The sequence below is a fragment of the Methylobacillus sp. genome, assembly GCF_036844465.1.
Classification (GTDB): domain Bacteria; phylum Pseudomonadota; class Gammaproteobacteria; order Burkholderiales; family Methylophilaceae; genus Methylobacillus.
In genome coordinates, this window is the sequence record NZ_DAIUFW010000003.1 from 1 (window position 1) to 114,711 (window position 114,711).

General features: G+C 56.2%; 110 protein-coding genes, 2 tRNA genes and 1 pseudogene (1 of these 113 only partly in view). 48 read left to right on the forward strand and 65 right to left on the reverse strand.

What is annotated here, in order from left to right; translation table 11 throughout:
• From V7Z75_RS04350 to V7Z75_RS04390, 9 genes are all read right to left on the reverse strand, one after another.
• Positions 1-340 (reverse strand): Arm DNA-binding domain-containing protein (locus tag V7Z75_RS04350; protein WP_334107399.1); only part of this gene is annotated, 340 nt, incomplete at its 3' end.
• Positions 341-566: 226 nt separating this feature from the next.
• Positions 567-642: transfer RNA gene (locus V7Z75_RS04355), tRNA-Gly, on the reverse strand.
• A gap of 59 nt (positions 643-701) precedes the next feature.
• Positions 702-1,268, reverse strand: coding sequence for a CDP-diacylglycerol--glycerol-3-phosphate 3-phosphatidyltransferase (gene pgsA, locus V7Z75_RS04360; RefSeq protein ID WP_334107400.1), 567 nt, complete (start codon positions 1,266-1,268; stop codon positions 702-704).
• Entirely contained in the window at positions 1,268-3,067 is a 1,800-nt protein-coding gene (gene uvrC, locus V7Z75_RS04365) for an excinuclease ABC subunit UvrC (protein ID WP_334107401.1), read from the reverse strand. Before uvrC ends, pgsA begins: the two co-directional genes overlap by 1 nt.
• Before the next feature lie 49 nt (positions 3,068-3,116).
• Positions 3,117-3,302: a tautomerase family protein gene (locus tag V7Z75_RS04370; protein WP_334107402.1), complete on the reverse strand. Its 186-nt coding sequence runs from the start codon at positions 3,300-3,302 to the stop codon at positions 3,117-3,119.
• A 42-nt stretch (positions 3,303-3,344) separates the two neighbouring features.
• Positions 3,345-4,310, reverse strand: a complete 966-nt coding sequence (locus V7Z75_RS04375; RefSeq protein WP_334107403.1) for a cation diffusion facilitator family transporter — start codon at positions 4,308-4,310, stop codon at positions 3,345-3,347.
• A gap of 238 nt (positions 4,311-4,548) precedes the next feature.
• Positions 4,549-4,863: a type II toxin-antitoxin system RelE/ParE family toxin gene (locus tag V7Z75_RS04380; protein WP_334107404.1), complete on the reverse strand. Its 315-nt coding sequence runs from the start codon at positions 4,861-4,863 to the stop codon at positions 4,549-4,551.
• The gene (locus tag V7Z75_RS04385) at positions 4,863-5,102 is read right to left on the reverse strand and encodes an addiction module protein (protein WP_334107405.1); all 240 of its coding nucleotides are present in this window, start codon (positions 5,100-5,102) and stop codon (positions 4,863-4,865) included. The genes V7Z75_RS04380 and V7Z75_RS04385 overlap by 1 nt, the downstream gene beginning before the upstream one ends.
• A gap of 268 nt (positions 5,103-5,370) precedes the next feature.
• Complete coding sequence (locus V7Z75_RS04390) at positions 5,371-6,033, reverse strand: hypothetical protein (protein ID WP_334107406.1); 663 nt, start codon at positions 6,031-6,033, stop codon at positions 5,371-5,373.
• A 218-nt stretch (positions 6,034-6,251) separates the two neighbouring features.
• Here V7Z75_RS04390 and V7Z75_RS04395 point away from each other — a divergent pair, with 218 nt between their 5' ends.
• The gene (locus V7Z75_RS04395; protein ID WP_334107407.1) at positions 6,252-7,097 is read left to right on the forward strand and encodes a 23S rRNA (adenine(2030)-N(6))-methyltransferase RlmJ; all 846 of its coding nucleotides are present in this window, start codon (positions 6,252-6,254) and stop codon (positions 7,095-7,097) included.
• A gap of 55 nt (positions 7,098-7,152) precedes the next feature.
• Complete coding sequence (locus V7Z75_RS04400; protein WP_334107408.1) at positions 7,153-7,695, forward strand: TIGR00645 family protein; 543 nt, start codon at positions 7,153-7,155, stop codon at positions 7,693-7,695.
• 113 nt (positions 7,696-7,808) lie between these two features.
• Here V7Z75_RS04400 and V7Z75_RS04405 read toward each other — a convergent pair whose 3' ends face one another.
• From V7Z75_RS04405 to V7Z75_RS04430, 6 genes are read right to left on the reverse strand one after another with little or no spacing between them, the layout of a single operon-like run.
• Positions 7,809-8,588: a sulfite exporter TauE/SafE family protein gene (locus tag V7Z75_RS04405; RefSeq protein ID WP_334107409.1), complete on the reverse strand. Its 780-nt coding sequence runs from the start codon at positions 8,586-8,588 to the stop codon at positions 7,809-7,811.
• A 4-nt stretch (positions 8,589-8,592) separates the two neighbouring features.
• The gene (locus V7Z75_RS04410; RefSeq protein ID WP_334107410.1) at positions 8,593-9,009 is read right to left on the reverse strand and encodes a DUF6691 family protein; all 417 of its coding nucleotides are present in this window, start codon (positions 9,007-9,009) and stop codon (positions 8,593-8,595) included.
• A 9-nt stretch (positions 9,010-9,018) separates the two neighbouring features.
• A complete protein-coding gene (locus V7Z75_RS04415) occupies positions 9,019-9,447 on the reverse strand; it encodes a YeeE/YedE family protein (protein WP_334107411.1) in 429 nt (142 codons plus the stop codon).
• The gene (locus V7Z75_RS04420) at positions 9,444-9,638 is read right to left on the reverse strand and encodes a YgaP family membrane protein (RefSeq protein ID WP_334107412.1); all 195 of its coding nucleotides are present in this window, start codon (positions 9,636-9,638) and stop codon (positions 9,444-9,446) included. The genes V7Z75_RS04415 and V7Z75_RS04420 overlap by 4 nt, the downstream gene beginning before the upstream one ends.
• 34 nt (positions 9,639-9,672) lie before the next feature.
• Positions 9,673-11,346 (reverse strand): TIGR01244 family sulfur transferase, encoded by a 1,674-nt coding sequence (locus V7Z75_RS04425; RefSeq protein ID WP_334107413.1) that lies wholly within the window; start codon positions 11,344-11,346, stop codon positions 9,673-9,675.
• Between the two features lie 45 nt (positions 11,347-11,391).
• Complete coding sequence (locus tag V7Z75_RS04430; protein ID WP_334107414.1) at positions 11,392-12,078, reverse strand: MBL fold metallo-hydrolase; 687 nt, start codon at positions 12,076-12,078, stop codon at positions 11,392-11,394.
• 190 nt (positions 12,079-12,268) lie between these two features.
• Between V7Z75_RS04430 and V7Z75_RS04435 the strand changes: the two genes are divergently transcribed.
• Positions 12,269-13,612, forward strand: a complete 1,344-nt coding sequence (locus V7Z75_RS04435) for a sigma-54 interaction domain-containing protein (RefSeq protein ID WP_334107415.1) — start codon at positions 12,269-12,271, stop codon at positions 13,610-13,612.
• Positions 13,613-13,656: 44 nt separating this feature from the next.
• Here the strand turns inward: V7Z75_RS04435 and V7Z75_RS04440 are convergent, their stop codons facing one another.
• Positions 13,657-14,166 (reverse strand): DUF3016 domain-containing protein, encoded by a 510-nt coding sequence (locus V7Z75_RS04440; RefSeq protein ID WP_334107416.1) that lies wholly within the window; start codon positions 14,164-14,166, stop codon positions 13,657-13,659.
• 205 nt (positions 14,167-14,371) lie between these two features.
• On the opposite strand from V7Z75_RS04440, the gene V7Z75_RS04445 reads away from it, so the two are divergent.
• On the forward strand, positions 14,372-15,106 hold the full coding sequence (locus V7Z75_RS04445; protein ID WP_334107417.1) for a transporter: 735 nt from the start codon (positions 14,372-14,374) through the stop codon (positions 15,104-15,106).
• A gap of 119 nt (positions 15,107-15,225) precedes the next feature.
• On the opposite strand, the gene acnB is transcribed toward V7Z75_RS04445, so the two are convergent.
• The gene (gene acnB / locus V7Z75_RS04450; protein ID WP_334107418.1) at positions 15,226-17,793 is read right to left on the reverse strand and encodes a bifunctional aconitate hydratase 2/2-methylisocitrate dehydratase; all 2,568 of its coding nucleotides are present in this window, start codon (positions 17,791-17,793) and stop codon (positions 15,226-15,228) included.
• A gap of 299 nt (positions 17,794-18,092) precedes the next feature.
• Here acnB and purB point away from each other — a divergent pair, with 299 nt between their 5' ends.
• From purB to V7Z75_RS04465, 3 genes are read left to right on the forward strand one after another with little or no spacing between them, the layout of a single operon-like run.
• Positions 18,093-19,463, forward strand: coding sequence for an adenylosuccinate lyase (gene purB / locus V7Z75_RS04455; RefSeq protein ID WP_334107777.1), 1,371 nt, complete (start codon positions 18,093-18,095; stop codon positions 19,461-19,463).
• Positions 19,464-19,515: 52 nt separating this feature from the next.
• A complete protein-coding gene (locus tag V7Z75_RS04460) occupies positions 19,516-21,243 on the forward strand; it encodes an autotransporter assembly complex protein TamA (protein WP_334107419.1) in 1,728 nt (575 codons plus the stop codon).
• Positions 21,243-24,416, forward strand: a complete 3,174-nt coding sequence (locus V7Z75_RS04465) for a translocation/assembly module TamB domain-containing protein (RefSeq protein WP_334107420.1) — start codon at positions 21,243-21,245, stop codon at positions 24,414-24,416. The genes V7Z75_RS04460 and V7Z75_RS04465 overlap by 1 nt, the downstream gene beginning before the upstream one ends.
• A 172-nt stretch (positions 24,417-24,588) precedes the next feature.
• Here V7Z75_RS04465 and V7Z75_RS04470 read toward each other — a convergent pair whose 3' ends face one another.
• Positions 24,589-25,362 carry a PEP-CTERM sorting domain-containing protein gene (locus V7Z75_RS04470; protein WP_334107421.1) on the reverse strand — a complete coding sequence of 258 codons (774 nt, stop codon included), beginning with the start codon at positions 25,360-25,362 and terminating at the stop codon, positions 24,589-24,591.
• A 226-nt stretch (positions 25,363-25,588) separates the two neighbouring features.
• Here V7Z75_RS04470 and wrbA point away from each other — a divergent pair, with 226 nt between their 5' ends.
• From wrbA to V7Z75_RS04495, 5 genes are all read left to right on the forward strand, one after another.
• Positions 25,589-26,188, forward strand: coding sequence for an NAD(P)H:quinone oxidoreductase (gene wrbA, locus V7Z75_RS04475; protein ID WP_334107422.1), 600 nt, complete (start codon positions 25,589-25,591; stop codon positions 26,186-26,188).
• Between the two features lie 75 nt (positions 26,189-26,263).
• Positions 26,264-27,007 (forward strand): 5'/3'-nucleotidase SurE, encoded by a 744-nt coding sequence (surE, locus tag V7Z75_RS04480; protein WP_334107423.1) that lies wholly within the window; start codon positions 26,264-26,266, stop codon positions 27,005-27,007.
• Between the two features lie 3 nt (positions 27,008-27,010).
• Positions 27,011-27,682 carry a protein-L-isoaspartate(D-aspartate) O-methyltransferase gene (locus V7Z75_RS04485; RefSeq protein WP_334107424.1) on the forward strand — a complete coding sequence of 224 codons (672 nt, stop codon included), beginning with the start codon at positions 27,011-27,013 and terminating at the stop codon, positions 27,680-27,682.
• On the forward strand, positions 27,682-28,707 hold the full coding sequence (locus V7Z75_RS04490) for a peptidoglycan DD-metalloendopeptidase family protein (protein ID WP_334107425.1): 1,026 nt from the start codon (positions 27,682-27,684) through the stop codon (positions 28,705-28,707). The genes V7Z75_RS04485 and V7Z75_RS04490 overlap by 1 nt, the downstream gene beginning before the upstream one ends.
• Positions 28,708-28,737: 30 nt before the next feature.
• Positions 28,738-29,085, forward strand: a complete 348-nt coding sequence (locus tag V7Z75_RS04495; protein WP_334107426.1) for a hypothetical protein — start codon at positions 28,738-28,740, stop codon at positions 29,083-29,085.
• Positions 29,086-29,232: 147 nt separating this feature from the next.
• Here V7Z75_RS04495 and V7Z75_RS04500 read toward each other — a convergent pair whose 3' ends face one another.
• The 8 genes from V7Z75_RS04500 to V7Z75_RS04535 form a co-directional block, all read right to left on the reverse strand.
• Positions 29,233-29,454, reverse strand: a complete 222-nt coding sequence (locus tag V7Z75_RS04500; protein ID WP_334107427.1) for a PEP-CTERM sorting domain-containing protein — start codon at positions 29,452-29,454, stop codon at positions 29,233-29,235.
• Between the two features lie 98 nt (positions 29,455-29,552).
• The gene (locus V7Z75_RS04505) at positions 29,553-29,993 is read right to left on the reverse strand and encodes a hypothetical protein (RefSeq protein ID WP_334107428.1); all 441 of its coding nucleotides are present in this window, start codon (positions 29,991-29,993) and stop codon (positions 29,553-29,555) included.
• 388 nt (positions 29,994-30,381) lie between these two features.
• Positions 30,382-30,759: a thioredoxin family protein gene (locus tag V7Z75_RS04510; protein WP_334107429.1), complete on the reverse strand. Its 378-nt coding sequence runs from the start codon at positions 30,757-30,759 to the stop codon at positions 30,382-30,384.
• Positions 30,760-30,810: 51 nt separating this feature from the next.
• Positions 30,811-31,395, reverse strand: coding sequence for a nitroreductase family protein (locus V7Z75_RS04515; RefSeq protein WP_442919885.1), 585 nt, complete (start codon positions 31,393-31,395; stop codon positions 30,811-30,813).
• 19 nt (positions 31,396-31,414) lie between these two features.
• Entirely contained in the window at positions 31,415-32,491 is a 1,077-nt protein-coding gene (locus tag V7Z75_RS04520; protein WP_334107431.1) for an alkene reductase, read from the reverse strand.
• A 78-nt stretch (positions 32,492-32,569) separates the two neighbouring features.
• Complete coding sequence (locus V7Z75_RS04525) at positions 32,570-33,151, reverse strand: YceI family protein (RefSeq protein ID WP_334107432.1); 582 nt, start codon at positions 33,149-33,151, stop codon at positions 32,570-32,572.
• A 39-nt stretch (positions 33,152-33,190) separates the two neighbouring features.
• The gene (locus V7Z75_RS04530) at positions 33,191-33,757 is read right to left on the reverse strand and encodes a flavodoxin family protein (RefSeq protein ID WP_334107433.1); all 567 of its coding nucleotides are present in this window, start codon (positions 33,755-33,757) and stop codon (positions 33,191-33,193) included.
• A gap of 21 nt (positions 33,758-33,778) precedes the next feature.
• Positions 33,779-34,492 carry a pirin family protein gene (locus V7Z75_RS04535; protein WP_334107434.1) on the reverse strand — a complete coding sequence of 238 codons (714 nt, stop codon included), beginning with the start codon at positions 34,490-34,492 and terminating at the stop codon, positions 33,779-33,781.
• Between the two features lie 123 nt (positions 34,493-34,615).
• Between V7Z75_RS04535 and cysZ the strand changes: the two genes are divergently transcribed.
• The 8 genes from cysZ (at position 34,616) to V7Z75_RS04575 (ending at position 41,480) form a co-directional block, all read left to right on the forward strand.
• Positions 34,616-35,374, forward strand: a complete 759-nt coding sequence (gene cysZ, locus V7Z75_RS04540; protein WP_334107435.1) for a sulfate transporter CysZ — start codon at positions 34,616-34,618, stop codon at positions 35,372-35,374.
• Complete coding sequence (locus V7Z75_RS04545) at positions 35,371-36,276, forward strand: LysR substrate-binding domain-containing protein (RefSeq protein WP_334107436.1); 906 nt, start codon at positions 35,371-35,373, stop codon at positions 36,274-36,276. The genes cysZ and V7Z75_RS04545 overlap by 4 nt, the downstream gene beginning before the upstream one ends.
• Positions 36,277-36,415: 139 nt before the next feature.
• The gene (locus tag V7Z75_RS04550; protein WP_334107437.1) at positions 36,416-36,871 is read left to right on the forward strand and encodes a phosphate-starvation-inducible PsiE family protein; all 456 of its coding nucleotides are present in this window, start codon (positions 36,416-36,418) and stop codon (positions 36,869-36,871) included.
• Between the two features lie 21 nt (positions 36,872-36,892).
• The gene (locus tag V7Z75_RS04555) at positions 36,893-37,801 is read left to right on the forward strand and encodes an AAA family ATPase (RefSeq protein WP_334107438.1); all 909 of its coding nucleotides are present in this window, start codon (positions 36,893-36,895) and stop codon (positions 37,799-37,801) included.
• Positions 37,782-38,744, forward strand: coding sequence for a DUF58 domain-containing protein (locus V7Z75_RS04560; RefSeq protein ID WP_334107439.1), 963 nt, complete (start codon positions 37,782-37,784; stop codon positions 38,742-38,744). The genes V7Z75_RS04555 and V7Z75_RS04560 overlap by 20 nt, the downstream gene beginning before the upstream one ends.
• Positions 38,741-40,690: a transglutaminase TgpA family protein gene (locus V7Z75_RS04565; protein ID WP_334107440.1), complete on the forward strand. Its 1,950-nt coding sequence runs from the start codon at positions 38,741-38,743 to the stop codon at positions 40,688-40,690. The genes V7Z75_RS04560 and V7Z75_RS04565 overlap by 4 nt, the downstream gene beginning before the upstream one ends.
• Positions 40,690-41,181: a tRNA adenosine(34) deaminase TadA gene (tadA, locus tag V7Z75_RS04570; protein ID WP_334107441.1), complete on the forward strand. Its 492-nt coding sequence runs from the start codon at positions 40,690-40,692 to the stop codon at positions 41,179-41,181. The genes V7Z75_RS04565 and tadA overlap by 1 nt, the downstream gene beginning before the upstream one ends.
• A 77-nt stretch (positions 41,182-41,258) precedes the next feature.
• Entirely contained in the window at positions 41,259-41,480 is a 222-nt protein-coding gene (locus V7Z75_RS04575) for a hypothetical protein (RefSeq protein ID WP_334107442.1), read from the forward strand.
• Between the two features lie 6 nt (positions 41,481-41,486).
• Here V7Z75_RS04575 and V7Z75_RS04580 read toward each other — a convergent pair whose 3' ends face one another.
• Positions 41,487-42,560: a rhomboid family intramembrane serine protease gene (locus tag V7Z75_RS04580; RefSeq protein WP_334107443.1), complete on the reverse strand. Its 1,074-nt coding sequence runs from the start codon at positions 42,558-42,560 to the stop codon at positions 41,487-41,489.
• Between the two features lie 78 nt (positions 42,561-42,638).
• Positions 42,639-43,325, reverse strand: a complete 687-nt coding sequence (locus V7Z75_RS04585) for a Bax inhibitor-1/YccA family protein (RefSeq protein WP_334107444.1) — start codon at positions 43,323-43,325, stop codon at positions 42,639-42,641.
• A gap of 219 nt (positions 43,326-43,544) precedes the next feature.
• On the opposite strand from V7Z75_RS04585, the gene V7Z75_RS04590 reads away from it, so the two are divergent.
• Both V7Z75_RS04590 and V7Z75_RS04595 read left to right on the forward strand, forming a co-directional pair.
• A complete protein-coding gene (locus tag V7Z75_RS04590) occupies positions 43,545-44,081 on the forward strand; it encodes an FxDxF family PEP-CTERM protein (RefSeq protein ID WP_334107445.1) in 537 nt (178 codons plus the stop codon).
• 231 nt (positions 44,082-44,312) lie between these two features.
• Positions 44,313-44,894 carry an FxDxF family PEP-CTERM protein gene (locus tag V7Z75_RS04595; RefSeq protein ID WP_334107446.1) on the forward strand — a complete coding sequence of 194 codons (582 nt, stop codon included), beginning with the start codon at positions 44,313-44,315 and terminating at the stop codon, positions 44,892-44,894.
• 75 nt (positions 44,895-44,969) lie between these two features.
• On the opposite strand, the gene nagZ is transcribed toward V7Z75_RS04595, so the two are convergent.
• The 11 genes from nagZ to V7Z75_RS04650 form a co-directional block, all read right to left on the reverse strand.
• On the reverse strand, positions 44,970-46,019 hold the full coding sequence (gene nagZ / locus V7Z75_RS04600; protein ID WP_334107447.1) for a beta-N-acetylhexosaminidase: 1,050 nt from the start codon (positions 46,017-46,019) through the stop codon (positions 44,970-44,972).
• Between the two features lie 81 nt (positions 46,020-46,100).
• Complete coding sequence (locus V7Z75_RS04605; protein WP_334107448.1) at positions 46,101-46,895, reverse strand: ABC transporter permease; 795 nt, start codon at positions 46,893-46,895, stop codon at positions 46,101-46,103.
• Positions 46,892-47,803 (reverse strand): nickel ABC transporter permease, encoded by a 912-nt coding sequence (gene nikB / locus V7Z75_RS04610; protein ID WP_334107449.1) that lies wholly within the window; start codon positions 47,801-47,803, stop codon positions 46,892-46,894. The genes V7Z75_RS04605 and nikB overlap by 4 nt, the downstream gene beginning before the upstream one ends.
• Positions 47,796-48,278, reverse strand: a complete 483-nt coding sequence (locus tag V7Z75_RS04615; RefSeq protein WP_334107450.1) for a L,D-transpeptidase — start codon at positions 48,276-48,278, stop codon at positions 47,796-47,798. The genes nikB and V7Z75_RS04615 overlap by 8 nt, the downstream gene beginning before the upstream one ends.
• Before the next feature lie 16 nt (positions 48,279-48,294).
• The gene (locus tag V7Z75_RS04620) at positions 48,295-49,746 is read right to left on the reverse strand and encodes an ABC transporter substrate-binding protein (protein ID WP_442919886.1); all 1,452 of its coding nucleotides are present in this window, start codon (positions 49,744-49,746) and stop codon (positions 48,295-48,297) included.
• 44 nt (positions 49,747-49,790) lie between these two features.
• The gene (gene rlmD / locus V7Z75_RS04625; protein WP_334107452.1) at positions 49,791-51,128 is read right to left on the reverse strand and encodes a 23S rRNA (uracil(1939)-C(5))-methyltransferase RlmD; all 1,338 of its coding nucleotides are present in this window, start codon (positions 51,126-51,128) and stop codon (positions 49,791-49,793) included.
• Between the two features lie 36 nt (positions 51,129-51,164).
• Positions 51,165-51,941: a 3'-5' exonuclease gene (locus tag V7Z75_RS04630; RefSeq protein WP_334107453.1), complete on the reverse strand. Its 777-nt coding sequence runs from the start codon at positions 51,939-51,941 to the stop codon at positions 51,165-51,167.
• Positions 51,942-52,358: a YdbL family protein gene (locus tag V7Z75_RS04635; protein ID WP_334107454.1), complete on the reverse strand. Its 417-nt coding sequence runs from the start codon at positions 52,356-52,358 to the stop codon at positions 51,942-51,944.
• Positions 52,359-52,535: a hypothetical protein gene (locus V7Z75_RS04640; RefSeq protein ID WP_334107455.1), complete on the reverse strand. Its 177-nt coding sequence runs from the start codon at positions 52,533-52,535 to the stop codon at positions 52,359-52,361. It abuts the gene before it with no gap.
• 154 nt (positions 52,536-52,689) lie between these two features.
• A complete protein-coding gene (locus V7Z75_RS04645) occupies positions 52,690-54,498 on the reverse strand; it encodes a hypothetical protein (protein WP_334107456.1) in 1,809 nt (602 codons plus the stop codon).
• Positions 54,495-55,481, reverse strand: a complete 987-nt coding sequence (locus V7Z75_RS04650; RefSeq protein WP_334107457.1) for an integron integrase — start codon at positions 55,479-55,481, stop codon at positions 54,495-54,497. The genes V7Z75_RS04645 and V7Z75_RS04650 overlap by 4 nt, the downstream gene beginning before the upstream one ends.
• Before the next feature lie 162 nt (positions 55,482-55,643).
• Between V7Z75_RS04650 and V7Z75_RS04655 the strand changes: the two genes are divergently transcribed.
• The 4 genes from V7Z75_RS04655 to V7Z75_RS04670 all read left to right on the forward strand — a co-directional run bounded on the left by V7Z75_RS04655 (position 55,644) and on the right by V7Z75_RS04670 (position 59,516).
• Positions 55,644-56,438, forward strand: a complete 795-nt coding sequence (locus tag V7Z75_RS04655) for a hypothetical protein (protein WP_334107458.1) — start codon at positions 55,644-55,646, stop codon at positions 56,436-56,438.
• Between the two features lie 230 nt (positions 56,439-56,668).
• Complete coding sequence (locus V7Z75_RS04660; protein ID WP_334107459.1) at positions 56,669-57,250, forward strand: endonuclease domain-containing protein; 582 nt, start codon at positions 56,669-56,671, stop codon at positions 57,248-57,250.
• Positions 57,251-57,389: 139 nt separating this feature from the next.
• A complete protein-coding gene (locus V7Z75_RS04665) occupies positions 57,390-58,925 on the forward strand; it encodes an ATP-binding protein (RefSeq protein WP_291553202.1) in 1,536 nt (511 codons plus the stop codon).
• Positions 58,926-59,018: 93 nt separating this feature from the next.
• Positions 59,019-59,516 carry a TspO/MBR family protein gene (locus V7Z75_RS04670; RefSeq protein WP_334107460.1) on the forward strand — a complete coding sequence of 166 codons (498 nt, stop codon included), beginning with the start codon at positions 59,019-59,021 and terminating at the stop codon, positions 59,514-59,516.
• Between the two features lie 300 nt (positions 59,517-59,816).
• Here V7Z75_RS04670 and miaA read toward each other — a convergent pair whose 3' ends face one another.
• From miaA to tsaE, 6 genes are all read right to left on the reverse strand, one after another.
• A complete protein-coding gene (gene miaA / locus V7Z75_RS04675) occupies positions 59,817-60,773 on the reverse strand; it encodes a tRNA (adenosine(37)-N6)-dimethylallyltransferase MiaA (protein WP_334107461.1) in 957 nt (318 codons plus the stop codon).
• A 31-nt stretch (positions 60,774-60,804) separates the two neighbouring features.
• On the reverse strand, positions 60,805-62,640 hold the full coding sequence (mutL, locus tag V7Z75_RS04680) for a DNA mismatch repair endonuclease MutL (RefSeq protein ID WP_334107462.1): 1,836 nt from the start codon (positions 62,638-62,640) through the stop codon (positions 60,805-60,807).
• A 74-nt stretch (positions 62,641-62,714) separates the two neighbouring features.
• Positions 62,715-63,080: a putative quinol monooxygenase gene (locus tag V7Z75_RS04685; RefSeq protein WP_334107463.1), complete on the reverse strand. Its 366-nt coding sequence runs from the start codon at positions 63,078-63,080 to the stop codon at positions 62,715-62,717.
• Between the two features lie 63 nt (positions 63,081-63,143).
• The gene (locus V7Z75_RS04690; protein ID WP_334107464.1) at positions 63,144-64,517 is read right to left on the reverse strand and encodes an MBL fold metallo-hydrolase; all 1,374 of its coding nucleotides are present in this window, start codon (positions 64,515-64,517) and stop codon (positions 63,144-63,146) included.
• Between the two features lie 2 nt (positions 64,518-64,519).
• A complete protein-coding gene (locus V7Z75_RS04695; RefSeq protein ID WP_334107465.1) occupies positions 64,520-65,842 on the reverse strand; it encodes an N-acetylmuramoyl-L-alanine amidase in 1,323 nt (440 codons plus the stop codon).
• Positions 65,812-66,282: a tRNA (adenosine(37)-N6)-threonylcarbamoyltransferase complex ATPase subunit type 1 TsaE gene (gene tsaE / locus V7Z75_RS04700; protein WP_334107466.1), complete on the reverse strand. Its 471-nt coding sequence runs from the start codon at positions 66,280-66,282 to the stop codon at positions 65,812-65,814. Before tsaE ends, V7Z75_RS04695 begins: the two co-directional genes overlap by 31 nt.
• On the opposite strand from tsaE, the gene queG reads away from it, so the two are divergent.
• The 5 genes from queG (at position 66,283) to V7Z75_RS04725 (ending at position 71,278) form a co-directional block, all read left to right on the forward strand.
• Positions 66,283-67,350 (forward strand): tRNA epoxyqueuosine(34) reductase QueG, encoded by a 1,068-nt coding sequence (gene queG, locus V7Z75_RS04705; protein WP_334107467.1) that lies wholly within the window; start codon positions 66,283-66,285, stop codon positions 67,348-67,350.
• Between the two features lie 79 nt (positions 67,351-67,429).
• On the forward strand, positions 67,430-69,040 hold the full coding sequence (locus tag V7Z75_RS04710) for an ArnT family glycosyltransferase (RefSeq protein WP_334107468.1): 1,611 nt from the start codon (positions 67,430-67,432) through the stop codon (positions 69,038-69,040).
• Positions 69,041-69,076: 36 nt separating this feature from the next.
• Positions 69,077-70,048 (forward strand): glycosyltransferase family 2 protein, encoded by a 972-nt coding sequence (locus V7Z75_RS04715; protein ID WP_334107469.1) that lies wholly within the window; start codon positions 69,077-69,079, stop codon positions 70,046-70,048.
• A complete protein-coding gene (locus V7Z75_RS04720; RefSeq protein WP_334107470.1) occupies positions 70,045-70,440 on the forward strand; it encodes a GtrA family protein in 396 nt (131 codons plus the stop codon). Before V7Z75_RS04715 ends, V7Z75_RS04720 begins: the two co-directional genes overlap by 4 nt.
• Position 70,441: 1 nt before the next feature.
• Positions 70,442-71,278: a ChbG/HpnK family deacetylase gene (locus V7Z75_RS04725; RefSeq protein WP_334107471.1), complete on the forward strand. Its 837-nt coding sequence runs from the start codon at positions 70,442-70,444 to the stop codon at positions 71,276-71,278.
• Positions 71,279-71,305: 27 nt separating this feature from the next.
• Here the strand turns inward: V7Z75_RS04725 and V7Z75_RS04730 are convergent, their stop codons facing one another.
• On the reverse strand, positions 71,306-71,830 hold the full coding sequence (locus tag V7Z75_RS04730; protein ID WP_334107472.1) for a hypothetical protein: 525 nt from the start codon (positions 71,828-71,830) through the stop codon (positions 71,306-71,308).
• Positions 71,831-72,047: 217 nt separating this feature from the next.
• Here V7Z75_RS04730 and V7Z75_RS04735 point away from each other — a divergent pair, with 217 nt between their 5' ends.
• Positions 72,048-73,655, forward strand: a complete 1,608-nt coding sequence (locus V7Z75_RS04735) for a glycoside hydrolase family 17 protein (protein ID WP_334107473.1) — start codon at positions 72,048-72,050, stop codon at positions 73,653-73,655.
• Between the two features lie 42 nt (positions 73,656-73,697).
• Complete coding sequence (locus tag V7Z75_RS04740; RefSeq protein ID WP_334107474.1) at positions 73,698-76,292, forward strand: glycosyltransferase; 2,595 nt, start codon at positions 73,698-73,700, stop codon at positions 76,290-76,292.
• A 68-nt stretch (positions 76,293-76,360) separates the two neighbouring features.
• Here V7Z75_RS04740 and V7Z75_RS04745 read toward each other — a convergent pair whose 3' ends face one another.
• The 4 genes from V7Z75_RS04745 to glgC form a co-directional block, all read right to left on the reverse strand.
• A complete protein-coding gene (locus V7Z75_RS04745) occupies positions 76,361-77,278 on the reverse strand; it encodes an ROK family protein (protein WP_334107475.1) in 918 nt (305 codons plus the stop codon).
• 35 nt (positions 77,279-77,313) lie between these two features.
• Positions 77,314-79,332, reverse strand: a complete 2,019-nt coding sequence (locus V7Z75_RS04750; protein ID WP_334107476.1) for an alpha-amylase/4-alpha-glucanotransferase domain-containing protein — start codon at positions 79,330-79,332, stop codon at positions 77,314-77,316.
• Between the two features lie 24 nt (positions 79,333-79,356).
• Positions 79,357-81,108 (reverse strand): glycoside hydrolase family 57 protein, encoded by a 1,752-nt coding sequence (locus tag V7Z75_RS04755; RefSeq protein WP_334107477.1) that lies wholly within the window; start codon positions 81,106-81,108, stop codon positions 79,357-79,359.
• A gap of 79 nt (positions 81,109-81,187) precedes the next feature.
• Positions 81,188-82,471 carry a glucose-1-phosphate adenylyltransferase gene (gene glgC / locus V7Z75_RS04760; RefSeq protein WP_334107478.1) on the reverse strand — a complete coding sequence of 428 codons (1,284 nt, stop codon included), beginning with the start codon at positions 82,469-82,471 and terminating at the stop codon, positions 81,188-81,190.
• A gap of 197 nt (positions 82,472-82,668) precedes the next feature.
• Between glgC and glgB the strand changes: the two genes are divergently transcribed.
• From glgB to V7Z75_RS04780, 4 genes are all read left to right on the forward strand, one after another.
• On the forward strand, positions 82,669-84,861 hold the full coding sequence (gene glgB / locus V7Z75_RS04765) for a 1,4-alpha-glucan branching protein GlgB (protein WP_334107479.1): 2,193 nt from the start codon (positions 82,669-82,671) through the stop codon (positions 84,859-84,861).
• Between the two features lie 106 nt (positions 84,862-84,967).
• Entirely contained in the window at positions 84,968-85,339 is a 372-nt protein-coding gene (locus V7Z75_RS04770; RefSeq protein WP_334107480.1) for a hypothetical protein, read from the forward strand.
• A 137-nt stretch (positions 85,340-85,476) separates the two neighbouring features.
• Positions 85,477-86,226, forward strand: a complete 750-nt coding sequence (locus V7Z75_RS04775) for a lipopolysaccharide kinase InaA family protein (protein WP_334107481.1) — start codon at positions 85,477-85,479, stop codon at positions 86,224-86,226.
• A gap of 133 nt (positions 86,227-86,359) precedes the next feature.
• A complete protein-coding gene (locus V7Z75_RS04780; RefSeq protein ID WP_334107482.1) occupies positions 86,360-86,932 on the forward strand; it encodes a manganese efflux pump MntP in 573 nt (190 codons plus the stop codon).
• Positions 86,933-86,937: 5 nt separating this feature from the next.
• Here the strand turns inward: V7Z75_RS04780 and V7Z75_RS04785 are convergent, their stop codons facing one another.
• On the reverse strand, positions 86,938-87,576 hold the full coding sequence (locus V7Z75_RS04785; RefSeq protein ID WP_334107483.1) for a TetR family transcriptional regulator: 639 nt from the start codon (positions 87,574-87,576) through the stop codon (positions 86,938-86,940).
• Positions 87,577-87,743: 167 nt separating this feature from the next.
• Between V7Z75_RS04785 and V7Z75_RS04790 the strand changes: the two genes are divergently transcribed.
• The 5 genes from V7Z75_RS04790 (at position 87,744) to ribA (ending at position 95,126) form a co-directional block, all read left to right on the forward strand.
• Positions 87,744-88,901, forward strand: coding sequence for a MexX/AxyX family multidrug efflux RND transporter periplasmic adaptor subunit (locus tag V7Z75_RS04790; RefSeq protein ID WP_334107484.1), 1,158 nt, complete (start codon positions 87,744-87,746; stop codon positions 88,899-88,901).
• Between the two features lie 30 nt (positions 88,902-88,931).
• Positions 88,932-92,045, forward strand: coding sequence for a multidrug efflux RND transporter permease subunit (locus V7Z75_RS04795; RefSeq protein WP_334107485.1), 3,114 nt, complete (start codon positions 88,932-88,934; stop codon positions 92,043-92,045).
• Positions 92,042-93,433: an efflux transporter outer membrane subunit gene (locus V7Z75_RS04800; protein WP_334107486.1), complete on the forward strand. Its 1,392-nt coding sequence runs from the start codon at positions 92,042-92,044 to the stop codon at positions 93,431-93,433. Before V7Z75_RS04795 ends, V7Z75_RS04800 begins: the two co-directional genes overlap by 4 nt.
• 45 nt (positions 93,434-93,478) lie before the next feature.
• Positions 93,479-94,381: an aromatic amino acid DMT transporter YddG gene (gene yddG / locus V7Z75_RS04805; protein WP_334107487.1), complete on the forward strand. Its 903-nt coding sequence runs from the start codon at positions 93,479-93,481 to the stop codon at positions 94,379-94,381.
• Between the two features lie 115 nt (positions 94,382-94,496).
• Positions 94,497-95,126, forward strand: coding sequence for a GTP cyclohydrolase II (gene ribA, locus V7Z75_RS04810; RefSeq protein WP_334107488.1), 630 nt, complete (start codon positions 94,497-94,499; stop codon positions 95,124-95,126).
• A 49-nt stretch (positions 95,127-95,175) separates the two neighbouring features.
• Here the strand turns inward: ribA and V7Z75_RS04815 are convergent, their stop codons facing one another.
• The 10 genes from V7Z75_RS04815 to V7Z75_RS04860 all read right to left on the reverse strand — a co-directional run bounded on the left by V7Z75_RS04815 (position 95,176) and on the right by V7Z75_RS04860 (position 107,137).
• Positions 95,176-95,415, reverse strand: coding sequence for a hypothetical protein (locus tag V7Z75_RS04815; RefSeq protein ID WP_334107489.1), 240 nt, complete (start codon positions 95,413-95,415; stop codon positions 95,176-95,178).
• A gap of 91 nt (positions 95,416-95,506) precedes the next feature.
• Positions 95,507-99,013, reverse strand: coding sequence for a DUF748 domain-containing protein (locus tag V7Z75_RS04820; protein WP_334107490.1), 3,507 nt, complete (start codon positions 99,011-99,013; stop codon positions 95,507-95,509).
• A gap of 171 nt (positions 99,014-99,184) precedes the next feature.
• Positions 99,185-99,775, reverse strand: coding sequence for a YceI family protein (locus tag V7Z75_RS04825; protein ID WP_334107491.1), 591 nt, complete (start codon positions 99,773-99,775; stop codon positions 99,185-99,187).
• Positions 99,776-99,808: 33 nt separating this feature from the next.
• Positions 99,809-100,750, reverse strand: a complete 942-nt coding sequence (locus tag V7Z75_RS04830) for a succinylglutamate desuccinylase/aspartoacylase domain-containing protein (RefSeq protein WP_334107492.1) — start codon at positions 100,748-100,750, stop codon at positions 99,809-99,811.
• A gap of 171 nt (positions 100,751-100,921) precedes the next feature.
• Positions 100,922-101,533 carry a DUF3299 domain-containing protein gene (locus V7Z75_RS04835; protein WP_334107493.1) on the reverse strand — a complete coding sequence of 204 codons (612 nt, stop codon included), beginning with the start codon at positions 101,531-101,533 and terminating at the stop codon, positions 100,922-100,924.
• Positions 101,534-101,567: 34 nt separating this feature from the next.
• Positions 101,568-102,839 carry an ABC transporter permease gene (locus V7Z75_RS04840; protein WP_334107494.1) on the reverse strand — a complete coding sequence of 424 codons (1,272 nt, stop codon included), beginning with the start codon at positions 102,837-102,839 and terminating at the stop codon, positions 101,568-101,570.
• Positions 102,836-103,447 (reverse strand): ATP-binding cassette domain-containing protein, encoded by a 612-nt coding sequence (locus V7Z75_RS04845; protein ID WP_334107495.1) that lies wholly within the window; start codon positions 103,445-103,447, stop codon positions 102,836-102,838. Before V7Z75_RS04845 ends, V7Z75_RS04840 begins: the two co-directional genes overlap by 4 nt.
• 89 nt (positions 103,448-103,536) lie before the next feature.
• A complete protein-coding gene (locus tag V7Z75_RS04850; protein ID WP_334107496.1) occupies positions 103,537-104,073 on the reverse strand; it encodes a DUF2796 domain-containing protein in 537 nt (178 codons plus the stop codon).
• 38 nt (positions 104,074-104,111) lie between these two features.
• A complete protein-coding gene (locus V7Z75_RS04855; protein WP_334107497.1) occupies positions 104,112-104,867 on the reverse strand; it encodes a ZIP family metal transporter in 756 nt (251 codons plus the stop codon).
• A gap of 83 nt (positions 104,868-104,950) precedes the next feature.
• Positions 104,951-107,137 carry a TonB-dependent receptor gene (locus tag V7Z75_RS04860; RefSeq protein ID WP_334107498.1) on the reverse strand — a complete coding sequence of 729 codons (2,187 nt, stop codon included), beginning with the start codon at positions 107,135-107,137 and terminating at the stop codon, positions 104,951-104,953.
• A gap of 156 nt (positions 107,138-107,293) precedes the next feature.
• Here V7Z75_RS04860 and V7Z75_RS04865 point away from each other — a divergent pair, with 156 nt between their 5' ends.
• The 5 genes and pseudogenes from V7Z75_RS04865 to V7Z75_RS04885 form a co-directional block, all read left to right on the forward strand.
• Entirely contained in the window at positions 107,294-108,055 is a 762-nt protein-coding gene (locus V7Z75_RS04865; RefSeq protein ID WP_334107499.1) for a PEP-CTERM sorting domain-containing protein, read from the forward strand.
• A gap of 60 nt (positions 108,056-108,115) precedes the next feature.
• A complete protein-coding gene (locus tag V7Z75_RS04870) occupies positions 108,116-108,964 on the forward strand; it encodes a PEP-CTERM sorting domain-containing protein (protein ID WP_334107500.1) in 849 nt (282 codons plus the stop codon).
• A 118-nt stretch (positions 108,965-109,082) separates the two neighbouring features.
• Positions 109,083-109,172, forward strand: a tRNA-Ser gene (locus tag V7Z75_RS04875).
• A 108-nt stretch (positions 109,173-109,280) separates the two neighbouring features.
• The gene (locus V7Z75_RS04880; RefSeq protein ID WP_334107501.1) at positions 109,281-109,703 is read left to right on the forward strand and encodes a DUF6538 domain-containing protein; all 423 of its coding nucleotides are present in this window, start codon (positions 109,281-109,283) and stop codon (positions 109,701-109,703) included.
• A 42-nt stretch (positions 109,704-109,745) separates the two neighbouring features.
• Positions 109,746-109,926, forward strand: a pseudogene (locus V7Z75_RS04885) (transposase); the annotation flags it as partial.
• A 7-nt stretch (positions 109,927-109,933) separates the two neighbouring features.
• Here V7Z75_RS04885 and V7Z75_RS14185 read toward each other — a convergent pair.
• Together V7Z75_RS14185 and V7Z75_RS04890 are read right to left on the reverse strand one after the other, a co-directional pair.
• Complete coding sequence (locus V7Z75_RS14185) at positions 109,934-110,098, reverse strand: MerR family DNA-binding transcriptional regulator (protein ID WP_442919873.1); 165 nt, start codon at positions 110,096-110,098, stop codon at positions 109,934-109,936.
• Complete coding sequence (locus V7Z75_RS04890; protein ID WP_334107502.1) at positions 110,034-112,241, reverse strand: heavy metal translocating P-type ATPase; 2,208 nt, start codon at positions 112,239-112,241, stop codon at positions 110,034-110,036. The genes V7Z75_RS14185 and V7Z75_RS04890 overlap by 65 nt, the downstream gene beginning before the upstream one ends.
• A 140-nt stretch (positions 112,242-112,381) precedes the next feature.
• On the opposite strand from V7Z75_RS04890, the gene V7Z75_RS04895 reads away from it, so the two are divergent.
• Positions 112,382-112,573: a heavy-metal-associated domain-containing protein gene (locus V7Z75_RS04895; RefSeq protein WP_334107503.1), complete on the forward strand. Its 192-nt coding sequence runs from the start codon at positions 112,382-112,384 to the stop codon at positions 112,571-112,573.
• Between the two features lie 14 nt (positions 112,574-112,587).
• Here the strand turns inward: V7Z75_RS04895 and V7Z75_RS04900 are convergent, their stop codons facing one another.
• Positions 112,588-113,958, reverse strand: coding sequence for a multicopper oxidase family protein (locus V7Z75_RS04900; protein WP_334107504.1), 1,371 nt, complete (start codon positions 113,956-113,958; stop codon positions 112,588-112,590).
• A protein-coding gene (locus V7Z75_RS04905) for a TolC family protein (protein WP_334107505.1) crosses the window boundary here: on the reverse strand, positions 113,958-114,711 show its 3' portion. The gene runs 629 nt beyond the window's last position; only the last 754 of its 1,383 coding nucleotides appear in the window; its start codon lies beyond the right edge, outside the window — the gene reads right to left on this strand; it ends in the stop codon at positions 113,958-113,960. The genes V7Z75_RS04900 and V7Z75_RS04905 overlap by 1 nt, the downstream gene beginning before the upstream one ends.

Consider the following 114,711-nt stretch of genomic DNA (forward strand, 5'->3'; position numbering starts at 1 on the left):
CCTTGCGGCGATGCTCGACCCAGGCATCGAAGACGTTCTTGAAGGTGTATTCGCCAGCGAGCTTGGCCGCGTGCCGCCGTTGATCGCGTTCGATCTGGGGATCGATCCCCCTGGCGAGCAGGGCTTGGGCCTTGTCCCGCTCGGCGCGGGCCTCGCGCAGGCTGAGGGCGGGATAGCCGCCGAGGGACAAGCGCTTCTGCTTGCCCAGCCAGTAGTATCGGAAGATCCACGACTTGCCGCCTGCGGCAGAGACCATCAGGCCCAGGCAGTCGTTATCGGAGAGGGTGTAGCGCTTGCCGGTGGTTCTTGCCTGCCGGACTGTCAGATCAGAGAGTGCCATTTCGAGGCTCCTAAGTTATGACTTAGGCCCTATGCTCGTCATGGTTCCCGCTCAGCCCCAGCAACTATCCGGTAGCCGTCCCACCCGTATTCTTGTGCCTCAATTGGTCACTCAAAAACGGTAGCTGTGGGTGGATTTCCGTGGCGCTCGCTGGAATGAAAAAAGGGGCCAAAGCCCCTCTTTTCAACGACTTACAGACGTCAGTAGAAGTCTGTAGATCACTATCTGGAGCGGGAAACGAGTCTCGAACTCGCGACCTCAACCTTGGCAAGGTTGCGCTCTACCAACTGAGCTATTCCCGCATCGAAAGAAGGCGCTATTCTAAGGATTTTCAGGTTTGTGTCAAGCATATTTCTGGCACTCATCCGGCTTTCATGCGCGGCCATGCGGCCTTCAAATAATAAACCATTGACACTAATGTCAAAAATGCCGCGATATAAATCAATACATCGCCGAAGAGACGGATATTGACCGGGCCTATAGGGTCGTCATACAGCAGAAATAAAATCGCCGCCATCTGCACAGCAGTCTTGACCTTGCCGATATAAGCCACCGCAACGCTACCGCGTTCCCCCAATCCGGCCATCCACTCCCGCAAGGCGCTGATGGCAATTTCGCGACCGATAATGATCAGCGCCACCACTGCGCCTACACGGTCCAGCTCAATCAGCAGGATCAATGCCGCAGCCACCATGAGCTTGTCCGCCACCGGGTCCAGGAAGGCGCCGAAGGCGGAAGTCTGGTTCAGCGCACGCGCCAGGTAGCCGTCGAACCAGTCGGTAATGGCGGCAAAGGCAAAGATAAAGGTTGCCAGCACGTTCTTGTCATGCAGGGGCAGCGTGCTTTCCGGAAAATAGAAAATACCGATAAAAATCGGGATACATAAGATACGCATCACGGTCAGGCTATTGGGAACATTCCAGAACATCAGTGCAACTCCTCGTAAATTTTCTGTGCCAGCGCCTGGCTGATGCCGTCCACCTGCGCAATTTCATCCACGCTGGCGTTCTTGACACCATCCAGGCCGCCAAACCGCGTCAACAGGCTCTTGCGGCGCTTGGCACCTATGCCGCTGATGTCTTCCAGGCTTGAATGCATTCGAGCCTTGCCGCGCTTGGCGCGGTGGCCGGTAATGGCGAAACGGTGCGCCTCGTCACGTATCTGCTGCAAAAGGTGCAGCCCCGGATGATCCTTTTTCAAGCCTATCGACTCTTCACGCTCGGGGAAGAACATTTGTTCCAATCCCGGCTTGCGCTCCTCGCCTTTGGCAATGCCGACGAGCTGGATATCCGCCAGCCCGACTTCGTTCATCACCTCGACTGCCACACCTAATTGTCCCTTGCCGCCATCAATGAACACCAGGTCGGGACGCTTGCCCTCGCCTGCCGCGACCTTGCGGTAACGCCGGGTCAAGGCGTCGCGCATGGCGGCATAGTCGTCGCCGGGCGTAATGCCGGTGATATTGTAGCGGCGATATTCGGAATTCTGCATGTTGCCTTTGTCGAATACCACGCAGGAAGCCACGGTCGCCTCGCCCATGGTATGGCTAATGTCAAAGCATTCGATCCGCTCGGTGCCTTCCGGCAGGTCCAGCGCCTCACGCAGGGCTTGCAGCCTGGCTTGCTGGTTGGTTTGCTGAGCAATGCGCTGGCTTAATGCCAGCTCCGCATTGGTTTGCGCCATCTTGAGCCAGACACGCTTGTCGCCGATGGGGTTGGTATTGATCTTGATCTTGCGCCCCGCTTGTTCGGAGAATACCTCCTCCAGCGCTTCAGTTTCCAGCGGCACGCCCACGATCAGCAAAGGAGGAATCGCGCCCGCCATGTAATGCTGCTCCAGAAATGCCTGCATGGTGGTTTCCAAGTCGGCGCCGTCCGCATTTCGCGGAAAAAAGCTTTTATCGCCAAGATGATGTCCGCCGCGGATCATGACCAGATTCACGCACCATTGCCCCTGCAGCTCGGCGCAGGCAATCACGTCGGCATCGCTAACGTTGAAATCGCTGACGAACTGCCTGGCCTGCACCTGGCGCAGGCTCTGGATGCGGTCGCGGTACACGGCGGCCAGCTCATATTCCATCTGCTCGGCGGCCTCGTTCATCTTCTCGCCAAGCTCATCCATCACCTGCTGCTCCTTACCTTGCAGAAACAAGCTCGCATGCATCACGTCACGACGATAATCCTCTTCCGTGATAAAGCCGACGCAAGGCGCTGTGCAGCGCTCGATCTGGTGCAACAGGCAAGGTCGTGAGCGGTTGGCGAACACGGTGTTCTCGCAGGTACGCAGGCGGAAGACTTTCTGCAATAGCTGGATGCTCTCGCGCACCGCCACGGCATTGGGAAAAGGGCCGAAATAGCTGTTGCCCTTGCGCTGCGCGCCGCGATGGAAAGCCAGTCGGGGAAAAGCGTCGCCAGTCAAGGCGATATAGGGATAGGACTTGTCGTCGCGAAACAAGACGTTGTAGCGCGGCATGAAGCCCTTGATGAGGTTGTTCTCCAGCAGCAGCGCTTCCGCTTCGGAACGCGTCACCGTGGTCTCGATGCGCGCGATGTTGGACACCATCAGGCGCGTGCGCGCCGAAGGCAGGTTCTTCTGGAAATAGGAAGACACCCGCTTTTTAAGGTCGCGTGCCTTGCCCACATAGATCACCTCGTCCTGGGTATTGATCATGCGGTACACGCCAGGCAGGTTGGGCAGGTTTTTCAGTATTGGTTTGGGGTCAAACATGGGGATTCCTGGCTGCCGGAGCATCATGCCCTCAGCAGCCATCAGTCAATCAATCGCTGTCCAGCAACTCACCAGCGATTGCCCAATTCTCGCCTTCCACTTCCTGGAAAGTGATGTAGGTATAGGATTTGGGCTTGTGGGCAATCCGCTGCAAGGTATCCGTGATTTCCTCGGCAATCTTGGCCTTTTGCTCGCGGCTCAACGCTCCGGCTATTTTGATATCGACGTAAGGCATTTCATATCCTCCTGGTGTGTTAACAAGGCCCAATCCCTGCAATCAATGCGCATGGCCATGTCCGTGGCAATGATCATGATCATGTTCATCCGGGTGGTGGGCATGCTTCGTCAGCCAGCAATCGCCATGGCCTGCGGCACTGTCGATATGAATTTCCGGCTGCAATGTCACATGCTCAATATTGAACTGCTCATCCAGCATGTGCCCAAGATTGCCCAGCACCTCCTGCCAATCCTGCATATCAGCCAGCACGATATGCGCAGACAACGCAGTTTTCTCCGAAGAAAGCGACCATATGTGTAGATGATGCACGCCATGCACCTTCTCAATCCGGCCCATGGCCTGCTCCACGTTCTGGATATCAATATGGTGCGGCACGGCCTCCATCAGCACATGCAAAACCTCTGCCAGCAGGCGCAGGGTGGACATCAAGATCAGCACGGAAATAAACAGGGAAAGCAGCGGATCCACCGGCATCCAGCCGGTGAAATAAATCACTGCTCCGGCCACGATCGCGGCCACCGACCCCAGCAGGTCGCCCATGACATGCAGCAAGGCAGCGCGGCTGTTCAAGCTGCTATGCCCTTTATGCAGCATCCGCGCCACAATGATATTGACCACCAGGCCGACAAAGGCAATCAACATCACCTCGCCGCCCTGCACGGGCTGCGGCTGCATCAGCCTTTGCACTGCCTCATAGACGATATAGGCAATCACCGCCAACATCAGCAAGGCGTTCACCAGCGCCACGATAACCTCGGCACGCCCCAGGCCGAAATTATGCTTGAGCGTTGCAGGTTTGCGGGCAATCCAGCTACCTATCCACGCCAGAGCAAGCGCCAGGGCATCCGACACCATATGGCCTGCGTCGCTAAGCAGCGCCAGTGAACCAGTCCACCAGCCGCCAATCGCTTCAACCGCGGCAAAGCCTGCAATCAGCAGTAATGGAAGCAGCAACGACGGCTGGTTGCCGCCGTGCGTATGGTGATGGTGGTGATGGGCGCTCATAAAGGTGTAATGCTAGCAGGCATGAGCAGGTCGTGCCATCCTGAGATGATGACCGCAACAGATAAGCTAGCTTTCGGCACAATCGCCTGTATCTATGTTTTTAGACCATCCGAATCAAGCATGGGTGAATAAAACGAAGGCAAGATCGCAGCAATGAAATGATGAATGGATTAGATGGTGAAAATTTAGAGTTCGGCATGCCGCTGAAAGACAGATATAAGCGGCTGGCTAAACCAGATCAGGTGCGCAGGCGAGATTTCCAATAACCTGGCCGTCGTGATTGGTGAGCTACGGCAATAATTAGTGCGACTTCATCTCGCACGATAAAAACCACATCATAAGGAAAACGCCTCATCAACAGACGCTGAATTTTTGTTCTTCTTGATGTATATGGATGCGGCACTGAAGGAATTGGGAACTGGCGCAAAAGAGCAATCACCCCTATAAGCTCCTTGGCAAAATCTTCTCCAAGTCCAAGTTTTTCTGAGTTATACCAATCAGCAGCAGCTTCGGCCTCTTCAGCCGCCGCTGGGTGGAATCTAACAATTCTCACTATAGCTGTCTGATGCGATGCAAAATGCGCTCAACCACATCATCTGCATCAAACAGACTTACTGTACCAGAATCAATTTCTGCAATACGCTGCTCTATTTCCATTGCCCACGCTTGCTCCACGCCAATATCAGGCGGCCCATCCAAACTTGCCAAGATGTCATGCGCCAGTTCAGCGCGCTCCTTTTCAGCAAGGCCAAGTGCCTCGCTTCGCAACTGTTCAAGTGCCATGCTTGCCATGAGTGCGCTCCTTAGATCGTTGCTCAATAGTACCTCAAACTTCTCATCTTTGTAGTGAAGAAACCAGGCTAGTATAAGTGCGCCGCACCGCCCATCCGCACTCCATGAACACTTCAATAAAAGGTGAGTATGCCCTACGCTGGCTAACTAGGGCTTGTGTCAGGCCAAGTAGGGCAGCGGCTCTGGAACACATTACAGCTCAGATCAATCGAGTCTGACCCTTTGATATGCTACGCTGGCTGTATGCTACGCTGGCTGGATTGAATAGTTATGCAGCAATATAAATTTGCTGAGCATATGGCAACTCACCTTGCTGAACGAGATTGAAAAAACCTCTTTCTATATCTACGGCTCTGTATGTGCCATTGTAGTAAGTTTGGCTGATGGTAATACACTCTTTGCACCATGCGTAATAGGCTAGGCTATTGCTTTTTGTGACCCCAATTTGAGTGGTTGTTTTTAGGGAGTTTAATGCCTTGCCATGATTTGTGTTATTCAGGCGAGAAAGTAATAAATCAAGAACACAGTGATTCTGCGGGTCTAAAAATGCGATGATTTTTGAGATAAAAGATATGCCAGAAAATTGCGGCATTTTAAGGAGGCTAATGCTTTTTAGGGTTGGAATTGCTCCGCCTGAAACCAAAGCCTGAAATTGTTGAAGCTGGTTGGTTGTTATCTTATTTCTAAATTTATTAACCCGGTATGTTTGATAGCCAGCATTGGCATTGCCCCAATAGATGATATTAGCAAGACCATGCTCAATGTCTTGAGTGTTACTTGAGGTAAGTAAACTCCGAATATGTGTTTCTACTACACCGATAGTGTCTGCATTTATTGCTGTATTTGTTGTAAAGTCAAAGTAAACTGACGGAAAGGTATAGCCTAATATGGAGGTCTGCAAATCAGAAACCTGATTGGATGTAAGTGCCATGCTTAACTCCTTTGACGCGTAGCTATATTTAGACAGTCGCATCGTATTTGATGAGCTAGAGCTAAGTCAATGCACTTTCCAATGGTTTCAATATCAGCGAGCAAGACGCAAACAGGGAAAATCAAGGCAACAATCTCTCTCCATCACCACAGTAAATTTCACACCGGAACTGCAACGCTCTGTTTTATAATGCCGCCAACCTTTTTATCCCGTGTCCCATGCTCAGTTACCGTCACGCATTCCATGCCGGCAATCATGCCGATGTCCTCAAGCATTTCGTATTGCAGCAGGTTTTGTCTTACACCAACCAGAAAGACAAGCCTTACTGGTATATCGACACGCATGCCGGAGCGGGGATGTATGCGCTGGACCGTGGCTATGCCGTGCAGAATGCGGAATTCGAGCAGGGTATCGTGCGGTTATGGCAGGCTAATGATTTGCCCGCCCCGTTGCAGGAATTTGTTGATTTAATCAGGCAATGCAATTCCGCGCAGGCGCTCAAGCATTATCCCGGCTCCCCCAGCGTGGCGCAGGCGTTGCTGCGGGCCAGCGACCGCATGCGCTTATTTGAGCTGCACCCCAGCGACGCCAAGCTGCTCAGGCAGCATTTCAAGCCGGCTGGCCGCCAGGTGCTGATCGAGCAGGAGGATGGGTTCGCGGGCTTGAAAGCCATGCTACCCCCGCCACCGCGCCGCGCCGTGGTGCTGATCGACCCGCCCTATGAGGAAAAGCACGATTACCAACGCGTGATTGAGGCGTTGAAGGACAGCCTGCAACGCTTTGCCACCGGCACTTATTTACTGTGGTATCCATTGCTGCAACGCGCCGAAGTGGATTTATTAACGGACAGGCTGCACAAACTGGGCGCTGTAAGCTGGCTGCATGCCACACTCAGCATCCATGCGCCTGCCGAGGATGGTTTCGGCATGCACGGCAGCGGCATGTTCGTGATCAATCCGCCCTGGACTTTGCCAGAAACGCTCAAACAAACGCTGCCTTACCTGAAAGACAAGCTCGCGCTGGACGCAGGCGCGCAGTATACGCTGGAACACCATATTCCCTGACCTGCCGATATCTAGCCTTATCCAATCATTTATTTTGCTAAAAAGGAAACCTTGAATGGCTTCTCCCCAATCTCCCACCACCAGACCAAAGATGCATCCGCTCAGCGCCATCCTCTTTGGCAGCCGCTGGCTGCAACTTCCCCTTTATCTGGGCCTGATCGTGGCGCAAATGGTGTACGTGTATTACTTTATGGTGGAGTTGGTTCATCTGATCCATCGCCTGCCACAACTGAACGAAGCCGACATCATGCTGATGGTATTGGGTTTGATCGACGTGGTGATGATCTCGAATTTGCTGATCATGGTGATTGTCGGCGGTTACGAAACCTTTGTTTCCCGCCTTAACCTCAAGGGACATCCGGATGAACCGGATTGGCTGTCGCATGTGAATGCGAACCTGCTCAAGGTGAAGCTGGCGATGTCCATCATCGGCATTTCCTCGATCCACCTGCTCAAAACCTTCATCAATGTCGAGAACCTCGACGACAAGACCTTGATCTGGCAGACCGTGATCCATATGGCGTTTATCGCTTCCGCGGTATCCATTGCCTGGATTGACCGCATCATGGCGCATCCCGACAATAGCAACGCCCATTAATTAAGCAACCACTCATCTCAACCAGGCTGCCTGTGTCTGGTTGAGGTTTATTCCTCTTTCAATGCAATCCGATGCGTCGTTACGCTTAATCTCGGATTGCATTGAAAATAGAACTATCCCACCGCCCTTACCATCATCATCACAGCCACTACCAGCGCCACTGCGGCAAAAATCCTCTTCATAGTGGAAACGGCGAGATAAGCAGTCAGCCGCCGTCCGGTCAGCATTCCGAGCATCGCCCCGGCGATAAAGGGTATCGCCTGCACGATATCCAGGCTACCCCACCACAGAGCGCTGCCCAGGCTGGCGAGAGACACCAGCGCAATCACGCCCAGCGAGGTCGGGATCACGGCTTGCAGGCTCAGATTGGACAATCGCCCCAGCGCAGGCACGATTACAAACCCTCCGCCAACACCTACCAACCCGGACAAAAACCCCGCCACCGAGCCTGCGCCTATCAGTGACATAGAGCAGCGGCTGGTCCAGCGCAACCGTCCTGTATCAGGGTCCAGCAAGCAGCGCACATTGTCCCCTGTCTGCTGCTTTTTCTGCCGCAAGCTTTCCACAGCAACCACAATCAGCAATACGGAAAACACTGCCATCAACAGGCGGTTGTCCATCTGATGCGCCGCCCATAACCCCACCGGCGCCAATAACATGCCCAGCAAGGCCATGACGGCAGCAGCGCGGTAGCGCAGCATGCCCTGCCAATACCCGGCCATCGCGCCGATTGCAGCCGCCACGAATACGGCAGTCAGCGCGAGCGGCGCTGCCGCGGTGACATTTATGTCCGTGAGGAATACCAGCAAGGGCACGGCGAGAATGCCGCCGCCAGCGCCGGTCAGGCCCATGAGCAGGCCGACCAATATCCCCAGAATCACCAGCATCAACATAGACTTACTCCATCCAGCGAGCCAGTATTCGGTACACCAGCATGCCCGCCACCATTGCCAGCGAAAATATCAGCGGACTGATCAAACCGGTCAACAGGCTCGCCAGCGCAGGGCCTGGGCAATATCCAACCAGTCCCCAGCCTATGCCGAACAGCACGGCGCCCGTGACCAATTTGGCATCCAGCTTCCGGTTGGCGGGTATCTGCACTTCCTGCTGCAAGCAGGTGCTGCTACGATCTCGCATGAACCAGTAGGCCAAGGCCATCACGGGAATGGCGCCGATCATGACAAAGGCCAGCGACGGGTCCCATTGCCCCGTGATATCGAGAAATGCCAGTACTTTCTGCGGATTGGTCATGCCGGAAATAATGAGCCCAAGGCCAAACAGCAAGCCGGAAAGCAGCGCCGTGATTAATGGCATGATGCCCCCTCAGATCCAGTGACGAAAAATATAAACGGTTGCCATCCCGACAACCATAAAAAGCATGGTTGCCACGATGGAGCGTGGTGAAAGCCTGGCAATGCCGCAAACGCCATGGCCACTGGTGCAGCCGGAACCCATACGGGTGCCCAACCCCACCAGTAAGCCAGCTGACACCAGCAGGCCGATTTCGGTCGTCACCTGCATTTCCGGCAAAGGCGCCCATAGTGAATACAGCAATGGAGACACAATCAGACCGATCAGGAAACAAACCCGCCAGGCGCTGTCCTTGACAGAAGTTTTCAATATGCCGCCGAGTATGCCGCTGATCCCGGCAATACGCCCGTTCATACTCAGCAGCAATGCAGCAGCCAACCCAATCAATACGCCTCCCGCCAGCGAACTCAGCGGAGTAGCTTGTTGCCAGTCCACCATCATTGCGCCTTGCTCCTGCAAGTACGCACTCCCAGTAGGGCATAGGCAGGACATTTGCTCGCCAATCCAGTCAGCAATGGCAATACCCCGATCCAGGCCCAAACCGGTCCCTGAAAAAACGCTGCCCAGCCGATCAAGGCCAGCCCGATCAATATGCGCAATACGCGATCCAACTTGCCTACATTCACTTTCATGTCTTCATCCTTTTGATGCAGTTCAGGGTTCGACTCAATCGTCCTTTTGAGTTGAGTGATCGGGAGATGCCAGCCATTCGCGGCCCTTCAACATGATTTTCCAGTAGACGGGCGGCAGCAGTCTTTCCTTCAGCCACCAGGCCATGCGGGACGGACGCTGGCCATTGATGAACCAGCTCGGGAAACTTGGCAGCAGCTTGCCGCCATAACCAAACTCGGCCAGGACGATCTTGCCTCGCTCCACAGTCAATGGACAGGCGCCATAGCCGTCATAAATCGCCTGCATTTCCTGCCCCGCCAGTGCCGCAACGACGTTTTCGGCCACGACAGGCGCCTGTTTGCGCGCCGCAGCAGCGGTCTTGGCATTGGGTGCATTGACTACGTCGCCCAGCGCAAACACATTGGCATGCTGTTTGTGGCGCAAGGTATATTGATCGACCTCCACCCAGCCTGCTGCATCCACCAGCGGACTGGCGCGAATAAAGTCAGGGGCCTGTTGCGGCGGCACGACATGCAACATATCGAACTCCATTTCCAGCGTACTATGCGTGCCGTCAGCGGCAGCCACATCGAACCAGGCGCGCTTGGCTTCGCCATCCACCTTGGTCAGCTTGTGCCCGAAATTGAGATGGATACCGTAGCGCTCAACATATTCCATCAAGGCTGGCACATATTCTTTGACGCCGAACAGCACGGGGCCAGTGTTGCAGAAATCGATGCGGATATCGCGCAGATGTCCCGCGCGCCGCCAATGGTCGGCAGCCATGTACATGGCCTTTTGCGGCGCTCCAGCGCATTTGATCGGCATCGGCGGCTGGGTGAATATGGCCCTGCCGCGTTGCAGCTGACTGACCAGCTGCCAGGTATAGGGTGCCAGGTCATAGCGGTAGTTCGAAGTCACCCCGTTTTCGCCCAGAGTGTCCACGAGGCCCTCAATACCGTGCCAGTTCAGCTTGAGGCCGGGACATACCACCAGCACATCGTAGGAAATCGGTCGGCAGCCTTCCAGCAGGATGCGGTTCTGGCTAGGTTCGAATGCGGCCACTGCCGCCTTGATCCATTTGACGCCAGGCGGGATGACGGAAGCCATGGTGCGCACCGTGACTTCCGGCTTGAACACCCCTGCGCCGACCATGGTCCAACCCGGTTGGTAATAATGGATTTCTGCCGGGTCGATCACAACGATATCCAGCTTGGAGTCGCGCGCCAGCAGGCTGGATGCCGTGGCAATCCCCGCCGAACCCGCGCCCACGATGACCACCTGGTAATGGCTAACGTTGCCAGGCGCCATGCTGCCGCCTGCCAGCCTGTAGGTCAGGCCGCTCAGGTCGTAACCCGCCGATTTAGCAGCTGAGAGCACTGTCGTCAAGCCCAGTTGTGGCGCCTGACTCAGGCCCCACAGCGTCACGGCGCGCATGCCGGAACGACAATAGGCCAAGGCTGGCTTGGCAGCCGCAGCATAAGCCTGCGCGAACGCCTGGACATCTTCATCGGAAACCTTGCCGCTCTCGACAGGCAGATAGACCATCTCGATGCCTGCCTGCCTTGCCAGCGCCTGCAGCTCGTTGAATGTCGGCTGGTCCGTGCCCTCGCCATCGGGACGGTGGCACAGTATCGTCTTATATCCCGCAGCGGCCAGCTCCGGTATGTCCTGCGGGAAAATCTGTCCGCTCACGCCAAGGCCGGCTTCTATCTGCTCTATCTTCATATCATCCCTATCCTTTGAATCCCATACCGGCCAATCACCGCATGGTCACGACACACGCCCGCATGCCTGATTGGCTGGCAGGGCAACATCAATCTGCTTGGGATAGGCAAGCTTGAGTTCCGCCATCAATGCAATGAAATCCTCGCGGCTGCGCCCGCCTCCCAGGCGTTGATTGTGCAGGCGCTCGTGCCCCACTGTCGAGTAAAAATTCCCATGATAGTCATGCCCAGGGTATACCTTGGTGTCGTCCGGCAACGTGAAAACCTTCTGATGGATGCTGTCGTACAGTTGGCCCGCATCCCCCATCTGGAAGTCCGTCCGGCCGCAGCCGTCGATCAGCAAGGCATCGCCGGTAAAGACCTTGTCACCGCAGACATAGCTGACGCAGCCATTGGTATGGCCGGGCGTATGGCGCACCTCGAAATCCAGCGTGCCGACGATAATATGCACACCGTCCGTCACCAGCAGGTCCCCGCACATGGCGCCCGCATCGCGGTGCACCACGCTCTTGCTGCCCAGCTTCTGCCGCAGCAGGTCGGCTCCGGTGACGTGGTCGGCATGCACATGGGTTTCCATGGTGTATACCAGAGTGTAGCCACTTGCCTGTAACTCGGCGATATAGGCATCCACTTCCGAGGCCACCGGGTCGATCAGCACGGCCTGCTTGGTCTTGTCGCAACCGACGAGGTAGGTATATGTCGAGCTCAACGGCTCGAAAAATTGCTTGAACATGGCGATCCCTCACAACAGGTTGATAGGTGATACTCAGCAAGAATGGTGCCCGCAAGCCAAGCAGCGGATTAATCCATAAAAATCAACCACTCGCTGTTTTTCCGCTCAAATTGGAGTGTTTCAATTTTTATTATGAAACATTGCTGCAATGTTTCATAATACCAATGTAACCTTAAATGAAACATATACCATGCAAACCTCCCTGGCCGAACAAATCGCGCAACTCATGCCGGATGCCGCCGTCGTTGCCGTGGACCAGCATTGCAAAGTCCGCTACTGGAGCCCGGGCGCGGAAAAGCTGCTGGGCCTGCCGGCTGCCGCCGTTATGGAAGAAGCCGGATTGACAAGCGACCCCTGCAACAGCTGCCAGTCGGCATATGAAGTTGCCCCGCATGACAAGGTGGATGGCCGGATCATTACCCTGCAAACCGCAGGCGGACAACGGCGCGTCGTCAAGAAATACACCATGCCGCTATTCGACGCGGAAGGCCAGTTCGACGGCGGTATCGCCGTCCTGATCGCCTACCCCACCATCCCCCAGGAAGACGTTACGCAGCCTGTGTCTGGCAAGCCTTATCACGGCATGATTAGCCACGATAAAGCCATGCAGGATGTTTTCCTGATGATTAACCGCGTCGCGCGCACAGACCTGCCGGTGCTCGTGCGCGGCGAATCAGGCACGGGCAAGGAACTGGTCGCGCGCGCCATTCATGAAGAAAGCCGGCGCCAGGGACAGTCGTTCGTCGCTATCAACTGCGCGACGCTCAACCCCAATATCCTCGAAAGCGAGCTGTTCGGCCATGTGAAAGGCGCATTCACCGGCGCGATACGCCAGCATGTCGGCGTATTCGAGCAAGCGCGGGGCGGCACCCTGTTTCTTGATGAAATCGCGGAAATCCCGCTGGATCTGCAAGCCAAGCTGCTGCGCGTGCTGGAAACCGGGGAATTCACTCCGCTGGGCGGCGAACAGCGCCTGATCGCCGACGTGCGCATCATCACCGCCACCCACCGCGCCTTGCGCGAGGAGGCGAAATCGGGGCGTTTCAGGCACGACCTGCTTTACCGTCTGCGCGTAATCCCGATCTTCCTGCCGCCCTTGCGCGAACGGCGCCGCGACATCCCTTTGCTGGCGAAACACCTGCTGCGCGAACAGGCCAACGGTAGCCCGGTGCCGGAACTCACGTCCGCCGCCATGGAACAACTATTGCAATACGACTGGCCCGGGAATGTGCGGGAATTGCGCAACGTGCTGAGCTATGCCTGGGTCATGTCCAACGGCGCCAGCATTGATGTCCAGCATTTACCCGCGGAGTTGCACGGCTCTTTATCCAGCAGCAGAAGCACAACGCCCGCCCACTCCTCGCGCAAACGGCTGGAACAGGAAGAAATCCAGGCCGCCGTGGAGCGCCATCACGGCAACCTGTCGCAAGTGGCCCAGGCCTTGGGAATCAGCCGTACCACCTTATGGCGCAAGCTGAAGCAACAAAACCCAAATCAAACCACCGAACATTCGGAAAACTTGGACGCCTCCTGATATGGCTCAAGCCAACCGTAGAAGGCCGAGAAAACCCGGCAACTTCATTTCTGCTCCACGGAATCGCGTCCGGCAAACAACTTGGCCAGCCAGTCGTCCATCAGGGCTTTCTCATAACGCAGGACATCCGAGCTGTCCGGCACGCTGCGCATCTGGTAGAGGAGATCGGTCAGCCGCTCACTGCCTTCCCGCACCACGTTCCCAGCGGCATCGCACCATTGGTAACTCAACTCGATCCGTGGGGGATAAATATGCCGCACCATGCGGATGGATTGCCCTGGCGTATTCCACGGTTCGAAACCGCCTGCCATGTCGATATCCTTGATCTCGATGCGCAACTGCTCGCCCGGCGCAAGATAAGTTGCGGCTTTTTTCACCACATGCTTGCGGAACTGGTCGAGATACCCCTGGTTTGGCGGCCCATGGTCAGTGCTGGACATATCCGTGAACTTCTCCGGCGAGATATATTCAAGCGCTACCGGCGACTTGCTCGGCTCTGCCGCAGATGCAGCCAGGCATGCCAGCAACAACAGCAGGAAACCCGTGTATTTCATTTTCAGCCTCCTTCTCGCTCTGTTTTAGATAAGAAAAGATGACAATAAAATGTCAATTTGATGACATAAACCTTTCAATCATCTTAATATTCATGGCTTCAAAAGGTGCTTGCACGAATCTACCCTCGTTAAGCTTTCTCAACCAATAACAATCAATTGCCTGCCACGCGCAGCAAAACCGGCCACCCTCAGGGAAAAATAACTCATGCATCGATTGGTTCGAAGCAGCCTTTACATCCTCGTCATTGCAGCAACAGCCCCGGCTATTGCCGCGCCTTTTACTGTCGCCTCCCCCGAAGCCTCCAGCCAGAAAAAACTCAAGATAGAGGCAGAATTCAAAGACACAGCAAACAAGGATACCCTGATCCTGCCCAAGCTGGAGTTGACTCTACCCGTCCAGCAAGGCCTGCATGTGGCAATCAAGGGGCATCTGCGGACAGTTGATAAAACCAATGCTCCCTCCGAAACCGGGCCGGGTGATATTGAGCTGAAAGCAAAATGGAATTTCCACCCAGCCGGTGAAGGACAAATCGCCATGACCATAGAGCCCATGCTATCACTTCCCACAGGCGACCATGATCGGGGACTGGGTAATGGCCATACCGGCATAGCGTTGCCATTGATCCTGGGCTACAAGACCGGGCCATGGGAGCTGGGCAGCGAAATCGGCTATGAGTACATCTTCGGCGGCCATAAACATAAGGAATATGCAGGCGTACTGGCCATGCGTCGAATCACGCCCAGCCTACGGCTGGGCAGCGAATTTGTCGTCGAGGCAAAAGACAGGGATTTTCACCATCTCAGCACCCGCGCCAACATCGGCTTCAAACTCAAAGTCGGCGCGAACGGCGAACTTGACGGGTTGATCGGGCATGAACTCCACGCCATAGATCATCACGAAGAAAAAAAATTCAAGATTTCCTATGCGATCAAATGGTAAGAGCAATGGCCCATCATCAGTCGAATTAAAGCATTCCACCTCAATAAACTACTGGTTCCCTTCAAAACAAAAAAGCCGCTTTACGCGGCTTTTTCCATATTTTCAACAACCTGACTATATCAACCCGCCACTTCAGCGATCGGGATGATCTTCCGGGTGTATTCCGGCATCTGGTCGAAATTGAGGTATTTGTAGATGTTGTCGGCGTTCTTGCTCAGTTTGTCGCCTACGGTATCCAGGTATTCCTGCTGGGTCGGGATGCGTCCCAGACGGGCGCATACGGCGGCCAATTCAGCAGATCCCAGATAAACCCGCGCATCCTTACCCATGCGGTTGTCGAAGTTGCGGGTCGAGGTCGAGAACACGGTGGCACGGTCAGCCACGCGCGCCTGGTTGCCCATGCATAGCGAGCAGCCCGGCACTTCGGTACGCGCACCGGCTACGCCGAATACTGAGTAAACACCTTCGTCGCGCAGCTGGCTTTCATCCATGCGCGTAGGCGGCGCGATCCACAGGCGCGTCGGGATGCCGCCAGCACCTTCCAGCACCTTGGCAGCGGCACGGTAGTGGCCGATATTGGTCATGCAACTGCCAATGAAGACTTCGTCGATCTTGTCGCCCACCACGGCGGACAGTGGCTTGATGTCGTCTGGATCGTTCGGGCAGGCCACCAGCGGCTCCTTGACCTCGTTGAGGTTGATCTCAAGCACATAGGCGTATTCCGCATCCTTGTCGGCTTCCAGCAGTTGCGGGTCAGCGAGCCAGGCTTCCATCGCCTCGATACGGCGCTGCAGGGTGCGCGCATCTTCATAGCCGTTATCTATCATATTTTGCATCAGCACGATATTCGACCTGAGAAACTCGATCACCGGCTCCTTGTTCAGGTGCACGGTGCAGCCGTTGGCGGAACGCTCGGCGGAAGCATCGGCAAACTCGAACGCCTGCTCCACCTTGAGGTCGGGCAAACCCTCGATTTCGAGGATACGGCCGTTGAAGACGTTTTTCTTGCCCTGCTTGCCTACCGTCAGTTCGCCCTTCTGGATCGCGGCATAGGGAATCGCGTTCACCAGGTCGCGCAGGGTGATGCCAGGCTGCATTTCACCCTTGAAGCGCACCAGCACGGATTCCGGCATGTCCAGCGGCATCGCGCCCATCGCGGCGGCGAACGCCACTAGGCCGGAACCGGCCGGGAAGGAAATGCCGATCGGGAAGCGGGTGTGCGAATCGCCGCCAGTGCCGACGGTATCGGGCAGGATCAGGCGGTTGAGCCAGGAATGGATCACGCCGTCGCCGGGACGCAGGCTGACGCCGCCACGGCTGGAAATGAATTCCGGCAGACTGTGCTGCAGCTTGATATCGACTGGCTTGGGATAGGCGGCGGTGTGGCAGAAGCTCTGCATCACCAGGTCTGCCGAGAAGCCGAGGCAGGCCAGTTCCTTGAGTTCGTCGCGCGTCATCGCGCCGGTCGTATCTTGTGAGCCGACAGTGGTGATCTTGGGTTCGCAATAGGTGCCCGGGCGCACGCCCTTGCCTTCAGGCAGGCCGCAGGCGCGTCCTACCATCTTCTGCGCCAGGGTGTAGCCCTTGCCGGTGTCTTCCGGCGCAACCGGCTGGATGAACAAGTCTGAAGGCGGCAAGCCCAGCAGCTGGCGCGCATTGTTGGTGAGACCACGGCCGACGATCAAGGGAATGCGTCCGCCCGCGCGCACTTCGTCCGGCATGGTCAAAGGCGCGAGATCGAAGCTGGCGATTTCCTCGCCTGCGGCATTCAGCACCTTGCCGTCATAAGGGCGTACCACGATCACGTCGCCCGTGTTCATCGCGCTCACGTCGCACTGGATAGGCAAGGCGCCGGAGTCTTCGGCGGTATTAAAGAAGATAGGCGCGATCTTGCCGCCCAGCACCACGCCGGCGGTGCGCTTGTTCGGAATATAGGGAATATCGTTGCCCATGTGCCATTGCACGGAGTTGATCGCGGACTTGCGCGAAGAGCCGGTGCCGACCACGTCGCCGACATAAGCCAGCGGCAGGCCTTGCGCCTTGAGTTTTTCCAGGGTCTGCAAGCCGTCCGCCATCTTGTTAATCAACATGGCCTTGGCGTGCAAGGGAATGTCGGGGCGCGACCAGGCTTCCTGCGCGGGCGAAAGGTCGTCGGTATTGGTTTCGCCGTCCACCTTGAACACCACCAGGCGCATCTCTTCCGGCAGCTTGGGGCGGCTAGTGAACCATTCCCCGGCAGCCCAGGATTCGATCAGCGTCTTCGCATGGGTATTGCCTGCCTTCATTTTCTCTGCCACGTCATGGAAGGCGTCGAACATGAGGATGGTGTGCGACAGTGCCTTGACGACGTCAACGGCCAGCGGGCCGTCCAGCAAGGCGACCAGTGCCTGCACGTTGTAGCCGCCCAGCATGGTGCCCAGCAGCTTCACGGCATGTTGCGGGCTAACCAGCGGCGATATTGCCTCACCCTTGGCAATATCGGCCAGGAAGGCTGCCTTAACATAAGCTGCCTGGTCCACACCGGCAGGAATGCGGTTTTCCAGCAGGTTCAGCAGTTCCTGCTCCTCACCGGCAGGCGGATTTTTCAACAACCCGACCAATGCGGCTGTCTGCTCGGCATCAAGCGGCAAGGGAGGCAGGTCTGCTGCGGCGCGTTCTTCTACATGTTTACGGTAAGCGGTTAGCATGGTTTTCCATCAATTCTTGATTAATGCATGAATTATACAGGTTTGCCGCATGCTTATAAAACGCCATCCATGGAACATCTGCAGCGAACTTACCGTCTTTTGCCAGCTTTTACATGCAAATAAATCTCGTTTTCACCAAACTTGAACATCGTCGGCTTTTCATGCGAGTTGTAGTGCAGATTCATGATTTTGCCAATCGCAGATGTCAGGTAAAATCACGCTTTTCCAACGCGGATAGGCTGTCTGCACGCCACCAGCCAAGACGGTCCGCATTTACCGACATGCAAAAAGGTTTACTGATGGAGCTTACCTCGCTTAACGCGCTTTCCCCTCTTGATGGACGCTATCAATCCAAGCTCGACCCGTTACGCCCTTATTTCAGCGAATATGCGCTGATCCGCTTCCGCGCGCTGATTGAGGTTGAATGGCTCAAGGCGCTGGCTGCAGAGTCTGAACTCAAGGAAATCGCGCCGTTCAGCCAGGAAACCATCGCAGAGCTGGATAAGGTGATCGCCAATTTCGGTGAAGCCCAGGCTGCCCAGGTCAAGGCTATCGAATCCCGCACCAATCACGACGTCAAGGCGCTGGAATACTGGCTCAAGGAGCGTTTCGACGATAATCAGGAAATCCGCGCCGTCAGTGAATTCATCCACTTCGCCTGCACTTCCGAGGATATCAACAACCTCTCACACGCCCTGATGCTCAAGCACGCGCGCGACGAGGTATTGGTGCCGACCATCGACAAGATCATCGCCCGCCTGACCGAACTGGCGCACGAACTTGCCGATACGCCCATGCTGTCCCGCACTCACGGCCAGACCGCTTCTCCCACCACCTTGGGTAAGGAGCTGGCCAATGTGGTGTATCGCCTGCGTCGTCAGCGCGAACAGATCGCCAATAACGACATCCTTGGCAAGATCAATGGCGCAGTAGGCAACTTCAACGCCCACCTCTCCGCCTACCCTGATTTTGATTGGGAAAGCTTCGCACGCAACTTCGTGCAAGGCCTGGGCCTGACTTACAATCCCTATACCATTCAGATAGAGCCGCATGACTATATGGCCGAGTTGTACGATGCCATCGCGCGCATCAACACCATCCTGATCGACATCGACCGCGACATCTGGGGCTATATCTCCCAGGGCTATTTCAAGCAGAAAGTGAAGGAAGGCGAAGTCGGCTCCTCCACCATGCCACACAAGGTCAACCCAATCGATTTCGAGAACTCCGAAGGCAACCTGGGCCTGGCCAATGCCGTGTTGCGCCACCTCGCGGAAAAGCTGCCCATTTCGCGCTGGCAGCGCGATCTGACCGACTCCACCGTGCTGCGTAATATGGGGGTGGGGTTCGGCTATGCTCTGCTAGGCTACGATTCCTGCCTCAAGGGCCTGGGCAAGCTGGAAGTCAACCGCCAGCGACTGGCGGAAGACCTGGACAGCAACTGGGAAGTGCTGGCGGAACCTATCCAGACCGTGATGCGCCGTTATGGCGTGCCCAATCCTTACGAGCAGCTCAAGGCGCTCACGCGCGGCAAGGGCGGCATCAACAAGGAGTCCCTGCATGCCTTCGTTCAGGAGCTCAAGATTCCGGCAGAAGCCAAGCAAGCCTTGCTGGAGCTGACGCCTGCCACCTATACAGGCAAAGCCAGCGCACTTGCAAAATCGATCTAGGGAAACTCCATCTCTCTTAACCCGGGCCATGAGCGTATGTTCGCTTGCGCTCATGACCTGGTGCCTCCTGGCTGTTTCCTTCTGCCATGCGGCAGAAACCCGCTACAGCGTCGATATTGATGCACCTTCCTCTGTTGACGATCTCCTGAAAACACATATGGAAATCATGCGCTGGCTCAACAGTCCGCGCATGACGTCCATTGAATGGCACCGCCTGTTGCAGGTCGCCCCGCGCAATATTGAAGACCTGCTGGCGACAGAGGGCTATTTCTCGCCTTCCATTGAGCAAAGCACGGAAACCAATACGGAAGGCGAGACCATCAGGCACCGGGCAAAATTCACGGTGCAGCCCGGGGAACCAGTAACGATCCAGGAAGTGGATATCCGCTTCAACGGCCCCATCACACGACAAGCTGGCGAGGAATCACCCGCTCCCGCCAAGCTCATCGAGAACTGGACACTCAAGCAGGGTATGCGATTCAGCCAGGACAACTGGGCCAGCGCCAAGCGCAACCTATTGAGCGGGCTGATACTGCAACGCTATCCAAATGCCAGGATCACCAATAGCAAGGCAGAAATCGATGCATCCAGCAACAACGCCAAGCTGCTGGTGGAAATCGATAGCGGTTCCCCTTTTCGTTTCGGCACGCTCGAAATCCATGGCCTACAACGTTATCCGCGCAGCCTGGTCGAAAACATGAACCCGATCAAAGTCGGAGAAACCTATAGCCAGGCGCGGTTGCTGTTTTTCCAGTCCGAGCTGCAGGCCAGCGGTTATTTCAGCAACGTGGAGGTCATTTCCCGCACCGAGGATGCCGACCCTGAGTCCGCGCCTATTGTCGTCAACGTCACGGAAATGCAATCAAGGCAAATCGGCATCGGCGTCGGCGCCAGCACCAATACCGGCGCCCGCACGACATTCACTTATCAGGATCTCAACCTGTTCGACCGCGGCTGGCGCTTCACCAACACCCTGAAACTGGAACAAAAAGCGCAATCCCTCAATTCGCTGATCCGCCTGCCAACCGACAAGAACGGCTACCGCGACAGCTTCAATGCCGATCTCAATCGCCTGGATATCGAGGGCCAGACCACCTCCACCCTGGGTACCGGGGTAAAGCGCTCATGGGGGCCGCGCAGCTTCGAACAGACCATAGGCGCAGGCTATCTGCTGGAACACGTATCCGTCGATGGCGCGGAATCGCAGAACAATTATGCAGCTACCCTTTCCTACGGCATCACCTTGCGCCGCATCGACAATGAACTCAATCCCACGCGCGGCTACCTGCTCAATGCGCAATTCACCAGCGCCCCGCTCGATGTCATGGCCAACGGTAAATTTCTGCAAAGCTACGCCAAGACCCAGGCTTACTACCCGCTGACCCGCAGCACGCAACTCATCGCCCGGCTCGAAGGCGGCATCGTCAGCGGCGCCGATAACGCGCCCGCCACCTACCTGTTCCGTGCAGGCGGCGACCAGTCCGTGCGCGGTTATGCCTACCAGAGCCTGGGCGTCCCTGATGGCAACGCCATCGTGGGCGGACGCTATCTGCTCACCGGCAGCATCGAAGTCATCCAATGGCTGACCAGTCAATGGGGCGCCGCTGCTTTCGTGGATTTCGGCAATGCGGCCAACAATACCCACGACCTCAAACCCGTGTATGGCTATGGCCTGGGCGCGCGCTTCAAGAGCCCGGCAGGCCCGATAGGCGTGGATATCGCCCGTGGCCAGGAAACCGGCGAATACAGGCTGCACTTCAACCTGGGAGTCACCTTCTGATGATCAGGAAATTATTGCTCATCCTGCTGATGTGGTTCCTGCCCTGCATCGCACCTGCCTATGCATTGATCCAGCTCAATTCCAGCTTGCAGGACATGCACTATGATGCAGGCAGCATGGAAATCGACCTGTTGCAGTTTGACAGCAGCCTCCGGCTGCTGCCGACACGCGAAGGCCGGCTGCGTGTGGACAAGCTCCATGCCGAGCGCCTGGTCATTACCATGAAACCAGGCCAGCCAGAGGCTGCATCCAGTGACCCAGCTACCAGTTTGCCCGAACTGCCGGATACCATCCGCATCCCGTTTCCCATTGAAGTAGCGCAGGCATCCATTGACGAAATCGAGATCGTTTCCGGCAACAGCCGCCAAGTGCTGCGCCACGTCACTCTCAACCTGGCTGCGGACAGCAATACCATACGCCTGGAACTGGCGCGCGCAGAAACGCCCTGGGGCGGCATCACGGCCAATATCGCCTTGCAAAACCGCAAGCCGTTCCCGTTGACCGGCAATATCCACGTCAAGCAGCCGCAAGGCGACACGCCTTATGACTTAGATACCGTGCTTTCCGGCGACCTGAGGAATTTGCATTTCGAAATGCATAATCTGTTTGCAATGCAAGACCAACGGCCCGCCATGGTGGCTGTGGATAGCGCCCTGCCTGCAGCGGGGAAACTGGATATCAGCGGACAAATCGCCCTGGAAGGCGACTTGCCGCTCAAGCTCGATATCCGCCTGCGCGACCTGAACCCGAAGGCATTAGGCCAGGCAACCGATGCCCGCCTAAGTGCCGACCTCAACCTCAACGGCAAGCTATTACCTGCCGCCGACTTTCATCTGACCTTCAACAGCCTGGACAGCCAATGGCGCGGCCAGCCGCTGCAAGCCAAGGCCAGCCTGCGCCTGCTCGGCAATATCCTGGACAGCATCCAGTTCGATGCATCGCTGGGCGGCAACCATATCAGCGCCAAGGGCAATCTGGGCACGCCCGACAGCAAGCTTACCTGGCAAGCCACACTCCCCGCGTTGACTGCGCTGGGTTCGGCCTTTGCGGGCAAGGCCCAGGCAAACGGCACAATCAGCGGTCAATTCGACGATCTGAACGCGCAATTCCAGCTACTCGCGGAAAACCTGCGCCTGCCCGGCAATGTGACTGCGCGCAAGGTCAGCGGTCAGGGCGACCTGCACGCCCTGGGCAATCTCCAGGCAACACTCGATGCCGAAGGCCTGCGCATCAACCAGGGCAGCTTCATGGATGGCAACATCGCCCTGCATGGCAACCGCGCGCAACACACTCTCCAATTGCAGGCGAGCGGAACTGGCTTAAAACTACAATCCACCCTCACAGGCGGCATGGATACCACAGGCGCCTGGCTAGGAGCATTGCAGCAACTGGAATACCGTTCTGGTACCCCGATCAGACTACAAGCGCCAGCGCCTATCCGTTACGACGAGAACGGATTAGCCATCGATAATCTCGTGCTGCAATTCAACCAGGGCCGCATCAGCCTGGACGCCCTGCGGCAGAGGCCAGGCGGACTGCAAACCTCCGGCCAGATCCAGCAGCTTGCCTTGCAGGATATTCCGCCCCTGCTGTTTTCATTGCCCGCAAACCTCAAAGGCAACCCGGTATTTTCCGGCCAATGGAATATACATGCCCAGGAAACGCTTAACGGCAGCATCTCGCTGCAACGCGAATCGGGCGACCTCGCGGTCGTGCGTGAAGGAGAGCCGGATCAGCCGCTGGGCCTGGGAGAGGTCAAGCTGTTGCTGAGCATGGAAGCAAACCGCGTGCGTCTGGATAGCCATATCCAGGGCAACAAACTCGGCAATATCACCGCGCAGGCCAGCACCGTCGTCACCAGCGAAGCAGGCAGTTTCGACCTGCAAAACAATGCGCCATTGCAAGCCAGCCTGGCTGCGGATATTACTAGCCTCGCCTGGCTGCCCGCGCCCAATATCCACGCCGATGGCACGCTCAATATCAGCATCAACGCCAACGGCAGCATCGGCAACCCCAACCTCGACGGATATATCCGCGGCCGCAACCTGGCCATCAGCCTGCCAGCGGAAGGCGTCAACCTTACCCAGGGCCAGCTCGATGCCTCGTTCTTGGGAGACAAGCTGAACCTGGACACATTACGCTTTACCGGCGGCCAGGGCAGCATCAATGCCAGCGGCGATATCCGCCTGGTAGCTGGCAAACCGGAAATGGCCATCGACTGGACGCTGGACAACTTCACCGCCGCCGAGCGGACCGACCGCCTGCTGGTGCTGAACGGTACAGCCAAAACTGTCATGCAGGACAACCACCTTACGCTGGACGGCGACCTGCGCATCGTGCGCGGCCTGATCGAGCTTGCCGGCGAAGGCGCGCCGAAACTGGGCGATGACGTGGTAGTAATCGGTCGCGAGCGCGAAGAAGAAAGCAACCCGCTGCAAATCACGCTGGGCACTCTGAAGATCAACCTGGGCGACGAAGTCACCGGTATTGTCGATCCGGGCAAGCAATTCCTGCTGCGCGGCTTCGGGCTGGATGGCTACCTCACCGGCATCCTCACTTTATCTGGCAGCGTACCCGACAAGCTGCGCGGAGAAGGCTCCATCATGGTCGGCGGCACTTACATGGCCTATGGCCAGGTGCTCAATATCACCAAGGGCATCGTCAACTTCAGCGGACCACTGGACAACCCCGGCCTCAACATCATCGCCATGCGCCAGAACCAAACCGTGCAAGCTGGCGTGGAAATCACCGGCAATGTCCAGATGCCTACAGTCAAACTGATATCCAATCCCAACGTGCCCGATAGCGAAAAACTCTCCTGGCTGGTCTTGGGCCAAGGCTTGGACCAGGCTGGCAAGAACGAATTCGCCATGCTCTCGCTCGCCGCCGGCGCATTGCTTTCCAAAAGCGGCGACTCCGTCCCGCTGCAAACCCGCATGGCGCGCGCCGCCGGCCTGGATAGTTTCAGCATCGGCGGCAGCGATGTGGAAAGCTCCACCGTCAACTTCGGCAAGCGCCTTTCCTCAAATCTTTATCTCAGCTATGAAAAAAGCCTGACGGGCCTGCTCAATGTCGCCAAGCTCACCTACACCATCAGCAAGAGTTGGTCGGTGGTGTCACAGGCGGGGTCGGAAAGCGCCGTGGATGTGTTGTATACGTTCAAGTTTAAGTAAAAGTACATACTCAGACAGCATCATAGCAACCGCCACCAGCCGTACTACCTGCAACCATATAGTTGCTTATCGCCCTTGAACTCTGGCTATTGGTAGCATTGTGCCTACTGCCGACTTTTCTGTAAAAAAACAAAACCCCCAAATTTGGGGGTTTATCAATTGCAAATATGCGTTAAGCAGCCTGCTTACGACGGCGCAACACGCCTAGGCCAATCAATCCAATGCCGAGCATGGCATATGCGGAAGGTTCAGGAACAGGCGTTACCTGATCCCCCACAAACCCGATCAGGTTCTTGAGCAGATTCTGCTGCTCAATACCATAGTTGTTTTCCATAAAATTAACATCGAATACCGTGGTCAGCGCACCATTGAGAGCATTGCTCAGGTCACCCACACCCCAAGCTACAGCCGAGCCACCGCCGCCTTGCCCTTCCGTAATAAAGAAACCACTACCTGCACTGTCCATTCCGCCAGGAGCAGCATAATCCACCCAGGTCACCGGGTTGGGGCCGGTAAAAGGGGCATTTACCTGCTGATAACTATCAACATACTGCCATCCGATACTTCCTCCACCCACCAGCCCAATGAAGTCGAAAATACTGTTATTACGGCTCATGAAACTACTATTTTCACCCATCAGGAACATACCGCCCCCACCTTGCAGGAAGCCAAGGTATTGAGTCTGCTGGGCATCGGTGAGTCCGAAATGATCACTGAAACGGATATCCCATATCTGCGCATAGCCGCTCAGATCGGTCGGAATATCACTGCTCACTGTCACAGTGTTGCCAACCGCAGTGTGCAAGGTACTCAGGTTACTGGTAATCGCTGCCGTCGTGTCAGGTTCGGTTGTTGAAGATGAACCGTTCACGATAAGCACAGAGCCCGCCAGGGCAGAGCCTGATATCATTAGCGCCATTGCGCCGATAAATAGCTGCAGTTTCATTTTTACCCCCTATCAAATTAAGTGATGGGTTCCCGGAAACCTCGCCCAATCTACAACCCTGACACACCCGGAACCTACATCAATGATTGTAACAAAACGCGATTATTGAAATAATGTCTGAAGTTAGTCCGATAGGACTAACAGAGCCGTTTATATGCCATCTTTCCAATGCTCCGGCTCCTGCCCTTTTTATACAGACAACCATCCGGGCATCCAGAAAATACCAATGACTGACATTCTCGTTCTCTACTATTCCCAGGGCGGCTCAGTTCGCGACATGGCTAAACTCATCGCTCGCGGGATTGCTTCCGTGGAAGGCGCGCAACCTCGGCTGCGCACGGTGCCCAAGGTATCCGCCAACCATGAAGCTACCGAGCCGGATATTCCTGCCAGTGGCGACCCTTATGTCGAACTGGCCGACCTGGAAGAATGCGCGGCACTTGCCTTGGGCAGCCCCACCCGCTTCGGTAACATGGCGGCACCGATGAAGTATTTCCTCGATGGCACCAGCGGCCTCTGGCTCAAGGGTGCCTTGATCGGCAAACCTGCTGCAGTATTCACTTCCACCTCATCCATGCATGGTGGTCAGGAGAGCACTTTACTGTCCATGATGATTCCACTGCTGCACCATGGCATGCTAGTGCTGGGCCTGCCTTATTCCGAGCCAGCGCTCGCCGCGACCAGCACAGGCGGTACGCCCTATGGCGCGAGCCACTTCGCTGGATCCCTGAATGACAAACAGATTAGTGCCGATGAAAAAGCCTTGTGCATCGCGCTGGGCAAACGCCTGGCGGAAACTGCGCTGAAGCTGCGGCAGCATGGTTGAATTCGCTTGTATACTTTGCTGCATTGTTGATAATGAGGCGTGAAAAGCGCGCCATGACTCGGTTATAATTCAAATATGCGAATTCTTCTTTCCAACGACGACGGCTATTTTGCCCCCGGCATCAATATCCTGGCCCAGCACCTGTCCACAGTGGCAGAAGTGATTGTAGTAGCGCCGGAACGCGACCGCAGCGGCGCCAGCAACTCCCTGACGCTGGATCGGCCGCTGTCCGTGCACAAGGCCAGCAATGGCTTTTTCTATGTCAATGGCACCCCTACCGATTGCGTGCACTTGGCGGTGACTGGAATGCTGGAGGAATTGCCGGACATGGTGATTTCCGGCATCAACGATGGCGCCAACATGGGCGATGACACCATTTATTCCGGCACAGTCGCCGCGGCGACCGAGGGCTTTCTGCTCGGCATTCCCTCGTTTGCGGTATCTATGTCGCGCCACGGTGTTCAGCATTTCGAGACGGCGGCCCGCTTTATGGTGGAACTGGTGGGACGCTACCAGAAAGATCGTTTCCCGCCACCAGTATTGCTGAATATCAACGTTCCCGACATTCCATTCGAGGAACTGCAAGGCACGGAAGTGACCCGGCTCGGCAAACGTCACAAGGCAGAACCCGCCATCAAGTCCACCACACCACGCGGGCAATCCGTATACTGGATAGGCCCGGCGGGCAGCGCGCAGGATGCCGGCGAAGGCACGGATTTCCATGCCGTGAGTCAGAACCGCATTTCCATCACTCCCCTGCAAATGGACCTGACGCAATATACCCAGCGTGAACAGGTCAAAAACTGGCTGATGCGCTAAACCATGAGCAGTACAGTATTACGTGGTATTGGCATGACTTCGCAGCGCACGCGAGAGCGCATGCTGGCGCGGCTGAGCGAAAAGGGCATCAAGGACGAGGTAGTATTGTCCGCATTGGGCATGATTCCGCGCCATATCTTCGTGGATGAAGCGCTCTCCTCCCGCGCCTATGAGGATGGCTCATTGCCCATCGGTTTCGGCCAGACCATCTCGCAGCCTTATATTGTGGCGCGCATGACCGAAATCTTGCGCAACGGGCATCCGCTGGAAAAAGTGCTGGAAATCGGCACCGGCTGCGGCTACCAGACCGCCGTGCTGTCCAAGGTCGCCAAAGAAGTCTATTCGGTGGAACGTATCCGTCCCCTACTCATGAAGGCGCGCAACCATTTGCGCGAGCTCAAGCTGACCAATATCAAGCTCAAGCATGCGGATGGTGCGATGGGCATACCGGAACTGGCACCTTTTGACGGCATCATTGTCACAGCAGCTGCACGCCATGTGCCACAAGAGCTGCTGGACCAGCTTGCGGTGGGTGGCCGGATGGTCATCCCCGTCGGCACGGAAGAGCAAACCCTGTACCTGATAGAACATATCAAGACCGCCTCCGGTTCGGAATTTCGAAAAACCAAGCTGGAAGCAGTCAAATTTGTACCGCTTCTGGGTGGAACCAATTAATGTATTTAGCAAAATCCCTTCGTATTTCTTCGCTGGTCAGCCTGCTGCTGATCGGCTGCAGCACAACAGAACATGCTCCGGTTGTAGACCGCGCGCCCGTTACCAAGAAACCGGCAACTACAACTGCCAGCCAGCCCGCTACAGCAACTTCAACACAAGCTGGTAGCGATACGCATACCGTAAAAAAAGGCGATACCTTGTACAGTATCGGCCTGGAATATGGTTTTGATTACAAGGAAATCGCCCAGCTCAATAATATTGCTGCCCCGGCCTATACCATCCATGTCGGTCAGCAGCTCAAGCTCCCCGCACGCGCCGCCGACCCTGTAGCCACAATCACTCCGATTCCGGGCCAACCTGCTAGTATTGCCGACGGTGATGTCATCATCACCCCGCTCAACCTGGATGGCGGCGCAACTCCATCCGCCACCGTGCCTAGCCAGACTACAGATATCGCCGCACCTTCCGGCCAACCCTTGCTAATCATAGAACCCAAGGCATTACGCCAGCCATATAGCGAGGCAGCCTTGAATGCCCCTACCCCTGCGCCACAAACGCAAGTAGCTACGGCCCCAGCAAATACGGCAACCACACCAACAACATCTACCGCCACTCCTGCAACCACGACAACCTCGCCTTCAGCATCAGGCGGCATTGAATGGTCCTGGCCTACCAGCGGCAAGGTGATTGCCGGATTCAACGATTCCGCCAGCACCAAGGGGCTGGATATCGGTGGCACATTAGGCCAGTCTATCCATGCCGCCGCGCCGGGCAAGGTAATTTACAGCGGTTCCGACCTGCGCGGTTATGGCAAGCTCGTCATCATCAAGCATGACAATACCTATCTTTCCGTATATGCCCACAACAGCAATATCTTGGTGAAAGAAGGCCAACAGGTCACCCGCGGCCAGAAAATTGCTGAAATGGGGGATTCGGATACCGACAAGGTCAAGCTGCATTTTGAAATCCGTCGCCAGGGCAAATCTGTTGACCCAGCGAAATATCTGCCTGCTGCACCAGGTTAATCGCCAGCCAGCTTCAAGGAGCCAGCCATCATGAGCAAACCCGGGCGTACCTCGACATCAGAAAACCGGCCAGAATCCCTGCTCGCTACCTTACTGGCTCTCTTGCGAATAAGCCTGATGCTGGTCGGCATCCTTGGCATTACCGTTCATCTGTTCAGCGATGAAGGCTGGTTGAGCCAGCTTGCCAACTGGTTGTTCTCCAGCACCTGGACCATGCTGTCGATTCCCATCATTATTCTTGGGCTTTATCTCACCAACCGCTGGCTGACAACGCCCAAACGAGGGGAATTGAGCAAGCGTGGTGATATTCCCCTCTACATCATGATGGCGATCGGATTATTTTTCCTGTTCAGATTAGTGGACACGGGCGGCTTTTAACCTTCTTCACACTAGACCAGCCTGGGAGGTCTTGCCCTCTTAATGCAAGATTTCCTGAATTTGCAGAATTTCAGAAATCACAAAAATAAAAACCAGCCTACTCCGACATGAGGAAACAGGCTGGTTCGCTATTTTATTAAAAACTGCTTACGTTACCCGGCGGCGGCGAGCAACCACACCAAGAAGTCCCAAGCCAACCAACAGCATGGCATATGTATCAGCCTCTGGCACGGGAGCGCTAATCTGATCTATCCCACCGGCAATAATAGCGGCATTACCATTAGCAAAACGTGCCAAGACAACTGCTGGATTTTCACCTGACAACTGTGCCCCATACTCTACAGCAGCAGGGTCATAAGGAAATGTCACGCCTGCCGTAATGGAATGTACATCACCATAGCTAGTACGGTTAATGTCCAGATTTGAACCACCTTCAGCATACCCAGATACGCCAGAGTGTCCATTAATCAGTTACCATCATCATTGGAAGCATATGCTGCAAAAGCACCACGATACTCACCAAGGTAACCCTTACCAGCACCTCCAAGAACAAATGCCAGCGCATTACTGAATAACAGGTTGGTGTTGGCAACACCAATATCATCCTGGAAATCACCGTTAAAAAGGACGACATTACCAGTCACATAGCTTTTTACATTGGCGGCTGCATCTACTGATAAGCCGCTACCAAATGAATATCCATCACGTGTATAAATAAAAGCATCAAAACTATCCAGGAAACCTGCTGTCGCCAGTTGCGCATCACTCACATAAGTGACGTTATGGCCCGCGCCGCTATAGAGAGTACCAATATTGTTATTGCCAAAAATAGCAAGGTCTGCTGCGCTGGCTGCAGTGGCATTTACTGCCAGTACAGCAGCAGCCAAGAATACGATCCTTTTTTTCATGATTACCTCCAATGTATGTTGTGATCTTCAATTGCTTGGATACTTTCCAATAACTTTACCTGTCCGCACAATATTAAATCTGATATTGGCTCACCCATGTTAGGCATGATCATCATACTCTCTTCATTATTATTTTCCATAAAAATAACTTGTTGATTATTAGCCCATTTGGACTAATAAATCTTATGAAATCCTGGAAAGAAATACCATACTTAATATGTTTAAGAACATAACGCCTGATCGTCAACTCACATCAGAGATATTGAATAATTGAGAGAAAATTAGTGGGAATGCAAGCCGCAACTTGCTGAAATAAAAATGCTGCTCACTATACAGTGAGCAGCATTCGAACCTGAAAGGCTGTTTTTCCTGATAAACAGACGGGATATTATTTGGACTTGGCTTCAGCAGCCTCCCGGGCATAGTGTTCACGCACCTGGGTCATGTCGTAGGCTCTTGCCCATTCGATGATCTTGTCGAACGCGTCTGCGCCGATTTCACCCACCTGGGCGTGAATACCGGCCTGCTCACGGATCACCAGGATGCCTGGAATCTTGCTGACTTCGAAATACTCACCGATTTCCGGGTCGTCTTCCGTATTCACCATGCCAAATACGATATCGGGATTTTTTTCTGCCGCAGCTTCAAACACAGGTGTGAAGGCAACACAAGGCTGGCACCATGGCGCCCAGAAATCAACGATGACAAAATCATTGCTTTCCACGGTTTGCTTGAAGTTGGCTTTAGTAAGCTGCAGAACGGGCATGATTAAATCCGGTTAATTGATTAAAGGTTTTCATTATATCAGACTGCCATTTCAAGCAATGGGCTTGCCCCATGCGCTGTCAAAGAAAAGCTCACCCAAGGTCCGGCGGCTGCGTTCCGCCAATTCACGCTCCTTGATTTCACCTTCCAGGCTGGCGGGGTCGGCGGCATGGCCGACCGCAATCATGGCAATGATCTCGATCTGTTCAGGAATGGAAAAAGCAGCACGCAGTTTGTCTGCATCGAACCCGGCCATCTGGTGCGCCATCAGCCCCATCGCCGTCGCCTGCAGGCAGATATTTTCCGCCGCCGCGCCGGTATCATAGGCCGCCCATCGGTTGAGCTTGCCGTTGTGCTGGAATTGGGTATCAGCAGCAATCATGAACAACAAGGGCGCATTCTTGACCCAGCCCTGGTTGAATTCCACCAGCGTATCGAATGCCTGGTGCCAGGCGGCGACATCCTTGTTCTTGTCCCAGACGATGAAGCGCCATGGCTGGTCGCCATAGCAGGAAGGCGCCCAACGCGCTGCCTCCAGCATGGCAATGGTCTGCTCATGTGCCACCGGTTTGGCGGCATCATAGGCGCGGCCGCTCCAGCGCTCGGCAATGGTGTTGTCAATGGCAACACTGGTGATGGCAGGTTTTTTCATATTGTTATCCTTGAAGGGTTGGGTAATCGGTATAGCCCTTGGCGTCACCGCCATAGTAGGTAGCTTGATCCGGCGTATTCAGTGGCGCGTCCTGACGGAAGCGTTCCACCAGATCCGGGTTGGCAATGTACAGCGCGCCATACGCCACCGCATCGGCATGGCCGGAGGCGATTGCTGCATTGCCTTTGGCCTTGTCATAGCCGAGATTGGCGATATAAGGCCCCTTGAAATGCTGGCGCAGGGCAGAAAAATCAAATGGCTGCACTTCACTGCCGCCCATGCCGCCTTCCACCACATGCAGGTAGGCCAAGCCAAACGGGCTAAGACTGTCAGCAACATGGTTGAACAATGCTTGCGGGTTGGAATCGCTGATGTCGTTGAACGGGTTGAGCGGCGAAATGCGCACACCCACACGGTCAGCACCGGCAACTTCAACGACCGCCTTGGTCACTTCCAGCAAAAGACGCGTGCGGTTTTCAATGCTGCCGCCATATTCATCGGTGCGGTGATTGGTGCCGTCACGCAGGAACTGGTCCAGCAAGTAGCCATTGGCAGCATGAATCTCGACACCGTCAAAACCCGCTTCAAGCGCGTTGCGCGTAGCACGCGCATAATCCGCCACAATGCCCGGCAGCTCTTCGAGCGCCAATGCACGCGGCGTGACGTAATCCTGCAAGCCTTCGTAGGTGAAAGCCTGCCCGGCGGGCTTGATCGCCGAAGGCGCAATCGGCAAGGTATTGCCGGGCTGTAGCGATGGATGGGAAATCCGCCCCACGTGCCAGAGTTGCAGCACGATCTTGCCGCCCTTGGCATGCACTGCCTGGGTCACCAGCTTCCATCCCTCCACCTGCGCCGCATCATGAATGCCGGGAGTAAATGGATAGCCGTGCCCAGTGGCGGAAATCGGGGTAGCCTCGCTGATAATCAGTCCAGCGGAAGCGCGCTGCGCATAATATTCCGCATTGATGGGCTGCGGGACATTGCCCGCACCCGCGCGATTGCGAGTTAGCGGCGCCATGACAATACGGTTGTTGAGCGCAATTCGGCCCAATGTCACAGGGCTGAACAAATCGGCAGTCATTAGAAACCTCTCCTATTAAATAGAAAACGCCGCGCTTGGCGAGCAAACGGGCGTTCTTACCGTGTTGGCAATGACAGCTTACTTCTTGATGCCTTCGATCAATAAAGTCACTTCAACGTCATCACCGACTGGCGAACCAGGCTTGCCCCAAGTATAGCCATAATCGGAAGCCTTGATGATGGTCTTGGCTTCAATGCCGGTGCGTGTACCACCCCAGGGATCCTTGCCGAAACCGAGCACGGCAAACGGGAGTGTCACTTCCTTGGTCACGCCATTGATGGTGAGCTTGCCAGTGACATTGCCCTGGGTCGCGGAAGTGGGTTCAACCTTGGTGCTGACGAAATGCATTTCGCCAAACTTGCCAGCATTGAGATATTCCTCTTTTTTAATATGTTCATCACGCTTGGCGTTGCTGGTGTTCACGCTCAGCACATTGATCTTGGCATCCACGCTGGAATTGGCAAGATTATCCTTGTCGATAACCAGTTTGCCGGTCACATCGCTGAAAGTGCCGGAAGCCTTGGCCACTACGTGGCGAATCGTAAAGTTGGCAAAGCTGTGCTTGTTGTCGATGTCATAAGTCTCGGCAGCAGCCAATGCCAGACTGCTTGCGGTAAACAGGCCTGCAACGAGGCTAAGTTTGATGATGGAATGTTTCATTGAGCTTCCTCTCTGTATTCAAAAAATTGTGATTGATTTTCAACCATGAATCTTCGTAGTGATGCTGGCTACCCGCTCTCCCAGGTGTTCTGCTGTCAGCAAGTCACTCTGTAAAGGCGCAACATCAGGCCCTTGGTCGCTGTTGGCCTGAGCCAAGGCGCCCAGGAAACCGCCAAGGCGGTTCAAGTCATTGACTGAACCCGCACTGCTATTGTTCCCCGGCAGCAGATCATTACCTACCCAGATCATGCCATGCTGCGCCGCGAAAATGGTCAACTGTATGATGGTATTGAGTTTGTCACCGCTCTGGCTAGCAGAAGTAGTGAACCCTGCCGCCACCTTATCTTTCCAGCCACGATTGAACCAGATACCGGAACTGGCGTCCATAAACGCCTTGAACTGGGCGGATACGGAGCCCATATAGGTCGGGCTGCCAAAAATGATGGCATCAGCAGTATTGAGGCTGTCCCAGTTCTGCTGCGCTTCGTCGGAATCCAATAGAATGACTTCAGTCTCTGCGACCCTTTCCGCACCTTTGGCAACAGCGCGCGCTTGTGCTGCCGTGTGGCCATAGCCACTGTGATACACCACTACAATTTTTGTCATGCCAGTCCTTCCTTATTTACATTAATGTGATTGATGTTGCGGCAGATCGAACAACAGGATTTCCGACTCTTCCGCCGCGCTCAGTTCAATAGATTGTTGCTCATCCACTTTGGCTGCGTCGCCGGCTTCCAGCATTACCTGATCCAATGTCACGCTACCCCGGGCCACCTGAATGTAGAGGCTGCGGCCATGCTTGATCTGATAGCTGAGCTGCTGGTTTTCGGATAGCACAGTGGCATACAACTCCACATCCTGATGGATATGCAACGATGCTTCCCTGCCATCAGGAGAAGCAATCAGGCACCAGCGGTCACGCTTTTGCTCCTGATCAAAATGCTTTTCCTCATAACCGGGCGCGATACCGTTTTTCTCTGGCAACAACCATATCTGGAGAAGATGCGCTTGCCTCCGGTCAGAAGCATTGAACTCGCTATGCACGATACCCGTTCCCGCGCTCATGCGCTGCACATCGCCCGCCCGGATCACCGAACCATTGCCCAGGCTATCCTGGTGCCGCAGTTCGCCTTGCAGCATATAGGTGATGATTTCCATATCGCTGTGCGGATGCATGCCAAACCCTCTGGCAGGAGCAATCACATCCTCATTGATCACGCGCAGCACGGAATAATGCATATGCGCCGGATCATAGTAATTGGAAAAGGAAAAGGAATGATAGCTATCCAGCCAGCCATGATTGGCGTGGCCTCGCTCCTGGGCTTTACGTAAACTGATCATAATATGGTTCAATATTCTTGAATGATGAAAGCCATGATAGGGAGTACAATCTGCTATTGATAGCAAAGAATTTTGCATATATTGTTCAAAAATTATGAACATGATGCGATAACCACTGTTACTATGCCCGTCCAACTCCAGTTTTCAGACTTTTCGGGGCCGCGCTATGTGTTGCAGGGTCTGAAGCTGCTACTCAGCCCTGGCCTGCGCCTATTCGTTCTGCTCCCGTTGCTGATCAATCTCGCCTTGTTTGCCGCCATGGTTTATTACAGCACGCAGCAGTTCGGCCTCTGGCTCGCCTGCTTGCAGGCCACCCTGCCGGGCTGGCTGGACTTCCTCACCTATCTCCTGTGGCCGCTGTTTGTCATTTTGTTGATATTGATCATCTTCTTCACCTTCACCCTGTTCGCCAACCTGATCGCCGCGCCCTTCAACGGCCTACTGGCTGAAAAGGCCGAAGTGCTGATCCGTGGCCAGGATGACTTCCCGCCGTTCAGCATGCGAGAGCTGATCGCCATGGTGCCGCGCACCCTGGGGCGTGAATTGCGCAAGCTCATGTATTTCCTGCCGCGCGCGCTGGCGCTGTTGCTGCTATCGCTGATTCCAGGGCTCAATCTGCTTGCCCCGCCCTTATGGATGCTGTTCGGCATCTGGATGATGTGCGTGCAATACCTGGATTACCCAGCAGACAACCACAAGCTGAGCTGGCGGGACATGATGGCCTGGCTGCATCAGAAGCGCTGGAAAAGTCTGGGTTTTGGCGCGAGCGTTTACCTGGCCTTGTGGATACCCGGCCTCAATATCCTGATGATGCCCGCCGCCATCGTCGGTGCTACTGCGTTCTGGGTGCAGGAACACCACTCCCTGAGCGTGCGCCCATGAGTATCAAGCTCTCCATAGAGGCACTGGAAGTGCTCGACGCCATTGACCGCGAAGGCAGCTTTTCCGCTGCGGCAGAGAGCTTGTACCGTGTCCCTTCTGCCATCACCTACACCATCCGCAAACTGGAAGACGAACTCGGCATCAGCCTGTTTGACCGCAGCGGACACAAGGCCAGGCTGACCGAAGCAGGCAATGAACTGCTGCGCGAAGGACGCCACCTGCTCAAGGCCGCAGGCGAGCTGGAATGCCGCGTGCGCCGTGTGGCGACTGGTATCGAGACCGATATTAGCATTGCCGTCAGCGATATCCTCAGGCTGGAGCCGCTATACGACATTCTGGAACGTTTCTACGCGCAGTCATTCGGCACTCGGGTACGATTATTGCGGGAAGTCTATGGCGGAAGCTGGGATGCGCTCATGAGCAACCGCGCCGACATCTCGATCGGCGCCCCCGGCGAAGGTCCGCCGGGCGGCGGCTATACCACTTCCCTGCTAGGCTCGGTGGAGTTTGTCTTCGCCGTCTCTCCCGCGCATCCGCTGGCAATGATGCCTGAACCACTATCCAATTCCGACATCCAGCAATACCGTTCCATCTCGGCGGCAGACAGCTCGCGCAGCCTTCCAGCGAGAACTTCCGGCATACTGGACGGCCAGGATGTGCTATCTGTCCCGGACATCCCCAGCAAAACACTGGCACAAATCAAGGGGCTGGGCGTGGGCTACCTGCCGCGCACGCTGGCCGAACACCACGCGGCCCATGGCGAGCTCGTGATCCTCCAGGTAGCCGAGCCTAAACCGAGCCTCGTCACCTGTATTGCCTGGCGCAGCCAAGGCGGCAAAGCGCAGCAATGGTTGCTGCACGCATTGCAACAGCTTGATATCAAGGATTTTCTGTTGAGTTGAATACCAAAGTAAGGAAAGCCGGATGCCATGGGCCTCGGTCTCACCAAAATTTGGTATATTGGCGCGACTCGGCCCGGGCGTGATTAAACGCCCGTCTCCACTATCTCTATCAATAACAAGGACACCTGGCTCAGCCATCATGGGACAAAACCATTTTCCGCGCGAATTCAACGTCATCAACCGCTATACCATCCGTGCCATGCTCTGGCTCAATGGATTCGCCCATATCACCATCGGCCTGGCACTGGCGGTTTCCGTCATCATGTTCGCCTGGCTGTTCTATGTGGACGTGCGCGCTGCCATGGCGACACACAACCTGGTGCACGGTTTCCTCAATGCTCTGGGTACACTGATGCTGCTATGGTCGATTTCAGCCCTGATCTCCGCTGAAATCCGTTACCTCATGGGTGCCAAACTGGAGGTAGAAACTTTCATTGAGGTCGCCATGGTACTGGTATTGCGCAAACTCATTATCATGCCCGTACAGGACGTTACTCCCGACCCCATGGAAGTACTGCTCTGGGTAGGTGCAGGACTCATGCTCGGCCTAACGTTCGTGCTGGTGCGAATCGGCCAGAAGCAGCGCGTAGATTAACCCGCCAAAAAGGAGCCAAGCATGCAGGCCCAAATCCAGGCCATCATCCGCAATACCAGCCGCATCATTCTCGGCAAGGAAACGCAAATCAAGCTGGCGCTGGCCGCCATCCTCGCGCGCGGTCACCTGCTGATCGAGGACCTGCCGGGTATGGGCAAGACCACGCTGTCCTACACGCTGGCGCAGGTTCTGGGCCTGCAGTTCAACCGCGTGCAGTTCACCAGCGACCTGCTGCCTGGCGACATTCTCGGCGTCTCGGTCTACGACCGCAACGAAGCCACTTTCAAGTTCCATCCCGGCCCGGTATTCACCCAGGTGTTGCTGGCCGACGAAGTCAACCGCGCCACGCCCAAGACGCAAAGCGCCCTGCTGGAAGTGATGGAAGAAGGCCAGGTAACGCTGGAAGGCGAAACGCGCCCGCTGCCCGTGCCTTTCTTCGTCATCGCCACCCAGAACCCGGCACACCACATCGGTACCTTTCCGTTGCCGGAATCGCAACTGGACCGCTTTCTCATGTGCATCAAGCTGGGGTATCCCGACCCGCAGGCTGAGCGCGCCCTGCTGCAGAACAATGGCGGCCGTCACGGCATTCATGCCCCGGAACAGGCCATTGACGCCGCCGGGTTGATCGCGCTGCAGCAAGCCGTGGACCAGGTACATCTTTCCGACGCGCTGCTAGATTATCTGCAGGCGTTGCTGCAATACAGCCGCGAGGCCAGCCAGTTCGCATCCGGCCTGTCGCCACGTGCTGGCCTGGCACTACGGCAATGCGCCCAGGCTTGGGCCTTGATGCACGGACGCCATTTCGCCATTCCCGAAGATATCCAGGCAGTGCTGCCCGGCGTGGCAAGCCACCGCCTGCAACCCATCTCCGGCAGCGACGTCAGCGATCCTGCCGCGCACCTGCTGAATGCCGTCGCCATTCCTTGAACGCCTGCTGCCGGGGCCTTTCAAACTGCTTAAACGGCGCATCGCCACTCTGCCCGCCCGATTGGATGCGCAACGGCTCTATATCCTGCCCAGCCACGCAGGATGGGGACTGGCCGTCGTGCTCGCGGCCATGCTTACGGGCGCCATCAACTACACTCTGAATCTGGGTTTCATTCTCACCTTCCTTTTAACCGGCATGGCGCTGGTCTGCCTGCTGCACACCTGGCGCAATCTCGCCTGGCTGCAGGTGCAAGCCGTGCCGCCTGCGCCGGTGTTCGCCGGTCAGGATGCAATGCTGGAACTTGTGCTGTCAGAAGACCGCGGACGCGAACGGCTGGCGATTGCCGCCAACCTGGAGGGTGCGGAACCCGTATTCATTGATGTGTCGGCCCACGGCATGGCCAGGTTGACTGTCAGCAGCCCCACCTATAGGCGCGGCTGGCATGATATGGGCAAGCTTACCCTCAGTACAGGGTTTCCGGGCGGCCTGTTCCGCGCCTGGAGTCCTCTGGAAACCGACACGCGCTGCCTGGTCTACCCACGTCCGGCAGATACCTCATTACCTTTGCCGCAAGGCATCCAGCCGGGCCCGGGCGGCAGCCTCTCCCCGCAGCCTGGCGACGAGGATTTTTCCGGCCTGCGTCTCTACCAGCGTGGAGATTCGCCCAGACGCATCGACTGGAAGGCATCCTCGCGCGAGCAAGGCATGTACAGCCGCGAGTTCCACGCGGAATCGCAGCAGCAGGTCTGGCTCGATCTCGCCCTCACGCCAGGCAAGGATATCGAGCAACGCCTGAGCCAGCTCACACGCTGGGTCATGCAGGCACACGCCAGCCACCAGCGTTACGGCCTCCGCCTGCCCGCCACCAGTATCGCGCCAGCCCACGGCCAAGCGCATTATGAAGCATGCCTGCGCGCGCTCGCGCTGCTGGAGGCCGCATGATCATAGCCACCAAACCAGGCTCGTCCGACCTCCTGTGGTTATTGGCAGCCATGCTGCTCGCCATGGCCCTGCATTTCAGCCATTTCCCGGCCTGGACCAGCGCGCTGATCCTTCTTTTCATGGGCTGGCGCCTGCTGTTGCAGTGGAGACAGTGGAAGATGCCCAAGATATGGCTGCTGCTCCCCATCACCCTGCTCGGGGTCACCGGGATATATCTGCATTACCGCACCTTGTTCGGACGCGACGCCAGCGTGGCGCTGCTGGCATTGATGCTGTCGCTCAAGCTCATGGAATCCGCCACGCGGCGCGATTACGTCATCCTGGTCTTCGCCGGATACTTCCTCACCATGACGGCCTTTTTGTTCGATCAGTCGCTCTGGATCGGCGTCTACCTGCTGCTGCCAGTGCTCGGCCTCACGGGCTGCCTGGTCGGCATCAGCTATCCGCACGGCTCCCTCTCCCATCGATCACGTTTCCGCCTGGCTTCCGGCTTATTATTGCAAGCCGCGCCGCTCATGCTGCTGTTGTTCGTGCTATTCCCACGCATTCCCGGGCCATTGTGGGGTGTGCCGCAAGATGCCTATCGCGCCATGAGTGGACTCAGCGACCATATGCAGCCCGGCGATATCAGCGAGCTTAGCCTGTCTGGAGCGGTGGCGTTTCGCGCGCAATTCCGGGGAGAGATACCTGCGCAGCCGCAACTCTATTGGCGCGGCCCGGTGCTCTGGCAGTTTGACGGGCGCGGCTGGCATATGGCGGGCAGCGCACGCACGGTGGAAACCCTGGAAGCACAAGGGCAGCCTATCCGCTACGACATTACGCTGGAGCCGCACAACCGCCGCTGGCTGCTGATGCTGGATATCCCCGACGCTGCCCCGCAGAGCGCGTTCCTTGGGCGTGAACGACAAGCGCTGGCTCAAGCGCCCATTCGCACCAGAATACGCTACAGCGGCAGTTCTCACGCTCAATACCGGCTCGCTCCCGCGCTCGGCGACGATGACCGCGCGCGGGCGCTGCAACTGCCGGATGGCGGCAACCCGCGCAGCCGTGAACTGGCGAGGCGCTGGCAAACCGAACTGCAATCGCCTGGACGCATCATTGACACCGCATTGCAGATGTTCCGCGAACAAGGCTTCTTCTATACCTTGACGCCGCCCCGGCTGGGCAACGATGCTATCGACGATTTCCTATTCAGCAGCAAGCGTGGCTTCTGCGAGCATTACGCCAGCAGCTTCGCCTACCTGATGCGGGCGGCGGGTATCCCGGCCCGCATCATCACGGGCTATCAGGGCGGCGAAACCAACCCGGTGGGCCAGTACCTGATCGTGCGCCAATCCGACGCCCATGCCTGGGTAGAGGTCTGGCTACAAGGGCAAGGCTGGGTCAGGCTGGACCCGACCGCCGCCGTGGCGCCTTCGCGCGTGGACATCGGCATCAATGACGCGCTGGCCGACAATACCCTGCTGCCTATATTGGCGCGGCAGGACAACACCTGGCTGCGCAAGCTTTACCTCAACTGGGATGCCGTCAATAACGGCTGGAATCAATGGGTGCTGGGCTACAGCCAGCAACGACAGATGGAATTGCTCTCGCGCCTGACAGGCGTGTCAGTCAACTGGCAACTACTCGTCACCTGGCTCACTGTTGGCCTGCTAGCCATATTGCTGTTGCTATGCGCACTGTTATTCCGCCGCAAACGCATAGCGACGGATGCAGTGCAAACGCTCTATCTGCGCTACTTGGAAAAACTCGCGCGGCGCGGTATCAAACCAAACCTTGGCGAAGGCGCTCTCGGCATCCAGCAACGCTCCAGTCGCCTGTTACCGCAACATGCAGCCGCGATAGCCCATATCACGCAGCTTTATCTTGCCCTGCGCTATGGACCGCATACCGATGGCGAAAGCATGGCAGAATTACGCTCTTCGATTGAAAGACTGGATTGTTGATGTCAGCGACGCACTCCCCCGAAACAGATGAAAGCTTCATGCGAGAAGCATTGCGGCTCGCGCAGGAAGCCGCCCTCGCCGGGGAAGTGCCTGTGGGAGCAGTAGTGGTCAAGGATGGCGCGATCATCGGCCGCGGCAGCAACACGCCGATTGCCTGCCATGACCCGAGCGCCCATGCCGAAATCCGTGCCCTGCGCGAGGCGGCAAGCACGCTGGGCAACTACCGCCTGGTAGGCTGCACACTCTACGTCACGCTGGAACCCTGCGCCATGTGCGCTGGCGCCATTCAGCACGCTCGCATCGAGCGGCTGGTGTTCGGCGCACATGACTACAAAACCGGCGCTTGCGGCAGCGTCATCGACCTTATGGCAGAACCCAGACTCAATCATCACACGACAGTGGTAAGCGGCTTGCTTGCCGACGAATGCAGCGCGACCCTCACGCAATTCTTCGCCGCGCGGCGGCAGATGCAAAAAGCTACTAAACCCTAAGAGCCGCCCGCCTTATCCATCCGACAGCAACGGTATAGAATAAAGTCCAATACCCACAAGATTAAAGGAAGAAAAGCATGATCCCGAAGGAATACATCGTGGTTTACTTCGTATCGCTCGGGCTATGCCTGCTCTCTACCATCTACAAGACGGCATGCTTCAAGAACATGCTTTGCCGCCAGATTCTCGGCAGCGTGTTCTGGAGCCTGATCCCGGTCATGAACACCTTCAAGGCGCTGCTCTGGCTATTGTCCCTGCTGATCACCTGGCTGGATAAACTCAGGGCAAATCCCAAATAGGCAAGGCTATTCGCCAGGTTTAAGCTTCTTGCTCGGCGCCTTGCCCTGCTTCAGCTCTTCCGCCAGCGCGCGCGAGGAATCACGCTTCTGTTTGGTGTATTGCAGGATACTTTCCAACTTGGCCGCCGAGGGCAGATTGGAGTCGTAAGGCAGTTGAGAAAGCGCCTCGTAGCGCTCCTGGTAACGGTCGGTGATATCGTTTTCTATCTGTTCGCCCAGCTCGAAATAGGTCACATTACCCTGCTTACTCTCGTGCATGATATGCAGCCAGGAACGGTTGATGGCTTGATCTTCCTGAATGAAGGCGTTGATTTCCTTTTGCAGCAACTGTTCAGCACCCCAGCTATATTTGGGTGTCGGCAATTGGACCAACATCACAGCCACGGCGGCAACCAATAACGCTCCCGCGAAAAACCTGGGCAAGCGCGGTACCAATTCGTCAGGCCGCAAGCCCCGCATCAGTAGCATGCCGGACAACATCCCCGCTACAAAGCCGCCAATATGCGCGGCATTGTCGATCATGGGAATCATGAAACCCAATGCAATCGTGGCAATTGCAAACACACAGGCGCCGCCGAACAGCCAGCGAAACTCATGGCGGTCAAGCAGTGCCCGTTCTTGCCAGAGAAACACGATCATGGCGCCATAGATGCCGAAAATCGCTCCCGAAGCGCCACCTGATACGGCATGGTTACCCTGCCATACCAGCGACAGCAGGTTACCTATCAGTCCACTGACCAGGTAAATCGCAAGATAGCGCCAGTGGCCGTACATGCGCTCCACAAGTTGGCCGCCGTCCCAAAATGCCACCATGTTGAGCGTCAGGTGGATCGCGCCGAAATGCAGAAATAGCGCAGTAAAGAGGCGCCACCATTCGCCGTCCTGCGTCGCCGGGCCGAAATTGGCGCCCCACGCCAACTGGATATGGTTGGGTGAATGCCAGAACCCCGCGCCGTTGAACAGCATGAGCACGAACACCAGCAAATTGGCCGCAATCAGGCACTTGGTCACGGGTATGCCGGGTGTGCGCTGTTTGATGGCGGCGCCGAGCGAAGGCCAGCTAGCAGTAAGGTCAGTCATCTGATCAAGACAAATCTAAAAATATCCAGAAACAAAAAACCCGCCACAAGGACGGGTTTTATGGATTCAGGCAATGGCCTAGTCACGTTCACCCATAAATGCCATCAGCAATTGCAGCAGATTGACAAACAGGTTATAGATGTTGATATACAAGGACAGAGTAGCCATCACGTAGTTGGTTTCACCGCCGCGCACAATGCGGTTCACATCAAACAGGATAAAGCCGGAGAACAGCAACACCGCAATCGCAGAAATCGCCAACGAAGCAGCAGGCACCTGGAAGAACAGGTTAGCCAGTGAAGCAACGATCAGCAGGATCAAGCCCACCAGCAGGAAATTGCCAAGGAAACTGAAATCCTTCTTTGTGGTCGCGCCAATACCGGCCAATGTCATGAAAATCAGGCCAGTGCCGCCAGCGGCCAGGCCGACCAGTTGGCCACCATTACGCAGGTTCAACGCCACTTGCAGGATAGGCCCCAGCATCAGGCCCATGAAGAACGTCAGGCCCAGCAGCAATACCACGCCGAAACTATTGTTGCGGTTGGCGGAAATCGCGAAGAACAAGCCGAACATCACAGCCAACATGATCAAGGAAGACATGATCGGACTGCCTGCCATCCACGAGAAATTCATGCTCATGCCCACCAGCGCGCCAATCACGGTCGGCACCATGGTCAGGCCCAGCATCATATAAGTATTGCGCAATACCTTGTGCGCGCCCGCCGGCAGCGTTTGCGTATTGGCAATTTGGTAATTTGTTTGCATTTAATCTGTACCCCGTAATGAAAAAAACAGAAACTAGGACTAAGACTAGCCAATAACCATAAAAGTTTCAACCTTATCAGCAATTGCTCCTACTAAATAAATGGCCAAGAAACACACCTCATTAGTCTCATCAGACTATTGTTCCCTGTCCCTTTCCATCATATTCTTGCGCCATCGATATCAGTATTACTTTATTAACTTTCCTTAGGGGGGAATGAAATGCAAGCATTGAATCTCAAGGCAGTCCTGTTGGCAGTTTCACTGATCGGCGCATCTGCTACTGCATTCGCAAATCCAGTTGTCTCTGGTGATCTGAACGTATCACCAGATGCAGAAAACTATACATTCACACACCTCACTCTTATTGCAGGTGGTGGTTCTTTCAATGATTGGGTTGAATTCACTATTGATGGCAACCGTGATCTTAACGCAAGTCTTAGTGGTGCTAGCTCTGGTAAAATTACTTTTACAGCATTTGATCTCTACGATGTTAAGGATTTATCTGCTACCGCCTTAGCTATCGGCGACATCCATGCATTCGCTCCAACATTGTCTGCAGGAGGTCTGTCTGCTAGTGTTGATGGCCCTGCAACCTACTGGATCCATGTCGCTGGTACTTACACTGGTAATGCTACCTATAACGGTAACATTACTGCTATCGCCGCTGTTCCAGAGCCAAGCACCTACGGCATGCTGGCATTGGGCCTGGGCCTGATCGGTTTCGCAGCACGTGGCCGCTCCAAGTTCTCCGCCTAATAATCTTAGGCTTGAACTAAAAAACCCGCTTCGGCGGGTTTTTTATTATCCATTCATCATTGATTGTATCCACTTGTTCTCATTAGTCTTATCAGACTATTGCCTCCCCTTTCCGACTATCATATTCTTTTACTAGCGATTCAAATACCTCTTTGATTTTAAATATTTGAAAAGCTTACATCTTTAATATTTGCATCACTTTATTTAACTTCAACCTTAGGGGGTAATTAAATGAAAGCAAATCTCAAGGCAATCCTGCTGGCAGTTTCTCTGATCGGCGCATCTGCCAGCGCATACGCCAACCCACAAATCACTGCAGAAGGTGATACAAACCCATCCGCTTTGGGTGAAACCTACGCCTACGAACATATTGGTTTTGTTGGTGACGGCACAGAATTCACTCATTGGCTGGCATTCAACTTGGAAAGCGCCCGTAGCGAACTGAGCGCAACCCTCGCTGGTAGTGCAGTATTGGCAGGCAACAGTATTGTTTTCGACTCATTCGGTCTTTACAGCGCTCAGGATGCTAGTACCCTGATACAAGCTGGCTCCGTCACCGACTTCGGTATGAAATTGGCTTTTGGCGGTATCGACTATACTGGACCTGCACTTCTTGCTGGTGGAACTTACTACCTCCGGATCGTTGGTACAGCCGTTTCCAGCGAAAATAATCTGGCCACTTATGCTGGCACCATTACTACCGCTGTTCCTGAGCCTAGCACCTATGGCATGCTGGCGCTGGGCTTGGGGCTGATCGGCTTCGCAACACGTAGTCGCGCCAATTTTTTTCCTGATGCTGAGGGATTGGACTGATAAAAAACCCGCCGAAGCGGGTTTTTTATCACTTGGAACTATTATTTAGTCATGTTCCCCGAGCAACCCCAGGTGTCACGCAAATGGCAAATCCCCATCCGCCTTGCCTACCATACCCACCCGGTGTATAGCATGCATGAATTCTGGATCTTCACGCAGTGCCACCATATTGGATGGATGGCGTCTACCATGCATACGAGCGAGCCTTGCCAGACTTTGCGCCGGAATTTCCCATTTCAGATTGGCGAGTAACTCATCTGCTTTTTCTGGCTGGTTGCAGAGCAGTACCATGTCACAACCGGCGTTGAGCGCAGCCAGCGCGCGCTGGGTGACGTCGCCCGCGACGCCCGCGCCTTCCATGGAAAGATCGTCGCTGAAGATGACGCCATTGAAGCCCAGACGCTGGCGCAGCACTTTTTGCAGCCAGCGTTCGGAGAAGCCTGCGGGTTTGTCGTCCACTTTCGGATAAATAACATGGGCGGGCATGATGGCCTGGATGCCGTCGTCGATGAGCTGGCGGAAGGTCTGCATATCGGACTGGGCGATCTGGTCGAATTCGCGCTCGTCCACGGGAATCGCCACATGCGAATCCGCCGCCACATAGCCATGGCCGGGGAAATGCTTGCCTACCGCAGCCATGCCGCCGCGGTGCAAGCCTTGCAGCAATGAGAACGCCAGTTCGTTGATGGCCTGCACATTGCCGTGGAAGGCCCGGTCGCCGATAACCTGGCTTTCGCCGTAATCCATATCGAGCACCGGGGTGAAGCTGAAATCCACGCCGTGCGCGCGCAGTTCCGCCGCGATAATCCAACCCGCCTCTTCGGCAAGCTGCCTTGCCTTGCGTGGATGCTCGTCCCAGATCTTCCCGAATTCACGCATGGGTGGGATGCGCGTGAAGCCTTCCCGGAAGCGCTGCACGCGGCCGCCTTCGTGGTCCACCGCGATCAGCAAGGGCGGCTGGCGCACGGCATGGATGCTGTCGGTGAGCGCCTTGAGCTGGGTGGGCGACTCGAAGTTGCGCGCGAACAGGATTACGCCGCCCACCCGCGGGTGGCGGATGCGGCGGATGTCGTCGGGAGTAAGCTCGGTGCCGACGACATCGAGCATAACGGGGCCTAGTGTCATAAGGTATATAGGTCAGTTAGGTTGATGGGGGAGATTGTAATCATAGATATTGCCAGCATGCTTGGTGCCAGAGATTTTTTCTCAAGATTCAGCGCGCCGGACATCCCAGGCGTCACGTAATTGGTCGCCCAGCACATTAATGGCAAGCACCACGGACATCAGGCTGACACCCACGGCCAGCACGTAATGCGGCGCCACCAGCAGGTAGCGCACACCATCCCTGAGCATGGAGCCCCAGGAAGCATGCGGCGCCTGTATGCCCAACCCGAGGAAGGACAAGCTGGCTTCGGCAATGACCAGCCCCGCAATACTGTAGGTAGCTTCCACCACCAGCGGCGCGGCGAGTAAGGGCAGCATGTGCTTGCGCATGACGCGGTACGCAGGCGCGCCCAGCGATTGTGCAGCCTGCACATGCTGCCGCTGGCGCAGGCTCAGCGCCTGGGCGCGCGTCAGTCGGGCATAGCCGACCCAGGAGGTCATGCACAGCGCCAGCAGCAGGTTGTCCAGCCCCGGGCCGAGTACGGCGGCAAACGCAATCGCGAGCAGAATGCCGGGAAAGGCAAGGAATACATCTGTCACCTGCATCAGCAGCCGGTCTATCCAACCGCCGTAATACCCGGCCAGCAAGCCGATGGCCGTGCCAACGGTCAAGGTTACTGCCGTGACCAGCAGAGCCACAAGCATGGAGACGCCCGCGCCCGCGGCCAGCCTCGCCGCAATGCTGCGGCCCAGGTCGTCGGCACCCAGCAAAGCGCCCTGCCCCGGCGCGGCGAGTATTTGTTGCAGGTCGATGGCATCCGGCTGGAAATTCCACACCTGCGAGCAGGCCACCACCAGCAGCCAGAAGCCCAATACCCAATACGGCCAGCGTTTCATGCGGCAAACCTCACCCGCGGGTCGAGCCGCGCATACAGGAGATCGGTCAGCAGGTTGACCACGACATAGATCAACGCAATCACGATGACGCAAGCCTGGGTGACGGGATAATCGCGTTTCTCGATGGATTCGACCAGCAATCGGCCGATGCCCTCCCAGCCGAACACGGTTTCGGTAATCACCGTCCCGGCCAGCAGGCTGCCCAGTTGCAGGCCGACCACCGTGACCACCGGTAGCAGGGCGGCGCGCATCGCATGCCGCAATATCACATTACGTTCGCTAAGGCCCTTGGCACGCGCGGTGCGCACGAAATCCTCGTTCAACACTTCCAGCAGGCTGGCGCGGGTCATGCGCGTGAGAATGGCGGCAAGACCGAAACCCAGGGTCAGGGCGGGCAACACGATAGACCCAGGCTCACCCATACCGCTCACAGGCAGCCAGCCCAGCCACAAGGCGAACAGCAGCATGAGCAAAGGCCCGAGCCAGAAATGTGGCATGGCGGACAAGGCCAGGCTGGCCAGGGTCGCGAGGCTGTCCGGCCATTTTCCCTGACGCAGGGCGGCGATGATGCCCAATGGCACGCCCAGCCCAACCGCAATCAACAACGCGCACAGGGCCAGGGCAGCCGTGGCAGGCAGGCGCTCGCGCAGGGTATCGGCAATCGGCTTGCGGTTGTGGATGGAGCGGCCGAAGTCGCCCTGCGCAAGCGCGGCCAAATAATGGCCGAACTGCGCGGGCAAGGGCTGGTCCAGCCCCAGCTCGGCTCTCAGCCGGCCGCGGTCCGCCAACGGCGCGGATTCGCCCAGCATCACCTCGACCGGGTCGCCCGGCACCAGGTGCACCAGCAGAAAGGTCAATAGCAGCACGCCGAACACCACCGGCACCACGCCCAGGATGCGCTTAATCATCCAGCAACACCACATGCGTCCCGAGCGGCACCATGTCGAACAACGCCATGACATCTGCATTGCGCATGCGGATGCAGCCGTGGGAATGCGGCGCGCCCATGGGCTCGCTGTCCGGCGTGCCGTGGATATAAATATAGCGCTGCATGCTGTCGACATCGCCCAGGCGGTTGAAGCCTGGCTCGCAGCCAGAAAGCCAGAGGATGCGCGTCAGTATCCAATCCCTGCCCGGGTATTGCGCATGTAATTCCGGCGTCCACACTTCCCCCGTAGGCCTGCGCGCGCGAAACACGGTCCCGAGCGGCTGTCCGGCCCCTATTCTGGCGCGCACGATATGGCGGCCGCGCGGCGTGCGGTAGCTGCCTTTTTGCTCGCCAACGCCCTTGAATGCCGTTGATACGGGAAACTGCTTGCGCAATTGCCCGCTGTCGTCGAACAGGCTGAGGGTCTGCGCCGGGATGGATATCTTGATGTTCATCTAGCTGCCTTCCAGTTTATTTCTGCAGTTTATTTCCACCTGAAAACACCGATTGCGCCTTGCTGCGCTGCACATGCACCAACCCATCCCAACTGCCGTCCGGCTGCAATTGATAGCCTGTAATACGTTTGTGCGTAGCGGCGAACTGCCCTTCGTACCAGAGTGGAATATAAGGCAATTGCTCATGAACGCGCGCCGTCGCACCTGCCCAGTTTTCGGCGTCAATGAGCCTGTCCGTATCATCATCCGTGAAGTATCCACGATTCGCCCCCCAGGGAGGAATGGAGGATGAGTGGAACGCCAGACGATAGATTTCCGGCGTCTTGATGCCGACCCACATCAGGCCATATAACTGAAAACTGCCGCGCTTGATGTCGTCGAAGAAGGTGCCCCAATCCAGGCTGCGGATTTCAAGCTCGATTCCAGCCTCGCGCATCTGCGCCTGCATCATGGTCGCCAACCGCACGCGCTGGGCATCGGTGGATGTCTTGTACACCAGCTTGAGCGGCAGGCTGACACCGGCTTGCTGCAACAATTCACGCGCCAGCTTGGGATCATAGGCATATGGCTGCAAATCCGCATTGCCGGCCCAGTGCTCGGGCGGCAGAATGGTTTCCGCCGGGCGGCTGCCGCCAGCCAATGCATGGCGGATGATGGCCTCGCGGTCTACCGCACGCGCCAATGCCTGCCTGACCAAGGGCTGCTGCAATACAGCATCACGCATATTGATGCCGACATAGGCGAAATTGGTGCCGGGAGATTCCTGCACTTCCAGCCCTGGCTGTTGTTGCAGGTATTTCACCAGCTCGGGCGGCAAATCCCCTTGCAGCATGTCCGTCTCGCCGCGCACCAGTTTCAGCACGCGCACGGTGGGGTCGCGGATTTCCTCGAACACGAAAAGCTGCTGGTCGGTCACGCGCGCCAGCCTCAGCGAGCGCTGCCACGATACAAACTTGAAAGCGCCGCTGCCCACTGGTTCCCTGGAGAAATCATGGCCTTTTTCAATCAATTCAACGGGAAGAATGCCCAGTATCAGGCGTGCGGGAAAACCGCTATCCGCCTTGCGCAGGATGAAATCCACGGTGTTCTCGTCGCGCACCTCGATGCGGGCGATATTGGCAAATTCGGCGGAATGGGGTGAATCCGGCAAGTCAATGACGGATTGGTAGGTGGCGGCTACATCTTCCGCCGTGAGGTAGCGCCCGTCATGAAATTCGCGCCCCTGCTTACCCAGCGTGAAGCGGAACAGGTTCGGGGCAAGCATCTGCCAGCTTGCCAGCGCAGGCACGGCGCGGAAATGCTTGTCAAAATCCACCAGCGGCCTGTAAAGCAGGCGGCAAACGCGCGCCGAAGCGGCATCCGTGGCATAGCGCGGGTCCAGCGTCTGCGGCAGCAGGCTGACCGCGCTGCGGATTTCCTGGTATTCATTGCCGCGGTTGCAGGCATTGAGCAGCAGAAGCGCAGCCATCGCCAGGATGGCCAGCCGCCAATACCCGCCCACCGCGCGCAAGCTCAAGGACCGGCCTTCTCGAACAGGGCGATGGACTCCACATGCGAGGTGTGCGGAAACATATTGATGACGCCACTCGCCAACAGGCGGTAGCCCTTGGTATGCACCAGGATGCCCGCATCTCGCGCCAGGGTCGCGGGGTTGCAGGAGACATAGACGATGCGTTGCGGCACATGCGCAGTGTCCGCCGTAGCGTCATCTACGTCTGGCAAGGATTTCACCAGCTCGATCGCGCCGTCGCGCGGCGGGTCGATCAGCCATTTGTCGAAATGGCCCAGCGACTGCAGCAGCTCCGGCGTCATCTGGAACAGGTCGGCTTCCTGGTATTCCACCTGCCCCTGCAAGCCGTTCAGCGCGGCGCTTTCATGCGCGCGTGCCACCAGGGCCGCCGAGCCTTCCATGCCGAACACCGTCGCGCCGCTGCGCGCGATGGGCAGGGTAAAGTTACCCAGCCCGCAGAAAAAATCCGCGATGCGCTCGCCCGCCTGCGGCTGCAATAGTTGCATGGCGCGGCGCAGCATCACGCGGTTGATATGCGGGTTGACCTGCGTGAACTCGGTGGGCTTGAACGGATAGGTCAGGCTGAATTCGGGCAGGGAATAGCTCAGACCTGGCCCCTGCTCGGGATAGAACGGCTTGACGGTATCCGGCCCCTTGCTCTGGGTCCAGATTTCCACGCCGTGGCGGTCGGCAAACTCCTTGATCGGCGCGGTATCTTGCGGTTGCAAGGGCTCCAGTATGCGTAGCACCAACACTGTGGTCAGCTCGCCCACGGCCACCTCAATCTGCGGCAGACGGTCGCGGATACTGAGCTTGCCGACCAGTTCCTTCAACGGCACGATCAGGTTGGAAATATGCGGTGGCAATACCTTGCAGCTATCCATGTCCGCCACGAAACTGCTGGCTTTTTCATTGAAGCCCACCAGCACGCCGCCCTTCTTCGCCACATGGCGCACGCGCAGGCGGGCCTTGTGGCGGTAGCCCCAGGCCGGGCCGTAGATCGGCGGCAGCATGCGTTCGGATCGGGTCTTGCCGATATGCCAGAGATTGTTTTCCAGCATGCGCTGCTTGGCCGCCACCTGCCCGGAGAACTCCAGGTGCTGGATGGCGCAGCCGCCGCAGACGCCGAAATGCTCGCAGCCAGGCTGAACGCGCAGATGCGAGGATTGCAGCACGTCAACCACGTTCGCGACCTCGTATTTCTCCTTGCGGCGATGCGTCTTATAGGTGACCTGCTCCCCCGGCAATGCGCCGTCGATGAAGATGGTCTTGCCATCGACGTGGGCGACGCCGCGCCCTTCCTGGTCCAGGGATTCAACTAATGCAATGGGAGTATTCATGAATCTTGTTGAGTAAAGCCGGACAGCAACCGTAAATTATTGCTGCCAATGATGTAAAAATTCCTGCCAATGTTGGCCGGGATAAGCCGCCAGAGTATCGCGCACCAGTGCAATCTCGCGGGCGTAGCTTTCCTGGGTCAGCACGCCGCGCATCAACTGGAAGCGCAGGTAGACCAGATAGGTGTTGGCGACGTCCGTCTCGCAATAATCGCGGATGGCGTTGATTTCGCCGCGCGCGAAGGCATCCCAGACCTTGCTGCCGTCCATGCCCAGCTTGCCGGGAAAGCCGCACAACTGCGCGATTTCGTCCAGCGGCGCATTGGCGCGGCCGTTGTAGAGCGCGAGCAAATCCATCAGGTCGAGGTGGCGGGTGTGGTAGCGGCTGATGTAGTTGTTCCACTTGAAGTCGCGGTCATCGTCGCCCATATCCCAGTAGCGCGGCGCGGTAATGCCGTGCACCAGGGCGCGGTAATGCAGCACGGGCAGATCAAAGCCGCCGCCGTTCCACGACACCAGGTTGGGCGTGTATTTCTCTATGCCGTCATAAAAGCGCTGGATGATTTCCTGCTCGGGCGCATCCACGCTGCCCAGCGTCCAGACGCGGAAGCTGTCGCCCTCGCGCAACGCGCAGGAGATTGCCACCACGCGGTGCTGATGCAACGGCAAGAACTCCGAGCCGTTGTGCTGGCGGCGCTGATGGAAGGCGACGCGTGCCACGTCCTCGTCCGTCGTATCGGCAGGCAGGTCCAGCAGCTTGCGCAAGCCCGCCACATCAGGGACCGTCTCGATATCAAAGACCAGCGTCGGGGTCATTTATTTCTTTACCCATCCACTGCCGTCCTGGTAATACCAGCCTGCGGGCGCTTTCTGTATCCAGCGCTGGGCGAAGGTGCCGCGCACTTCCGCTTCCCATTCCGGGTGGCTGTTGGCATTGGCGATTTCCTTGTAAAGCGCGTTACGGTCGTTGTTCTCGGCCGCCACCAGCGCGTTGACCGACTGGCGCTGCGCCAATGGCACCGCATTGGCATCGCGCACCGCAACCAGGCCGTCGCGGGTCAGGCCGATCGCACCGCTGGCGTAAAAACCGGACAACTGAGCATGCCTGGTTTGCATGCTGCCCTTGAGCGCAGAAATAGCCGGGGTGTTAATCTCGATATCTGCCGCCGCATGCGCCAGCATGGCAGTCGCCAACCCGGCCAGTAATAATCCTATCGCAATGAAACGCTTCATTTATTTCTTCTCCTCGGTCTGGATCGACGGCTCGGCCTTTTCCTTCAACTGCCAGACGTCATCAATAATACGGTCCGCCGCCTTTTCCGCCGCAGCCGCGGGGAAATAGATATTGATGGTGACGCAGGCCGGCAATGCCATCAGCATCAGCGCAGGCGCCATCCATTTCCAGTTCATTCGCATGCCATTTTCCTCTCGCACGGATGTGCGTTCATACCACTATTATTCAGGCGGAATTGTACCTTAGAACTGCTGACAAAATCCTTCTGGCATGGTCGGCTTACCTTGCATACCCTGCAGTACCACCTGAGACAGAGCACCTAGCCAAAAACTACTTGATGACCGGGCTGGCGTTGCCATCCGTGACCCGTTTCAACCGCGAGAGGAAATCGCTCCAGCCAACGTCGCGGTTATAGCCCATCACCGTGATCGCCGGAATGCCGCTGCCCTTCACGATCACATAGCCCTGCGCGGCATCCTCCACCCCGCTCATCCTGCAGACATCGTTGCTCAACTGGCAGCGCCAAGCGATTTTCTCGTAATTGAATTCCTCGAAAAATCGCAGCACGCTGCGCTGTATCGCCGCAGCCGCGCCCGCGCCGCCCAATGCGCTGATATTCTCCACCGCGCGCTGGGAGATTTTTTTGCGGTAGCGCCCGGGGCTGCTGTGGAAATCCGCATCGAAACTGGCGGGCTGCCAATTGGACAGCACCAGTTTCTTCACGCTGCCATCCAGCTTGCCCTCGATGGCGCCGAACGAGAATGTGCGGGTCAGGTCGCCCAGATCCAGCTGCTGTATCTCCAGGTCGGCCCGCACGGTGGAAGCCGCGCCCAGCGGCGTCTGCATGCTCAGGTTACGCACATTCACGCTGCCGTTGAACAACTGGAACAACAGGTCGCCATCCACGGTGAGCTGCCCCCGGCTGTAGGTCATCATTGGCACTGCCGCCGCCACCTTGCCCTCCATGCGCGGCCAGCTCAGCGCATGGCTCAACGACGGCATGGAAATCGGCACCAAGTTGGCGCGTAAGTGCCAATGCCAATTCCCGCCCGCATGGGCCGCCGATACATCCGTCAAGCTAAGCGCGCCATCCAGCACCGGCAGATAAAGCTGCGACGCCGTGAGTGAATAACGGTTGAGTTCGGCCAATACGCTGGCTTCGCCCAATGGGATTTTCAGCAGATGTCCGCCCGCATAGCCTAGCTGCGCCACCTTGGCTTCGTCATAGGACCACGGCAGATAGGCATTCAACTTATATAGCGCGAATCGCCCGCCCTGGTCCTCCATATCCACATCCTTGAGCGTCAAGGCCGCGGATACCGGCTCCCCGTGCCGCATCAGCAACTGCACGCTGGCATCGCCTTCCACCTCCAGCTTGCCCGCCGCGCTGTCAGCCAACATAGGTTGCAGCAATAACTTATATAGCTTAGTCAGATTCAAGTGCGCCGCATCCACCTGCAAATCCTGCACTTTTCCGGCCTGCCAGCTCCCCTGCACGCTGGCATCCCCTACCCCGGCCAGATGCAGTTGCGCCTCATCCACCTGCACCACATCGCCAGCGTAATACCCGCGCGCAGATACCCGATGCCCGCCTTCCGCAACATACCAGGGCTGCCAATACAACTCGCCGCCGGTCCAATCGAGCACACCCTGCCACTGCCAGCCATCCGCCTGCTTCTCCAGGGATAGCTTCAAACCCGCATCCAGCTTCTCCGCCGCCTGCGTGCCTGCCTGATTGCTGAACGACGCCTGCATCAGCTTCAGCTCTACTTGATATTGCGGCTTTCCCGCCGCCTGCGATACCTGCGCAGCAAACGGCAAACTCACGCCCGGCATCGTCAACTTCCCCTCAGTACACTGCCAAACACCAGGCTGCGGACGCACAGGCTGCATGCAAGCCAGGCTCGCCGCCTGCCACTCCGCATTATTCTGCGGCTTGATTTCCGCCTGCACCTGCACCGCTCCATCCAGCATCCACTCCGCCCGCACCTTGCGCAGCGTGGCGGAATCGGTATCCACCGTATCGGCCTCTATGCTGATGCTGGTGATGGCGTATGCAGACAGAGGGCATGCGAGCATGCACGCCATGATGCGCAGCAAAATAGCGGCAAGCGCTTGATGCCAGATGCCAGGGTTCATAAACTATCCAACGGGCTAAGCACGCCGCGCCCGCCCTTGTTCAATACATGCGTGTAAATCATCGTCGTCTTGATATCAGTGTGTCCGAGCAGCTCCTGTACCGTGCGGATATCATAGCCAGCCTGCAACAAATGCGTGGCAAACGAATGGCGCAACACATGCGGCGTGCATGGTTTGGTGATTTGCGCACGCCTGGCCGCCAGCCCCACCGCCTTTTGCACGGATTGCTCATAGATATGGTGCCTGCGTTGCTTGTTGCTGCGCGGGTCTATCGACAGCACCGGGCTGGGAAACACATACTGCCAGCCCCAAGCTCGCGCCGCACCAGGGTATTTCACTGTCAGCGCATCCGGCAAATACACCTCGCCCAGGCCAGCATCCAGATCCTTCTGGTGCAAGGCCTGCGCCTTGGCTATCTGGGCTTTCAAGGGCTCGATCAGATTCTCCGGCAGCACGGTCACACGGTCTTTATTCCCCTTGCCTTTACGGACAATGATCTCGCGCCGTTCAAACTCCACATCCTTCACTCTGAGCCGCAAACATTCCAGCAAACGCATGCCAGTGCCGTACAACAGCGAGGCGGCCAGCCACATCGTGCCATCCATATACAGCAGCAACTCCCGCACCTCGCGCTGCGTCAGCACCACCGGCAGCCTGCGCGACTGCTTTGCCGCCACCACCTCAGATAGCCAGGGCAAATCCTGCTGCAACACCTGCTTATAAAGAAACAGCAATGCAGCCTTCGCCTGATTCTGCGTTGAAGCAGATACCTGACGGTTCACCGCCAGATCACTCAAAAACGCCGCCACCTCATCAGCCCCCATATCAGCGGGGTGACGCTTGCCGTGAAACAGGATATAACGCCGAACCCAGTCCACATAAGCATCTTCCGTACGAATTGAATAATGCCGCACCCGTATTGCGGCGCGTACTCTATCAAGCAATCTTGGCGGCGGTGTATCCTCTTGAAGCGGCTTGGGCATATCGACAGTTCCCAGGAAAGTCATCCGCCAAATTTTAGGCGGTCTAAATTACCATGTATAGTCTCATAGCATTGAAATTACTAGAATACTTATTGACTTAGCTCGTTAGCATCACATACGATGCGGATATCTAAATATAGTTAGATCATCAAGGGGGATATCGTGGGGTACGAAGCAACAGAGCTTTTGTTGAAGTGCGACGCAGATGATTTTGCGATGCTTATTTCACAGATTGACAGTTATGTGAACTTCACATCTGACACAGAACTCAAAGATCTCTTGGCACGCTACAAGAGGGATCCAAGCACGAGCAACAAGGTTCGTCTCGCAAAAGCCGTAGAGCGTGAAATTCGTTATGTCGGAAGTGCAGATGTTGCCTATGCATTCCGCAAGCTCTTCAAAGAAGACGAGCCTGCGGGAGTTGGGATGAGGGAAATAATAGACGACGTTAGCGTCAAGCTGAAGGTGAAGCAAAGACCGCTTGGGAGCGTTGAAGCAAGACTAGAGCGTCTCGTCAGACTTGCAGCGGAAAAGACATTCCTTAGCATGAGTCAAGAGCAACAGAGAAAGCTATTCGAAGAATCAGGCATCGGCCGTGAACAACAAAATGAGTTCTTCAATAGGCTGAAAGATAACAAAGCCGCACTGTTGCCATTGTTAATGTCGGTACTTGGCCCAGAAATTACAGCAAAATTAGTGCAGGGCTTAGCTGTTGTAGCTATTTCTCAATTCATAGGAAAGGAAGCCGCAAAAAAACTTATCGAACAGTTGGCAACTAGGTTTCCGTGGTGGAGCAATTGGCTTGGCCCGATTGTCTGGGGTCTTAGTCTCAGTTGGCTTGCTTTTGATTTGCAAGGCGCTGCAAACCGAAAGACAATGCCAATAATGCTCTACCTTGGGCTTGTAGGCTTGAGAGATGGTCCCGAGGACGGAGACGATTTTTGGTCGGAGGAATGATCTAACAATTCATTCAAGCCGACGCCGCTTCGCGGCGCGGCTTAATTCCGGCGTTAGGCCATAGCAGAATTCTTTTCGAGGCAATCTTCCGCTGACCGAAAGTCGAAGACGGCCGGTGGATATGGTCCGGTTTCGCCCCATTGCGACCATTGGAGTTCCGGTTTATTTTTACCTGCTTACCGGCGCTGAAGTTATAGGTGAGACTTTTTTAAAGATTCAAGAGTGATTTTATGACTTATTCCCAGCGCGGCCTTTTGGCCGCTGTATTGATAGTCATTGGTTTTTTCTTCTGGCCACTGCTCGTGGTGGGCGGTCTAATTGCCTGGTCGGTCTACAGCGACATTCGAGATGAGCCGGAACGAAAGAGACAGGAGGCGGAAATCGCCGCCCGCCTCAACGAACCGGTTACCGTTGAAGACATGCGCCTCACTTGCGAGTCTCCCGCGGAAGAAGCATTCTTCGATACCATGGTCTCAGCATACAAGATGACGACGGGGCCAGGTTGCATCGCTGGTAAAGGTGTCAAGCTGCGTACCCAGATCGGGCTTGGCAGACTGCATATCGGACGGAGCTCTGCATGGAGTCAATTCCGGGGAGACTTTCTAGTCGACGAGAAACTCGTGGTCGAAATAGATGGGGAAACCTGGCACGGCAGCCCCGAAGCCAAGGCCAGGGACGCCGCAAGGGACGAGGTAATTCGCGCTGAGGGCTACACGGTCTTGCGCATTCCAGCAAACGTTGTTTTTAGCTCGCCTACCGAGACAGTGAGACGGGTCGAAGAGGCTCGCCACCGACTGCGCGCCACAGCTTGATACGGAAAATGAATGCGCGAGGCTGGGCAGGCCGTTGGCATCAATTGTCGGGGCCTAACAATTCATTCAAGCCGACGCCGCTTCGCGGCGCGGCTTAATTCAGGCGTTGGGCATCAGTCGAAGCGGAGCGAGCGTAGCAATGAAGAAATTTGACCTGAACATCGACCGGATGCTTGAAAACTGGGATGCATTCCATGCCATTCGGGAAATCATTGCCAACGCGCTCGACGAGCAGATATTGACTGGCACGCGGGAAATCGCCATCTCCCGCGACGGCGACGGCCAGTGGCGCATCAGGGACTTCGGCCGCGGCCTTCGGCACGAGCATTTCACGATGAACGAGAATCAGGAAAAGCTCGACCATCCCGGTCTCATCGGAAAGTTCGGCGTAGGATTGAAGGACGCTCTGGCCACATTCGACCGCTTGGGCATCGAGACCCGCATCCGCTCCAAGTTTTGCGATGTCTCCTTCGACCGCTCCGAGAAGCATGATTTCTCCGATGTCATCACACTGCACGCCTGCATCTCCGATCCATCCGATCCGGTATTCGTCGGAACCGAATTCATCCTGAAAGGTTGCTCTAATGAGGACATCGAGAAGGCGAAGCGGCTGTTCCTGCGGTTCTCCGGTGAGGAAAGCCTAGAAAAGACCCAATACGGAGAAGTCCTGCGGAAAGCTGGCAATGTCTCCTACATTTACATCAACGGCATTCGCGTCGCCGAAGAGGAGAATTTCCTGTTCTCCTACAACATCACTTCGCTGACGGCCGCTATTAAGAAGGCTCTCAATCGCGAAAGGACGAATGTCGGGAGGACCGCCTATTCCGACCGGGTGAAGTCCATCCTGCTCGCTTCCTCTTCGGAAGCAGTCGCCAAGGCTCTCGTCGACGACCTCGGAAACTTTGGGAGCGGCAAGCTGCACGACGAGATGAAATGGACGGATGTTTCCGTGCATGCCTCGAAGATCACCAACGCCTCGGGAAATGTCCTGTTCCTGACGGACGAGGAGATCATGAACGCCCCGCGTTTCGTCGAGGAGGCTCGGGCGAGCGGGCGGCAGATCATCACGATTCCCAGCACCGTTAAGGAGAAGCTGTCGGGACAAGTCGATAGGGAAGGCAACGCGATACAGGATTTGGGTAATTTCGTTTCCGAATGGAATGATTGCTTCGAGTTTAAGTTCGTCCCGCCCGAAAGGCTCGCGCAGGCCGAAAGAGCGGTGTTCGACATGACCGGAAGGATCGCTGATCTCGTCGGAGGGCTCCCTGCGAGGGTTCAATCGGTGAAGATTTCGGAGACGATGCGCCCCGAGACCGGAAGCTTTTCGGAAGCTCGTGGGCTTTGGACTGGCACGGAAATCATCGTCAAGCGTAGCGAACTCGATTCCATCGAGGCCTATGCCTCTACCCTGCTCCACGAGATCGCTCACGCCCGAAGCGGCGAAACCGACATCACCATCGGTTTCGAGCAAGAGTTGACCTCGCTTCTCGGGATGGTCGCGTCTAATGCGCTGTGCAGAGCTTCCGCCAACACCGAATTACCGCAAGAGCCGACAAAGGCTCGAATCCCTGAAATCCGGGTCGCATCGCGGCAGCCGCAAGCAGCGAGCCGCGACCCCGCTCCCGCGAAGAAGGCGGGGTTCTGGGTTAGGTTGTTCGGCAAACCGCCAAGGTGACGTAATGATGCCCAACCCATCATTCCACCGGACCTGCGCAAAAAGCCGCGCAGGCCGGTGAATTCAGACGTTAGGCAACACAGAAAGTGAATCGTGACTCTTACAAAAAGCAAGCTGATTGCTGGTTTCGTTGGCTGGCTTGCCGTCAGCTTTGTTGCTGCTTCTATCGGTAGCGCGGCATCAATTCGAGCTGGCTCGTTCTATTCGCAAAAGCTTGTTCGTCCCGAGTGGGCGCCGCCACCTGATCTTTTCGGCCCCGTTTGGACCATCCTCTACGCACTTATGGGCATTGCGGCATGGCTGGTCTGGCGTTCCGGAGGGTTCCGTGCTGCCCGTGCAGCGCTCGCTCTCTTTCTGGTGCAACTTGCGGTCAATGCGCTGTGGAGCTGGCTATTCTTCGGCTGGCACCAAGGCGCCTTAGCTTTCGCAGACATCGTTTTGCTTTGGGTGCTTATCGTTGGCACGCTAATTGCATTCTGGCGTATCAGCGCGTTGGCCGGTGCGTTGCTCATCCCATACCTGCTATGGGTTAGCTTTGCCACCGCGCTAAATTATTCTGTGTGGCAACTCAATCCGCAAATTCTGGGTTAGCGGGGTGTGACACCTAACAATTCGTTCAAGCCGACGCCGCTTCGCGGCGCGGCTTAATTCAGGCGTTAGACCACACAACCACTTTCTCTGCATGAGGTGAGAACAAGCAATGCAAAACCTTGACGACCTACTAAAAGAGGCCATCCAAAAGGCCACCAAATCAAAGGGGTCAGTCTCCTTCGATCCATTTGAAATGGGTAACTACCAGATAAAACCCTTTTAATTTATGCAGTTATACCCCTCAAAGTAAAAATCAAAGGGACAGACTCGATTGAACCTAATCAAATCAATAGCTGCCTGTTAACCTGCCCCGTCACCCTCCAGAAACTCCCTGACAATCCGCCCCGCTTGCGCATGCAGATCAACGCTCAGGCAATCCAGTACCAAAGTATCGTCCATGCCGCGCAGCCAGGTGAGCTGGCGCTTGGCAAGCTGGCGCGTGGCGGCGATGCCCTGCTCTTTCCATTCGTCCTCGCTGATATTACCCGCGATATATTCCAGCGTCTGCCGGTAGCCCACGCAGCGCATGGAGGTCATGTCTGGGTGCAGGCCGGGGTATTTTTTCAATAGTCCCTGCACCTCTTCCAACAAGCCGCCCAGCATCATGGCGATGAAGCGCTCGGCGATGCGCGCATGCAGCACGGCACGATCCGAAGGTTGCAAGGCAATCTTGAGCAACCGGTAGGGCAAGGTTTCCAGCGATTGTTGCCGATGCAGGGCTGTCATGGTCTGCCCGGTCAGCCGGTACACTTCCAGCGCCCGCTGTATGCGTTGCGAATCCGCCGGTTGCAGCCGTGCGGCGGTTTCCGGGTCGATGGCGGCGAGCTTCGCATGCATGCCGGGCCAGCCGATCTGCGCTGCTTCCCTGTCGAGTTCAGCACGGATGTCTGCATCCGCCTCCGGCAAGCCTCCCAGGCCTTGCTGCAAGGCGCGGAAATAGAGCATGGTGCCGCCGACCAGTAATGGCGCCTTGCCCCTAGCGGTAATCTCCGCCATCAGGCGCAAGGCATCGTCGCGGAACTGCGCGGCCGAATACGCCTGCATCGGGTCGATCACGTCGATCAGATGGTGAGGCGCGCGCTGCAATATCTCTGGCTCGGGCTTGGCCGTGCCGATGTCCATGCCCCGGTAGACCAGGGCCGAATCGACGCTGATGATTTCCAGCGGCAGGCTTTGCACCAGCTCCACGGCAATATTGGTTTTTCCGCTGGCGGTGGGGCCCATGAGGAAAATGGCGGGAGGCATGCGGTCGGGCATAGATCAATGAAAGCGATATGAAAACACGTGGTTATTTGCCGCGCATGAACATCTTGTCGAGTTCCGTCATGGTGACCTGAAACCAGGTGGGACGGCCATGGTTGCACTGTCCGGAGCGCTCGGTCGTTTCCATGTCGCGTAGCAATGCATTCATTTCGGGAATGGTGAGGATACGGTTGGCGCGTACCGCAGCATGGCAGGCCATGGTGCCGAGCAATGCATTGCGGCGCTCGGTAAAGGCGCGGCTGGCGCCGTACTGGCGCAGGTCGTTCAGCACGTCGCGAGCCAGGGCGACGACATCGGCATCCTTGAGCATGACGGGAACGGAGCGTACAGCCAGCGTTGTCGGAGACAAGACGGCGATATCGAACCCAAGCTGCGCCAGGCCGTTTTCCGGTAACGCCTGCTGCTCCTGCACGGTAGCGACTTCGAGACGGTCCGCATGAAAACTCACCGGCAGCAACAACGGCTGCGTGGCGATGCGACTGCTGTCCAGGGCGTTCTTGAGCTTTTCGTACATGATGCGCTCATGGGCGGCATGCATATCCACCACGATCAGCCCGAACTTGTTTTGGGCCAGGATATAAACGCCGTGAATCTGCGCCACGGCAAACCCGAGCGGGAATTCCTGCCCAGATTCCGGCATGGGTGCCGTTTCAGTAGAGGAATTCGCTGCCTGCGGCAGAGTCATTATCTCTTCTGTGCTGATACCTCCCTGCATCGCCGCAGGAGATGACTGGATGCCACCGAACAATGTCTGGTAAAAGCCGCCGGCAGGCTCTTGCGCCCGCAACTCCATATTGCTCTGGAAGCGCGGATAAGTAATATCGGGTGCGGCGCTCTGGCTGGTTGCTTGCTGTGACGGCAAATCAGTGGCTCCGGTGGGTGCCGCCAGTGCCTTGTTGAGCGCATGGAAAACAAAATGATGCACTGCCTGACCGTCGCGGAAACGCACCTCTGTTTTGCTCGGGTGCACATTGACATCCACCAGCGCCGGATCAAGTTCCAGGAACAGCACAAAGGCCGGATGGCGGTCATGGTGCAGCACATCCTGGTATGCCTGGCGGATGGCATGGCTGATGAGCTTGTCGCGCACAAAGCGTCCGTTGACGTAGGCATATTGCGTATCCCGCGCGTGGCGCGAGAAGGTCGGCTTGGCCGCCATGCCCCAGAGCCGCAGCCCCGCCGCCGACTCATCAATATAGAAAGCTTCCGCGGCAAATTCCTTGCCCAACACCTCCTCGAAACGCTTGCGCGCCTCTCCGGCTGCCAGGCGCATGATGGCGCGGCCATTGTGCTGCAAGAGAAAACCGACATCGGGACGCGACAGCGCGATGCGGCAGAATGCTTCTTCGCAATGGCCGAATTCGGTGTTTTCAGTCTTGAGGAATTTGCGCCGCGCGGGCGTGTTGAAATACAGGTCCTGAATATCGATTATCGTTCCCGCATCCAGCGCGGCAGGTTCGATATCGCTCAGGAACGAGCCTTCGGAAGCAATGCGCCAGGCATACTTGCCATCGGGATGAAAACTGGTGACCTGAGTGCGGGAAATGGCCGCGATACTCGCCAGCGCCTCGCCGCGAAAACCCAGGCTGGCGACGCTTTCGAGGTCTTCCAGCGTAGCGATCTTGCTGGTGGCATGACGCGTCAAGGCCAGGTTGAGTTCGTCACGCACAATGCCGCCGCCGTTATCCGTTACCTTGATTTGCTTGATGCCGCCAGATTGCAGGGACACGGCAATTTCCGTGCTTCCTGCGTCCAGGCTGTTTTCCAGAATCTCCTTCAGCGCGGAAGCTGGGCGCTCAACCACCTCGCCTGCGGCAATCTGGCTGATAAGCTGGTCGGGGAGTAACTTGATGGATGGCATACTGGGAACAGGCAGGATACAGATAGTCGGGCCGCCTATTTTACCTCAGCATGCCGGTTTGGCTGCTATTCTGTTTAAAGCCCGTCTATAAAGCGCAGGCTGTATTTCTTGATATCGGTATCGCCAACCACCTCAGACTCCAACCCGACCTTTTGTGCCAGCAGATTTACTGGTACAAATTCCGGCGGCCTGACCAAAAGCTCATCAGCGACCCTGCGCAATGCTTCAACTGTCTTGCCTTCCAGGTGAGCATCACGCCCGATTTCACTGGTGAAGGTATCGAAGATCACATAGAGGCCTTCCGATGCCTTGAAGGCATACCAGGTCTTGGTATCATCCTCTTCCTTGACGTCAGGCAATGCCTGTTTCAGGAAACTCTCAAGTTCCTGTTGTTTCTCGGGCCGGACTTCCAGCTTGATATACAACGCATATTTGCTCATACAATAATTCCTTTGTTACTGCATTCACGTACTTTTGGTACGCACCTTGTTCGCCAGCATGGGTCACTGGCTTGAATTGCCATTCAGTTCCACCGTTTGTAGATACTCGGGAACCATGACATTCCAATTCTTTTCTTCTTCAATCCTGTGTCTGAGCGCATCAGCGGCAACAGGTTCACCGTGTACGATAAAAGTCTGTTTGGGCGGTTTCGGACACTGATCTAGCCACTGCATGATTTCCCGATAATCCGCATGCGCGGAGAGATTGTTGATCGAGGCAATTTCAGCCCGGATCGGCACATACTCCCCATGAATCTTGACACTTTCCGCTCCGTCCAACAGTGCCGCGCCTCGCGTGCCAACCGCCTGAAACCCAGCAAATAACACCGTATTACGCGGATCAGGTCCCAGTGCCTTGAGATGATGTACCACCCGCCCACCGGAGAGCATGCCGCTTGCAGCCAGAATGATGGCAGGCTCGCGCAATTCATTCAAGGAGATCGACTCTTCGACGGTGGTCACGACCTTGGCGACGCCAGCCAATTCGCGGCATTGCGCGGCACTGAGCTTGTGCTGGGTATGATGCGTGAGGAAAATCAAGGTGGCTTCCACTGCCATAGGACTGTTCAGGTAAACCGGGATATCTGGGATCAAACCTTCCTGCTTGATCTTGTGTATGTAATACAGCACCTCCTGCGCCCGCCCCACGGCGAACACCGGCACCAGCAGGATGCCCTTCCGCTTGGCAGTGCGGTTGATAACCTCAGCCAGTTGTGTTTCAGGGGCCGCCTTTTCGTGCAGGCGATTACCGTAGGTGGATTCCACTACAAGATAATCTGCCGCTTCTGGTGCGGTAGGGGCGCATAGCAGCGGGTCTTCCATGCGGCCCAGGTCACCGGAAAACAGGATGGAAGTTTTTTCATCCTTCAGCAGCACGGTACAGGCTCCAAGGATATGGCCGGCAAGCTGTAGTTTGACGGTAATGCCATCGAGTATCTCGATTTCCTGTCCAACAGGAATGGCAACCAGGCGCTCCAAGGCTATTTCGGCATCTTCCTTGGTATAGAGCGGCAAGGCTGGTTTATGCTTGGAATAACCACGCTTGTTGGCGTAGTTTGCTTCCTCTTCCTGCAGATGTGCTGAGTCGCGCAGCAATAATTGACACAACGACAGTGTGACCTCGCTGCAATACACTTTGCCGCGAAAGCCCTGCTTGACCAGCAACGGCAGATAACCCGTATGATCGATATGCGCATGCGTCAGTACAACGGCGTCAATACTGGATGGATCGACCGGCAGTCTGGCCCAGTTTTTCAGACGCAATACCTTGAGTCCCTGGAACAATCCGCAATCCACCAGCACCCGGCGCTCGCCGCTGGTAACCAGGTACTTGGAGCCGGTGACGGTACCTGCGGCACCAAGAAAGCTAATTTGCATATTTATTTTTCTACCATTCTGGTCTTTGCCAGCGCCGGATTGGCGGCAAAGTATTTCTTGATGCCCGAGAGGATGGAATTCACCAGTTTATCCTGGTGTGCGCTATCATTAAGCTTGCGCTCTTCCTCAGGGTTGGTGATGAAGGCAGTTTCCACCAGGATCGACGGAATATCGGGAGATTTCAGCACGGCAAACCCTGCCTGCTCCACATGACGCTTATGCAGCTGATTGATGGCTCCCATATGGTCAAGCACCAGCTTGCCCAGCTTGAGGCTGTCATTGATGGTGGCGGTCTGCGACAGATCCAGCAGTGTGCGGGCCAGGTTGGGATCTTTCACGCCGAAACTGGCTCCGCCGATCAAGTCAGATTCATTTTCGCGTTGCGCGAGCAAGCGCGCCATGGCGCTGGTGGCTCCGGTCTCCGATAAGGCAAAGACCGATGAGCCGCGTGCTTGCGCGCTCAATGCCGCATCCGCATGAATCGAGACAAACAGGTCAGCCTGCATATTGCGCGCCTTTACCACACGCCCATGCAGGGGAATGAAATAGTCACCGTCGCGTGTCAGCACGCCGCGCATATTGGGTTCCGCATCTATCGCCGCTTTCAGCTTTTTCGCAATCGCCAGCGTCACATTCTTTTCATAGGAGCCGCTCGCACCTTTCGCTCCTGGGTCTTCGCCACCATGGCCTGCGTCGATTGCAATGGTGATCATGCGCGGACTAGGCTTCTTGTTGATAGAGGGTGCGATCGTCGAGGGTGCCGGCTGCACAGGCAAGGGAATATCCGGCGAGATATTGACCACCGTGGAGGGTTCGGACGGCGTTTCCAGTTCCGGCACAGGAGTTTCAAGACTTTGCGGCTTTTCCAGTTGGTCCAGCATCGCCATCAAAGGATCCTGTGTTGGGTAGATATCCAGCACCAGCCTATTCTTGTAATCGCCAGCTGGCGGCAAGGTAAATACCTGCGGCTTGATTTCCGTCTTGAGGTCTACCACGATACGTACAACACCAGGCTTGAAATAAGCCACGCGTACTTGCCGGATATATGGATCGTTGGGGTTGATCTTGTCCCCCAGGGTTTTCAACACTGTGCTCAACTCGACATTATTTAAGTCTAATACCAACCGTTCCGGGTCTTTCAGCATTACTGTGCTGTGAGTGACAGGTTTGCTGGTTTCCAGCGTGATGCGTGTATATTCCGTGGAAGGCCAGATACGGGCAGCAGATACCTGAATCAGCTCGGCGGCTCTGGCGGGTAGCAGGCCCAGTGCCAGTGCTGCCACCAACAGGGAAATCAGGTAACGGAGGTAAGTTTTACTAGGCATTGCTTTCCTGAATCAGTATTGGCGTGTGCTATCACCCGCCTGCCTTGCCCTTCAGGCTGGAGGCGGATATCGATGTCAGGAGCAGGCAATAGTTCCTGCGCCTTTTCCGGCCATTCGACCAGGCAGAGGGATTCCGGATTGAAATAATCTCTGAATCCGGCAACATCCCATTCTTCCGGATCAATAAATCTGTACAAATCAAAGTGATATAAGTTTAATCTAGAAACGGTATAAGGTTCAACCAAAGTATAGGTCGGACTCTTCACCTTGCCGACATGCCCAAGCTCTCGCAGAAGGCCACGCACCAGCGTGGTCTTGCCTGCGCCCAGATCGCCATGCAGATAAATATTGATCCCAGGCTTCAGCGCCTGGGCTAGGCTGGCACCAAATGCAAGCGTAGCTGCTTCATCGGGCAATGCCAGTGTAAAATTCTCGCTCATATGTCTCAATCTTCTTACAACATGGAAAAACTGGCGGCGGATATCAAGCGCTGGGGGAAAGAACTAGGCTTCGGGCAGGTTGGCATCACCGATACCGATTTATCAGCCGCCGAGCCTCGCCATCGCGAGTGGATAGCACAGAATTTCCATGGCGCCATGGATTATATGGCAAAACACGGCAACAAACGCACCCGCCCAGCAGAATTGGTACCTGGCACCATCCGCATCATTTCCGTGCGTATGGATTATATGGCGCCAAAAGTGCGAGACAGCGAGGAAGTCATGCAGGATTCCAGCCTGGCCTTTATCTCGCGCTATGCGCTCGGGCGCGACTATCACAAAGTGCTGCGTAGCCGCCTGCAGAAACTCAGCGAGAATATTGCAGAGGTTGCTGGCCCTTTCGGTTATCGTGTATTCACCGACAGCGCGCCAGTGCTGGAAGTGGAGCTGGCGCAAAAAGCCGGACTGGGCTGGCGCGGCAAGCATACCCTGCTGCTATCGCGCAATGCGGGTTCCTGGTTTTTTCTCGGAGAAATCTATACCGACCTACCCTTGCCGATGGATGAACCCATTGCAGGGCATTGCGGCAAATGCACCGCCTGCATCGACGTCTGTCCGACCCAGGCCATCGTAGCACCCTACCAGGTCGATGCGCGACGCTGCATCTCCTACCTTACTATCGAACTGAAAGATAGTATTCCCGAAGATTTGCGCCCTCTGATCGGAAATCGCGTTTATGGTTGCGATGATTGTCAACTGACTTGCCCCTGGAATCGTTTTGCGCAACTAACACAGCAAGCTGATTTCCGGGTTCGCCACGGCCTGGACAATATCAGCCTGGTGGAACTGTTCAGTTGGAACGAAGCGACTTTCCAGGAAAAGATGGCAGGCAGCGCGATTTACCGTATCGGCCATGTGCAATGGCTGCGTAATATTGCGGTTGGGCTGGGCAATGCCGCCTCCTCTCCCGAAATCATTCAGGCACTGGAAAGCCGCCTCAACGACCCATCTGAACTGGTACGCGAACACGTGGCCTGGGCGTTGAGACAACATGCGAAGCATCGATGAAAATTATTTAAGCGACACCCGAGCAAAAACCACGGCTGAACATATAATCGCCACTCCAAAATCTGATAAAGACCGGTTCATGTTCACGCCCCTGCTGTTCCGACGTTTGAGTCTGGCGCTATTTGTGATCCTGGGACTTTTTATCCTGCTGACCTTCAATCAATACGGCATCAGCAATGACGAGGAAGTCCAGCATATCTATGGCCGCCTGCTGCTGGATTTTTACAGTTCTAGCTTCAACGACAAGTCTGCATTTGAATATCGCAACCTGTTTCTCTATGGCGGCTTCTTCGACCTGATTGCCGCCCTTCTGGAAAAAGTACTGCCTATCTGGATTTGGGACATGCGACATTTGCTGTCTGCCTTGTTTGGGATGGCGGGCATCGTGGCGGCATACAAGATTGCACTGCACCTGGGCGGTGAGCGCGCAGGCTTCCTGACCGTCCTGCTACTGGCCATCACGGGCTCCTGGTCCGGCGCAATGTTCACCCATACCAAGGATATTCCCTTCGCCACCTGCATGGCCTGGGCCTTGTATTACACCATCCTGGTGATGGGGCAATTGCCAAAACCCTCGCTCAAGCTAACCATCAAGCTGGGGGTTGCCGTCGGCTGCGCGTTGGGCTTGCGCATCGGCGGCGCATTTGCCGTGATCTACCTGTTCCTGCTGTTGGGTCTGGCCGGGTTGATGAATGCACAGCACTGGCAAGCGCGTTTGCGATACTGGCTGAATAGTGTCATTTACCTGATTCCCGCAGGCATTACCGCCTTCATTCTCATGGCGCTTTTCTGGCCATGGGGCGTGATGGCGCCCGATCATCCACTGCTGGCTGCCGAGTCGTTTTCGCACTTTGCCTTCAATATGCTGACCATCATGGACGGCAGAGTGATGTCGATAGGTGATGTGCCGCGCTACTATCTACCAGCTTATTTGCTGGTGCGTTTGCCGGAAGTGTTTCTGATAGGCTTGATCGGTCTGGTGACCGTTGCGCTGCAACTCAAGAAACCCCTGTTCAATCGCAAACAGTTTCTGTCCTGGCTTGCAGTGATTATTGCCGCCTTGTTCCCGATTGTTTTCAACGTCATCGACAAACCGGCCTTGTATAACGGCATCCGCCATTTTACTTTCGTGGTGCCGCCGATCGCCGTGCTGGCGGGCTTGGGCCTTTCTCTAGGATGGGATGCGCTGCAACGCTTTACCCGACTGCGTCAGGGGTTGCTCATGCTCAGCATCGCCTTGTGCGTATGGACAATCGTCACTCTGTTCCGCCTGCATCCCTATGAATACGTTTATTACAACAACCTGGCCGGCTCCATGGCCGAGGCCGAAGAGGAATGGGAAGGCGATTACTGGTCCAGTAGCCTGCGCGAAGCCGCCGATATGCTGGAGGAGAAAATATCTGCCCAGCCCCAACGTGATGCCAATGGCAAAGTGGCTCCGTATCTGGTAGCAGTTTGTGCGGAAAATATCCAGGGCGCGGCTTATCTTGACCAACGCTTCAGCATCACCAGAAACTGGGACGAAGCAGATTTTTACCTTTCCACCACTAATATGGGCTGCGATGACGTCATGCAGGGCAACATCATCGGCGAAGTGCGACGCATGGGCGTAGTGCTGGCCGTCATCAAGGACAGGCGCGATCTGCTGCAATCCCAACGCAAGCCGCGCATACCCGGAAACGCACACTAAATTCACTTAACCGCTGTTCAACACCAGGACACCATCATGGCAACTGATCGTAGCCAATCCCATCCGCATATCAGCATTATCGTCCCTGCCTTCAATGAAGCGGCAGCGATTACCGCCACCGTAGAAAGCATTGCCAACCAACTGACCAGCCTGAGTCCGCACTGGGATATCGTGGTCATTGATGACGGCAGTCGGGACAGTACAGCGGATATCGTCCGTGCTTTGCCTGCTTACCTGCATACCACCCTGTTACGGTTCTCGCGCAATTTTGGCAAGGAGTATGCCATTACCGCCGGGTTGGCATATGTTCGAGGCGACGTTGTCATCTGCATGGATGCCGATGGCCAGCACTCTTCGGCATTGCTGGAAGAAATGCTGGATAAATGGCGCGAAGGCTATGACATGGTGTACGCGGTGCGCCAGGACCGCAATGTCGAATCCCGCTTCAAGCGCTGGGGGGCGCGTTTCTTTTATGGCCTCATGACCTTGGGAGAACGTATCACGATTCCACGCGATGCCGGCGATTTTCGCCTGATGAGCCGCAATGTCGTTGATGCATTGAACAAATTGCCGGAGCGCAACCGCTTCATGAAAGGCATGTACGCCTGGGTGGGCTATTCCTCCATCGGCATTCCCTATACCCCGCTGCCGCGCAGCCACGGCAGCAGCACTTTTTCCCGTATCAGACTCATGCAACTGGCATGGACCGGCATCACTAGTTTTTCCGTTATTCCTCTGCGCCTGGCAAGCGCGGTGGGCGGCTTTCTTGCCTTGCTGGCATTCCTTTACGGCATCTGGGTGGTGCTGGAGAAAATGTTTTTCCACGAGTCCATTCCCGGCTGGCCCACAGTGGTCGCCAGCCTGATGTTCTTCTCCGGCGTGCAACTATTGTTCATCGGCATTCTCGGGGAATACATTGCCCGCATCTACGACGAGGTAAAGGGCCGGCCGCCTTACATCGTGGCCGAAGTCTCCACCCTGTATCAACACATATCGCCACAGCCATGAGCGCCGCTGCCCACGCTCGTTCGGCATCATGGTTCACTATCGTCGGCGCTGCTGCCGCGTTGGTGCACTACGTCAGCGCCCTTATTCTGGAGGGCTGGCTGGCGCTAAGCCCTGGCCTGGCCAATTTCCTCGCCTTCCTGCTGGCTTTCCCGGTGAGCTATTTCGGCCACCGCGCCTTGTCGTTTGCCAACAACGGCAATACTCATGGTTATACCTTGCCCCGTTTTCTCTTGGTCGCCTGTACTGGTTTTGCCTGTAATCAGATCATATTGCTGACGCTGCTACGGATCAGCAATATGCCTTTCTGGCTGGTTTTGGCTATTGTCATGATTATTGTGGCATTGGCCACTTATCTGTTGAGCCGCTACTGGGCATTCAGGCAGAGAGGATGAAATGGCAGCATTATTGACTCCTACACCCTTGATTCTCAGTGCAGATGATTACGCTCAAGCAGAGGCTATCGATTATGGCATCCTGAACCTTATCCGCATGGGTCGGCTGACAGCGACTTCATGCCTGACGCTCAGTCCGCGCTGGCCAGAGGCCGCAGCCGCGCTTACCCCGGATATCCGGCAACAGGCGGATATCGGCTTGCATCTCGACTTCACCCAATTTTCCCGACCTGTCCGCCACTCCCACCCTCAATTGCTAATGCATAGCATGCTGCAATTGCTGGACGAACATCAGGTGCGCGCCACCATTGCCTTACAGCTGGATGCTTTCGAACAGGCAATGGATAGTGCGCCAGATTATGTGGATGGACATCAGCATGTGCATCAACTGCCGCAAATTCGTTCGGCGTTATTAGCCGAGCTGCAATCACGCTATGCAGGTAATCTGCCCTGGATCAGGCTCTCCCATCCCATGCATGACGGCTGGAAAGGCCGGGTAATTTCAACATTGGGAAGTAGTGCGATGCAGAAGCTGGCTGCCTCATATGGATTTTCCCTGACAGATGGATTGCTGGGGGTTTATGGCTTTGACCGTACTGCCGACGAGTACCTGGGGCAACTGGGGCGTTGGTTGGAGATTGCAGTTGATCAGGCACAGCATGGCCATCGCTCTGCATTGATGTGTCACCCGGGGCTGACAACCCAGGATGCTGCCGACCCGATCAGTCAAGCGAGGCCGGTGGAATATGCCGTGTTGGCAGGATCCGACTTTGATGAATTGATGCGGAAATTGAACATTCAGCCTGTCAAAGGCAGTTGCCTTTTTCAACAGTCATAAAGAAAAAGGCCCTTGCGGGCCTCTGTTTTATTGCGCCTTGCCGTTACGAGGCGCAGTGGCGGCTGGCTTGGCAGGTATTTTTTCCAAGGTTTTATTTTCAAGCGCTTGCTTCTCTTCCGGCGAAAGCACCTTCATGACGCAGTCTTCGGTACCGTAACTGCCGCCGCTATCGTCGGGCTCGAAATATTCCTTGCGGAAGCTCCACCTATCCTTGCCGACTTTCTTGATGGTTGCCAGCCCCGTGCTGTGGTCAACATTATTCTTTTTGTCGCGGATATTGAAGCTGATTGCCATGCGGTTACCAACAATAACGGCTTGACCATGATAGACCGTGGAGTTCACAGTTTCAGTTTCATAGTAATAAGCGCCAAATTTCCCGTGGCTGCTCACGCGATTGAGGCGGAGCGCCACGACAAGCTCATAAGCGCCGATGGAGGAATTTTCCCCCTTGCACTCATAAAGGCCTGTGTAGTTAATACCGGTAAAGGCAGGTTTTGCCTGGGCCAAGCTGGAAACCGCCAGCAAGGCTGAGAGCATCAATATTTTTTTCATCCGGGGACTCTGATTATTGGGGCAACAGCGCGCTATTGTACCGTACTCGATATTTTCAGGATATGGCAGGCAACTTAGCCGTCGAGTTGCAGTCCTATCCCACATGGTTTTTTTCTGTCCGCCTCGAGCTTTACATATAATCACGTTTTGCTCATGTGCCTGATCTTTGATTCGCGCAATAAAAACAACCTCTGACCAACATCAATCCTGTCCAATCATGCCCAAAACAACCGCCTTGTGGCGCTATAGCATTTTCAACCTTGTCCTGATCGCCTTGTTGTCTTATTGGTTCTGGCAACAGAACCAGCCTGTCGCCCTGCCGGAGCCTGAACTGCCTGCCAATGGCAAGCTTAATTGTGTTTCCTATGCGCCTTATTACGGCAAGGGTGAAACTCCTTTTCTCGCAACTACCATTGCGGAAAAATCCAGAATAGATCAGGACCTACTTCTGCTGTCGCAGCGCTTCAATTGCGTGCGCACCTACTCGGTCAAGCAAGGGTTGGATTATGTTCCCGAGGCAGCCTCCAGACTGGGCATGAAAGTATTGCTGGGCGCCTGGATCGGCTATGTCAAACAGGAAAACGATCTGGAATTCGAACGTGCCATTGCACTGGCAAACCAGTATCCAGACACTGTGCAAGGCTTGATCATTGGCAATGAAGTGCTGCTTCGCAAGGAACAGACCGAAGAGGTCATGCTGGCCTATTTGCAGGAAGCCCAGCGGCGCACCGAGGTACCTGTCACGTATGCTGATGTCTGGGAATTCTGGCTCAAGCATCCTCGCCTGGAGCAAGCTGTCGATTACATCACCGTGCATATCCTGCCTTACTGGGAAGATGATCCACAAAGCGTGGATCGCGCTATCCTGCATGCAGAAAACGTGATGGGCACCCTGGGACAGACCTTTTCCAAACCGCTGTTCATCGGCGAGACTGGCTGGCCATCCGTCGGCAAGCACCGCAATGCTTCTGTGCCCAGTCTGGTCAACCAGGCCTCCTACCTGCGTCAGTTTGTTCAGGTGGCGCATGACAAGCACTGGAACTACAACCTGATCGAAGCCATCGACCAGCCGTGGAAGCGCGACCTGGAAGGTACCGTGGGCGGCTATTGGGGGCTGTACGATACGGGGCTCAACAGCAAGTTTGAGTTCAGAGGCGCGGTGGCAGAGCGTCACGATGGTTACCAGCCGCTCCTCTGGGGGTTTGTCGGGCTAATCCTGTTCATCGTCCTGACGCTGGGCCGCAATGAACATCGCCTGCCTGCCCTGCTCGCCATGGGGTCGCTTGGCGCACTTGTCGGCGCGACTGCCTATGTGCAATGGGGTTATCTGTTCGCCGCCTGCCGTGACTTAACGGAATGGATTGTATTGGGAGGCATTACGCTGCTAGGTATTGCCGCCCTGCTCAACCTCCCAACTCTGATCACGCGAGGCCAGAACAAGCTGTCACATAGCCTTTTGTTCGTTTTGATACTGGCTGGACTGGTGACCAGTTTCCTGCTGATTACCAAAATGAGCTTTATCCCGCGCAATGTCGAACTTCACCCCATGGTTGGGCATATCATTTACCTGATCGATGGCCGTTACCGGGATTTTCCGCTGCCGCTCTATGCGCTGCCTGCATTGCAATACGCTATCGGCTTCAGCCTGCTAGGGTTGTTGCAACGTAGCAGCTTTGGCCGTTATCGCCGCCTCAATAGCGCGGCCATGATGATGGCGGCCATTTGCCTGATATTGGAACCGCTGAACACGCATGCACTCTTATGGCTAGGTATCATCGCCCTGCTGGCTTATGCCAGTTGGCCGCGCAAAGGAGCCAGGATTTGAGGGGGATCCTAGCATCAGCAATAAAAACCAGAAGATAACCATATGAAATTTATCAATAAATACAGCAAAGCCCTGATCATTGCGTTAGCAGTCACCCTGCTGCACTTCGGCATCTGGGAAGTCATCAACCGTGCGCTTCCCCTGATCGACGCTCCCCCCATTGTCAATGGTTTCGCCTATAGCGGATATCAGATCGGACAAAGTCCTCAGGAACGCAAATATCCCAGTCCTTCAGAGATATTGAACGATCTGGAGCTGATGAAAAAATACACCAACCGCATCCGTATCTATGGCGCGCTTGAAAACCCGGAAACTACCGCCCTGGCCGCCCGGCTCGGCCTCAAAGTAACAGCTGGCGCATGGCTTGGTCCCGACCATGATGATAACAAGCGGGAGCTGGATGCATTGCTGGCCCGGGCTGCCGTCTATCCCAACATCGAGCGCATCATTGTCGGTAACGAAGCCATCCTGCGCGGCGACCTGACACCTGACGAAATCATTGCCTATCTTGAGGAGGCGCGACGCACATCACGCGTGCCGGTTTCCACCGCCGAGCCTTGGCATGTCTGGCTGCGTTATCCGCAATTGGTCAAGCATGTCGATTTCATCACCGTCCACCTGCTGCCTTACCACGAGGGCCTGCCCGCTGAGAAAGCCGTGGATTATGCTTTAGAGCGTTACAACGAACTTATCGACAAATATCCGCGCAAGAAAATCGTCATTGGCGAAATCGGCTGGCCAAGCAAGGGGCCAACCATAGATGCCTCTGTCGCCTCCAATGTGAACCAGGCCAGATTTGTGCGGGAATTCCTCGCCAAGACTGCGTATGAGCAATATGACTATTACCTCATGGAGGCCATCGACCAACCCTGGAAAGTGAAGATCGAAGGCTGGGCTGGCCCCTACTGGGGCATGTTCGATGCCGAACGCCAGGAAAAATACTCCCTGCACGGCGCCGTGCCCAAGGATTTACGCTGGGTTTCCAAGGCATTATGGGGTTCGCTGCTTGCCTTTATTCCTATCCTTATCGTTGCAGTGCGATTCCGCACCTGGGGCACGGGCGCGCAGATTTCCCTCGCTATCCTGCTGCAGGCTTGCATCACCGTGCTGGTGGTCACCTGGAATCTGCCAGGGGATTATTACTATTCCCTGCGCGACATGATCATCCTGGTCGCCTTGATCCTTGGGTTACTTATGACTACGGCCGTGCTGATGACCTATGCCGTGGAGTTCAGCGAGGTCATGTTCAAGGGCTACTGGATTCGCGGCTACAAGCCTGCCGCGCCGGTGCCTGCAGATCAGGAGGCCTTCGTTTCCATTCATCTCGCTTGCTATAACGAGCCGCCCGAGATGGTGATTGCCACCATTGAAAGCCTGGCGCAGCTCGATTACACCAATTACGAAGTCCTCGTGATCGACAACAACACCAAGGACGAGAGCAAGTGGAAGCCGGTCGAGGAGTACATGTCCAGGCTCCCCGCCAACTTCAAGTTCTACCACTTGCCGCAATGGCCGGGTTTCAAGGCTGGTGCGCTCAACTTCGCGTTGCAGGAAACCGACCCGCGGGCCGAAGTCGTGGGTGTAGTGGATGCCGATTACGTGGTGACGCGCGACTGGCTAGCGGTGCTTATTCCCCACTTCAAGGACCAAGGCGTCGCCGTAGTACAGGCTCCCCAGGCGCACCGCGAATTCGAGAACAATTTCTTCCGCCGCATGAGCAACTGGGAGTTCGAAGGCTTCTTCCGCATCGGCATGCACCATCGCCACGAACGCAACGCGCTCATCCAGCACGGCACCATGACTTTGGTACGTCGCAACGCCCTGGTCGATCTTGGCGGCTGGTCAGAGTGGTGCATTTGCGAGGATACGGAGCTTGGCCTGCGCCTGCTGGAAGGTGGCTACGAGTTGCGCTATATCGACCGCGTCTTTGGTCGCGGCCTCACCCCTGCCAACTTCGAGGCATTGAAATCGCAACGTTTCCGCTGGGCTTTCGGCGCCATGCAGATCCTCAAGCACCACCTGCCCAAACTGCTGGGCAAATCCACACTCAGCTTCGGCCAGCGCTACCACTTCCTGACCGGCTGGCTGGGCGACGGCCTGCAATTGATCTTCACCTTGAGTTCCATCGGCTGGACCCTGGCCATGCTGGCCTTTCCCAAGTCGTTCAGCCTGCCGGTCTCCATCATGTTGACGCCTGTGCTGTGTTTCCTGGTGGTCAAGGGCGCACTAGGCCCCATCCTCTACCGCAAGACCATGGACTGCAAATGGTCCGATATTTTCGGCGCTTCGCTGGCCGGGCTGGGTCTCTCGCATACGATCGCGCGCGGCATCATGATGGGCATGATCCAGAAGCGAGGCGTGTTCAAGACCACCAACAAGGGCAAAGCTGCCAAGGGTAGTATTTTCGGCCTGCTTACCCCTATCCGTGAAGAAGTCCTGCTATTGCTCGCCTTGATCGTTTCGGCTGGCGCGATGTTGTATGCACGCGGCTTCAATAACCTGGATGCGCAACTATGGGTCACCATGCTGACGCTGCAATCCCTGCCCTACTGGAGTACGCTGGCCTGCCAGATCATTGCGCAACTGCCTGACAGCGAACCCAAGGCGGTTAAGCAAGCAGAAGCCGTCAAGCAGTAAAACTGCCCAGGCAAACAAAAACGGCTATGGATTCCATAGCCGTTTTTTTATGTGCCCTAAACTTCAGTTCATTGCACCAGATGCGCCGCACCAATAATCCCGGCCTTATCGCCACTGTCCGATAGCCTGATCTCCACCTTGCCCTTAAGCGCGGGAATCACATCTGCATCCAACTGCGCCTGCAGCGCAGGGGCAAGATATGGCCATGCCTGGCTCATACCGCCCCCGATCAGGACAAGCTGCGGGTCCAATATTTTGGCAAGATGCGCAATAGCTCGCCCCAGGTGCAGCCCGGCAACAGCATAAGCTTCAAACGCGACGGCATCCCCTTCTCCAGCCTTACGTGCAATATCATGCGCGGACAGGGTATCGCCCGTCGCCTCCTTGTAACTGGCTACCACGCCCGGCGCTGCCGCATATTGCTCAAGGCAGCCGCGATTACCACAGCCACATTGCCGACCACCAGGCTCTGTAATCAAATGCCCTATTTCCATCGCCATGCCGTGATCGCCAGGGTAAGGGCGCGCAGCATGAATAAGCCCGCCCCCCACGCCTGTTCCCAGCCCGATATAAACCATGCTGCGTGGCGCTTGCTGAAGCAGCGTGAATTCCCCCAGCGCAGCGACCAGCGCATCATTTTCCATCCTGACCGGCAAACCGATCAATTTTCCAAGCTCTCCAGCAATATCGACGTTATGCAAACCGGGCAGATTGGGAGATTGAATGACATAACCTTTTACTGGATCAATGAACCCGGGAAAACCTATGCCGATCGCTCCTATCTCTGGGTATAGCTTGATGGCCTGCTGCAATGCTGACAGGCTGATGCGCAGGATTTCCTGCATGGCAGTGACGGGAGCGTATCGTTTGCAAATGGATGAAAAATCTGCAGGAAAGCGCTGCTCATGAATCACTGTCTTACCTTGCACCACGCCAATTCTGAAATTGGTACCCCCAATATCCACACCTAAACTAAGCTTTGCCATATAACCCACTAACAAATATCAATAAAACTATATATTCATTTGTTTTTAATAAATTTTATGCTGACTTCCACTCCCGAAACCAACGCCTCGCACGGCCACTCCAGAATAATGGTCACAGCCTGCATGATCTTCTCAAAACCGGCCTCTGACTGGGATACCGAGAAATGCGGATAGCTAAAATAGCTGGCCGGACTGCTGCTTTGCAAAGCCAGCGTGCCACCTAGCACATCATCGTCGAGGAATAATTCCTGCCATTCGTCCATACTGAGCGGTTGGCCAAATCCTCCGAGGATATGATCTCCCTGACTGAAGCGGCCAGCTGGACCATCGCAACTTGGCATGGCAAGATTGATCTCTACGCGCAACCTTCCTGGTAATTTATTGGTACTCAATAACTTGTAGCTAACTTTTAGAGTATTTTCTTCCAGCTTGTATTGCTTGCCGAGAACAGCGTTCATGCCTGGCAAGGCAGCATTAAACTCCGCCTTCAATGCATCATCCTGATGATACTGCAGGGAAATATTGGCTCCATGATCCAGCCAGCTATCGTGAAACATCGCCTTGCGATGCCCATCTACCTCCAGATCGCCCGGCAGGATCTCATGCTTGGAACCCATTTGCTCGTGGGGATTGGCAATCCCGTCGCTTTGATGATGATGTTCGGGAGCCGCATGAATCTTGCGATGATAATGCTCAGCCTGACGGGTCAGTGTATCGCCAAAATTCTGGTTGAGCAGATAACTGTCCAGCTCCACGATGGCTGCCGTACCATCCAGTTTTACCGCAGCCTGCAGAAGGCCATTCTGGATGAAAAGTTCATCATGGCCATCCAGGTCGAGATCAAGCACTTGCGCTGCCGGACGCTTATCCACTTTATCCAGCAATCTTTCCAGCCTGATCAATGCATGGTAGACCGCACGCCGCAAATGCGGCAGGTACAGGCCGCCGAACAGTCCATGCCAATAGGCATCGTTTGCTTGTGCTTCATACAGCAGCCGCAGCATTTCAGCAGTCTGTTGCGTAGGCTTCAGGCCATGGTAGCGTTTGGATAACGCCAGCATGCGCTTGTGCATCCAGTTGGACTCCGGATAGCGCATCATGAAATTGCGCCAGATACCACCGCGTACGAACGGCTTGGTGACGTCATACCGCTGGTGCTGCCGTTCCTGCGCGACCAGGTCGGCGTAATGGTGAGCGGCCGGCACTGGCAAAGTCCATTCGTTCATTTCTATATAAGAAGTGGTTGGCAGATATACCACGCCTTTGGTTCTGGCCTGCTTGTGGTAATCGGAATACTTCATGGGCTTGATGATCTCGGAATTGAGCACCCCTTCCACGAACTGGCGCAACCAACCCTTTTCATAGACCCAATGGTAGGTTTCGGGCCAAATGCCGAATTTCTCGATATCATCGAAATACACTGCGGCGGCTTGGGTATTATCCTGCGCCAGGCTTTCGAGATATGCCACCACCTCATCCGCAGGGGAAAACGGCAATCGGTAGCGCAACGCCTCGGAAATCGGGAACAGATCCACCTGTCGGCCATCCTCCTCGGCGGTGTAAAAGCCATCGAGAGATTTGCCATCCTTGCCCGCACACATGAAGTGGTAATCATCCACCGTGACATATTGAATCCCGGCATCGGCCAGGGACGGCACCACGCTGGATTCCCAGACCCGCTCGGTCAACCATGCGCCCTGGGGAGTCTCGCCAAGCTTTTGCTGGATAAAACTGGACAAGGTATTGATCTGGCCGAGGCGGTCCTTCGCAGGAATCGAAGCCAGTACAGGCTCGGTAAAACCGGCTCCGAACAGTTCCGCCTGTCCGCGGCGCACCATTTCGCGCAGCAGCTCCATATCTTCAGGGAAATGCTCCAGCATATACTCCAAGAGCCAACCGCTGATGTGGATGGCGAAATGGAAAGCCGGATATTCATGCATCACCCGCAGGAATGGTCCATAACATCTTGCATGCGCATCTTCCAGCACGCTCTCGAAATTCCCCACTGGCTGGTGCGCATGCACGCCAAGGAGTAAAGCAACGGTCTTAGCCACTTTTGATTCCTGTTCCATAATTATTTAGATAGACGATGGCCCGGTAGCCTGTCCTCGACGCATGGTGCCGGCATTGGCTGCCATGGAGTCAGTAGTGCCGCTGCTGATGGCCAACTCCAGGTTTTTCGGGGCTTCAAGCTTGAGCAGGTTATAAAGATTGGCAAGATTGAGACGGAATAGGCAGTCGAAACTGCTAACGCTCAAGGCCGAGTTATAGTCGCCAAACCACCAGAACCAGTCAGAACCTTCGCAAATCGCCAATTGGCGGCTGGCAGCCATGATCTCGGCCTTGCTGAGTATTCCTTGCTGCATGACAGTATCGTAGGCTTTTTTTGCCTTACACAGCAGGTCCCAGCCCCTGTTCTTGTCCGGGCTACCTATCCAGGTGCTAAAGCTTCCGTAAACCCAGCTGCCTGCTGCCACAGCAGTCAATTTCTCCAAAGGAATCTCAGGTTCCTCCTGAAGGCACTTTTCCACCAGCTCACTGGGAGTCGCCATTACGATATTTTCATGCTGGCTTAATGCCGCATACAACTGGCTCAAAAAGTAATAGCCGTTATAAGGATAGTATTCCCAAGCATTTTCCCCATCCAGGATAATACTGACCACAAGCGGTTGGCCGCTGGTATTTTGGGCCTGGATATGTTCCAGACTGCCGACGAAATCCGCTACTGCATTGTCAGCATGTTGATTGGCATATTCGAAGCCGATTTTGTCGGATAGAAGATCATCACGGAAGAAACAAACAATTGCATGATCGCCCTTGCTCACCTGATAGGGTTTGTAGAGATATTCATTGCGGGGAGCAAGCTCCCTGATATCGGAGGATTTATACAAGCTGTTGGCCAATACACCTTCTCCCGTAGCCGCCCACTGCACTCCGTGTTCCGCAAGCAAGGATAACGCTTCATAGGAGACGGCCCCTTCTGCCGGCCACATGCCTTTGGGCAGCTTGCCAAAGCGGTGCTTGTGCGAAGCCTGGGCCTTTTCTATATGCACCTGCGCACGCTGTCTGCCACCGGGATATTGCGGATATTGCGGCAAAGGCGCATAAGGCATGGCATCCCGTGCCGAGCGGAAATCCAGCAGCAATGGCAGGATAGGATGGTAATGCGGCGTGGTGGAAAGCTCAATCTGCCCGGAAGTCTCCAGCGCGCGATAGCGCGGGATCAGGTTGCGCATGATGTCAGCAATCACGCTAAACAGTGTTTGCCTATCCTCCAGCGTAAACTGGCTGCCTTTGTTCATTAGCGCCTGAATATCCGTGTTATTACGGCGTATGCTTTCGCCGGTCCAGGCCAGGTGATACCAGACGATCAAATCCGCCATGTACTGGCCGGACAGGTAATTGAACATGCTTTTGCCGCGCGGCTCCAGCTTGGTATACATATTATAGAGGCACTGATAATGCTCAAATGGAGCAAGCATCTTTTCGTGGTGCCCCTTGAAACAACTCTCCAGGATCAGGCAGCGCTCATCATGGGTCAATGACTTCATGTCCTCCCTGACAAGCAGGGCCAGCAACGGGTCACGGATATTTCCACTATCCAGCTGCTCTGCATAATCTTCCAGCTGATCCAGCAGCACAGGTACAAAGTTGAAGCTCACCCGGGCTTCCGGGGTGTTTTCCAGATGATATGCCATGTCGGTGTAATCCTTGATGGCATGCAGATATGTCCATGGCAGCACATATTCACCGCTGATCGTGTCGCGGTAATCCGGCTGGTGCATGTGCCAATACAGATTGATATACAGCTTGGGAAGGGTCGCAGACATAAAACTACCTACTATTTTTGGTTTGAGACAAGCAGCGGGCTGCACAGCCCGGCATGAGCCGGGCTGTGCATTATCTCTACTACCGAAAGTGATGCAGGTTCTGCCCCAGCATATCGGGTGTGACCAGCACGACGCCCTGATCAGTCACATGGAAACGCCCGCGGTCCTGCTCCAGGTCAACCCCGATTTCCATGCCATCAGGAATGCGTGAGCCACTATCCACCACGACACGGCGCAAAATCACATTACGCCCGATATCCACCTTGGGCAGGATGACAGCTTCATCGATATTGCTGTAACTATTCACCCGCACATCGGAAAACAGCACTGAATTGCGGACATTGGCACCGCTGATGATGCAACCACCCGAGATCAAGGAATCTGTTGCATGCCCGCGCCGATCTTCGTTGTCAAATACAAACTTGGCAGGCGGCAATTGCTCCTGATATGTCCAGATCGGCCATTGTCCATCATAGAGGTTCAGGTCAGGCACTACTTTGGTGAGCTCCATATTGGCTCCCCAGTAGGCATCTACCGTGCCAACATCCCGCCAATAATAGGTGCCATCTGTCGCTCCCACGCAACTATCGATAAAACGATGGGCATAGACCCGATGCTTATCAATCAGATAGGGAATGATGTCGTGGCCGAAATCATGGGAAGAATATGGGTCGCTCGCATCACGCACCAGCTGTTCGTAAAGAAAAGCAGCGCTAAAGACGTAAATTCCCATGCTGGCCAGTGCCTGCTCTGGATTATCGGGCAAGCAGGTCGGGTTGGCGGGCTTTTCGTCGAATTTCAGAACCCGGTCATTCTCATCCACGCTCATCACACCGAAAGCCTTGGCTTCGTTGATCGGCACGTTGATACATGCAACGGTCATATCCGCCTTGGTGCGAACGTGAGCGACCAGCATCTGGCCGTAATCCATTTTGTATATATGATCTCCAGCAAGGATCAGGACAAATTCGGCGTTGGTCTGTCGCAAGATATCCAGGTTCTGGAACACCGCATCTGCCGTGCCCTGGTACCAGGTTTCCTGCACCCGCTGCTGGGCTGGCAGCAAATCCACGAATTCATTGAACTCACCGCGCAGAAAACCCCAGCCACGCTGGATATGCTGAATCAGGGTGTGCGCCTTGTATTGTGTGACAACGCCGATGCGTCGGATGCCCGAATTAATGCAATTGGAAAGTGGGAAATCGATGATGCGGAACTTGCCGCCAAATGGCACAGCCGGCTTTGCTGTCCAGTTGGTAAGTTCCTTAAGCCGGCTACCTCGTCCGCCAGCTAAAATCAACGCGACTGTGTTTTTTGTCAATGTACTGACAAAACGAGAAGAACCTAATTCCTGGTGCTGCATTTTTGCCCCTCCTGACTTAAATAGTTTGGATATGACGTTTTAGCTAACAGTGTGCGAATCGGGCCAATTCGCTAGGTCTTATAATTTTTGAACCATTATAGGCACGAAGTTTTCTTGTGCGCTATAGTATTCTTACTGAAAGTCGTGTCACTGCAGCATTGAAGTAGATTTTCTCGTCGAACAAGCTCAAGAATTGGATGACTATTGTGGCCAAGATAAAACAAAATCCTCAGCTCACACACATCATTGATGCTAGGCACCATGATCCCTTTGCCTACCTGGGCTTGCACCAAAGTGATGGTCAATATGTGTTTCGTGCCTTTCAGCCATATGCAAGCAAGGTATGGCTGGAAACTCCCTCCGGCTGGCAAGCCTTGCAGCGCATCCATGAAGCGGGAGCATTTGAATGGACAGGCGTCGTGCCGCCAGTAGTCCCATGCAAAATCAGGTTGGAAGAAAACGGCCACACTTGGGAAACCTACGACCCCTACTCATTCTGGCCCAGTATTTCTACCGACGAACTTTATCTTTTTGGCCAGGGGCGCTTAAAACAGGCCTATCTCACATTCGGCGCCCACCTGTGTGAGCAGCAAGGCGTGCAGGGCGTGCGTTTTGCCGTCTGGGCACCTACTGCCGAACGGGTTAGCGTCATCGGCAGCTTCAACCGATGGGATGGACGCATACATCCCATGCGTGTTCATGGAAGCAGCGGTGTATGGGAAATTTTCATCCCCAATCTCACCACCAGCGACCTGTATAAATTCGAGATTCGCAATCGCCATACTAGCCATATCCATGTCAAGACCGACCCTTATGGTTTCAGCTTTGAAGCGCGTCCGGGAACGTCCGCCAGGGTCACCCCATCCGGCGACTATGTCTGGCAGGACGATGCATGGCTGGAGCAACGTGCCCTGGCAGATTGGCTGCATGCTCCGCTCAACTGCTACGAAGTGCACCTTGGCTCGTGGCGCCGAAATGCTGACGGCAAGTTTCTGACCTACCGTGAACTCGCACATGAGCTGGTGCCTTATGTGCAAAAAATGGGTTATACGCATATAGAGCTGTTGCCTATTTCAGAACACCCCCTTAATGAATCATGGGGTTACCAGACGACCGGCTATTTTGCCGCCACCAACCGCTTCGGCAGCCCCGACGATCTGCGCTATCTGATTGATTGCTGTCACCAGGCCGGTATAGGCGTTATTCTGGATTGGGTGCCTGGACACTTCCCCAAGGACGACTGGGCCTTGGCACGCTTTGATGGCTCGGCCCTGTATGAACATGAAGACCCGCGCCTGGGCGAACACCAGGACTGGGGTACCTATATTTTCAACTATGGCCGCAACGAAGTACGCAATTTCCTGTTGGCCAATGCGCATTACTGGCTCGCAGAATTCCATATTGATGGGCTGCGGGTAGATGCCGTGGCGTCCATGCTTTACCTGGATTACTCCCGCAAAGCTGGCGAATGGCTCCCCAACCGTCATGGCGGACGCGAAAATCTTGACGCCATCGACTTCCTGAAGCAACTCAACGTCATGGTGCATGAAGATTTTCCCGGCGCCCTGACCATTGCCGAGGAGTCGACTGCCTGGCCGATGATTTCACGCCCTGTTTATCTCGGCGGACTCGGCTTTTCCATGAAATGGAACATGGGTTGGATGAACGACACTCTTTCCTATTTTGAGCACAATCCGGTGCATCGCCGCTTCCATCATGACAAACTGACATTCGGCCAGCTCTATGCCTATAGCGAAAATTTCGTCCTGCCGTTCTCGCACGACGAGGTTGTGCATGGAAAACGCTCACTACTGGACAAAATGCCAGGCGATGCCTGGCAGAAATTCGCCAACCTGCGCTTGTTGATGACTTACCAGATGACCATGACCGGCAAGAAACTCAACTTCATGGGCAATGAATTCGGCCAGGGCCGGGAATGGAATGTCAACAGCAGTCTGGATTGGCAATTGCTTGAAAACCATTGGCACCAGGGAGTACAACAGCTAAACAGGGATCTGGCAAACTTGTACCGCCAATTGACTGCCTTGCATGAACTGGATTTCAGCCCCGAAGGATTTGAATGGATAGATTGCAACGACAGCGACCAATCCATCATCAACTACCTGCGCCGCGCGCGCGATGGCAGCTTTGTCCTGGTATTGCTGAACTTTACGCCAGTGGTGCGCAGCGGCTACCGCATTGGCGTCGCCAAGCCCGGCTATTATCGCGAAATCTTCAATAGTGACGCAGCATGTTATGGCGGCAGCAATACCGGCAATGGTAAAGGCCTGCAAACCGAAGCCAAGCCATGGATGGGTCATGCGCAATCCATTGTTGCCACCCTGCCACCGCTAGGCGGGACCATTATCCAGCTAAGCAAGCCAGATTAAGCGCCCAGACCTGCTCAAGCCTTAAATTATCACTTTGGATACGCCAAACGCGCATTCAAAGTGATATATTCGAAATATTGCTATTTACCCTCCCCTTCCCCCCAGAATGAGTGAATACCGTGCCTTGACCAGGCGTTATGTCTATTCAAGCTTTTGTTTATTGCTTGTCGGCTATATCTTCCCACTGCTTGCCTTCTTCCTGACCAAGGTTGAGGATGACCCATATGTATTTTTCATCGCATTAGGGCTTTTGCTGTTATTCACAGCAGTGGCCATGAGCATGAATTTCATCACCGATCGTTATATTTTTGATATCAAATCGCTGGACCAGGAAGTAGATATCAGCCAATTCAGGCAGCGCTACCTGAAGCGCCACCAGCATTTGTTGCGCCTGCATCAGATCACGGATTTCCTGAGCATCATGAACCTGCTGCTCAGCCCAATCATTTTTTATTGGATTTCCCAACCCAAGCCCTAAACATGTGCCGCTATGGCAACCATGCCTTTTTATGCACCTTGCCTGAAACATTGCATTTTTTGCCGGGGTTTTACCAATTGATGAAGTTTTGTGGGTAACATGATGACAATTCTGTTACATGGTTATGCAAATTTTTCATGCGCCCTCAATTTCTGTCTAAACTGGATTTTGACTCGCTCTGGAATCACGCTGGCGATTGGTTTGAACCTCCCAACCAGCACCGTCAGGGATGGAGCGGCGTCAGCCGCATTCCGCTGGAAGTGACCAATACAAGCAGCCCGGTATATGCATTTCTCAAGCGTCAACACAACTTCATGCGTAAAACCTGGCTGCATCCCTGGCGCGGAGTTTCCACCTTTTACTGCGAACATCAGAACCTGCTCCGCCTTTCGAGGCACGGTATTCCTGTTCCTACCCCGCTTTTTTTCTCTGAAAAAAAAGAAGGTGGGGATGTCAGCGCAGTGCTATTGACTGCCGAGCTTGTTGATCATGTTCCGCTTGATCAAGTCATCCACCAGGTTTTCAGTGAAGATGGCAGCAGGGCCAAGCAACGCAAACTGATCGCTTCGATAGCGCGCACCATCAGGCAGTTGCATCGCGCTCGTTTTCAGCATCGCGCGCTTTATCCCAAGCATATTTTTGTCCGAGAAATGCCGCAGGAAAATTTTGAGAGTGTGTTGATTGATCTGGAAAAAGCCCGGATAAAGCTATTGCCTGTGATGTGCACTCTGTCAGACCTGGCGACATTGAATCGTGACTTGATGCATTTGAGCCGCAGTACCAGGCTCTATTTCCTCAAACAATACTATGGCGTAAATAAACTCAACACACGGCTTAAATGGATTGCGCGGAAGATTCAGGCTCGCTCTGATCGCAAAAAAAAATAAATGCAGCATTAATCGACATGCAGGCATCATCATCCCTGCATGTTTTTTATAGTAGAATCCCGCCGCTTTAGGAAATAATCTGCTCGGCCAACTGCCATGGTTGCAGAGTATTCCTCGCTACAACTGATTGTCCATGAACATCCTTTCCACCTTCTTTCTCGCATTAGCCATGTCTGCAGATGCTTTTGCCGCCGCCATTGGCAAAGGCGCCATGCTACACAAGCCACGTCTGGTCGAGGCGTTGCGTACCGGCATCATCTTCGGCGCGATTGAAGCAATCACCCCGTTAGTAGGCTGGTGCCTGGGTCGGGTAGCCGCTGATTACGTCACTGCCTGGGATCACTGGATTGCTTTTGCCATTCTTTTGGTGCTGGGCGCACGCATGATCTGGTCTGGCCTCAAGCCGGATACAGAGAACCAGAACAGACCCCACAGTCATTCCTTTATTTTGCTAGCAATCACCGCTTTAGGCACCAGTATCGACGCAATGAGTGTAGGCGTTAGTCTGGCGCTCCTGAATGTTGACATCCTGCCCGTCGCCGCCATGATAGGTGTAGTAACCTGCATCATGGTCACTATCGGCGTCATGCTGGGGCGCGTGCTGGGCTCAGCCTCCAGACATTCAGTGGAAGTTATCGGCGGTGTCATATTGATCAGCATCGGCAGCGTAATTCTGTACCAGCATCTCTCCGCCTCTGCGGGATAGCTTTCTCAATCGCTTTGCTGCTCACGCAATTGCGGCGCATCGGTGAAGGCGACAAACCCTGCCCGGTACAAGGTTTCCGCTATCCGCCACCTATCCTTGAGCGGGACGCGGTTGGTCCAAAACAGCGTGCTGTAGATACCATCGAACAGGGAAAACAGGTAGAGGTTGGCAAGGTCGATATCCAGATCGGCTGGCAACTCCCCGCACGCCATGGCCTCGCGGATCAGGATCGCGGTCTCCTGGCGGCACTGCGTTTCCCAGCGGTCGCGGATTTCCAGCAAGGGCTGGTTGTCCTCGTTCATGTCGCACTGCACATAGAGTATCTGCAGCACGCGTTGCACCGATCCCGGCTCAGTACACAACCTAAGGAAATACATACCCTGCTCGAACAGGGTTTCCAACGCCGTCGTGCCGGGATTGCGCGCTGGCGCGGCCGCCAGCGCCAAGGCCCGCTCGCACATGGCGACGGCCAGCTCGATCTTGTTCTTGAAATGCCCGTACACTGCCCCGCGCGACACCTGGGCGGCATCCGCAATATCCGCCATCGTGGCATAACTGATGCCGCGCAGCAGGATCACCCGCTCGGCCGCATCAAGGATAGTTTTGCGGGTTTGCAGGGATTCTTCCTTGGTTTTTCTGGCCATTCCAGCTCCATCACCTTAATGACATTCCGGTTATTATAGCAATATATAATCAATCATGATTGATTATGTTATAGTGCTGACGAAGATTAACAGTGAGATGGTTTAATGTCGGAAACCATACAGGCATCAGCTCGTCCATCTCTTACCATTTGATTTACAAGACCTTTATGACATTATTTTCCATCGCTGACAGAAGGCCATTGCTCATTGCCGCACTCGCTGTCATCTTGGCTGGCTGCGGCCAGGAGCAGGCAGCCAGCAATGAAGAGGCCGCTCTGCCCGAAGTCGAGGTGCATATCGCCGTCGTCACCACCACCCCGCTCACACTTTCCATGCCCGGCAGGCTGGAAGCCTATCGCCAGGCGGAAGTCAGGGCTCGCGTGGCGGGCATCGTTACCGAGCGCCTGTACCAGGAAGGCCAGGAAGTGAAAAAAGGCACGCCGCTGTTCCTGATCAACCCGGAATTACTTGCCGCGGCGCGCGACCAGGCTGCCGGAACCCTGGCTAGCGCTGAGGCCAGCCTGCGCAATGCCGTGGACAAGCTGGAACGCTACCGCGACCTGGCCAGCGACCATTCCGTCAGCGAGCGCGAATACCAGGCTGCCATAGCCGAGGAAATGCAGGCCAGGGCGCAGGTGCTGACCGCCAAAGCACAGCTGGACAAGGCCAATCTGGATCTCGGCTATGCGCGCGTCACCGCGCCGATCGACGGCCGCACGCGGCGCGCGCTGGTGACGGAAGGCGCGCTGGTCGGGCAGGATTCTCCTACGCCACTCACCACGATAGAACAGATCGACCCGATCTACGTCAATTTCTCGCAACCCGCCACCGAAGTGATTGCCCTGCAGCGCGCGATCAAGGCCGGAAAAATGCAAGGCGTGGCGCAAGACAGCATGGAAGTGAGGCTGGTGTTCCCGGACGGCTCCGAATACGAGTATGCCGGCAAACTGTTTTTCTCCGACCTTGCCGTGGACAGCGATACCGATACCGTTGCCATGCGCGCCCTGTTCCGCAACCCTGGGCGGGAATTGCTGCCCGGCGCTTATGTACAGGTGAAATGGACACAGGCCGAGAACCCCTCCGCCACCCTCATCCCCCGCGATGCCCTGGTGCGCACGGCGGAAAGCAGCACCGTGATAGTGGTGGACGAGCAGGACCAGGTGCAGGCGCTGCCAGTCACGGCCCCCGCCATGCAGGACGGGCATTGGGTCGTCACCAGCGGCCTCAAGGGCGGCGAGCGCGTGATTGTCACCAATCCGGCCATGATGACGCCCGGCAGCAAGGTTAAGGTGCGCGAAGCGCAACGGCCGGACGCCGGTCAATAATTCCACAAGCAACCCCTATGATGGATTCCCATGGCTAGATTTTTCATTGAGCGCCCGGTGTTTGCCTGGGTCATCGCCCTGCTGATCATCCTCGCGGGCCTGCTCGCCATCCGCGGCCTGCCGGTGGCGCAATATCCCGATATCGCCCCGCCCGTGGTCAATATCACCGCGACTTATCCCGGCGCTTCCGCCCGGGTGATTGAGGAATCGGTCACCGCCATCATCGAGCGTGAAATGAACGGCGCGCCCGGCCTGATGTATACCTCAGCGACCAGCAGCCCAGGCACGGCCTCGCTGAGCCTCACCTTCCGCCAGGGCACCAATCCCGACCTCGCGGCGGTCGAAGTGCAGAACCGCCTGAAGACCGTGGAAGCGCGTCTGCCGGAAGTAGTGCGCCGCAACGGGATATTCATTGAGAAATCCGCCGACAGCATCCAACTGATCGTCTCCCTCACCTCCGAAGGCAACCGCCTCTCGGAAATCGAGCTGGGTGAACTGGCCTCCGCCAACGTCCTGCAGGCATTGCGCCGCGTTGAAGGCGTGGGCAAGGTGCAGATCTGGAGCCCGGAATACGCCATGCGCATCTGGCCCGACCCGGCCAAGCTTACAGCGATGAACCTCTCGGCTTCCGACCTGGTTTCCGCCATTCGCAGCCACAATGCGCGGGTGACCGTGGGCGATCTGGGCAACCTGGCCGTCCCGGATTCCGCGCCCATCAGCGCCAACGTCATTGCCGACAATGCCTTGACCACGCCGGAGGAATTCGGCCGGATTCCCCTGCGCACCAAGGCAGACGGCTCCGCCATCCTGCTCAGGGATGTCGCCAGGGTGGAGTTCGGCGGCAGCGACTATGCCTTCGTTTCCAGGGTGAACGGCCTGCATGCCGCCGGCATGGCGGTCAAGATGGCGCCAGGCTCCAACGCGGTAGCTACGGTCAAACGCATCCGCGCCACCATGGACGAGCTGGTACGCTACCTGCCCGCAGGCGTCAGCTACCAGATTCCCTACGACACCTCTGCATTTGTCGAGATTTCCATCCAGAAAGTCGTCAACACGCTGATAGAGGCCGTGGTGCTGGTGTTCCTCGTCATGTTCTTATTCATGCAGAACTTGCGCGCCACGCTGATTCCCACCCTCGTGGTGCCCATCGCCCTGCTCGGCACCTTTGCCGTGATGTTCGTGGGCGGGTTCTCCATCAATGTGCTGACCATGTTCGGCATGGTGCTAGCGATCGGCATCGTAGTGGACGATGCCATCGTGGTGGTGGAAAACGTCGAGCGCATCATGGCGGAAGAAGGCCTTTCCCCGCTCCAGGCCACCATCAGGGCCATGCGGCAGATCAGCGGCGCGATTGTCGGCATTACGGTCGTGCTGGTATCCGTCTTTCTGCCCATGGCGTTCTTCAGCGGTGCCGTCGGCAACATCTACCGCCAGTTCTCGATGTCGCTCGCGGTGTCCATTGCTTTCTCCGCCCTGTTGGCGCTTTCCCTCACGCCCGCGCTTTGTGCCACCCTGCTCAAGCCGATTGGCAGCGAGCATCACGAAAAGCGCGGCTTCTTCGGTTGGTTCAACCGCGCGTTCACCGCGCTGACGGGCCGTTACCAGAAACAGGTGTCCGCCATCGTCAAGCGCCCGCTCCGCTGGCTGCTGGTCTATGGCAGCATTATCGCCGTGGTGGCGCTGATGTTCGCGCGCCTGCCAACCGCCTTCCTGCCCGACGAGGACCAGGGCGACTTCATGATCACCGTGCTATTGCCCGCAGGAGCCACCATGCATGAAACCATGGGCACGCTGGCGCAGATTGCCCATTACCTGAACGAGAACGAGCCGGTGAAATATGTCTATGAAGTCGGCGGCTTCAGCTTCTACGGCACCGGCTCCAACAGCGGCATGATTTTCGCCACGCTCAAGGACTGGCAGGAGCGCAAGGATGCGGAACAACACGTCAAGGCGATCGTAGATCGCGTCAACATGCAGTTCACGGGATTGAAGAACACCATCGTATACGCCGTCAATACGCCGCCGCTGCCAGAACTGGGCTCTTCCAACGGCTTCGACCTGCGCCTGCAGGACCGCAGCGGCGCCGGATACCAGGCCTTCCTCGCCGCCAAGGACAAGCTGATGGAGCAAGGGGCCAAGCATCCGGTACTGACCAACCTCATGTTCGCTGGCTTGCCGGAAGCGGCGCTGGTCAGCCTGGACATCGACCGGCGCAAGGCGGAAACCCTGGGCGTCGGCATGGACGAAATCAACACCACGCTGGCTGCCATGTTCGGCTCAAGTTACATTGGCGATTTCATGCACGGCAACCAGGTCAGGCGCGTCATCATGCAAGCGGACGGCAAGGACAGGCTGGAGCTGGAGGACATCCGCAAGCTGCGGGTGCGCAGCAGCAACGGCAATCTGGTGCCTTTATCTTCATTTGTCACGCTGGAATGGGTTTCGGGCCCGCCCCAACTCACGCGCTACAACGGCTACCCCTCCTTCACCATCAACGGCAATGCTGCGCCCGGCTACAGCAGCGGCGACGCCATGAACGCCATCGAGGGCATCGCCCGCAGCCTGCCGCGCGGCATAGGTCATGCCTGGTCGGGCCAATCATTGGAAGAGCGCATGTCCGGCGCGCAGGCGCCCATGCTGTTCGGCCTGTCGGTGCTGATCGTCTTTCTGGCGCTGGCCGCGCTGTATGAAAGCTGGCTGATTCCGTTGGCGGTCATCCTCGTGGTGCCGCTGGGCGTGCTCGGCGCATTGCTCGGCGTGACCTTGCGCGAAATGCCCAACGACATCTACTTCAAGGTCGGGCTGATCGCCACCGTCGGCCTGTCGGCCAAGAACGCCATCCTGATCGTGGAGGTCGCCAAGAACTTGTACGCCGACGGCATGAGCCTGCTGGATGCCACGCTGGAAGCCGCGCGCCTGCGCTTGCGCCCCATCATCATGACCTCGCTCGCCTTCGGCGTGGGCGTGCTGCCGCTGGCCATCGCCACCGGCGCGGCTTCCGGCGCGCAATCGGCCATCGGCACCAGCGTGCTGGGCGGCATCGTCACCGCCACCTTGCTGGCTATTTTCCTGGTTCCCCTGTTTTTCGCCGTGATCGGGCGCTATATCAAGCGCCCGCAACATCATGCGCAGGAGTCTGCATGAACGCTCCCCTGAAACCTGCCGTCATCCTTTTGAGCCTGGCGCTGGGCGCTTGCTCGCTTGATCCCGCCTATACCAGGCCTGACGCACCCATTCCTGCGAGCTATGCCGTGGCTGGCGACGGCGAAACCGCTATCCGGCCCGACAGCTGGCAGGCATATTTCACCGACCCTGAGCTACAGCGCCTGATCCAGGCCGCCCTGGACCATAACCGCGACCTGCGCATTGCCGCATTGCGGGTGGAAGAAGCGCGGGCGCAATACGGCATCCAGCGCGCCGACCGCCTGCCAGCCGTGGACGCCACGGCCGCCTATGAACGCAGCCGCGCGCTGTATACGCCGGACCAAACCATCAATACCGACTTATACCGCGTCGGATTGGGCATCAGCGGCTTCGAGCTGGATTTCTTCGGGCGCGTCAAAAGCCTGAGCAGCGCCGCCCTGGAAAGTTATCTAGCAACTCAGGAGGCGCAGCAAAGCGCGCGTGCCAGCCTGATCGCCGAGGTCGCCATCGCCTATGTCAATGTCCGGGCATTGGCCGAGCGCATCCGACTGGCAGGCGAAACCGAGGCGTCCAGGACCCAAGGCTACCAGCGCACCCAGCGCCGCCAGCAAACCGGGCTGGACAATGCGCTGGACCTCAAGGCAGCAGAGCTGCAACTGGAAAGCGCCAAGGCCAGCCTGGCCGCGCTGAGGCGGGAGCAGGCGCAGGCCGTCAATGCCTTGCAATTGCTGACAGGGCAGCCGGGGCAGCCAATATTGGATCAGGACATCGCTCTGGACAGGATGGCGTTCGCACCCCTGCCCGCCGGCCTGCCTTCCGCGTTGCTGGAAAACCGCCCCGACATCCGCGCGGCGGAACACCGGCTCAAGGCGGCCAACGCCAATATCGGCGCGGCGCGGGCCGCCTTCTTTCCGCGCATCCAGCTCACCACCAATATCGGGCTGGCGGACGGGCACCTTTCCGGCTTGTTCAGCGGCGGCCATGCCAAAGTCTGGGCCTTCAGCCCGCAGCTCACTCTGCCCATCTTCAACCATGGCCGCAACCGCGCCAATCTCGACCTGGCCAGCGTGCGCCGGGAAATCGGCGTTGCCGAGTATGAGCGAGCCATCCAGACCGCATTCACCGAAGTTTCCGATGTCCTGGCTAGCCGGGAGCAGATTGAAGCCCAGATCACGGCGCAGATGCGGATCACGGATTCCGAGAAGGAACGCCTCAACCTAACAAACCGCAGATTTGACAAAGGGATAGCCAATTATCTTGAAGTATTGGATGCGCAACGCAGCCTGTTCGATGCCGAGCAGCAGCTGGTGCAATTGAAACAACTCTCGCTATCCAATAGCACCACGCTATTCAAGGTGCTGGGTGGGGAATGGCAACCTCAATCCTGATTCTTTGACAATATTAATTTATCAATATAATTCATAGCATTAGAATTGGTCTCTCATTCAAACTATAGGCACCAAGCCACATCCACCATGATCGGCATCTCAGCCATTTTCATGTGGGGGGCAACCATCGGCCTGTTTCGCAGTATTTCGGAAATCTTCGGGCCAATTGGCGGATCTGCCTTGATCTTCACTGTTGCTGGCTTCCTGGCCTGCCTGGCGCCAGGGCGGCCCAGACTCGGTAGCTTCCCCCGGATTTACCTCTGGCTGGGTGGATTGTTTTTCATTGCTTATGAAACCTCCATGGCCTTGTCCATCGGGCTGGCGCATAACCGCGAACAGGCACTGGAGTTAGGCATGATCAATTACCTCTGGCCCGCCCTGACGGTAGTGTTTGCCATCCTGGCGCGCCAGCAATCAGCCTCATGGCTATTGCTGCCTGCCATTGCCCTTTGCATCGTGGGCATCAGCTGGGTAATCAAGGGAGATAGCGCATGGTCGGTTGAATTGCTATGGCAAAACATGCAAAGCAATACGCCCGCGTATGCATTGGCATTCTGCGCCGCTTTTCTCTGGCCTGCCTATACGGTATTGACCCGGCGCTTCGGCAATGGCATCAACGGCATTCCCTTGTTCATGCTGGCGACGGCCGCTGCCTTGTGGCTTTTATATGTGATCGGCAATGAACCGCCCTTGGCACTGCACACCGGCGGACTCACGCAAGTCCTGGTGCTCGGAGCGCTCATGGCAACCGCATATTCATGCTGGAACCACGGCATCCAGCACGGCAATATGACCCTCATGGCCATCCTCTCCTATTTCACGCCGGTTCTTTCTGCCATATTCACCAGCGTATGGCTCAATATCACGCCCGGCACAGATTTCTTTTATGGAGTTGGCATGGTCACCTTGGGCTCCCTTGGATGCTGGTGGGCAACCCGCACTGCATGATGAACCCGATCAGCTGTTTGCTCACTTCATCAGCAAAACCACTGGCATCCCCAGCGAATTTACTTTAATCTGCCCATCTGCATTGATAGCCGTACAATCCCAGCACTCCTTAAATATGAGCACGATCAGCAAAATCTCTTCCTCCACCCTGCCAACCAAATACGGCCAGTTCATTATCCATGTGTATCAGGACACGCTCACTGGGCAGGAGCATGTCGCGCTGGTGGCGGGTCATGTGCTCAACAATGAAAACGTACTGGTGCGCGTGCATTCCGAATGCCTGACGGGTGATATTTTTTCTTCCAACCGCTGCGACTGCGGCGAGCAACTGGTACTGGCGCAAAGCATGATCGCGGAAGCCGGACAAGGGGTATTGCTCTACCTCAAAGGACATGAAGGCCGCGGCATAGGCCTGGCAAACAAGATCCATGCCTATGCCTTGCAGGACCAGGGGCTGGATACCGTGGATGCCAACCTGCACCTGGGGCTGCCGGTGGATCAGCGCAGCTACACTGCCGCTGTCGATATCCTCAAGGATTTGGGCGTGTGCTCTTTAAAGCTGCTGACCAACAATCCGGACAAGGTCGCCAGCTTGCAGCAGGCCGGCATGTCCATCAATGAACGTATTCCGCTGGTCATCCAGCCCAACCAGGACAACCTGCAATACCTATTGACCAAGCGCGACAAGCTAGGCCACTTCTTCTCGCCGGTGGAATTAGTCAACCCGGACTTTGGCGAGCTTTAAGGGCATCGCCATCAACAAAAAAAGGCAGCCAAGCTGCCTTTTTTGTTTGTTAATTGAAAATCCTCTTGACGTGATGCAGGTGATAGCCGTGCTGCTCGATATCCTTGATGATCAGGTTCGCATCGTAGCCGACGTGCGGCTGCTCATCGTCCACTTCCACCTCCGACGTTTGATGGATCAGCTTGGCAAAATCGGGGTCGGGAACATCCACCTTGGAGATATCGGTTCCCGCCTTCACCGAAATATATTTGTTGTGACTGGTCGCACTTTTGTAAATATCCACTTTCATGATTGATCTCCGTCAGATTGAGATTGAAATGCGTTCGTCCACTCATGCAGCGTATCACGGTACGACCGTCACACGCCGCATAAGTGCCGCCCTATTCCTTGCTGGCTCCCAACTGCAATGGCATTTGCACTTCGGAACCGCCGTCGGACTTTTTATCCAGTGGCTTAACCTGCCATTTTCCAGCCTCCAGGCCCACCTCGCCCAGATAATGCTGCACCGTTTCCAGCCGCGCATTGGCCAATGCTTCCAGGTCTGAAGGCTCAACCTTGGCCTGGTTGTTCAACGCCTCCAGCAGTTTGCCGTAGCGGGCAACATCGTCCTTTTCTTCCTTGATGGCATTCAATGCCTCCGGGGAGAGTTGCTCCTTCGCCAGCTTATCAAGCGCGGACTGTGCCTTTTTATTGTAAATGTCCACCGGGCCAGGTTTCTCACCGGCTTCCAGCTTGAGCCCCATCTTTGCGGCCACCTGGTTACGCACGGCTTGCTCCTGCAATGCGCGGCCATCCGTTTTTTCATCCACTACGGGCGCAAACTGCAATATCAATGCAGGCCGCTTGGTCAGCGCTTCGCTGATCACCTTGAGCTTTTCCTGCTCTGGCGGGGCCAGCGCAGCGCTACCAGGGTCGAACACCAGTCCCTCCAGCTTTTCCGAGCTGATACCGAGCAGCTTGCCCAGGGCGCGGAACGGAGCGGTGACCAGTTTGCCCAGCACATTGACGATCGCTTTCCAGACAATCTTGCCGTAGCTGAATTCCGGGTCATCCAGACTGCCCGATACCGGCAAATCGAGGTCGATGATGCCATTGCTGTCCTCCAGCAAGGCGATGGCCAGATCCAGTGGCAAGTTCACTGCCTCCTCACTATCCACCTTCTCGCCCAGCTTGAGTTTGTTGACGATGAACTTGTTTTCACCAGCCAGCTGGCGGTTCTTGATCTTGTATTCGAGATCGACCGACAGCTTGCCGGAATCGATGCGCCTGCCGGCGAACTTACCGGAATAAGGCGTCAGCCGGTTCATTTCCAGGTTGCGGAATGTCAGCTTGAGATCGGTAAAATCCGTGGCCTGGAACGGCTGCAGGGAGCCACGAATCCGCGCGGAGCCATAATCATCAACCTTGCCGTCCAGCTCGACCTGTGCCGTCGTATCCGGTTTGGTGGACATGCCGTTGACCACGCCCGACAGTGTATGGATATGCGTGCCAAACTGCGGCGTCAATGAAAGATCGGCAAATTCAAGGTTGGCATTGTCGATGCGGATACGGTCGACAGCCACAGGGAAAACAGCTGCATCTCCAGTCGCAGCAGGCTGGGGCTGGCTTGCAGGAGATGTTGCCTGCGTGGCCGCTGGCTGCTGCCGCAGGATACGCTGCACATTAAGCGAGTGATCCTCATAAATGATGAACTTGCCCTTCGGCTCATTCAGCTTGAGTTCGCTGATATGCAGACTGTCAGGTGCCAATGCCAGCTTGACGTTGTTGGCAGCCAGACTGCGCCAGCCCAGGAATGCCTGTCCGCTGTCTTCCTCAATGATATCCAGCTTGTCTGCATGCATGCCGCCCTGATATTGCAAAGCCAGCTTCTGCCCTTGCTTGAGGTTCAATTTACCCTGTAAACCCACGGTACCGCTGTTGAGCTTGAGCATGGCGAATTGGTTGACGTAAGGCGCAAAAGGTTTGAGCGAGAAATCCGTCAGTTTGAGCGCGATATCACCCTGCAGTGGCTCCGGTGCCAGTTTGCCATCTGCATTGAAGTTGCCGCCCTGCTTCACCTTGAAGGCAAGGCTGACAGGCAGGGCGCGCTTGGTATCCAGGCTGACATCCTTGACCTCCAGGCTGGCGTTTTCAATATCCAGCGCCACGGGCGTCTTGGTGCTTTGGTCGCTAAAATGCAGGCTGGCCCCTGTCACGGCAAAGCGCTGGAGGTCGAACGCCCACGGACCTTCGGTCGATGCTACTTGCGCTGGCGCGGCCTCGGATTGCGCGGCAGCAGCTGCCTGGGCGGGCTCAAGAATTGTCTGCCAATTGATCTGCTCGGCATCGCGCAGCACTTCCGCGCTCAAGCCTTGCAAGGTCACAGCCTCCAGCCGGGCCTTGCGCTGTGCTAGGTTCAGGCTGCCTCCAACCAGGTCAAGGCTACCAAGGCGAGCAACAGCCTGCTCATGTGAGCCAGAGCGCAGGGTAAAAGGCCCAATATGGCTCTTGAAATCCTCGACCGTGCTTTGCCCCTGTTCGCTGGCAAAGCTGAAACTGAGCGACAGGCTATCCGCCGCAAGCTGCAATGGCTGCTTGAAGGTTTCATCCAGATAATCGAGTTTCACGCCTTCCACACTGGCTTGGTTCAGGTGAATGTTCCAGGGCGAGTCGTCCCCCGCTTCCTGCGGTGCAGCATTGGCAGCAGCTTCATCTGCGTGTTCGGCAGGCACATGCAATTGCTGCCAGTTCACGCTGCCGTCGCGCAGCCGGGTGGCCTTCACCAAGCCCTGGTCGATATTGAAACTGCCGACATCCAGCTTTTTAGCCTGCAAATCCAGGCCGACACCGTCGGCCACCACGGACGGCAGTTCCAGCAGCGGTTGGTCTTGCTGGGTCAGCCTGACCTCATTCAACACCAGCTTGAGCCCATCGAGTTGCACTTGCGCCTGCTCCTGCATCTTGAACTGCAGGTTGGGCAATTCGGCAGCCAATTGCTTCAACTCCAGCCTGCCTTGCTGCGCCTGCGATTGCAGCAAGGTGGCGGCCGCATTGTCCAGCGCCAGGCTGAAATCGCTCACGGTGGCTTCGGGCTTATCCTGCACCATGGCAAACTGGTAGCCAAAGCTGGTCTTGAGCACGCCATCCTCCAACTTGACCGGCAAGGTATCCGGCGGCAGCACTTCCAGCAACTTGGCCAGCTTCAGACCTTCCAGCTCGACCTTGCCGCTGGAAACAATCGGGTTAAGGCCCAGCTCACCCTTCCATTTCAGAGTACCACCCTGTTCGGGCAGTTTCGCCAGAATCGCGTAATCGCCCAGGTCTTCCGGCAAGGTGGAAAAGCCGTCCAGCTCGAGTCCCAAGGGCTCAAGCACCGCGCGGAACGGTTCCGCGCGGTTGCCGTCAATATATTCCATATCGCCGCGCTCAATCAGGATATGGTCGATGAGCAACCGCGCCATGCCTTCGCTTGGCTTTTCCTCAGGGGTCTCATTGAGTTTGGCGATCAAGGCGGCCCAATTGCTCTCGCCGCCCGGCAGTACTTCAAACGTGACATGCGGCGCGGACAGTTGCACTTCCTTGAGGCGCCAGGCAAAGCGGAACAACCCGCTCAGCTCCAGGTCGGCATGCAGGCGCTCAAATCCGGCCAACGGCGCTCCTTCCGGCGTGGTCAAGCGCAGTTGCGTCGCGGTTACGGCAATACGCAACGGATCATAATCAACCCGTTCCACCTGCAAACGACTGGCGAGCTTGTTTTCTGCAATCCATGGCAACAGGCGCTGGGCAAGCGGATTGACGGCAAAATAGCCCAGCAATAAATAGGATACCCAGAAACCAAGTATCATCAGGAAAGGCAGGCTGGTAAGCCCCTGCCAGATTTTCCGTCCCAGTAAATTCCTGCCTGCCATTGCTTCCTCCTTGCCAGTATGCTGGCTTAGAGCGACTTAAAACCTCTTCTGGCGCCGTTGCCCTACCCTGCCGTACCTCCATGTACTGCCTGCGGCAGAGCGCTTGACCAAGAACACTACGCCAAGTTTTGTTAGCCGCTCTTATGCTTGTTATTCTTCAAACTATTTCTTTTAATGCGCGTAATCAAACACCAGGCTGAAAGTCACCGGCACAACCGGGCTGATAGAAGGCAATTGCGCAACTTCGCGCAATTTCTCAATACCTTCGGTATAACCCAGTGCCGCGGCATCAATCAATAACGGTTCGATGGTGCTGACCAGCAAACCTTGCTTTCCAAGGCCTGCCACACGCAGCCTGGCCTCCAGCGGAATGGTCTTGCCGTTGACGGCCAATTGCAACTTCACCGCCTCAATCTTGGCCTCGCCTGCTGCAGGCGCCTTGAATGTATTGACAGTGTTTCCGGATATCTCGGCCTGCGGGAATTGAGCAATATCGAACAACATGGTCTTCATGCGCTCGTCACGCACTGGGATGTTGGTATTCACGCTGGCCAGGCTAATGGTGGCCTTGAAGGCACCGTTTGCGCCGACCATACCTGCAAGCTGGTTGAAGCGGTGCGTTTCGCCGATGGTGTTTTTCTTGATCGAGACGAAATTCAACACCGAGGCTTCGTTATTCAGACTCCAATCCGCCATCGCGCCTTGCGAAAACAACATGCCCACTCCAAGCACAGCGGCAGACACCATAGAAAAACTCTTCATCTCATCCTCCATTTATATATCCGTTACGCAATATCAAACCCGGTCCACTGCCCTGGCCAGGTAAAACCACTCGCAGCCAGGCTCGGCATCCGGGTTGGGGAAAACAATATGAGCCGCCTCCTGCGCACGAAGTTCTTCACCGTCTGCGCGTATGCCGATCAGTTCTCCCGCCTCCAGCCGCTCAAAACTGCGCCATCCACGCGCCAGCCTGTCGTCCGGACTCTCTCTATCTACAACCTCAAACAGGCGTAGTGTCGTCCTGTTGGCCGCTTCAGTCGGCTTTACCTGCCCGCTCAATCCCAGCCACGCCAGGGTATTCAATATCGCCCGGTACGCCACCTCGGGCGCAGCGGTATCCTCATGCTGCCCGCACTCCAGTGTCAGGCCGTAACCGCCCTGCCGCCGCATATACTCTGTGGTGCCCACGCCATATTGCACGTCCTGCTCATCACAACCACTCATCTGTTGTCGGCGGCGAACGCCGCTGGCATAAGTGTCCAGCCAGCCATCCACAAATAGCTCCACGCCAAGATGGCGGGCCAGTGCTTCCTCTTCCGCTTCATGGGTAAACGGCTCCAGGTCGCCTTGGTTATTCCTGGGGCCGAGCATGGCAAAAGGTCGGCCTGGGGTATGGAATGAATGCAGATCCAGCAACACGTCATGGCTGGAAAGCAGCGGGCACAGCCAGTTAGCGACATAATCTTCAAACTGCTGCGGAAAATCAGTAGGAACCAACCTGCGGTTGAGGTTGCGTTCGCCCATGCGAGTATATTGAGAGCGGGCTAGCGGATTGCAGACAGGAACAAAAGTAACGCTGCCGCTTTCAATGGTAAGCGTGCCGCGCTCCAGCTCATCAAGGATGCGCCGAATGGCGACGGTGCCACAGGGTTCGTTGCCATGCACGCCTCCCAGGATAATCAGGCGCTTGCCGGGCCGCATCCCTTGAAAGGAAATGGATTGAAAATGATGGCTCATGCCTGATTATCACCGCTGGAGCGCCATCTTTGCAATGCGAGGTGCAGTTTTATAGGTCCAACCGCAGCCCTATTTCGATGCTCCTGCCCAACTCCGGCGCGTAGTAGCACAGGAACGATGTGCAATATTGCGCATGCTCCTGACTCAGCACACCATGCCGAAATATCTTAATTATCTTTGTAGTTTATATGGCATGAGGCGCTCGGCCTTGATGCGGTACCCGGCGAATCCCATCGCGGTATTGCTGGAGACGGTTTCCATCAAGCCGCTGACCGAGACAGGGCCATATTGCTGCGCCGCCTGGTTCAAGGTTTTCTGCTGGTCCTTGGGCAATGGCTTGGGCAGGACGATATGAATTACCTGGTTGCTGGGCGGCGGCGGAACGTGGATGCATGCGCCGAAATAAGGCACCAGCAGGAATTCGCGCACCTGTGTCCCGTTCATGTCCAGGGGCACGACGAATCCCGGAATCTGCACGTGCTGCTTGTCCAGCTTTTGTACGATGGGAGCGTCGTTCCAGGCGCTGCGCATCTGTTCCAGCGCCTCGATTGCGCGCGGATCGGCGTCATCCAGCTTGTCCAGGTCCAAGCCCTTGAGCGATTTCATCGGGTCCCAGTCCGCAGGCATCATGTCGTCCCAGTCCAGGGTTTTATAGGCCGGGTTCGCTTTCGAAACGGCCTTGGCCTCGCCGATGCGCTCGCCCACCTTGTAGTCGGCGGCCAGCGACGGGGTGTGGCTGGTGATAGCAGCGATCATGCCCAGCATCCAACAAATCTTATTCATTCTCTTACTCCGATTGATTGTTCCTGCCGTGCGTTTACAGCCTGGGCGTGAGGCCATCCGCCAGCGAGAGCCTGTAGGCCATCCAGGCCGGGAACAGGCTCGCCAACAGGCCGACCAGGGCCATGGCGGCAAGCAGGCGAAGTTCTTCCAGGCTGGGCCAGCTGGCCGTCATGCCGATGCCGAAACGGGCCTGCATGATGGGGGCCGCGCATAGGGTGGCGATAGTCAGCGCGATCAGGCCGGTCACGATGCTGACCAGGATGACGAATATCCCTTCATACATCAACAGCAGCAGGATTTCCCTCGGTTGCGCGCCGACCGCCCGCAGGATGGCGAGCTCGCGTCGCCGCTCATTCAGGCCGGCCATGATGACGGCAACCAAGCCGCTCAAGCTCACCACGACCACAATGGCGGATACCGCCATCAGGCTCTTTTCCGCCACGCCGACCACCTGCCATAGTTGCTCCAGCGCCAGGCCGGGCATGACGGCAAGCAAGGGCTCGTCCTTGCTTTCATTCACCATCCGCTGCACGCGGAACACGGCCGCCCGGCTTTTCAGGCCGATCAGCACGGCGGTGACGTCCTTGGGCTGCAGGTCGAATTTCTGCACGTATTGCGGCGGAATCTGGAAGCCGGGAGTTGGTGCGCCGCCCATCCAATCCAGGTGGATCGCACTGATGGCTTCCAGGCTGACGTGCACGGTGCGGTCGACCGGCGTACCGGTAGGCTTGAGGATGCCGACGACGGTGAATGGTTTATCGCCGTGTTGTGCCAAGTTGTTTGCGCTGCCCATTCCATGGCTCAGGATGATGCGGCTGCCTATCTGGTAACCGAGCTGCTTGGCGACATCTGCGCCCAGTACCGCGTCGAAGGTCGCAGCGAATGGTTGGCCAGAGGCAAACTCCAAGGGCAAGCGGTCGCCGTAACGGTAATGCCTGAAGTAATCCTGGTTGGTGCCCAGCACGGCGAAGCCGCGATGCGAATCTCCCAGCGAGATCGGCACGCTCCAGGCCACCATGGGATGCTGCTTCAGCTTTTCGTAACTGGTCCAACTGATGTTGTTGGTGGCCTCGCCGATACGAAACACCGCGTACAGCATCAGCTGGACCGGACTGGTGCGCGCACCCACTACCAGGTCGGTGCCGGAGACGGAGAGGCCGAATCCTTGGTGCACCTGCTCGCGTAGCCGCTCGACCCCGAGCAGCAGCATGACGCTGAGGGCGATCGCCATCACGGTCATGCCCAGCGTCAGCTTGCGGTTCCAGGCGCTGTGCATTGCCAGCTTCAGCAGGTATTTCGTATTCATTCCGCCACCTGTGCGCCTACCCGGTTGAGCTCGGCGAGTGCAATGCTGCGGTCAAAGCTGGCGGCCAGTCGGTGGTCGTGGCTGACGAAGATCAGGGCGCTGGCGGAAGCGAGGCATTCCTGCATCAACAGGTCGATGAATGCCTGTTGATGGCTTGCATCGAGCGCGGAGGTAGGCTCGTCGGCAATGATGATTTCCGGCCTGCCGATCAATGCCCTGGCTGCGGCAACGCGCTGCTGCTGGCCTATGCTCAGGGTCGTCACCTTGCGGTGACTAAGCGCGGCATCGATGCGGAGCGCCGCAAGCAGGCGCTGTGCTTCCTGCGCGACGTCGCCAGCAATGTTGTTGCGCCGGTATGCCGAAAAGCGGCACGGCAGCAATACGTTGTCCAGCACCGAAAGATAGGGGATCAGGTTGAATTGCTGGAACAGGAGGCCGACATGGTCGGCGCGGAAACGGTCGCGCGCCGCGCCGTTCAGCGTTTCTAGTCGTTGGTTCAAGATGTCGATGGTGCCGGCCTGGGGAAGGTGCACGCCGCCGAGCAATCCCAACAGCGTGCTTTTGCCGCTGCCGCTCGACCCGTGCAGGAAGATATGTTCGCTCGGCATCACGTCCAGGCACGCGATATCGAGGCAGGGTTGCCCTGGCGTCCATTCAAATTGCAGGTTTTCGAGGTGAATGACCGGTGACGCCATGCCTACCATGCGACCTGGTTTTGCCCAGGGGCGAGCCTGGCGATTTTTCGGGTTTGCCCGGCTACGACCTGGACGTCGATCTTGTGCAGGTGGGGAAACTGTTCGAACAATCGCACGCTCAATCCCTTCAATTGGTTTGGTTCGCTGCATTCATAGGCAAACTCGGCATCGAGGTCGGCGTGATGGTTGTCGTGTTGATGATGGTTGTCTGCGAACAACGGTGATTCCAGGGTAATCGCCGTGCTTTTGCAACCAGCCTTGCCCGGCAGGTCAAATAGCCGGGCAGGTGTGAACAGTTGTTTTTTCAGCGCGTCCACCGCTGCCTGCTCTTGCGGGTTGCGGGGAGCATGCTCGAAGCCCAGCAAGCTTTCCATGGGGCTTTCCAGCGCGAGGATCAATGTCTTGCCTTCCATGGCGATGTTCAGTTTGGCGGCTCCGTGCACATGGGCATGCTGCTCATGCGCGCGCGCAGGCGTCGTGGCGAGCAACAGGCTGCCGATGAATAATCCACGGATGAATAACCCGGAGTATAAATGCATAAGTCTCCTTCCTGATCCTGCCCACGCTAATGCCGTGGTTAGTGGTGGTGAAGATGCTGGGCCGCCAACGACACGGCAACCCCGACTAGTATCAATGCAACCTGGACTGCGCCATCCTTTAGCGAGCGTTGACGCTGTAATTCCGGCACCAGGTCGGCGACGGCAATATAGATAAAGCTCGATGCCGCGACGACCAGTATCACGGGGATCGCGGTTTGCATGGTACCCAATGCCAGCCAGCCGAGAAAGCCGCCCAGCACCATAGCCGCGCCCGACATGGCATTGAGCAATAGGGCTCGGCTTTTTGACAGGCCGGCACTCAGCAATACCATGAAGTCCGACACTTCCTGGGGTATCTCGTGCAGCATGACCGTGACAGCCATCGCCCAGCCCAATGCCGGGTCGGTCAAGAAGGCGGCGGCGATCAGCACGCCATCGACAAAATTATGCAATCCGTCCCCGATCACGATCATGGACACCTTCTGATCAAGAACGGTTTCATGGGCCTCGCCGTGCGTATGCCGGTGGTCGTGTCGCCATAATGCCATTTTCTCCAGCAGGAAGAACGCCAGGATGCCGGCCAGCAAGATCCAGCCGGCGTCATCGGGCGATAAGCCCGATTCGATCGCTTCAGGCAGGATGTCGGTCAAGGCAAAGGCCAGCAAGATCCCGACGGCGAATGCCACCATCTTGTCCGCGACCCGTGCCAGGATGGTGAGCGAGACGACGGAGGAGATCAGGACTGAAACGACGCCGCCCAACAGGGTGGCAATGCAGATCGAGAGCAGGAGCATGGAGCGGCGGCGCTAATTCATCTGCGCGAATAAGGTCAAGTGCTCATCACTGCTTTGGTTCATGCGATATTCCTGGCAGGCCATCAAAGGTCGATCCGCATGCCGATCTCGATATTGCGGCCCAGCTCGGGCGTGTAGTAGCGCAGGAACGATGTGCTGTTGCGGATTTCCGCATTGGTGACGTTGCGCATGTTGATGAAAAGGTCGCCGGTGAACCAATTGGGTACTTCGATGCTGCGGCGCAACGCGATATCGACCTTGTTATAACTATCGGTTCCGGGCTCGGACATCATTTCGTTGCCTTCGCCCGTTGGCATCGTGCCGGTACGCTTCTGCGCGCGGACATGGGTCAGGCGGACGTCGCCATCCCATCTGCCCATGCCAGCTTGTATCAGCAAGCCATGCCGGGCGGGCGTGAGGCGCGGCACGTGAGTGTTGTCGTCCAGCATGCCGCGTACCTGGTCGGCAAATACGCTGGCGCGGAATTTGCGCACTCCAGGAATTTGCAGTGGTAAGCCAACTTCAGCCTCGTAACCGTAAAAGTGTGCATCCTGCTGCTCATATCGCATATTAAACATGCAAGAACCGTCACACTTTCCTGCCCCTCCTTTCGGATAGTAGAAGCCATTATGGTTTCGCATAAATCCATCGTTCTGCTGGTAGATGTAATTCTCAGCAGCGTATTTGAACAGGTTGAGGTTGGCATCCAGCTTACCGAGTTTTTGCTGCAGGCGAATATCCCAACCATTCAAGGTCTCAACCTCAAGGTCTCTTGAACCGATGTCATAGGTCTTCGTGGCTAAATGCGGGCCAAATGCCGCAAGCTCCTGGATATCTGGCGCACGTCTGGCAATCCAGCGGTTGATGGTGATGCTGCCAGTTTTGTAGACACGCTTCAATGCCAGCGTATAACTTTCGGGGCTGAAATCTTTTTTTGCTGCAGGGATAATCCCTGGAAAGTTGCCGATATGAATAGGCTGCGCATTGGCATTAATCTTACTTTTCTCCTTGCGGAAACCAAACTCCAACTGCCAGGGATTGAAATCGAGCGTTTCAATTAAGTAAAAGCCTTTTGTATCTATCTTTGATTCGGGTACAAATGCCTCTATGCCCAAGGCAGCAAAATCACGGTTGATGCCATGAAAGCCCAAAGTGCCGGAAAGCTTGGGAAATAGCCGGTGATTGAATTCCAGCCGGTGTTCGATAACATCATTGCTAAAGCGGGTTTGTTGCAAGCCGTTGCTGAGTTCATCGTGATGGTAATTGGATTTGCCAATGCGCAGCGCGATGCTTTCCAGCCACTCATAAGGCAGGAACAACTCCCCTTTGAGATCGATGCGGTCCTGCTGCATATCAATACGCACGCGTTCTGCTTGCTCTACCGGACCGCCATGACTATGAGGAAGGCCCATCGGGATGCCATAGTTGTTGGCATAGTGGCTGAGCGAAACGCCCATGTAGCCCATCTCGCCAAAGATACTGGCGCCGACACTGCCCCCCTTGCTGCGGGCATTGGTATTGCCTGTGTATCCATGAGTATTTTTGTCGCCTGGAGGTTCCATCCACATATAGGCGAGTGCAGCTTCATCAATGGCCATGCCTGGCACGTGAATATCGTTGCTCTCCCGCCCGTGCACATCGGCATGGAAAGCCACCTGGCCTGCCTTGGTGAGCAGTTCGGTCGCCATGATGCGCTCGTCATGGTTGGTATTGAAGCGCAACTGCGTAGTGACCTTGGTCTTGGCCGGCAAGCGCTCGGGAATGCGGCCATCCGTGATTTCCACCGCGCCGCCGATGGCGCCGCCGCCATTGCGTATTGTGGCCGGGCCGCGCAATACCTTGATCTCCTTTGCCAACAGGGATTCCACCGTGGTGCCGTGGTCCGGGCTCATGGCGGAGGCGTCATGCGTGCCTACGCCGTTGACCATGACCCGGGTGCGCGAGCCATGCTGCCCGCGGATCAGCGGCAGGCCCACGTTCGGGCCGAATGTGGCGTTGGCCACGCCCAGTTCGTCCTGCAGGGTGGCCCCCAGCGTCGCCGCGCTTTTCAGCATCAGCTCCTTGCCGGAAAGCGTGCTAGACGGATCCAGCGAGTTGGTCAGTTCTTCCGGCGCAGCCTGTACTTCAATGGCGTCCAGCACAATGGAAGGGCCTTCTTCGCTTGCCTTTTCTGCCGCGAATGCCAGTACCGATAGAAAAGCGCCGGGAAAAGCCAGGGAAATCAGTGCGGCAAGGCGGCAGGAGCGTGAGGGGTCGACAGGGGGACGCACATCTAAACCAATAAATTATCTGAAGTTTTCATGATTGCAATCATTGTAATGCTACTAAGTTGCATTGTGCAACAGTGTTGTATATCATGGATTACGGTTCAGATAGTGTATCTGGATGGGAATTTATATCTTCTTGTTTATAAAGGGAGTAATGCCATGCGTCATTTGATCGCAACTATGTTTGTAAGCGCGAGCTTGTTCAGCGGGGCTGTATTTGCAGAGGACCTGCATGCAGGTGATATCATCGTGACACTGAACAATGGCCAGTTCGAGGTGGGTAGCGCTGACTCAGGGCTGCACTATCAGGAAGGCACCGGCTATGCCATTTTCGAGGGCGATTTCCGCGATTTTGCCCGCGGTCCTTACGCGACAAGCAATCCTGGCTTCGATAGCCCAACTAATACCTTTGCTCCTGGTTCTATCATCGGTTATCAGGCAATTGGCAACTTGTGGTCCTGGACAGGCGATGTTTGGACCAATGTTGTCAACAATGGTGAAACCATCAGTATTGCAGGCGCTTATGGCGAAAGTACTACATGGGGCGTTGATGGTATCAGTGGCGATAGCTTTGGCCTGATTGGCCAGGCTGACCCCACAGGCAAGATTCACTCTCACCTTGATTTCAGCATCAGCTCGGCTTCAGGCTCTCCAACCGATGGCGTCTATTTCATTACCTTGCAACTGGTTTCGCTTGAGTTGCAAAATGACGCCTTGGTACTTTCCAACAACGGTTATCTTTCCTCCAATCCCTTCTATCTCGTGCTTAACAGTGGCTTGAGTGCAAGTGACGCTCACCACGCACTCCACGACCTGCAACACAATCTGGTCGTGGCTGTACCTGAACCAAGCACCTATGCCATGTTCCTGGCAGGCCTGGGCCTGATGGGCTGGCAGTTGCGTCGTCGTCAACAGGGCTAATCCTGTAAGAAAAGCACCCTGATGGGTGCTTTTCTTTGAGCACCAATCAAGGAGCAAGCAATGATCAAATCTTCTATATTGGCATTCGCCATGTTGAGTTACGCTACCTTTGCCCAGGCCATGCATTACGATGTGCGGGTGGGTACCAGCAACGGCCCGGTCGCTGGCAGCAAGATCGACATTGATTTTTATGGCGATTTTGACTTGGCTGGCAAGTTGCCTGTCGATACCCAAACCGGTTACAAGATTTTCCCGGGATATTTTGATGATCTGGAAGGCGGACCGCGCCTTACGGATGACCCTGGCTTTCAATCCTTTGCCAATACATTTAAGTATGGGGAGGAAATACATTTCAGGGCGCTGGGAACCTTATCCTACTGGGATCCGAATACCGGACTCTGGGGTGATGCGGCAAGCGGGGCCACGGTAACGCTTTATGGCGCAATCCCGAGTGATGTTTTTGTCAATTACATGTTAAACCCACGTAATTCGACTTATGCGGCTCAATACAATTACTATGCCAAAGGTACTGTTTTCAGCACGGACGGCATTAGTGGGCCCGAGACAGCTGCCATTGATGCAGCCAGCCAGAATGGGACTTTCCACTCTCATCTGGATTGGGCGTTATCCAGTTCTGCACCGGCAGGAGCGTATCTTCTGACATTGCAGATATGGTCCCCAACCATGGAAAACGGTGAGCAGAAATACATAGACTCCGACCCTTTCCATGTATTGTTCAAATCGGCCGGCATTACCCAGGCGCAATACGATGAAGCCTTCAACTTGCGCATCGCTGCCCCAGTGCCTGAACCCGAAACATGGGCAATGCTAGGTATCGGTTTGAGTTTGCTAGGCTGGCGTTTCAGAAAAAGGCATAACCGAGAATCCATTCAATTGTCGGCTATGTAACGCAAACAAAATACCTAAGATAAGCTTATATCGTCACGCTCTAAAAAATTATCTGGGTTATTTGGCAAAACACTTGGTCTGATCAGGATATTTAATATATAATCCGGCCTCGTTTTGCGGAGAGGTGGATGAGTGGTTTAAGTCACCACCCTGGAAAGGTGGCACAGGGGCAACTCTGTCGAGGGTTCGAATCCCTCCCTCTCCGCCAAGTCATTGATAAACTGTTGATTTTTTAGTAACCCATTGGAATCAATCAGATAATCCGACCCGATCGCTACACTTCAATGTTCCACTTTACATTGGAGATGTGTGCGATATGTCCTCAGAGAAGTATCTCGAATTACGCGGTTCTACCTGGTGGTTCAGGCGCAAGGTGCCTTTAGCCGTCATCCCGCAGTTTCAACATCGTAAAGAAATCCGTCATAGTCTAGGCACGACCATTCGCAGTGAAGCGGTCAAGCTGGCGCGTCTGCGTGCGGTTGAGCTGGATCAGGCCTTTGAGACGGCCTTGGCCCGTGAGCGTGAACGTCTGTCCAAGATGAAGCCGATCATGCCGGTGACACTAACCCCGGAGCTTATTCGTTCTGTATGTGAGCGCTGGATACAGTCGGTGGTGTTGAATAATGATCAGGATAGAGAGCAGGGCTTTGCTGACGTGTCGTATGATGATATTACTGTGAACTTGCAGGAAGTTGATCCTTTTATTGGGGCTGTTATTAATTTCGTGTTTGAGGCATAACATCTTCCCAAGGAGTATTTATGCAACGCAAACCCAAGACCCTATGAGCGCCGGTTTACTGGCTTTGACGACAAGATCGTCGCCATGTACGCCCGAGGCATGATGGTGCGCGAGATACAGGACTTTCTGCAGGATCAGTTCGGTCACCGTCGAGGTCATGACCGAAGTGACTGTCTGGCAAGCCAGACCGCTCGAGCCGATGTACTCGGTCGTGTTTCAGGATCGCTTTGTCAGGCTTTATTTGTGAGTCTTAACCAGCCTTGAACACGGAATTTCTGACAGGCCCGGCCGATGGCTTCATAGTGGCGTATCATTTTTGCCGATACGCCGCTAGTGGCCGCTGCTTCTCCTATACTCCTGCTCCGCAGGCCGCCAGCGCCGCAGCATGAGGGCATTGGTCACGACGCTGACCGAGCTCAGCGCCATCGCCGCCCCTGCCACTACCGGGTTCAGCAGGCCCAGGGCGGCCAGCGGGATGCCCACCATGTTATAGACGAAGGCCCAGAACAGGTTTTGCTGAATCTTGCGATAGGTGCGGCGCGAGATGGCGATGGTATCCGCTACCATTAGCGGGCTTGCCCGCATCAGGGTTACGGCGGAGGTGTGCATCGCGACATCCGTGCCGCTGGACATGGCAAAGCCGATATCCGCCGCCGCCAGCGCCGGCGCATCATTGATGCCGTCGCCCACCATCGCCACGATGCGGCCCTGCCGCCGCAGGCCGGCAATGACGCTGGCCTTGGTGTCCGGCAACTGCCCCGCATGCCACTCGTCCAGCGCCAGTTGCTGCGCAATGCGGTTGGCGCTGGCCTGGTTGTCGCCTGTCAGCAGCAATACCCGGATACCCAGCGCATGCAGATTCTGGATGGATTTGGCAGCTTCAGGCTTCACCTCGTCGCCGAAGGCCAGCAACCCCAGCAATTGCAGTTCGCCCTGCTCATTCTCCGCCGCCAGCCATGAAATGCTATGCCCGGCCTGCATCAACGGCGTCACGGCATCATGCCAGGTTTCCGTCGCCACGCCCGCCTCCTGCATGGCGTGCTGGTTGCCCAGCCAGACACGCCTGCCCTGCACTTTGGCCATCAAGCCGCGTCCGGGCAATGCCACGGCTTCCGTCGCGGTATCGACGATGAGGCCTTTGTCGCGCGCATAGTCCAACACCGCCACCGCCAGCGGGTGATGGCTACCTTGCTCCAGCGCGGCAGCCAGGCGCAGCAGCCGTTCCTCCTGCCCGGGTGCAGCCACGGCCTGGATGATGCGTGGCTTGCCCACGGTGAGAGTGCCGGTTTTATCGAATACGACGGTATCAATGCGGTGCGCCATCTCCAGCGCATCCGCATCCTTGATCAAAATGCCATGCCGCGCCGCCACGCCTGTCCCGGCCATGATCGCCGCTGGCGTGGCCAGGCCCAGCGCGCAGGGGCAGGCGATCACCAGCACCGCCACCGCGTTGAGCACAGCCTGTTCCCAATTGCCGTCATGCCAGACCCAGGCGGCCAATGTCAGCGCGGCAATCACCAGCACTACCGGCACGAACACGGCGCTGACCTTGTCCACCAGCCGCTGGATGGCGGGCTTGGCCGCCTGCGCATCCTCCACCATGCGGATGATGCGGGAAAGCATGGTCTCGGCGCCAATCGCGCTGGTTTCCACCAGCAGCACGCCATCGAGGTTGACCGCGCCACCTGCCACCTTGCCACCCGCGCCTTTTTTCGCTGGCGTACTCTCCCCGGTCAACATGGCTTCGTCCAGATAGCTGCTACCCTCGCGGATCACGCCATCCACTGGAACGCGCTCGCCCGGACGGATCACGACCATGTCACCGACCTCGATGCTGGACAGCGGCACATCCTGCTCCACGCCGTCGCGCCGCAGCCTGGCCGTTTCCGGACGCAATGCCTGCAAGGCGCGGATGGCCTCGGTCGTCTGGCGCTTGGCGCGGCTTTCCAGCCACTTGCCCAGCAGCACCAGCGTAATCACCGCGCTGCTGGCCTCGAAATACAGATGTTGCGCATGCTGCAACAGCAGGTAAACGGAAAGCCAATAGGCCGCCGACGTGCCGATCGCCACCAGCAGGTCCATATTGCCGGAAAGATTGACTGCCGCTTTCCAGCCGGAACGGTAGAACCGAGCACCAAGCCAGAACTGCACCGGCGTTGCGAGCAGCCATTGCAGCCACCCCGGCGGCATCCAGTGATAGCCAAACAGCATGCCAACCATCGGCAATACCAGCGGCAAGCTCAGCAATGCCGCCACCGCGACCTTCCAGCCATCCTGGGCAGGTTCGGCCAGGTGCGTGGGCGCATCCGCCCGGACCAGGCTCGCCTGGTAGCCCAGCTTGGCTACCGCCTGCTCCACCTGTTGCGCAAGGTGTGCGCCCTCAGCCTCTACATGCGCCTTTTCGGTCGCAAGATTGACCGTGGCGAGCTTCACGCCCGGCAGTTTGTTCAGGGATTTTTCTATCCGGCTGGCGCAAGCCGCACAGGTCATGCCGGTAATGGCGAAATCCAGTTTTTCCAGTGAAGCCTGCTCTGGCATATGCTCGGTTCCTTTTTCTTGTAATCCAGAAGACTTTTACCGATCGATCTTAAAGCCTCCCACCATAGGAAGGTCAAGACTTGACTTTACCATGATGGAAAGGTTCATACTGTGTGCTGTTCATTATCAAGGAGCCTTCCATGCATGAATTCAAAGTCAATGACATGAGCTGCAATCATTGCGTGCACGCCATTACCCAGGCAGCCCTTGCGCTTGACCCGCAAGCCAAGGTCGATATCGACCTGCCCAGCAAGATCGTGCGCATAGAAAGCAGTGCCTCTACCGAGGCATTCCGCCATGCCATCGACGAGGCCGGTTATACGGCGGAATAGGCCTGCCGCCAGCCTCAATGCCCGTCATGCGCATGAGGCTTGCGCACCTGCAGCTCATGCCCGTCGGGTTCGGGAGCTGGCGCACGCTTGATCATTGATGCTTCTTCCACCTCGACTTCGTACGCGATTGTTCCCGTCGGATGCTGGTAGTCGCCGGGATCGCGGTAATCTCCGGCTTTCAATCCGGCCCTGACCTTGAACGTGGTGAACATGCCGCCCATGTGCAGGCTGCCAAACGGCCCCTGCCCGCTCATCATGGGCAAGGTGTTTTCCGGTAGCGGCATGGTCATCTCGCCCATTTCCGCCATGCCGTCTTTGCCCATGGGCATATAGTCCGGCAATACCTGCGTGATTTTTTCCACTAGGTCGCGCTGCTCCACGCCTATCATGGTCGGCACCTGGTGCCCCATGGCGTTCATGGTGTGATGGCTCTTGTGGCAATGGAATGCCCAGTCGCCGGGTTCGTCGGCAATCAGTTCAATCGCGCGCATCTGCCCCACGGAAATGTCCGTGGTGACCTCCGGCCAGCGTGAGGCGGGCGGCGTCCAGCCGCCATCCGTGCCGGCAACGACGAATTCATGTCCATGCAGGTGGATGGGGTGGTTGGTCATGCTGAGGTTACCGACGCGGATGCGTACTTTCTCCCCTTGCCTTGCCACCATGGGCGCGATGCCGGGGAACACGCGGCTGTTGAAGGTCCAGAGGTTGTGTTCCAGCATGGTCGCCACTTTGGGCGTGTAACTGCCTGGGTCAATGTCATAGGCATTGATGAGAAAGACATAATCGCGGTCCACGCGCATGAAGTCTGGATTTTTCGGGTGCGTGACCCAGAACCCCATCATGCCCATCGCCATCTGCACCATTTCATCGGTATGCGGATGGTACATAAAAGTGCCTGCGCGTCTGGCTGTAAACTCATAGACAAAGGTCTTGCCGCTGGGAATCGCAGGCTGCGTGAGACCGCTCACACCATCCATGCCGTTGGGCAGGCGCTGCCCGTGCCAATGGACGCTGGTCGGTTCTGGCAGGCGGTTAGTGACATAGATGCGCACCCTGTCGCCTTCCACCACTTCAATCGTCGGCCCCGGGCTCTGCCCGTTATAGCCCCACAAATGCGCCTGCATGCCCGGCGCAATCTCCCGCACCACGGGCTCCGCCACCAGGTGGAACTCCTTGACGCCGTCGCGCATGCGCCAGGGCAGGCTCCAGCCGTTCAAGGTCACTACCGGGTGGAACGGACGGCCATTGCCGGACGCGGGCGGCACCTGCGTTTCGGCGTTCTGCATACTGGCGATTTCCGGCAGGGCCGCCATCGCCACTTTGCTGACGGTACTGGCAGCCACCGCTGCCGCTCCCAGTTTGAAAAATTCACGTCGATTCAGCATTACTCTCCCCTCCCTTCCACATCCATCCAAGCTACGGGCCCGGCCATCGCCATGGTCAAACTGGCATCCGCGAGCCAGAAATCGCGTACGGCATCGATATATTGCTTCACGCTGCCCACCTGTTCCCGGACGCTTGAAAGTAACTCGAACGCGCTCAACAGCATGCCGTTGTAACGCAATTGGTTTTCCTGCAGGATGCGTTTGCGCAATGGCACGATCTCGTCCTGGACATGGCGAGCCATTTCATAGCGCGCGCGGTAACGCGTATGGGCGGCGCGCACCTCAGCCTCTGCATCGACCGCCATCTGAGCAGTGCGCTCCAGCGCCTCGGTATACATTGCCTCGGCACGCTTCACGCGGGCTTCGCCCCAGTCAAACAACGGCAGCTCGAAACCCAGGGTCACCCCTTTCTTGTAAGCTTCGCCGCGCCGCCCTTCCAATACGCGGGCCGGACCAATATCCAGCACGTTGATGAAGCGCGTGGCCTTATCCAGGCCCAGCTGTTTCGCCAGCGCATCCACTTCGGCACGCATGGCCTGCAAATCCAGCCGCTGCAGGAATGCCTGCTGTTGCACCTGCAGCAGCTCGTCCTCTTCTTTCGGCAAATCAGGCAGGCGCGGCGGCAGCGTGAACTGATGGCTATCCGCCAGTCCGAGCACGCTTGCCAGGCGTTCGCGGGCAAGCTGCTGATACTCCCGCGCCACGGCATACTCCAATGCCGCATCGGCATAGAAGCCCTGCTCCCGCGCCTGG

Coding starts and splice junctions, on each gene's coding strand:
- ribA (WP_334107488.1), top strand. CDS start 94,497: ATGAGCACGATCAGCAAAATCTCTTCCTCCACCCTGCCAACCAAATAC.
- V7Z75_RS04850 (WP_334107496.1), bottom strand. CDS start 104,073: ATGCATTTATACTCCGGGTTATTCATCCGTGGATTATTCATCGGCAGC.
- miaA (WP_334107461.1), bottom strand. CDS start 60,773: ATGCCCGACCGCATGCCTCCCGCCATTTTCCTCATGGGCCCCACCGCC.
- tadA (WP_334107441.1), top strand. CDS start 40,690: ATGTCAGCGACGCACTCCCCCGAAACAGATGAAAGCTTCATGCGAGAA.
- V7Z75_RS04845 (WP_334107495.1), bottom strand. CDS start 103,447: ATGCCGAGCGAACATATCTTCCTGCACGGGTCGAGCGGCAGCGGCAAA.
- V7Z75_RS04755 (WP_334107477.1), bottom strand. CDS start 81,108: ATGTCTGCGACCCTTCCCAAGCTGTATATCAATCTGTATTGGCACATG.
- V7Z75_RS04880 (WP_334107501.1), top strand. CDS start 109,281: ATGTCCTCAGAGAAGTATCTCGAATTACGCGGTTCTACCTGGTGGTTC.
- queG (WP_334107467.1), top strand. CDS start 66,283: ATGTCTCAATCTTCTTACAACATGGAAAAACTGGCGGCGGATATCAAG.
- V7Z75_RS04520 (WP_334107431.1), bottom strand. CDS start 32,491: ATGACTGCCGATTTGTTCAGCCCTGTGACATTGGGCCGAATTGCGCTC.
- V7Z75_RS04385 (WP_334107405.1), bottom strand. CDS start 5,102: ATGGCAAGCATGGCACTTGAACAGTTGCGAAGCGAGGCACTTGGCCTT.
- V7Z75_RS04535 (WP_334107434.1), bottom strand. CDS start 34,492: ATGATCAGTTTACGTAAAGCCCAGGAGCGAGGCCACGCCAATCATGGC.
- V7Z75_RS04735 (WP_334107473.1), top strand. CDS start 72,048: ATGCCCAAAACAACCGCCTTGTGGCGCTATAGCATTTTCAACCTTGTC.
- V7Z75_RS04445 (WP_334107417.1), top strand. CDS start 14,372: ATGCATCGATTGGTTCGAAGCAGCCTTTACATCCTCGTCATTGCAGCA.
- V7Z75_RS04490 (WP_334107425.1), top strand. CDS start 27,682: ATGTATTTAGCAAAATCCCTTCGTATTTCTTCGCTGGTCAGCCTGCTG.
- V7Z75_RS04820 (WP_334107490.1), bottom strand. CDS start 99,013: ATGGCAGGCAGGAATTTACTGGGACGGAAAATCTGGCAGGGGCTTACC.
- V7Z75_RS04565 (WP_334107440.1), top strand. CDS start 38,741: ATGATCATAGCCACCAAACCAGGCTCGTCCGACCTCCTGTGGTTATTG.
- V7Z75_RS04785 (WP_334107483.1), bottom strand. CDS start 87,576: ATGGCCAGAAAAACCAAGGAAGAATCCCTGCAAACCCGCAAAACTATC.
- V7Z75_RS04530 (WP_334107433.1), bottom strand. CDS start 33,757: ATGACAAAAATTGTAGTGGTGTATCACAGTGGCTATGGCCACACGGCA.
- V7Z75_RS04555 (WP_334107438.1), top strand. CDS start 36,893: ATGCAGGCCCAAATCCAGGCCATCATCCGCAATACCAGCCGCATCATT.
- V7Z75_RS04900 (WP_334107504.1), bottom strand. CDS start 113,958: ATGCTGAATCGACGTGAATTTTTCAAACTGGGAGCGGCAGCGGTGGCT.
- V7Z75_RS14185 (WP_442919873.1), bottom strand. CDS start 110,098: ATGCCCTCATGCTGCGGCGCTGGCGGCCTGCGGAGCAGGAGTATAGGA.
- V7Z75_RS04550 (WP_334107437.1), top strand. CDS start 36,416: ATGGGACAAAACCATTTTCCGCGCGAATTCAACGTCATCAACCGCTAT.
- V7Z75_RS04435 (WP_334107415.1), top strand. CDS start 12,269: ATGCAAACCTCCCTGGCCGAACAAATCGCGCAACTCATGCCGGATGCC.
- V7Z75_RS04715 (WP_334107469.1), top strand. CDS start 69,077: ATGGCAACTGATCGTAGCCAATCCCATCCGCATATCAGCATTATCGTC.
- V7Z75_RS04895 (WP_334107503.1), top strand. CDS start 112,382: ATGCATGAATTCAAAGTCAATGACATGAGCTGCAATCATTGCGTGCAC.
- V7Z75_RS04505 (WP_334107428.1), bottom strand. CDS start 29,993: ATGAAAAAAAGGATCGTATTCTTGGCTGCTGCTGTACTGGCAGTAAAT.
- V7Z75_RS04650 (WP_334107457.1), bottom strand. CDS start 55,481: ATGCCCAAGCCGCTTCAAGAGGATACACCGCCGCCAAGATTGCTTGAT.
- V7Z75_RS04690 (WP_334107464.1), bottom strand. CDS start 64,517: ATGCAAATTAGCTTTCTTGGTGCCGCAGGTACCGTCACCGGCTCCAAG.
- surE (WP_334107423.1), top strand. CDS start 26,264: ATGCGAATTCTTCTTTCCAACGACGACGGCTATTTTGCCCCCGGCATC.
- V7Z75_RS04575 (WP_334107442.1), top strand. CDS start 41,259: ATGATCCCGAAGGAATACATCGTGGTTTACTTCGTATCGCTCGGGCTA.
- V7Z75_RS04800 (WP_334107486.1), top strand. CDS start 92,042: ATGAACGCTCCCCTGAAACCTGCCGTCATCCTTTTGAGCCTGGCGCTG.
- tsaE (WP_334107466.1), bottom strand. CDS start 66,282: ATGAGCGAGAATTTTACACTGGCATTGCCCGATGAAGCAGCTACGCTT.
- V7Z75_RS04770 (WP_334107480.1), top strand. CDS start 84,968: ATGAGTGAATACCGTGCCTTGACCAGGCGTTATGTCTATTCAAGCTTT.
- V7Z75_RS04420 (WP_334107412.1), bottom strand. CDS start 9,638: ATGAAAGTGAATGTAGGCAAGTTGGATCGCGTATTGCGCATATTGATC.
- V7Z75_RS04870 (WP_334107500.1), top strand. CDS start 108,116: ATGATCAAATCTTCTATATTGGCATTCGCCATGTTGAGTTACGCTACC.
- V7Z75_RS04620 (WP_442919886.1), bottom strand. CDS start 49,746: ATGGCTGCGCTTCTGCTGCTCAATGCCTGCAACCGCGGCAATGAATAC.
- V7Z75_RS04495 (WP_334107426.1), top strand. CDS start 28,738: ATGAGCAAACCCGGGCGTACCTCGACATCAGAAAACCGGCCAGAATCC.
- V7Z75_RS04585 (WP_334107444.1), bottom strand. CDS start 43,325: ATGCAAACAAATTACCAAATTGCCAATACGCAAACGCTGCCGGCGGGC.
- V7Z75_RS04840 (WP_334107494.1), bottom strand. CDS start 102,839: ATGAATACGAAATACCTGCTGAAGCTGGCAATGCACAGCGCCTGGAAC.
- V7Z75_RS04825 (WP_334107491.1), bottom strand. CDS start 99,775: ATGAAGAGTTTTTCTATGGTGTCTGCCGCTGTGCTTGGAGTGGGCATG.
- V7Z75_RS04590 (WP_334107445.1), top strand. CDS start 43,545: ATGCAAGCATTGAATCTCAAGGCAGTCCTGTTGGCAGTTTCACTGATC.
- V7Z75_RS04615 (WP_334107450.1), bottom strand. CDS start 48,278: ATGAACATCAAGATATCCATCCCGGCGCAGACCCTCAGCCTGTTCGAC.
- V7Z75_RS04460 (WP_334107419.1), top strand. CDS start 19,516: ATGACCTGGTGCCTCCTGGCTGTTTCCTTCTGCCATGCGGCAGAAACC.
- V7Z75_RS04415 (WP_334107411.1), bottom strand. CDS start 9,447: ATGATGGTGGACTGGCAACAAGCTACTCCGCTGAGTTCGCTGGCGGGA.
- V7Z75_RS04745 (WP_334107475.1), bottom strand. CDS start 77,278: ATGGCAAAGCTTAGTTTAGGTGTGGATATTGGGGGTACCAATTTCAGA.
- glgB (WP_334107479.1), top strand. CDS start 82,669: ATGACTATTGTGGCCAAGATAAAACAAAATCCTCAGCTCACACACATC.
- acnB (WP_334107418.1), bottom strand. CDS start 17,793: ATGCTAACCGCTTACCGTAAACATGTAGAAGAACGCGCCGCAGCAGAC.
- V7Z75_RS04790 (WP_334107484.1), top strand. CDS start 87,744: ATGACATTATTTTCCATCGCTGACAGAAGGCCATTGCTCATTGCCGCA.
- V7Z75_RS04665 (WP_291553202.1), top strand. CDS start 57,390: ATGAAGAAATTTGACCTGAACATCGACCGGATGCTTGAAAACTGGGAT.
- V7Z75_RS04725 (WP_334107471.1), top strand. CDS start 70,442: ATGGCAGCATTATTGACTCCTACACCCTTGATTCTCAGTGCAGATGAT.
- V7Z75_RS04580 (WP_334107443.1), bottom strand. CDS start 42,560: ATGACTGACCTTACTGCTAGCTGGCCTTCGCTCGGCGCCGCCATCAAA.
- V7Z75_RS04370 (WP_334107402.1), bottom strand. CDS start 3,302: ATGCCTTACGTCGATATCAAAATAGCCGGAGCGTTGAGCCGCGAGCAA.
- V7Z75_RS04430 (WP_334107414.1), bottom strand. CDS start 12,078: ATGTTCAAGCAATTTTTCGAGCCGTTGAGCTCGACATATACCTACCTC.
- V7Z75_RS04400 (WP_334107408.1), top strand. CDS start 7,153: ATGGCTTCTCCCCAATCTCCCACCACCAGACCAAAGATGCATCCGCTC.
- pgsA (WP_334107400.1), bottom strand. CDS start 1,268: ATGTTCTGGAATGTTCCCAATAGCCTGACCGTGATGCGTATCTTATGT.
- glgC (WP_334107478.1), bottom strand. CDS start 82,471: ATGCAGCACCAGGAATTAGGTTCTTCTCGTTTTGTCAGTACATTGACA.
- wrbA (WP_334107422.1), top strand. CDS start 25,589: ATGACTGACATTCTCGTTCTCTACTATTCCCAGGGCGGCTCAGTTCGC.
- uvrC (WP_334107401.1), bottom strand. CDS start 3,067: ATGTTTGACCCCAAACCAATACTGAAAAACCTGCCCAACCTGCCTGGC.
- V7Z75_RS04560 (WP_334107439.1), top strand. CDS start 37,782: ATGCCGTCGCCATTCCTTGAACGCCTGCTGCCGGGGCCTTTCAAACTG.
- V7Z75_RS04660 (WP_334107459.1), top strand. CDS start 56,669: ATGACTTATTCCCAGCGCGGCCTTTTGGCCGCTGTATTGATAGTCATT.
- V7Z75_RS04780 (WP_334107482.1), top strand. CDS start 86,360: ATGAACATCCTTTCCACCTTCTTTCTCGCATTAGCCATGTCTGCAGAT.
- V7Z75_RS04710 (WP_334107468.1), top strand. CDS start 67,430: ATGTTCACGCCCCTGCTGTTCCGACGTTTGAGTCTGGCGCTATTTGTG.
- V7Z75_RS04390 (WP_334107406.1), bottom strand. CDS start 6,033: ATGGCACTTACATCCAATCAGGTTTCTGATTTGCAGACCTCCATATTA.
- V7Z75_RS04890 (WP_334107502.1), bottom strand. CDS start 112,241: ATGCCAGAGCAGGCTTCACTGGAAAAACTGGATTTCGCCATTACCGGC.
- V7Z75_RS04545 (WP_334107436.1), top strand. CDS start 35,371: ATGAGTATCAAGCTCTCCATAGAGGCACTGGAAGTGCTCGACGCCATT.
- V7Z75_RS04830 (WP_334107492.1), bottom strand. CDS start 100,750: ATGAGCCATCATTTTCAATCCATTTCCTTTCAAGGGATGCGGCCCGGC.
- V7Z75_RS04695 (WP_334107465.1), bottom strand. CDS start 65,842: ATGCCTAGTAAAACTTACCTCCGTTACCTGATTTCCCTGTTGGTGGCA.
- V7Z75_RS04855 (WP_334107497.1), bottom strand. CDS start 104,867: ATGCTCCTGCTCTCGATCTGCATTGCCACCCTGTTGGGCGGCGTCGTT.
- V7Z75_RS04685 (WP_334107463.1), bottom strand. CDS start 63,080: ATGAGCAAATATGCGTTGTATATCAAGCTGGAAGTCCGGCCCGAGAAA.
- purB (WP_334107777.1), top strand. CDS start 18,093: ATGGAGCTTACCTCGCTTAACGCGCTTTCCCCTCTTGATGGACGCTAT.
- V7Z75_RS04595 (WP_334107446.1), top strand. CDS start 44,313: ATGAAAGCAAATCTCAAGGCAATCCTGCTGGCAGTTTCTCTGATCGGC.
- V7Z75_RS04425 (WP_334107413.1), bottom strand. CDS start 11,346: ATGAAGATAGAGCAGATAGAAGCCGGCCTTGGCGTGAGCGGACAGATT.
- V7Z75_RS04640 (WP_334107455.1), bottom strand. CDS start 52,535: ATGAACTGGAAATGGATGGCGCCTGCGCTGATGCTGATGGCATTGCCG.
- V7Z75_RS04525 (WP_334107432.1), bottom strand. CDS start 33,151: ATGAAACATTCCATCATCAAACTTAGCCTCGTTGCAGGCCTGTTTACC.
- mutL (WP_334107462.1), bottom strand. CDS start 62,640: ATGCCATCCATCAAGTTACTCCCCGACCAGCTTATCAGCCAGATTGCC.
- V7Z75_RS04485 (WP_334107424.1), top strand. CDS start 27,011: ATGAGCAGTACAGTATTACGTGGTATTGGCATGACTTCGCAGCGCACG.
- V7Z75_RS04395 (WP_334107407.1), top strand. CDS start 6,252: ATGCTCAGTTACCGTCACGCATTCCATGCCGGCAATCATGCCGATGTC.
- nikB (WP_334107449.1), bottom strand. CDS start 47,803: ATGATTAAGCGCATCCTGGGCGTGGTGCCGGTGGTGTTCGGCGTGCTG.
- V7Z75_RS04510 (WP_334107429.1), bottom strand. CDS start 30,759: ATGCCCGTTCTGCAGCTTACTAAAGCCAACTTCAAGCAAACCGTGGAA.
- rlmD (WP_334107452.1), bottom strand. CDS start 51,128: ATGAATACTCCCATTGCATTAGTTGAATCCCTGGACCAGGAAGGGCGC.
- V7Z75_RS04730 (WP_334107472.1), bottom strand. CDS start 71,830: ATGAAAAAAATATTGATGCTCTCAGCCTTGCTGGCGGTTTCCAGCTTG.
- V7Z75_RS04375 (WP_334107403.1), bottom strand. CDS start 4,310: ATGAGCGCCCATCACCACCATCACCATACGCACGGCGGCAACCAGCCG.
- V7Z75_RS04795 (WP_334107485.1), top strand. CDS start 88,932: ATGGCTAGATTTTTCATTGAGCGCCCGGTGTTTGCCTGGGTCATCGCC.
- V7Z75_RS04865 (WP_334107499.1), top strand. CDS start 107,294: ATGCGTCATTTGATCGCAACTATGTTTGTAAGCGCGAGCTTGTTCAGC.
- V7Z75_RS04835 (WP_334107493.1), bottom strand. CDS start 101,533: ATGAATAAGATTTGTTGGATGCTGGGCATGATCGCTGCTATCACCAGC.
- V7Z75_RS04815 (WP_334107489.1), bottom strand. CDS start 95,415: ATGAAAGTGGATATTTACAAAAGTGCGACCAGTCACAACAAATATATT.
- V7Z75_RS04440 (WP_334107416.1), bottom strand. CDS start 14,166: ATGAAATACACGGGTTTCCTGCTGTTGTTGCTGGCATGCCTGGCTGCA.
- V7Z75_RS04465 (WP_334107420.1), top strand. CDS start 21,243: ATGATCAGGAAATTATTGCTCATCCTGCTGATGTGGTTCCTGCCCTGC.
- V7Z75_RS04635 (WP_334107454.1), bottom strand. CDS start 52,358: ATGAAGCGTTTCATTGCGATAGGATTATTACTGGCCGGGTTGGCGACT.
- V7Z75_RS04410 (WP_334107410.1), bottom strand. CDS start 9,009: ATGCCATTAATCACGGCGCTGCTTTCCGGCTTGCTGTTTGGCCTTGGG.
- V7Z75_RS04470 (WP_334107421.1), bottom strand. CDS start 25,362: ATGAAACTGCAGCTATTTATCGGCGCAATGGCGCTAATGATATCAGGC.
- V7Z75_RS04405 (WP_334107409.1), bottom strand. CDS start 8,588: ATGTTGATGCTGGTGATTCTGGGGATATTGGTCGGCCTGCTCATGGGC.
- cysZ (WP_334107435.1), top strand. CDS start 34,616: ATGCCCGTCCAACTCCAGTTTTCAGACTTTTCGGGGCCGCGCTATGTG.
- V7Z75_RS04775 (WP_334107481.1), top strand. CDS start 85,477: ATGCGCCCTCAATTTCTGTCTAAACTGGATTTTGACTCGCTCTGGAAT.
- nagZ (WP_334107447.1), bottom strand. CDS start 46,019: ATGACACTAGGCCCCGTTATGCTCGATGTCGTCGGCACCGAGCTTACT.
- V7Z75_RS04720 (WP_334107470.1), top strand. CDS start 70,045: ATGAGCGCCGCTGCCCACGCTCGTTCGGCATCATGGTTCACTATCGTC.
- V7Z75_RS04740 (WP_334107474.1), top strand. CDS start 73,698: ATGAAATTTATCAATAAATACAGCAAAGCCCTGATCATTGCGTTAGCA.
- V7Z75_RS04645 (WP_334107456.1), bottom strand. CDS start 54,498: ATGAACCCTGGCATCTGGCATCAAGCGCTTGCCGCTATTTTGCTGCGC.
- V7Z75_RS04605 (WP_334107448.1), bottom strand. CDS start 46,895: ATGAAACGCTGGCCGTATTGGGTATTGGGCTTCTGGCTGCTGGTGGTG.
- V7Z75_RS04630 (WP_334107453.1), bottom strand. CDS start 51,941: ATGACCCCGACGCTGGTCTTTGATATCGAGACGGTCCCTGATGTGGCG.